We start from the raw sequence: 115343 nt of genomic DNA, 5'->3' as shown, positions 1-115343 counted from the left end.
TCCTCTAGTGTTGCCCTTCTCACTACGAAACTCTTACCCTTGACACTATGAGGCCCCCGTGTACCGGCAATGTGTTCCACTTCTAGTCGCCCCCATGAGTACTACTGACTTAGCCCTAGGGAAGCTCTCGAACAGAAGGGGCTAAGAAACAATACCCGGTATCTATAGAGGGTTCAGGAGAGTAGTCTAGCTCGTTATCAAAAAACGCCAAAGATCTCCTTGAGGACAGAAGCTCAATCTGAAGGTCTACGTGATCGTACAGGGACTATCTTCTTGGAGAAAAGCTTCCTCATACGCCTATCATCTATCAGGGGTGCACCTCCATTAACTGTTATGGATTGACGTGCTGGCGGGTTCTCTATATAGTACCGTAGACGACCTTGCAGTCTTTCTTCGAAGCTTGGCACTAGAGGGTTATGGTAGAATACGCCAACTGGTATACTGGCACCCCACTCCTGTGCTTTTGCTATTGCTTTCATCTTTTTCTCATACTCCTCTGAGGGATCGCGGACTATCGGATCCCAGTTCGACTCGTCATCTAGCCTGTATATTGCCTTACGATAAAACTGAACTGTATATACATCATTGTATGTAACGCAAGGCTGAAGCACATCTATGAATGACGCCCCTTTATGCATTATAGCTTGCTTTATTATCTCCTTCAAGTGTTTTACGTCGAGCGCAAAGGCTCTAGCTACGAAGGTATAACCGCTAGCTATTGCTAGCACTAGCGGGTTCAGCATATCCTGTATATTGGGTTTCAGCAAGCTCTTTGTGCGCATGTCACGCGGTAGTGTTGGAGATGCTTGCCCCTTCGTTAGCCCATAGACTTGATTGTTATGCATTATTACTGTCAAGTCAATATTACGTCTTCCAAGAGCTACGAAATGTCCAGCACCTATGCCTAATAGGTCGCCGTCACCACCTTCAACTATTACGGTGAGACTTGGGTTAGCAAGCTTTATCCCGGTGGCAAACGGTATGGCTCTGCCGTGAAGTGTATGCACACCGCTAACACGGATATAGTGCGGTGTCTTACCAGAGCAACCTATGCCAGACACTACTACAGTCTTGACTGGGTCTAAGCCTAGCTCCGCAATTGCTTGAGTGAGCGCTGTCAGTATACCGTAGTTACCGCAACCAGGACACCAGTCTACCCATAGATCTGTGCGATAGTATTCAGGTTTATGCGCCATAGTTTAACACCACTTTATCCCTTCCGTCAAGAATGCGAGAAACAGCAGTGGCTAATTCATGCATGTATATCGGCCGCCCAGTGAATTTCACTATCTCTTTTCTAATCATCTTCCCGGTATGCATCGCTATTAGCTTCGATATCTGTGCCTCGTAGCTATGCTCGACCGCAATAATGTTCTCGAGCCCAATTTTGTCTATGAGTTCGCTTACACGCCTACGCGGAAACGGACTCATATAATGGATATGCAGGTAGCCTACCCTTATGCCCTTTTTCTCTAACATCTCTACAACATCTATCGCTACTCCCTTGACGCTACCCCAGCCCACGAGGAGTATCTCCGGGTCATCACTTCCGTATAACTGGGCTCGCTGCTCCTCGGGGATCTCTCTATCGGCAAGCTCTATCTTCTTCATGCGTTTCGTATACATCTCTATACGCAGGACCGGATCCTCCGTTATATGCCCATACTCGTCATGCTCGTTACCAGTATACCACATCACTGCATGTCCTAGCGGAGCCCTCCGCGAGACGGGTCCGTCCAGGCTGAAGCGTTTGTACTCGAACGGGTTCTCTACATGTGAGATCATTTTTCCTCGATCTATTGTCATGTCGTGTGTACTCGGTACCGGTATTGTCACTACGCTATTAGCTAGGAACTTGTCTAGTAGATGTATAACTGGCAGCTGGTATCGTTCTGCTAGGTTGAAAGCCTCTACCGCGTCATGAAACGCTTCCAGATGATCCCCAGACGCTACTACTATTCGAGGAAACTCGCCATGACCGGAGAAAACTGCGGCAAATAGATCGCTCTGGCCTCCCCGAGTAGGTAACCCTGTGGAGGGGCCGCCACGTTGATAATACGTTATTACTACCGGCACCTCGTTTATCCCAGCCCATGAGAGGCCCTCAACCATTAAGTCGAAGCCTGGCCCGCTTGTTGCTGTAGCTGCTCTAGCACCAGCTAACGATGCACCTATGGCTGTCGTTATTGCTGCTATTTCGTCCTCAGTCTGGAGCACTACAATTGAAGCCAGTTGCTCGCCATCCACTACTAGCCTCTCGTAATTCTCTAGAAAGAAGCTTTCATCTTGTGCCGGAGTTATTGGGTAATAGGATTGGAACCTAACTCCTCCGACGATCTTCCCCATAGCTACTACATCGTTACCACTCACTATCATATACTCGGTATACGGCAGCCGGCTTTCCTCGAGAGCTAGGGGTGCACCATAGAGCTTTCTAACTATCTCCGCTACCCTCATTGCTATGTATACGTTTGGCTCGACTAGCTTCTCCTTTCCTGCAAACTTGTAGGAGAACCCAACGTGTATCGACTCTGCATCTAAACCTATCAGTCCAGCAATAGCACCAACAACTATAGAGCTAGTGTAACGGACAAGTTTTGCAGGAGGAACCCCGTACTTCTCACGCAGCTCGGAGACAATTTCTCTATAGTTGAGCCCTAGGGTCTTCACACCCTTCGACTCGAGGTAATTTACTAGCTCCTTTATTATCGGTTCTACCCCCTCCCGACTTAGCTCCTCTTCTATACGCTCACGTAGATGCCTTCCCATGCTAACTATTTTGCCTACATGAATGTCTTCCCCGCCAATATCGTATATGAGGAAACCCCCAGCCGCTAAGTCGTTATAGTGAGTGAACACGGTCTCAGGGTCTATCGCGGCTAAGACTTCTACAGGGTATGTGAGACTCCGTGGAATCTCGTAAGAAGAGACGCGAATTAGTACATAGCTATGTCTGCCGATTATGTTTGAATGGTATTCGCGACCAGAGAGGACTCCGTACCCATTGTGGGCCAGGGCTGTAGTCAATACCTGTAGTATTGTTTCAAGTCCTGCACCTTGGGGACCCCCAATGACCATTTTTAGTTCTCTTAAAGACAAATCTCTCTACACCTTAGCTTATATCACATAAATGACTAAAAGACTCTGCTATACTATGTTAGGACGATACCTTTAGAGGTTAAACTAGTTTACGCGGGTTAAACAATACTCTACACTCGCGCACTACTTTCTAAACCACTAGGAAGGCCTTGACTCAATTTCCTCCAAGCAAAACAATTACTTGGTTTAGCATGCCTACGTCTTTTAAACCAAGAATCATTATCACCAGAATAGGTGCCTCCGGGGGGAGCTGCTCTGCAACAACACGTCAAGCGCATGAAGCTGTACACTAGGTCTGGGGACGACGGGTATACAACATGCCTAGCAGCTAAAAGTCGTGTTCCTAAGACTCACCCATGCATAGAGTTTGTTGGCGCCCTTGACGAAGCTGAGGCTGCACTAGGGCTGGCCCAGAGTCTGTTAGAAACGCTTACTTCCCGAAAAAACGAGGCCGTAGATGAGTACTCCAGGATCCTTGAATACATGCAGCTACTGCTCTTCCGTACGGGTTTCACTGTAAATGGGAAAGTATGCATAAGCGAAGATGATGTAAAGCAACTCGAAGAAATTATAGACAATTTATCAAAGTTCATCGAACCATTCTTTACACTCAACGGTGGTCATCCAGCGGCTGCCGCTACATCTTATGCTAGAGCTGTTATACGTAGGGCGGAGCGCTCCCTATGGCGATGTATAGAAGCTCTGGATAAAGAACCACAAAGAGAGCACAGGCTAGCAGCTCGCATCCTTAATCGTTTGAGTGACCTCGCATATGCGCTCCAGCATGCTATAAACAGTAGCCTTGACATACCTATAAAGCGAGTTGACTGTGACAAGGAAGACTTGAAATAGTTGCCAGAGAAACAGCGAAAAGACTGTCAGTAGGGGACAGACTAGTCGTGAGAACTCCCATATCCACCCCTAATGCACAACTGTAGCCAGTGAGGAACGATGGGCGGCCAGATCCCGAGGTTTCCAACAAACATCCTCGGGGATGAGGATACATTGTAGCGCCGAGGCACTTCCCATATATCTCGGGGGTGCTTTGTGTCACTAAGACTGGCGGCTTATAGGAGAAGTCTTCCTAATACCGACAACGACGCTGACATCCTTATTGTAATAGGCTCGCCGCCAGAAGCACGAGATATAGTAAGACTTGAGAAGCTAGGGCGTCGTGTCTATACTCTACCAGGTAGAGGTGACGACCATTACGTTGCACGGCTATTCTCTAGCCATTCCATAAACATCGAAGGCCATATTATATACCATGGCTCCGGACTCTATATAGCTGGCATAGGTGGTAGAGAACCATTAGCTAACATTAAATCCATAAATCGTGAAGTTAGTGAGCTAAGCCCCAACAAGCTAATTCTTGTGAGCGAGTATCCACCACATGGTATATTTGATTACTCACAGATAGGTGTTCGGCACGGTCTCTTTGAGGTAAGAGACGCTATAGAATCGTGGAAGCCGAGTCTAGTAATTATGGGTACTTGTTCTGATCCAGGAGTAGCTAGAGTCGATAATGTACTATACGTGTGCGTCCCCCTTCCTGCATGTGTTGCTAGTGTAACATATAGTGGCGATAAGTTCTACGCAGAGGTATCTTGTAACACGACTCGGATCAGGGAGCCAATATAGGCGAGGACAGGGGTGTATAACAATGGCTAGTCTAAGCGCTGGAGAGTTGTTTAGGTTAGCTCTAATGGAGAGTAGTGAAGAAGCACGAGAGAAACTAGCCGAGCGTCTTGTTGAGGACATTGAACATGGGCTCGAATCTATAGCTAGGCGTGTCGGTGGAGAAGCCAAACCAGATACCGTTATTGTTATGACTGCTCTAGAACCCGTAGTAGCTGCTGTAGCCTATGCCTGGCAGGAAGGGAGGCGTGTTCGTGTCATAACATCTAGTGAGCCTCTCCCTGGATGGAGACCACTTAACAAGATTATTACTATCCTTGAAGAGAAGGGATTCATCGAAGTCTACCGTATGCCTCTAAAGGCTTCCTCCAAGCCTACAGCACGCGACATCGTTAGACGTGTTGCACGCCTTGCCAAGGGTATTTCAGCGAAAATAGTTGACGTTACTGACGCGCCGCCATACGCTGTTGCTGGACTCTATGCAGGCGGTGTGAGGTCATTAACAGTACTCGTACATCTTGGTTATGTTGCCGTGTTCCAGAGATTTGGTTTTTCCTAGAGAGCTTCCAGAACAAGACCAGGCGTCATTAACAGTGCTTGAAGTACGCACGCTATACCTACGCGTTTTAGTGTACCTGGGTCACTGTCGACTAGGTATGCATAAATGGTCTTGTTCAGAACGCCTGCTATCGTTGCTACAACTGCAAGACGGGCAACATCGATTTGTGCTAGGCTGCCAAGCGAAAATAGAACAAGTATCGTAGCACTGCTTGAAACAAATCCACCTGCTATGACGACAACTGCAAGACTCGCTAGACCACTATGCTGGACTAGATACGAGACGAAGGTTATGATAAGATACAACGCGGTACTCTTTGCTGCTGTGCTGAAACGTAACGGATTTTCTATGCGTACAGTGGTTATGGGAGCACCTCCACGAAGCGAGCGAGTCCATGAGAATAAAGCTGGCATTATGGATAGAACCATAGCCATCAAGATCGGTGCAAGGTCACTAAGCTGAAGTGGTTTTGAGCTAACGAAGTAGGCGGCTGCTACTGCTATGACAACGTTACGCAGTATCATAGCCGAATTAGTGAGCACTGTTATATCAAAGGCGAGGACTCTTCGCAGCTCGGCAGGAACAAGTGCAAGAAGGGCCATTAATGTAGCCTCACTGTTAGCTAATCCACCGAATAGGGCTGCATAGGCTAGACCCTCCCCGCCCTTGAGCCTAGCCATAATGTAGCCTATGTAGGATGTCGCCAATACAAGTGCGAAGAATAAGTACAAGCTCCGGAGACTGACTCCATAGAACTCGTATTCTGCTTCGAGAAAGAATGGTCCTATGACTACTAGTATTACGCCAAGCTCTAGTGCCCATAAAAGTTCCTCGTACCGTATCTTGCCGACCATTCTTTCAGCAGGCAGTTTTATGGCCAATATGAAAGTGGTTAATACAGCAATGCTTGCAGCCAACAACACTTCTCCGAGACCAGCCAGGAGTCCTATAACGAAGTCCATTAACAAGACGACTATAGTAGTTATACCAGCCATTCTCGCGACAAGAAGCCGATAAGCGGAGAATAATGTTACTACCAAACCGAATACTGCAAGAAGAGTAGATACATGCATACTATCTATGAGGTTACGGTTCCACATTATGCCGATGACCGCTGCATATACGGCTACAAGGCTAAATGTTCGGAGCCCCGGAAACTCTTTGACTACAAATTCTTCTATACCTATTCGTTTCTGTTTCCTTCTTGCAAGCGCTGCCCTAGCTTTTTCACGTTCAATTCCTATAAGCATACCGGAGAGCAAAGCAACAATAATTCTACCAAGCAGTCCCACTTCAAATCCTGAGATGACTGCCTCAGACGCCATCAGTCAGCCCACCGTAATATGGACATCTCCTTTATCATCCTTACCATGTACCGGGAACCTGGATCACGATTTCTACAATAAACGAAATACCTACTGAAAAGTTAAATTTATGATGCCTAAATGATAACATCATCATTTTATATCTTAATTACAATATGGTATACCATCTATTTGCTGCAACTTTCACTTTACTGCCACGAGAGTTACCCGGCCTGGAAGTATAATCTCGTATTCAGAGAGGATGCATAGCAGAGAGTACAATCACAGATTGCGTAACATTTTACTAATACATACAATTCTTGTAACTTGACTTCTTTAGACTATCTTTCTACGTACCCTAATCTCTATGATCGGTACAAGCCTTCTGCCACGCTGTATACTGTCTATGCTTACTCCTACCAGTTCTACTCCGTCCTGAAGTCTATTGACTAACGCATTGTATACATCAACAGCTTTGCTTACATTAGGACCCTGGCCACGTATAGTAACTTCATCGTACCCCTCATTGAATAGAAGTATCGTTGCTAGAACATAATCGGTGACCGACTTCTTACCAACAATAACGACATTCTCCTCGGCCGCCATGACAGTCTACACCTCCCTTCCACGCCACTGCAAGCTATTCATCAAGACTCTTTAAACTACTCGCTTCGTTCCCCGATAAGCACAGAAAATACACTAAATCATGGCACTAAGCGTCACATTTTACTAGCTTCATTAACTATGTCTACGACATAACTATTTAATAGTCTAGCTAAGTTTATTAATAATTTCATCAAAACATCCTCTAGCTCTATCAGCGACTTCAGCAATACCCTCCGTCAACGCATCAAAGCTACAGAGTACTGGCGGAAGAGCTGCTGGATCAACCATCATCGCCTTCTTACAGTACTTCAGTAATAGGTCTCTGCCCCGTGCTTCTCCGAAGACTGCACCACTACTACACGTCTTATAGAAGAGAAGCCTATTTCCAATACTACGGTATATAGTATTCATACTACGCAGCTTTTTCACATCAATTCTTTTCTTCATGGAAGCTTTTACTTCGAAAGTAGCAGTATCAGCGTAATGGTCCACAAGCATCTGAAGGTAAGCCGCTTCCCTTACGGGCGCACGTAGTATAAGCCTCCTCGCTACTTCATCATGATCTATTATCGCTACATTACTATTTTCCTTAATGTTTGCCAGAAGACTTGCAATAGACGCTTCTAGCTTTACATGCATTATCAACGTTATGAATACATAGTAGCGCACCATGCCAGCTATAGCCTCCTCACGTCTTTACAGCCGCGAACAAAGCTTACTCAGCCGGGGATAACATCTTCATCCCTCCTACACTTTATGGCCGTGAGGAGGGTAAGCCGAACGCTCTTCATCATCCAATGATGTTAACACATTACATAGTTATATCGCATAAGCTTCACCGTACCTGGCTGCTCTGCAACACGGACCCTCATCATTGGACGCTTGTTGATTTTCAGTAACTCGTGGCGGTCTTCATCGCAGCCGGTACTCTCAAGTATGCTTCATTATCTGGGCGTGTCTAATACTATACGGCAAAAGGTAAGATGTTGCTAAGAGTTTTCATGCTAAAAGTCAGATCTAGAACATCTTATCGACTATTAACGGTGGTGACAAAAACTATAGTATACGTTAGAATATGGGATTGTTCATTTGTATCTTCTGTATCAGCGTTGCAGCATTAAGCACTAAGTATGGCACAATTTCACGTGGGACGTACTGGTATTTTGGCGGTTGTCCTTCATAATAGCCAGTTAGCGGAACTACCTTTAACTCGTAAATCTCATTAAACGGTATCTGCTTTACCACTTGGTCCGGTTTTTCTATCACATCACCTAGCCTAACGATAGCATGTATTAGGCTTCCTGTTTCATTCTTTACTAGTAACATGTACAAGCTATCCTTGATTGGCGGATCAAATGAGGATGAGAATTCTTCTGAGCGTACTATCTCTGCAGCATCCTCTACTAGTGCCCAGCGTTGCTCGCCAGTATCCACGTCTATGAAGTTGAACACTCTGTATAGCGAGGATGCTTTACGCATGTCGCGAAGCTTAGCCTCTATAAGGTTTAGTGGAAGTCCTAGCGCTTCTGCTAGTTCTTCAGCTGTGAATGCCATACCCTTAAGAGTCTCGGCTATGAGTTCATCTACATCGCTTATCCACGGACGTTCAGGTAGTTCCTTGGATACTATGCGCGCATAGATGCTCGTACGGCCATGGTTTACCTTCAGTTTTACTCTTCCCTTGCGTAGACCTTCTAGTAAAGCCCAGGCTGACTCCGGGTCAAAGTACTCCTGGAGAGTTTGCCGGATTGCTTCCTGGTAGACTAAGGTGTCGCTCTTACGCAGTTTTCTTGTTATGCCAAATACTAGCTGTATGTTGTGAGCTACTTCTACAAAGAATGGCGACCTACTAGCTGCTTCCCATGCTTTTTCCATGAATTCTTCTCTATCCATGCTGGTTAGGAATTCGAAGGGGTCAAAGTCTAGTGAGTTCGCAGGGAGGCTGAAACCATAGTGTGATATCCTTGTATATACGTCAGAATTGTTGCGATATGCCTCAAGCATTACAATGTAAGCCAAAGTTCTTAGAACCTTCTCTGGTGCTAGTGTTATGAATGCTATCTCGTCAGACAGCCTTTCAATGATTATGTTACCTCTGTTCGGTGCTGGATAGCCGTATTTCTTAATCTCGCCTATGAGCTTCTTGAGAGCTTTACGCGCATCGTCTGCTAGTACGAGACCCTCCGGGAGATCTAGCGAGCCCTGGTGAACTTCGTATATGACTTGTTCTAGCTCGGAAAGGACTAGCCTCGATGCTATTGGGCCTTGTCCTTTCCAGAAGGGTACTGCTGTTGTTTCGCTCTGTGTCTCGGTCACCACGACTTTGTTAGTATGTTCATCGATGTTTATTACCTGCCAGTTTTTACCGGCTAGTCTTATCACATGGCCTATTCGTAGCATGCGTATAACATATTCTGAATCTAGCTCACCTATAGTCTTCCCGTCAGCAGTCTTCACCACATATGTCTTCTTTTCACCCATAGTTGTGAAGAACTCTGAGAAGTTATGCACCCACCAGCTGAAGCGACTATCGCCAGCATCAAACCTCCATATGCGATAGAACTGGGCTCCACCGGAGAGTTTGCCTTCTTCATTGATCTTTATCATCTTATTGTCTAGCAAATATTTTACGAGTTCATCAAATTCTTCGCGAGTGAGTCCGCGGAAATAATAGACGTTGCTAAGAACTTCATAGGCGTCGTCTACTGTGTACATCCCTGACAATGCCATACCTATAACTGCTCTCGCAGCCATGTCCAGCGGCTTTAATGGGAGTTCAGGGACCTCAACTTTACCCTTAATCGCTAGCCTAGCCTCTGCTATAGCTTCGAGTAGTTCTAGCTCATCTGTAGCTATTATTATCCCATTTATCCTTCCACCTATAGTATGCCCGCTCCTTCCAAGCCTCTGTATGAGAGAAGCGACTTTTCCTGCAGGACGGAACAGTATTACACGTTTAACCGAGCCTATATCAATGCCGAGTTCTAATGTCTTCGTAGCAATTATCATCTTTAGTTTTCCTTCCTTAGCCATGCGCTCTATGCGTCGCCTTTCCTCGCCAAATACCGAAGCATGATGCACGACTACGCCTTCAATACCCATCTTCTCTATCTCACTGTGTAGTCTCTCAGCTACATGTTTCGAGTTGACAAAGACCAGCGTCAAGGGCTCCATGTATTTTAGTAGTTTCTGTGCAGCTTGTTTCCAGAACTCAGTACTAGGTGCGTCAACATAATCTACTACTATTTCTAGCTCTTTCCTCTTCTCAACTGTGACTATAGATAATGGGCGCTTTGAGCTGCCAATGAAAGTTCTACCAGTTAGACTTGGCTCGCCTACTGTGGCTGAGATCATTATCAGCTGGAAGTCTCCTGCTAGTTTTCGGAACCTCTCTAGCAGTATTGCTAATTGGACTCCACGCTTTGTCGAAATGATCTCGTGAACCTCGTCTACTATAACCCAGCGTAGGTTACGGTAGAAGTTACGGAATTTAGACGCCCAGTCCAGGTCTATCTCAAGACTCTCTGGAGTAGTTACTAGAATATGCGGTGCTCTCCGTAGCCTTCTTGCTCGTTCAGAGTGCGGTACATCGCCGTGCTTCCTGGCTACTATAAATCCTAGCTGCGAAGCCCACCAGTTTATCCTTTCATATATGTCGTTGATGAGCGCTCTCAGCGGTGTTATATACAGTACTGTGACCGGCTCTACGTCCTCCTGAAGCATCATAGAGAGAACCGGTAGAAGGGCAGCCTCAGTCTTTCCGTAGCCGGTAGGAGCTACTATGACTACGTTATGACCCTCTAGTATAGGCTTTATTGCTTTTTCTTGTATCTCAGTTAGCGTCTCCCAACCCTTCTGGCGTATAAGCTCACGTACCTTCTCGTGGAGCAGTTCTAGCGAACTGCTGATACCTGTCGTCTTGAGCGTCATTTCCATCAACCTCTCCTATCTCACCATCTACAACTCTACCATGTAGACCTCTCTCACGGTGGCATTTCTGGCCTCGTGTGTACACTAATTCACCACTTGAGCCCGGAGAGTGAACCCTAGCAGACAACCGGGAAACGCAATAGGGTTTAATATAATTGTGGCACAGTCATCCATGACGGTAGTAGTGTTATGAAGGTGAAGCGCTATACATGCATAGTATGCGGCCGGGTATTCCCCCAGGGCCAGGGAATAGTATTGAAGAGGGCTGGTATAGAACTAGTATTTCATAGCAAATCATGTCTCACAAAGTTCTTCAAACTATTTATTGAACGTATCGATGAAGGAGAGTTCAAGAAGGCTGCACGTGAAGCTATAAAAGAGTTTGAGGAGCTAAGGAAGGCAAAACAAGCAGTAAAACGAATATGACAGTAAATATGAATACGTTAGTATATCGCTAACCTGTTAGTTTTGACAGTATGGCGTCTAGCCGTATCTCCTTTACCATAGTTATTGCTTTTTGCCTAGCATCTTCCACGTCTTTGGCTGTCACGTTAAGGTATATTGATGTACCTTTTATCCGGAACCGATAGCGCTTTTCTCCGAGAAGTTCGTATTCTTCGACAAGCTCAAGCTCTATTTCGTTCAAGATTAGTGCACCCCGCTGGGAACACTCCTAGCTTAAGCGGCTATAGAGCCTCGTTTTTATAGCGAAGTCACTGGTCCCCCTTCCATGGCTAGTTAGTAGCGAGGCTGAGAATTATGTCGGAGAATCTTGAGAAAGCTATACTAGAGATTCTCTCTAAGAGCAAAAATGGATTAACATTTGATGAAATATATAACGCGTTATTGGAGCATGATAGCAATGTTAAGAAGGAGACCATACGTGAGACATTAGCGGGGCTGGTTAGAAGAGGTATAATTATACGGGAGCCCGACTATGAGAGAAAGAAGATGGTTTTTAGGATTGCAAAGAAGTGTTGACGTACAGGAGCTAAGTAGAGAGATTGAATCAATTCTATCATTAGTTGATGATATTTCTCGTCAACTTCTTTACTTCAAGACGAGTCTATTCAATGGAAGCCTTGAGGATACATTATCTAGTCTAGCCAAGCATTTAGATAATATAGGCCGTATTGGAATTACAGACGCGTATATCTACGCGGAAAAGGCGAGGCTTCTTTTAAGATATGTCAGAGCGTATAGAATGAGGGCTGAACAGTTACACACGTTAAGGAGGCTTAGCGATGTAAGAGACGATGTGGCTTCACATATAGCAGACATTAGAGCTTTCGTGAACAGACTAAAGATATACTTTATTGGTTAGTCTTTAGTTACATGTATGACTTCTTTAAGAGCCTCCCGTAGCGCTTTGTACGTCTCCCTAACATCTTGTGATATGACTTTTACTCCTGCTATTACTGGCATGAAGTTAGTGTCACCATTCCATCGCGGCACTACATGGATATGTACGTGCTTGTCTATACCGGCACCTGCAACACGACCAATATTGATGCCTATGTTGAAACCATGCGGCTTTAACACTTTTCGTATTACAATCATTGACAGCTTTACTAACTCCATCATCTCTGTTAGCTCATCAATAGTTAGATCAGCTATATCAGCTATATGCCTATAAGGAACCACCATTACATGACCAGTATTATAAGGGTATAGATTCATGATTATGTAGCTATAGCGACCCTTGTATAACACTAATGACTCGTCCTCAGGCTTCTTAGGAGCTATACAGAATATACATTCTTGTGGCTCTTTCTCAACTGTAGACTTTATATATGTATACCGCCAAGGTGCATAAAGCACGTCCATCTGGTGTGCCATTCTACCGTCCCTCCCTCTAGCTACATCTTCCTGCCTAAACTATGAGTTTTCTAGCCTACCATTGGAATACTGAGGCCTAGTACACTGAGCAGCAGACCATCTCCTAGAATTAATGTTAATATGTATGCTACGGTAAAGAGCGGTATACCAGGCACCCCATATGTAGCCCATACTTTGTCATTAGGCTTGACGCAGCCTCTTTGCATGGCTAGGCTAACTTCCTTCGCTATATCTGGCGGATCCATATATATGTTGAACCTTACGCTATATTTACCACATAGGTTTAGAGGATACCACCATCCAGGGTTTTGAGAGAGTTTTCTCGCTCTAATTGGACGCGCTATGAATGCATATATTAGCCTATACTTAGCGGGCAGTCGCGCCAAGTCGCGCCTATGAGCTGTGATATTTACAAGCATATTAGTAACCATAAGGATCATCGTCAACAAAACATAGTAAATAATCACCATCAGCAAGGGGGGCATAATGATACATTGTCCTTCAGCGAGTGGTGATGCAACTGTTATCAAGGCTAGTACCGCGACATCGCCCCATCCAAAGTAACCTAGCCAAGCTATTACAGCTATCATACCAAGAAGCACTATATCCACTACAATGTAAAACCACAATGGCAAGATAGTGTTGAAACCTATGACCCTGTATTCTGCGATTCTGAGAAGGACTACGATAGCCAGAGAAGCATATACTAGCTTATCCGGGAGCTCTCGCGTCTTTACATCGTATATCGAAAGAGCCGTGAGGACTAATATTGCTACTATCTCCGCGTACAATGTTGAAAAGCCCTCGTAGGCCTTTCACCGTTTGGCCTGGTGAGCATCGTGCACCCAGATATAGATAAGCTTTTAGAGGCAATTAGTATTGATAAGCCAGTGGTGTTAACCAGGAAGGGTAATATAATAAAAATACCATACGAGACTAGAAACATCGACATATTTAAGCAAATTATAGCAGATAACTTGTTTCGCGTAAGAATAGGCAACAATAATTTAGAATTACTCCTCTTTGTAGATGAATCCAGCATAAGTAAGCGCTATTATGTTTGCATAGGCTCTAAGGTAAATGTATCTACAAAGTGGGCAACTGTAAATGATGTACTTAGCGGACTAAGACTTAGAGTAAAAGTACCAGCAATAATAATTGATGATTGCATGATTGAGCTTGAATGGAGTAAGTCACGTTTCGTACTAACTCCTGCGTCTGTCAGGTCTTGCAGACGTTGTCAACGTGTCGTCCTATAGTGCTTTACAAATATTTTCAAAATACTTGTGTTAGTTTACCTAATGATCGGATTAGTCCTCGGGGTCAGCTATACCGTAGTCTGTTATCATGAATACTGCTTCACCTTCCGGCAGGTGCGGTGCATCTACTATTCTCGCTATCCTCTTGTTTCCACGACTCTTCCTTAGTTGTACGCGCACACCCGGAGCATGATACAAGACATGCCCACCTACTGCCTGGGTTGGGTCACCATAGAACACATCAGGCTTCGCCATTACCTGGTTAGTTATTATTACTGCAACATCATATATCTCCGCTAGCCTTGAGAGCTGGTGTAGATGCCTATTTAGCTTCTGCTGCCGTGCTGCGAGGTTTTCCCTTCCCGGGTATTCCGCACGGAAATGTCCAGTAACAGAGTCTACTATGACTAGCTTGATGTTTTCTTTCGGAACTATGTTGAACAGCTCGTCCACTATGGCCATTTGATGGTCACTGTTTATAGCCCTTATATAGAGTATATTACTCATTACCTCATCTGGGTCAAGTCCCCATCTCTTTGACATAGCCTCAATACGTTCCCAGCGGAAAGTCCCCTCTGTGTCTATGTAAACTGCTTTGGCTACCTTATCTGGCGTACTTAGCCCACCCTTCTCAACCGGTAGTTGCACATTTACAGCTACCTGGTGGCAAATCTGCGTCTTACCACTACCAAACTCGCCGAAGAACTCCGTTATGGTTTTAGTTTCTATACCTCCACCTAATAGATCGTCAAGGTTACGGCTCCCTGTAGTTATCTTGCGTGTTTGCATGCGTTCCTTTTTGACCTCGAGCGCTGTTTTGAAGCGAATATCGAGAGCTTCTCGTGCCGCCTTTATGATGCGCTGTGCTGTGGTTATTGGTATCCCTGCTGCTGCGCTTAGCTCTTGTGGCGTGGCTACTGCTATTGCTTCTAGTGTCGCGTAGCCTGCTTCTATTAGCTTGTTAGCTGTTGCAGGACCCACTCCCGGGAGATCTGTTATCGACCTTACTTCTCCTTTAGACATACCCTTCTATCCCGGGAGATGGGCGGGCCAGTAACACCCTTATATAGGGCTCTTTACCTAACCGAAACTATTCCATAGCTCATTAGGGATGGGCGTCTATATTATCTTTTTTACCAACCATGGAGCCTAGGCTACCCTTGGGTATACACCTCAAATACTTTACAACGACGGTGCACGGCTATGCGTATACTACTGATACACGCCAAAGAGTTCTCCTTCAAAGCTAAAAGCAAGGCTATAGCTGACGCAGAGTCGGTAGACCTTACACCTTCTGAGGCGTCCGTAGAAAATGCCCTTGTAGTGTTTACTACAGTAGAGGATGTTGACACCCAGAACCTTAGAGAAGTTGTCGAGAACGCTGTAAAGGATATAATCGATGTAGCAGAGAAGGTAAAGGCCTATACAATAGTCATTTATCCTTATGCACACCTCTCTAAACGATTGGCGCCACCTAAAGTTGCTAAAGAAGCACTATCTCTCCTCGAGGAGGAGCTAAAGAAACGTGCCGAAGGCAAATATAAGGTCGTAAGAGCCCCATTTGGGTGGTACAAGGAATTTAAGATACACTGCTATGGTCACCCTCTATCAGAACTCTCAAGGGCTTATGCACCAAAAGCTTCCTCAAAACCACAAATAGAGAAGAAGTATTTCGTACTAACGCCTAATGGCGAAGTCTACAAGCCCGAAGAATATTTATCAAAAGCAGATGAGGAGTTTAGAATACTAATAGAGAAAGAGGCCCTCGGCAAGGAAATTGGCGAGGTAGAGAATCCAGTCAATGCTCTCTGTGCAAAGTTCGGGTTTGAATGGGAACCCTTCTCAGACTACGGCCACATGAGGTATGAGCCTCATGCCACACTAATGGTTGACGCTGTCTCTGAATACGCGTGGAAGCTTGCACGAGACCTAGGCATACCAGTGCTCCGTATACGCGGCACAAACATGTTCGACTTATCAGCCAAACCTGTATACGAGCACGCTGAACTCTTCGGGGACCGTCTATACGAGCTATGGACTGATAGGAAGCACCTAGTAATGCGCTATGCTGCTTGTCATCAACAGTTTGCAATATTGCGTGACTACGTGTTAAGTTATAAAGATCTACCACTTGGCATGTTCGAGATCGCGGATAGTTACCGTCTAGAGCAAAGCGGTGAGGTAACCCTCTGTTTCCGGCTAAGAAGGTTCTATATGCCCGACCTACACATACTAACACGTGATATAGAGGAAGCTGTAAATGTCAGTAGAAAACTGCAAGAAGTTATACACCGAGAAGCTACAAGGCTTGGCCAAAAATACTACGCTGTATACAATGTGACTGAGGACTTCTGGCAAGAGAAGCGCGATCTACTCCTGGAGTTAATAAAACGTGACGGAAAACCAGCCATAGTGACGGTCTACCCTGCAGGCATATACTACTGGGTAGTTAACGTAGAATACCACATAATAGATGTTGCCGGCAGGCCTCGAGAGATAGCTACTTTCCAATTCGATGTAGGTAATGCTAAACGCTTCGGAATAAAGTACATCGACGAAAACAATGTTGAACGCTACCCTGTAATTATACATACGGCACTGATAGGCTCCATAGAGAGATATATCTACATGGTGCTAGACTCAGCAGTAAAGATGGAACGACAAGGCAAGAAACCGTATATACCTACATGGATGGCACCAATACAAGTCCGACTCATACCTGTCGATCCCAAGTCAGAGAAGCAGATGCAACTAGTAGAGAAAACTGCATCCCTACTTGAGGAGAATCTGATAAGAGTCGACATAGATGATAGAGATATAAGCTTAGGCAAGCGCATACGCGATGCTGCACGAGAGTGGATACCTTACATAGGAGTTGTCGGCGACAGAGAAGTTGAAACAGGTACAATAAACGTCACCATCAGAAGGTCCAATGACCGTATAGCCGTAAAGCCAGAAGAACTAGTAGCAATGGTTCTGGAAGAGATAAGGGACTATCCACGCCTCCAGCCTACACTACCCAGATACGTATCGAAGCGTCCAAGCTTTGTCTATCTAGAGAAGCCCTCTACACCGAAACAAGACAGAGCTAAGCACTAATGCCGAGCCACCCTAATACATGTTTGTTTCTTTATCCCTATTCGCTATGCTTTAAATAATGTTCGATACACGTAACACTTCAGCACGTTACTAGCAGTTTTGGCAACCATGCTTCATTTCCACCACTATTCAGAGCCAGAAGGCGCTATAATGCGGTGTCAGTACGCTGAAGGCCGCACATGCTAGTTTTCGCAACTGGGGTTCACTCTTCATCCACCGCCAGTTACGTAATAGCTTAAGCCTCTATAACTAATATACTGTAGTCGCTGTGTTCCTTCAGTGGCAGATGTCTAGTTAGAGTCATAAGTAATTGCAAGATCTTATGCTCAGGGGAAGGGCGTATAGGCTATGTGCGGCATAGTTGGTATTGTAGCAGACCCGGATATTATAGGCAATGTTGCACCAATACTTGTTCAGGGTCTTAAACGCTTAGAGTATAGGGGTTACGATAGTGCTGGCTTTGCTCTAATAGAGTGTAGCTCTAACAAGCTTTTGATATTCAAGGATAAAGGCCGTATCGACAAAGTTGTTGAAGAATATAGTGTTCACAAGTACTGTGCTGTATGCGGCATCGCTCATACACGTTGGGCTACCCACGGCGAGCCTAATACTGTTAATGCGCATCCCCATGTAGATTGTAGGAACGAAATAGCTGTAGTACACAATGGCATAATAAAGAATTTTGCAGAATTACGCCAGTTGTTAGAAGAACGAGGTCATAAATTTAAGAGCGAAACTGATACTGAAGTTATAGCTCATTTGCTAGAAGAATATCTGGAAAATGGAGACTCCATGTGGGAGGCCTTTAAAAAGCTTGTCAAGGTCATAGAAGGTGCGTACGCAATAGCCGTAGTCTATGCTTATGAACCTAATCGCATCTACTTTGCAAGAAAAGTGAGCCCTCTTGTAATTGGGCTCGGTGAAGGTTTCAACATGATTGCAAGCGATATTCCATCAATGCTTCAATATACTAAGCGTTTTGTAGCCCTAAACGATGGCGAGTACGGGTATATAGAACCATATAGGCTCTATCTCGAGAAAAGCGGTACTCCTGTCGAATGGCATCACCGTGTCATGACAGTAACTTGGAGTATAGAAGATGCTGAAAAAGGCGGTTATCCTCACTACATGCTTAAAGAGATAATGGAGCAGCCACGTGTACTGTATGAAACGTACACAGGGCTTATGTCTAGCCGTGAACTTGAAAAAGCTGCAGAGATCCTCGCTAGCGCCGACCACATATTTGTAACAGGTGCTGGAACTAGCTATCACGCCGGCCTCGTATTTGCATACTTCATGGCACGTATAGCTAGAAGACCAGTAATCACTTTCATATCAAGTGAGTATCTCGCCTATAGAAGCTTAGACCATAGCAATTCGGCGCTTGTAGCTATAAGTCAAAGCGGCGAAACTATCGATACTCTTCAAGCTGTAAGATCATTCAAGTCTAGCGGCGGGAGGGTTGTGGCTGTATCAAATGTTGTCGGAAGCACTATTCCACGCGAATCGGACACCACCGTCTATACTAGGGCTGGCCCCGAGATCGGTGTAGCAGCCACCAAGACGTTCCTTACACAGGTATTAGCACTCACAAGTATAGCGCTAGCTCTAGCTGTCCATACAGGCTCTCTTACCAAGGCGGAATACACGGAAGCAATGAGGGAGCTCAGGAATGCAAGCCATGCAGCCTCCTCCGGAATAGATCGTAGTATAAGACTTGTAGAACTACTCGCTTCAAGTTTACGTAGTAAAAACAACATATACGTGCTCGGAAGAGGACTAGGCGTTCCATTAGCCTATGAAGCGGCCTTAAAGATCAAAGAGGTTAGCTACATACACGCTGAAGCTTATCCCGCCGGAGAGAGTAAACACGGTCCAATAGCACTTGTAGAGGAAGAATTTCCCGTCATATTTGTAGGCGTCCCGCCAGAAGACGAGCTCCTAGAAAAACTCCAAAGCAACGTAATGGAGATGAAGGCACGTGGAGCTTCAACCATAGTAATAGGTACCTCTAGTTATAGAGAGCTTGAAGGAGTAGACTTCTACATTGATGTCGGAAACTATAGTGAGATACTTGCGCCTTACGCCGTAGTTCCGCCGTTCCAGCTACTCGCCTACAAGCTCGCCGTAATGCTCAACAGAGATCCCGACAAACCACGCAATCTAGCTAAGACAGTAACAGTCGAATAGAGGCACTAATATTGTAAAGTAGTAGCTGCTAATTAGTTGCCGAACACTCTATAGCCGTGAGGAGAGGCGCAGGCCTCATGATAGGCGTTGTTCTTGCTGGCGGATCACCTAAGTTATTAAGACTCGTCTTGGGAGATGCTACCTCTCGCTCATTACTAAAATTCCCTAAGGGAACACTACTGGAAACTCATGTTAAATCTATGCTTAAACATTTTGATAGAGTTATTGTAGTTTCAGATGATCCTCGTGTAGGTAGCGTCTGCAGCACCTTACCTGGATGCATGTTTGTTGAACAACGTTCACCTGGTATTGAGGGAGCCATATGTGATAGTTTTTCAGCAATTAGTGCAAGTGGTGAAAAAATCGTAACAATACTTTATGGTGATATATATGCTCCATCAAACATGATAGATTCACATATGAACATTGTTGCAAGATACTATGAACCCGTAATGACTGTTACTCGGCCTGTCATGCTTAGAGGATCATTCTTACAAGTTGACATAGACCCTATAGAGATGTCTATAATAGGCATGGGCAGAGGGCAACTAGTATTTGCAGGCTTAATGACTGTTAATGTCAACGAATTAAGAAGCCTTATATGTCAACAAGATATGTCACTACATGATGCGCTTACACACATCGCTAAGAGACAACGCATACATGCAAATATGTGGCTCGGAGAATGGGTCGATCTAGACACACCATGGGATTATTTACTCGCAGTTAGGCTGGCTCTATCTAGTCTGAAAGGCGTTTATGTAAGCGACCATGCTACGATTAAAGACACAGCTATTATAGAGCCTCCCGTTTTCATAGACGATGACGCCTTCATAGACCATTACGCAGTGCTAAAAGGACCAGTCTTCATTGCCCGCGGTGCTCGCATAGGCGCTCACTCATTTCTAAGGAATAATGTAGCTGTATATGAGGGAGCTTTGGTTGGAGCCTACTCAGAAGTTAAAAGGAGTATAATTTATGACAGGGCACGAATAGGTTCACATAGTTATATTGCCGATAGTGTCGTTGGTAAAGAAGCCCACGTAGCACCTTATACTGTGACAGAAAACGTACCATATACTGGTGTTGCAGGAGAAATAGTAGTTACATCAACTCATCCTCTCGAGGGTCTAAAGGTAGGAGCTATCATAGCCGCAAACAGTAGAACCACACCTCATAGCGTACTTAAGCCTGCATCGATTCACAGATAACGAATGATAAGATGATGGTAATAGAATCCCATAGTAGGGGCTCAGCGCTTTGGCCCATCTTCATACACGTCTTGGCTGTGTCAGACACCCGGCCCTTCATAAACATATATCAAGGAATATAGGGGCCGGGATCTCCTATAGTAGACACACCTTCATAGCCCCTAGTGTTTTCTGGGAGACAAAATGCGTCTAAAAAGCCTCCCACCAACTACCCTACAACATCAATGGGGGTATACGTGGAGGAGCAGCGAAGAGAGCGAAGCAAATTCCTCGGAAGACATTTAATGGTCAAAGGCGAATTTGTTAAGGACATACTATCTGGCAAAAAGAGGACGACTATTAGGCTTGGTAGGGTGCGTGTAAAATATAACGAGTTAATTGTTCATGGCGGTGGGAGGCCTGTTGCGAAGGTACGTGTAACTAATGTTGTATACAAGCGAGTTTCCGAACTCACCGAGGAGGATGCAAAAAAAGATGGGTTTAAGAATAAAGATGAACTCCTAGAGGCTCTTAGACGTATGTATGGCGACTTCAACGAAGACGACTACGTAACTATTATAGAGTTTGAAGTCGTTCAAGATCTCTCGTCGCTTGAGCCCCAGGATCCATACCTGGGTTTAGAACCTGCCGATATTGCGAGACTTGGACTACGCTATTTGTCAGACACACTCTCCGAGGAGGAGAAGAAAATACTGCGTGACTTGACTACGACAAATAGTATACGCTCTACCGCAGTGAGACTCTATGGTAGTATAGAGCGTAGATGGCGTGTTAGACGAGTACTTAGACGTGTTCTCAATGAGCTTGTGAGAAGAGGATTGATAAGAGCTAGAGAAAACCCGTCCTCAAGCGGTAAGAATAGGGGTAGAGGACGTCCAAAGCACTGGGAGAGGAGAAGGAAGAGATAGAAAGAGGGGTTATCCGTGACCAAGTGGTTGTTGAAGTGTACTTCATGTGGTAATAAATGGGAGCTTGAAGTAAGTTTTGATTTGACGAAACTCTCTAGTGGAAAGCTTTATCATTACTGTAGATTTTGTAAAAGGAATACATTCCATGAAATTATTGAGAGAATAGAAGAGGAGTAGATACAAGGGAGATAACCAATACTTACAGCTATGATGTTGTGATGAGAAAGGGGTTCTGACCCATTAGACTAGGGGATGGTGATACCTGTCTCAGCTGAACTCTATATCACTTAATCACTTAGAGAAGGCTGGGGTCAGAAAGGAGAATGTTCTTCATTGCGAACGCTCTTGAGACCGTCGTTTCATCATCCTCTTCTTTTTACGAGTCTACCTCTTACGCAACTCCAATTATTTGGTACAACTTCTATTACTGGTACAAAGGTCACGATAAGTTTCAAGTATTTGGCGGGGAGTACTCGTCCCTATTACGTCTGCACCTAGTGAGAGCAGTATTGCTGCTTGTAGTCCGGTTCTTATACCTCCAGCTGCCTTGATTTTTATAATATCTCTCTTTCCGATCTTTCTGAGCGTACTGTCTATTATCACTATGTCGTCCGGCAAAGTGTGTCGGGGGCCGAACCCTGTGCTAGTCTTGATAAAGTCTGGCTCATACTCAGCTACGAGCCTTGTTACCTCTTTTATCTGGCTTTGAGTTAAAGCGGGGGTCTCTATTATTATCTTGCAAGTAACTTCTGCTTCTCTGCATATTGTTGTCACTGCACGTATCTCATTAGCATACTCATCCTTTCTGCCAAGCAGATAGAGCTGGGTATTAGTTACATAGTCTATCTCTCTTGCTCCTAGAGCTATTACATCCTCTAATTCTTTTATCTTGGCTTCTATGCTATGATATCCGAAAGGGAACCCTACGACTACGCCTAGGCACTTGCCCGTAATTCCATGTGCCTCTCTTAGGAGTTGTGGACTTAGTATTAGGCATCTAAGGTTAAGTTCCTCAAGATCGTTAATCGCTTGTTCTAGCTCTTTTCTAGCCAACCATGGCTTTAGTATGGCGTGGTCTATCCGCGAAGCTAACTCGCTACTACTAATACTGCATAGTTTCTCGTGCAACATTATCATTACCACTGATAGGAGAGCTTTCATTTGTATGGGTAAATAGCTGTGACGGATTCATGTTTCTCGAATCTACTCTATCCAGTCACCGGTCTCGATTTTCTCTGGCAGATACTTATCAGCAAGGAATCTTAGACCTTTGCTAGTCATTGCCTCTATCTCTAGCTTTGCCTTCTTCTTTAGGAATATGTCTATCTCTATTTGCCACTTCTTTGTCTGGAACCACCTGTAGTTGCGTAGTTCGTATGCCCTCTTTATGTCGGCATCCTTCGCCTTTATTATGTAGTTGCGTCGTTCCTGCTCAGTTAGGTATGGCTTTTTCTTACCATGCCCAAATATATCTGTCATGCTTACTCCTATGAATCTGGCCTTTGGTGTTGCGAGGCGCTCACTTTCGTAGCTCAATGTTATTGAGCCTATCTTAAATACGCTGTATATGTACCATCCATAGGGGTCAGCGTCTGTTAGTATGTATACTGGTAGCCCTAGCTCCTCGTTTAGTCTCCTTACGAATCTTCTCGTAGCTCTGTCAGGCTGACCTGCGCTCGTTATTAGTATCGCTTTGTGCCTCTTCCAGAAGCCTATACGGTGTAGTTGCTGGAATACTGCGTCCTTCTCCACCACTAGCACATATTCAGCGTCGACATCTATGAACTCTATGAGGTCAGGAGTAGGCTCTATGGCATAGGCTCCATGGCCCATCTTGCTGAGGTCTATTATGTCGTTCCCGCTTCTTATTCTCATGTTTCCTACTACTTTCCCCTTCTCCTTGCTGAGTATCAACATCTCTTCGCGGAGCAATCCTGTAAAGACTTCTATGTCTCGTATTACTGCATCTGATTCGCGCTGCTCGTCCCACGTGTTTTCTTCGTGTCTACGGCCGCCTGGCTCACGGTACACTATAGTATGCTTGCCTCGGTAGTAGAGGTCACGGATTGTCGGATACTCATCTCTCTCGAGCGCCTCGTATATTATTCTAGCCATTAGCAGTGTCTGCATGAACTTCTTAGACTCATGTAGGTCGAAGAAGCTTCGGCGTAACTTTTCTGGGCCTAGTAGTAGTAGCTTCCTCTTCTCATCGTAGATGGTGTTTGCTAGAGTTCTCTTCGGCAGCATTATGGTTGGGTTTTCTCCTCTCTTTATCTGCTCAAATATCTCTTTGAATCGTTCCCTAAATACCTGCAGTGCACGCTTCCTAGCCTCAATGTCAGCTTTATCTATGTACTCGTCTATTGTGGACACGACTTACCTCACCCCCTTTATTCTTCTATGTTTACCTCTAGCCCTTCTACTAGTTTTGCAAACTTCTCATCCTCTATCCGCAGCCTCTTTTTCATGGCTGTTAGGAGCATTTCCCTTATACTATTCTCATCCACGCTGTAGTCCTTCAGTATTGTTGCTAGACTCTTTGCTATCTCGGGTGTATACTTCATGAAGGTTATTACGCGCTTCTTAGCTTCCTCTTCCTTCTTCTTCTGCAGGAGATATTCTCTAAGTTTTCTAGCTGCTTCTCGAAGCGCGTTACGGAGCTCCTGCTCTATCTCCGGCACGTCGGCAACGCTCTCCTTTCCTACACCTTTGTATGGCACTTTTGTACTAGCTATATGGGTCAATACTGCAACGGGTGCTGGGAATACTACTAGGTAGTTTCGCCAGTCGAAGTTCTTTGGGTCTACAACTTTCCATGCTACGTCGGATTTCTCGTCATAAAGTAGAGGTATCTTATTGGCATATCTTAAAAGTATAGGCTCACTAGATGGTGGTATTTGTCCCCCGTAGGCTATGCCAACCTCTACTATGAATGAGTGGCCCTCATAGGCTCTTGGACGCCTAGTTACTGCTGCGACAAACTCGGGCTTTAGTATGGTCCTTAGACCTGCTTCTATGATTTCTGGACCGAAGGGGGAAAGCGCGTCAGCGCTCGGTGGCCTAAACCTCTGATACTCTCTTAGCTTTCTTGCCAGTTTCTCAAGCTTTCTATCATCTAACTTATGAGGATCGAGGTTCTTGTCAAACCCAGCCCAATCGAGGAATGCCTCAGCAGTTTTACGCCCTACACCTTGGAATGCATCTATTAAGAACTCAAGGAGCGTAGTTGCTTTTGATTTTCTTATTAACTGTTTCAGCAGCTCTATGTCCACTCCCTGGGGATGTGGCTTTACCTCTCTAGGCTGTTTAGGGAGTTTGTCTATAGTCCTATGGTATACCGTTATATTACCGTCAGGGTCTATGAATGTTATATTAGCATAGGGTGCTGCTATAGCTGTCCTTCTTATGTACTCGTGAACACGGTGACGGGCCCTAGGCCAGTCGCCTTCTATTACGACACTTACACGTGTTCCATGCCAACCACTTGGATTAGGATATTCGCCTTTAGCTAGTACTATTGGCTTGTTCCTTTCTATATCTATTTTTATCCGGAAGAAGTATATCTTAGAAGAGCCTATGGGTGATGTGTATACTTCTACTGGTTGACCTGTCTTAATCTGCCCGTATAGTATAGCCATTTTCGCGCCCAAGCCAAAGCGGCCACGGGCCTGCCGGAGCTTGTACTTTGAGCTGTATAATACCTGTCCAAACGCGTATGGTACGTGTTGTGGCTGAATACCTATACCGTTATCTTCAACGGTTATTCGGTAATAACTGGGGTGTTCGGGGATTTGCTCTATTACAAGTGTTATGTCTGGTAGTATACCATGCACATCTGTTGCGTCAAGAGCGTTCTCAACTAGTTCACGTACAGTTTGATATAGCGCGCGTGATGGACTGCCAAAACCAGCGACCTCCCTGTATTCATAGAAGAATTGCGATGGTGTCATGCTACGGAAGCTTTCTTGTTGAGCTACTTGCTGTCTCTTAGCCATTACCCTAGCCCTCGTTTGTTTTCAGCACTAGAGACCTTAAATAACTAGCCCGAAACTACTTCTACAATTAAAAGCATTTCTAACAATAAACTGCTACTACAACCCAGTAGAGAAATATAGAATCCTGGAGAGAGTCATGAGAGCGCTATCTCCTATACTCTCGGCAGTAATACTACTAATGGCAACACTAGCCGCAGGTGCAATAATGTATCAATACTTCATAGACACCATAGAGACTGTTGCTGACAAACCAATACTCTACGCCTACAACGCTGAATACCTCCAGGATTTGGGCATCGTATATGTGACACTAGATAACAGTGGATCGCAAGTAGTAAACATAACCGCTGTACATATAGATTGTGCTAACGGTGAAGCACTCGACATACCAATATCTCAAGTAATAGACGCAGGAGAAACAAAATCTCTTCGTGTATCAATAAATAAGACAATATGTCCAACACCATCAGTTATGGTTATAGAGTATGATATGGGTGACAAAACATATACTACAGAGCCTATAAAAATATCTTGACGTAAAATATTTTTTAATAATCTTAAATATTATGTAAAAACATAATTCTAAGTCTAAATATTCACTGGGGCCAGTGCCTTGAACTTCAAATTTACTAATCTGCACGGGTTGCATAAGAACAACAGGGATGATCTAGATATACTCCTAGTAGAAATGATTAAACCGCTAACTTGTAATGACCGCATTAAAAACACTATTAGGAAATATACTGTTTCCGGTGTCGTGGATATAGTAATAGGTGTCAATAGGGAGGACGAAATAATCTATTGCATAAATGAGCCGGTAATCGGCGATGATGAATTTCTAAATACTGTAGCACTGATAATAGAAGGAGTCATAGCCGAAGGACTGCAATCTTTACCCTCAAACCATACTGAACTCAAGAGATTCGCAGAAAGATACGGAATAGACTATGACTTTTTGAAATCGAACTACACAGTAATGAGCTATCTAATAGCTAAGGGTTTAAGTGGATACGGACCTCTTTATCCACTCATAGAAGACCCTAATATAGAGGAAATAGCTGTTAATGCTCCTAATACCTATGCATATATAGTTCACCGTCACTTACCAATTGGCTGGATAAAGACAAACGTTTCCCTACACGAACAGCTGCTGGACAACCTCATAATACAATTGGCTAGAAAGAGTGGACGTGATGTAAGCTTTGCACATCCATACCTTGAAGCATTACTGCCGGAAGGTCATCGTGTAGCAGCAACATTCTCTAAAGAAATTAGTCGCTTTGGATCCTCACTTGTTATAAGGAAGCATCGCATAGAACCATTACCTATTACGACTCTAATAGCTGATAACGTACTTTCTGTACTTGCTGCAGCATATCTTTGGTTCCTCATGGAGTATAGACCTGCAATATTAATAGTAGGCCCTACGGCATCTGGAAAGACAACTTTCCTACAAGCATTACTCTCATTAGTGCCACCGTATGCCCGAATAGTGACAATAGAGGATACTCCCGAGCTTAACTTGCCTTACAGTCAGTGGGATAGCCTTGTCACGAGGTATACGTATAGCGACTATGAGGGCGAGGACATAGACATCTATAAGCTTGCAAAATTTGCGCTAAGGCGGAGACCAGATTACTTCGTTATAGGCGAGATGAGGGGCGAAGAAGCACGTGTGTTCATTCACGCAGCGGGCAGCGGACATGCTGCGTTAGCCACATTCCATGCCGATTCTCCTGAGTCTGCTCTGCAGAGGTTGCGCAGTAACCCAATAAATCTAGGCGATAGCTTTCTGCAGCTATTATGGCTCATAATAGTACTCAGAAGAGTACGTTTAGCGAGCGGCATAGAGGCCCGTAGAGTAGTAGAGATCGTTGAAGTAGTGCCAGCCAACAATACCATAGACTTCATAACATTGTTTAAGTGGAATCCGCGCGAAGATCTATTACATCCTTTAGACGTAGAGAGCCTTATAAATTCAAGTTATCGTATAAGACTTATAGCTGAACTATACGGTTTAGACTATAGTTATATACAAGATAGGATAGAAAAATTTACTTCATTGCTAAAATCATGTATATCATGTGACTTTAAGAGTCTACGCTTACTAGTTGAAGATTATTATAAGTCTCAAATAATCAAAATATTAACGAATAGATAGCTGGATTAGGAGGATTAGTTATGCTCAAAGTAAATGGTTACTTTTATTCCAAAAATATTAAGATAGACGAAGACAGGCTTATAGCCGAGCTACCCTTGTTAATGCTCTACTCTCTATCGTATGCTGGCGGTAGTAAGGCTCCTCACGAGGTTTTCAATGATATATCTAATGATATTAATCTTCAAAAATTGTTCAGAGAAATTAGTAAAATCTCTAAGATATATATTAGGTTTGTTAAGAAATATGGGAACAGCATATTTGCGCTAGAGAGGACAGCTGATACTGTCTCAAGTGTAACGTTTTCGAGACTCATAAGGTCATATATAGCATCTTATGTGCTTAGAGGAAGTCCCCTTGAAACCCTTTATCAAATGGCCGTTATCTCTGCGGAGGTGTTCGAACAGAAGCTTAGGGATAAGCTCGAAGCGCTTATGCATGGTATAGAGCTTATAGCTACAGCCACAGTGGTCGTACTTATGACTGTTATACTTTCATCATCATTGTCTGCAAACTACGTTGCATCATATATAGCATCACTGGTAGTTATTGGCTTCTCCTTTGCGATTGCAGTTTCTACACGGATTAGAGTACTCTCAGTACTAATGCCACAAGACAAGTCTATATTACTGGATTTACTGTCTTCGCTAACCGTAATAACGTCACTGATATTATTACTAATTGATAAGTACTTGTATGCCGTTGCATTATCTACATTAACAATACCGTTATACATATATAATATAGCTGTTATGAAAAGCATTATTGCCCGACTATCTAGGCTAACATATACTGTACGCGTCATAACGGATGCCCTAGCGCTTCGTTTGACAAATATAGACATAGTAGTTTCTATAATCAAACACGGCGAAGGCCCCGAGAGGCCACTCATATATGCATTAAGGACGGGTAGAGCAGCACCAGGCAATATCGAGAAATGGCATCTTGTCTACTTGCTTTCAAAGACTATATCTGCTATTGTTAGAAGTGGTAGTAATGCTTCAAAGGTTGCCAGGATAGCCAATACCATTCTAGAGTCGATAAGCCTGAACATGAGAATACTCTTTAACAAAGCTATAGCTATAATGATTTTGTTGCCTGCGATAATGGTAACTATAACTGTATCCATAGCTTATGCCACACACGTATTCAACTCTACTAGCTCGATTGCTACCTCGCCTCTAGGCTCTACTTTCTTCATCACAATAAACAAGGGGCTTGCAGTCAAGTCCATAGCTGTGACTGGTGTAGGCGCCAGTTTCGCAATAACTTATGCCGTATGGGGTTCTTTAGCATATAATATTGCAGCTCCACTAATAGTAGTTGGCACGAGTATCATAATGCTACTATTGTAGAGAACCGTAACCTAGTACGCGGTTAGATAGAAAAATACCCTATTACTCATCTCTATCGTTTTCCTTTCACAATACGAGCAATTGCCTCCCGATACGGTGGAGTTATTATACCCTTTTCAGTTATTATTGCTGTAACTAGCTCCGGCGGAGTTATGTCAAATGCCGGATTGTACACGTCCACGTCCTTTACAGTTATGAGTAACTTTCCTAGGATAGTTCTAACTTCATCCGGATCACGCTCCTCTATAGGGATATTATCGCCCTCTATACTCATGTCAAACGTTGATGTCGGGGCAGCCACATAGAATGGAACCTTATGCCTATATGCGAGGACTGCTATCATGTAAGTCCCTATCTTGTTCGCTACATAGCCATCCGCAGTTATTCTATCAGCGCCTACAATCACCTTGTCTACGAGACCTTTGTACATCACATACCCAACCATGTTATCCGTTATGAGCTTGACCTCGATACCCTCTTTCTTTAGCTCCCATACCGTGAGTCTTGCACCCTGAAGAAGAGGACGCGTCTCAGTGGCTATGACCTTTATACGTTTACCTTCCTCTATTGCAGCTCTCATTATACCCTCAGCAGTACCGTAAGCAGCTGTTGCCAAGGCACCAGCATTGCAGTGAGTAAGAATAGTGTCGCCATCGTCTATTAGCTTAGCTCCTATGCGGCCAAGCTCTATATTGGTTTTGACATCCTCTATATGTATCTTTTTTGCCTCATCCACCACAGTTCTTATAATATCATCTACATCACTGCCCCGCTCTAATTGCTCCCTAGCCTTATTCATGACCCTATTCAAGGCCCAGAACAGGTTATACGCTGTGGGTCTAGTTGTTGCGAGTACTTCTCTGGCTTCTTGTAGCTTGTTCCATAGCTCCTCGGAGCTTTTAGAGTTTGAATATACGGCTGCGAGTGCAAGACCATAAGCTGCTGCCACACCTATAGCCGGCGCACCCCTGATCTCCATGGACTTTATGGCCACAGCAACCCTCCTGTAGTCGCGCGTCTCTCTATAAACCTCCTCCCATGGTAGGAGACGTGTATCAAGCCAACGAAGCTTAGGCCCTTCGCTATCATCTTCAATCCATTCAATAGGCTTTATCTTCAGCTTCTCTAGAAGCTCCATGATATACCAGCCAGGTTGAATATGCAAACATCATGAAGAGCCCTTTAAAGCTTGGCAGAGCTAATCTTCACGCATCATTGTTGTACAAGCTTTTTCCAACCGCTATTCTGGTAGAGCCAACGGGGGATATACCACAGTATACGGTTACGACGCGAAACCCGGGGGAACAAGTTGACAATAGAGTTGAAGATAGTTGACGAAAAGACCTTGGAACTTGTGATAGTAAAAGGCATAGATGAAGCGCTGAAACATTTACCATATGCAAGTATACATAGGCTTCATCCTCTCGAGGCTCTATACCTGCTGTACAACGGCGTAGCTACAGTCATAGGCCACGATGGCAAGAATTACACGTTTGAAGACTTGATTAAAAAATACAGCCGGCTAAACCCCTATGCCTGGGTTGAGTTTGAGGTATACCTTGACCTACGAAAGCGTGGTAGGCTTCCAGTTCCTGGGCCAAGGCCTCATTCCATTCTACTAAGACGTAGAAAGAGAGAACCAAAGTATACACATTACATACTGGTACTTGAAGAGAATAGACCTGTAAAGCTTGTAACACTATACTCCTTCGTGGAGGAGGCAGCAAAGAACGGCTGGGAACCGCTTTTGGCCATAGTTGACCGATACGGTGACATAACATATTATACAGCTTCAATCTTCAGACCGGGTTTAACAAGGCTACCAAGAGAGGGTGGTACAGAGCCTTGACGCAGATAGTCCTAGAGCCTCTTCGAGGATTTAGGGACATTCTTCCGCCCGAGTCGAGAGCGTTATCGAGGCTTGCAGAGATCTTTACGGAAGTAGCTGAGGCATATGGTTATAGGGAAGTTAAGCCGCCAACACTCGAGAGATTCCAGCTATTCGCTGTAAAGTCTGGCGAGGAGATAAGGCGCTCCATGTATGTATTCAAGGATAAAGCCGGAAGAGAAGTTGCACTAAGACCAGAGGCCACTGCAAGCATTGCAAGAATATACCTCAAACATCTACGAGGCGAGCCGAAACCACTAAGGCTATATTATGTTGTCAACTGTTTCAGGTATGAAGAGCCACAGAAGGCGAGATATAGAGAGTTCTGGCAAGCCGGCATTGAGCTTCTAGGCGAGCCATCGATCCTAGGAGACTTTGAAGTCATAAGAATCTTGGTAAAGTTCTATGAACGCATAGAAATGCTTGACCATATAGTCTTAAAGATAGGTACTACAAAGCTCTACCGTCACCTCTTCTCAAAGTACAATATAAGCGAGGATATCCAGGACCACATACTCCACCTTATGGATAAGGATCTCTACAACGAGGCCATAAATGTTCTACTCGAGACCGACAGTCCAGAGCTTGCCGACCTGCTAGAGCAGTTATGGAGCAGAGCTAGAAACAATATCGAGGAAGCGAAGAAGATTGTAGCAAAAGCTTCGGAGGAGGCGGCAGGCATACTGGAAGAGTTCAATAAGCTAATCAAGATGCTCAGAGAGTACAATAACCAGCTAAGACTCGATGTAGACTTAGCGTTTGCACGCGGCTTAGCATACTATACCGGTACAATATTCGAAGTCAAGGTTCCCGGTTTCCCTGTAAGCATAGCAGGTGGCGGCCGCTATGATAACCTAATTGAACTCTATGGCGGGGAAAAGGTGCCAGGGACCGGGTTTGCTATAGGCCTTGACAGAACACTAGCAGCGATACAAGAGCTAGGATTGTCACCTAAGCTAGTTTACGAAGATAAAGTCCCTATAGCTATAATAGTTCTTGATGAAGCGCTTGCAGGATACGCAGCTAGAGTGCAGGATATACTCGCTGCAAAGAGTACAGTAACAACATCAATGTATGTTAGCCCAAAGCTACAGAAGATACTACCAAAGTTAGCCAAACAAGGTTATCGTTATGCTGTTATAATAGGGAGAAAAGAGGCTGCAGAAGAGAAAGTTGTTCTACGCGATCTATTGCAGCGAAGACAGGATATAGTAAGTCTAGATGAACTAAGCAATGTAGAGTTTAAGTAAGTATTTGGGCTCAATAGGCTTAGTGACCTTCGGTATTAACTTTGACTCACTAGTTATGGTGACTATTTTACGAGGAAACACCCAGCTACATAACCCTCTCTCATTAACTGACTAGCCTAGTGGGGAAGAAGGATATTGAGCAACATCGATGTGGACTACGAGGAGCTTACTAAGAAGGATATTGAGGACATCGGTAGACGCGTTGCAGAGAACTTGAAAGAATATATACCATCCAACTTTAGCAAGTTGCTAAGGAAGCTCAGCAAGGGTATAGAGCGTGCAATAGTATCTAGGCATAGACGATTGCTTGTCATAACAGGCAGTGACCCCGTAAAGGTAGGCGCTGCCGCTGCTAGAGCACTACTATTCTATGAACGCGTATATCGCAGGGTAAAGGGTAAGGAAGAGCTACCACTACTATACGTATTTCACGACGAGTTTAAGGATGCGAAGATACGCAAAGAGATAGTTAAGAGAACCGTAAAGTCTAGAGCAAACATGATAACTCCAACGATAGCTAGGTATGAAGAAAGCGACCGGTTCCTCGGCACAACATTCAAGCTATTAGTCATGGATCTTGTTAACGATCTGAAACCTAATGACGTTGGCAGACTTGTCGGCATAGTGGAAGGCAGCGGCCTAATCATATTCATGGTACCACCTTGGATCAAATGGGATAAATGGATGACTATATTTAAGCAAAATCTCGTAGTGCCGGGCTATAGAGAACCGCGACACGTATTCATAAGATGGTTTAAGCGCAAACTAATAGAACATGATGGAATTTATATATATGATGTAGACGAGGGCGATACCATAAAGGCTGACGACTACCCCCTCCGCCGTTCCACAGAAAGTAAAATAGAGATCCCAGAAAAGACACTCTTCCCACGCGAACTCTACGAGCTAGCTCTTACTCAAGACCAGGTAAATGTCATTAAAACCATTGAATCACTCTTAGAGAAGGCTAAGAAAAAGAAGAAAGCCATAGTAATCACGTCAGACCGAGGCAGAGGAAAGTCCGGAGCCGTAGGAATAGCGTCAATAGGCCTAGCACTAAGGCTGCGCCGTGAACGGAGGAGAGTACGAATAGTAGTCACAGCACCAAACCTGGCAAATGTCCAGTCCTTCTTCTCGTTAGCACTTAAGGCCGCTGAAAAACTTGAGATAAAAACCCGTATAGTCAAACGCGGTGAACGCATACTAGAGCTGCACGGAGAGGGCTTCAGCATCGAGTACTGGGAGCCGATACACGTACCAAAGCTTAAGGCGGACATAGTAATAGTCGATGAAGCCGCTGGAATGCATGTACCCCTACTACACCGTATATGGCGTAGCCACAGCCGAATGATATTCGCCACAACGATACACGGCTACGAGGGTGCCGGGCGTGGCTTCTCCGTACGGTTCCTACCATTGCTCAAAAACGATCCAAAGACCGAACTGATACTAATAGAGATGCATGAACCAATACGCTATGCGCAAGACGACCCTATAGAGAAGTGGCTTTTCGACGCACTACTGTTAGATGCAGAACCAGCAGACCTTGACGAGAAAGATATAGAAGATATAAAGCAAGGCAAGCTAGAGTACGTCAAGTTCGATCCATACTGGCTCTTCAGCCCAGAGGGAGAAGAGACCCTTCGCCAGCTTTTCGGAATATACGTTCTAGCCCACTATCGGAACGAGCCAGACGACCTAGCAATACTAGCAGATGCTCCGCATCATATTGTGAGAGGTGTACGACTACCCTCGGGGAAGATTGTTTGTGCCCTCCAGATAGCTAACGAGGGTGGCCTAGACGACGAGATGATTGAGGAACTCCTACGTGGTGGTAAGACGCCTGGCAACATTATACCCGATCGCATGCTTAAACATCTACGTGTTAGAGAGTTTGGTAGAGCAAGGGGCTGGCGTATAGTACGTATAGCAACCCACCCCAACGTTCAGGGCAAGGGCATAGGCTCATTCGCGCTAGAGCATGTCTGGAAAGAAGCTGAGGAGGAGGGGCTCGATTGGGTCGGAAGTGGATTCGGCGTTAACGAGCAACTCCTAAGGTTCTGGCTTAAGAACGGATTTCTACCAGTACATATGTCCCCAGACAGAAACCCCGTCAGCGGCGAGTACACAATACTCGTTCTAAACCCCATCAAGGAGACTATGAAGAAGCTAGTAGCTATAGCAAATAAGGAGTTTCGGAGAAAAGTACTCGAAAGTCTTCACGACCCATACCGTGATCTAGAAACAGACGTAGCAATACAGATTCTGAAGAGCGGTGAACCAGTGTTTGAGGACTACTATCCAAGACTCACACCAATACAAGTAGACCGTCTCTGGATATACGCGTACGGTCCTATGACATACGAGGCTGTCGCTGACGTCATACACGAGGTTGTGAAAGCCTATTGGCTCATGTACCCCAAGACTAAAGGACTCAGTCTATCTAAGCGTGAGGAGTACATAGCAGTGGCTAAAGTGCTACAGGGAAGGAGCTGGGAAGCTGTAGCAGAAGAACTACGCACACGACCCCACAGCATAATGGTAGCGCTTAAAGACATCGCTAGAAAGGTTCTCAAAATATACTATGGACTAGACTCGGAGTCTGCTATAGGTATAGAGTCTTCAATCCTATTAGAACGCATAGAGAAGGGGAGACTATTCGTCAAGCCGATTACACTGCGTAAAACCAAAGAGTCCAAGAAGGGCCGCGATGAGCCGGAGAGCCAATCGAGAAGCCGAGAAGCCTCAACTAACGAGGATGGCTTGGTCACGACAAAAGGCTCCGGAGCCAATGACTAGAGCCTATTTATTGATCCTTAGTAGTATTATTCATAGCTTATATCCGCTCCCTTATTGCGCGGCTTCAGAACCATTACATTATCATAACCGTGTTTATCTCTAAGTACTCTAAGTGCTGCCATAGCTGAGGCCTCATCGGAGAAGAAGCCGTACACTAATGGCCCCCAACTACTCTGGCCTACACCCCGTGCACCCAGCTCCTGGAGACTCTCAGCAGCCTTTTCGGACTCAGGGCAACAAAACAGTCCTCCCTGAGCTACAGAGAAGTAAATCCCAGTCAAGCGCTGTATCTCTTCGATTCCTTTCGCAAATAGTAAGAAATCATGCTCCACGATACCGGGTACAACCATGCGGAGAAGAGCATACATGGCTCTGCAGCATAGCTCCATGCCGCCTTGCGGTATGCGCATTAAGGTGTCCTCTTGTTGACCCTCGCTTATACGCCAATTTGTCTCAGGAACTATCACGACAACGCGCCAATCTTCGGGAAATTTCGTCCTTAGAGCTGGGCGCGCAATCTTAGCCTCCGCATTTACGCTTACACCTGCATCCACTATGAAACCTCCATGGAGGAATGCTCCTACACCTATTCCGGAATACGGTCCTCTCTTGGCTGCTTTTACGGCCTCGTCAACGCTCTTGCCGTTTAGTATGGCTATAGCAGTGTATAGGGCTAGCGTGAGCTGAGTCGTAGACCCTAATCCCACGTGACTTGGTATACATTTCTCTATACGTATTTTGACTGGGTGTTTTAAGCCAAGCCTGTTCTTTGCTTCTATGAGTGCTTTGTATGCTCTGTCGCTGTCGCAGCCTTCGATTTCATCGCTGCTAGCTATCCCAGCTTCTACTACATAACCGATTCCGTCTACTGCTAACCCTAGGCCTCCTAGTATCCTTTTGTCTTCACTACAGAGCCCGTAAAAGCCCAAGTGTATACGGGCTCCGGTCTCAACACGGACAATAGTAGGCTTAGCCAATGTAGCCACCTAGCAACACCGCTGCTAGGGCTCCGTGTCTTCAGCCGAGAACCGAGTCATCACCTAAACTTGACTCAGCACAATACTCCTTCATCACAAGCCCTCCACTGGTATACCCTTCTTGAGGGCATAGGCAGTAAATAGCCGCATCATTCCTTCGGCTATGTGTAGTTTACGTACCTTCTCCGGCCAAGGAGGAATACTTTTCTTCAACCACGGCTTAGACCACCAGCCAACTCTCTCCCTGGTATTCATGCCGTAAAGCGATATCTTAGAGGCATCACACATCACTGCTAGACCAAACGCCCTATCACCGTCAGTAAATCCTGAGGCCATATACGCTAATTCTGACACCATACACTGTACAGTGCCAGCTACACGTTCTATCCTGGGCACAACCGCGCGAAGCGCAGCTATGTTGTCACCGTGGGCATGCACTAGTACCACTGCCCCTGCCCTACTGGCCTCTAGTATGTAGAACCACGAGCCATCCAGATCTGTAACTATTATGTCAGGTCTCACTCCATAGCTTGATAGTAGAGCTACAGCACCATCCACGGCTATTACTCTTTCACACTCATGTAGTAGTCTTATCCGCTTCTCGAGGCTCTCCGAGCCCCCTGCAATACATACATGAGTGTCACGAATAATGTTGCAGACTTCGCAGATACTCCTATATCTTCCTTCGAGACGCGCCTCGTAGAGGAGCCAGTCAAGTATACGGGCTGCTCTACAGTCCTCGCGGAGGCTATATCCCATGAAGCCGCGGATAGCGTCAACCAGTTCGCCTAATAGTAGCGGTGATAGCAGCCACTTCATTCCTGAGCAGCGATACGTCGAAATGCTGGCAGTATTAAACACCCAGGGATCGTCCATAGTAACTCCTCTCGGCATTAGACGTAACGGAGATCATTTAGTAGTGAGGCTATACCCAGGCACGAGCATCCACGAGCTGGGCTATAGCGTTTACGAGATGTGCCTAGCTCAGCCCTACAACCCACTTGCTTACTATACTGCAGTGCTAGAACATACCGTCGAACTAGTCCCTGCTAAGTCTATTCATACACCATGCCCTAGAGTCGAGGGTCCACGTATCGAGGCGGTGGTCGTATCACGCTACATGGGACCTAGCGGCATTCTAACACTAGTATTAGAGCCTATACTCGTACTAGAGGGAAAGGGGTGGTTTACATACTCTAGGAGCCTGGGGTGCAGCATAGAGTTGCTAATAGCTTTTACAAGGCTACGCCACTGGGCCAAGAATAGAATAATACGGCCACCCTGCACTAGAATTCGACAGCTTGTATACACAGTCTTATCGTCCTATGATTGTATAATGCATAGCACGTGGAGCCCTGAGGTGCATAGAGTTGCGGCCACCGTGGCTAAGTCAGCTATCGACTACGCTTTTCTGACCGGCTGTATAGCGCCGAGCAATATAGAAGACGTCTAGCACTCTAGGCGGCGAAGCTTATACGAGCCCGCCGGGTATACATAGTCCTGGCTGTCCCGGCGGAGCTTGCCGCCGCAACAGCCCCGAAGGGGGCTAGTAGCCCTCCTCGGGGATGAGCGGCGGACCCGCACGGCTGGGGGTCGGGGGCAAACACGCCCATATTCACCTCCACTGTCCTAACGATATGCATCCTCATAGAAGCCTGGTACGACTCTTCTCCTGAGGGTTAGCATGGTATACGAGGCTATGCCTCCTGGCACGGGCTAGCCTGGCAAGAAGCAGACCATGCACAGCATTTATGTGAACAACCTCTTTCTTCACTATGGAGTCAACTAGGTCTATTAGCCATGGGAGTCCAGTTGGGCCGGCTTCTCTAGCTAGGACAGCGACTACATCTTCGACTGGCACCGCTCTGCTGCAGATCTCTAGTTTTACTGCCTCGGCTAGCCCGCGTAGAGGCTTGTAGAAGACTATCTTACAGCCTAGCTTGGCCAGTTGCCCTTGATTATGTTTTACCTCAATGTATTCTCCACGCCGAAGCACGAGTGATGCAATAGCTTTGTCGCTCAGTGACACATTAATGATGTTGGCTATGTGCCTGGAGTAACTCCGCTTAAGTACACCAACCAAGGGTATACCTCTGCGTATAGCCTCCTTTACCAGCATAATGCTAAGCTGCTCTACACTAGGCCAGAGATCTGAGCTGCCACGTCGCGGCAGTATCTCTCCGTCAATCACTAGCATCTCAGCATTGTCGACCACACTTAATGCATGCCTACGCTCTTCTATTCTTGCCAACGCTGCCACATAGTCCTGGTCTAATTCTCCAAGGAATTCTACCAGCATTTTCCTAGAGCGTTTAACATTAGTCTTGCCGTGAGAATACATGACTACCGCTACTGCTATAATACTCATTGACATACCCACAAGGTCTAACGGTGAGCTAGGAAAAGCAGAATCCACCGCGTATACCGGGTCAGGAGAGCTTGCTTGTATCTCAAGCTTCTTTATCCCTACGCGCTCCTCAACAAGGCTTCTAAGCTTCCCGCTTACGAAGGGTAGTCTGTCAGCAATCTTGTCCACAGCATCCCATACGTCGTTAAACTCGATTACATCGACCACAATCCAGTCACCTTGACGAGAGTTCTTGAGAGAGCCTAGAAACACCATTATGCTTTAATAATAAAGCCCTATATGCAGTTTGCCGCCGGAGTAATGCTGGCAGTTGCGAAGCCTCCTGGGTGGGAGTTATTGTGGAGGGAGAGAAGTCTTACAAGCTAGACCCGTGGGCTTCGGCAGTCAAGCTAGAGTATGACAAATTGTTCCGCTACTTCGGTATAAAGCCGTTCCAGGAGCTTCTACCACGTGTAAGCCAGGTATTCGGTGAGCCCCTACATCTTATGAAGCGTGGCGTTATCTTTGGACACAGAGACTACGAAACCATCCTCGACGCGTATAAGTCTGGAGAGCGTATAGCGCTCGTAACGGGCTTTATGCCAAGTGGTAAGTTCCACTTTGGCCACAAGATGGTGGCCGACCAGATAATCTACTACCAGAAGCTGGGCTTCGAGGTATTCATAGTGATAGCTGATGCGGAAGCATATGCTGTCCGGAAGCTAGACCGGAAGAAAGTAATAGAAATAGGACTGTACGAGTATGTGGCTAATCTCATAGCGCTAGGACTTGAGAAGAACAAACATACCCATATATACTTCCAGACTAACTATGAGAAGCCATACTACCGATTGATACAGATGTTCTCACGCAAGATAACAATGGCTGAAATGGAAGCTATCTATGGTGATCTAGAGCCAGGTAAAGTCGTAGCAGCACTAACACAGGCAGCCGATATACTGCATCCACAACTAGAGTACTTCGGTGGATTCAAGTACGTACTAGTACCTGTCGGAGCCGACCAAGACCCTCATATTAGGTTCACACGTGACATAGCAGACCGGTTTGAGAACGAGCTAGGGCTAAGGAGGCCAGCGTCCACCTATCACAGGTTCCAGACCGGTCTTGACGGGAACAAGATGAGTAGCTCTAGGCCAGACTATACGATATTCCTAACAGACCCGGTAGATGTTGCTGTTCGCAAGCTTAAGCGTGCATTAACTGGCGGAAGAGCTACTGTCGAGGAGCAGCGTAGGCTGGGAGGAATCCCCGAGAAGTGTACGATATACGAGTTCTATGTCTACCATCTGCTACGGGATGATAGAGAGTTAGTTAGGATTTACAACGAGTGTAAGCAGGGAAGCCTACTCTGCGGCCCCGATAAGCAGTATGCTGCCGAGCTGCTCGCAAAGTTCCTAGAAGAACACCAGAAGAGGCTCGAGAAGGCGAGGGATAGAGTACTCGAGTACGTTGAGCCTCCTGAGTTCTAAAACTCCGGCTCGCCATAGCCCTCTTCTTCTATGTAGTCTAGCCTGCTAGGTCCCTTTCTCCTCCTTATCCTACGTTCAATGCTCCATGCTAGCGTTGATGCTACGGCAGAGAAGCTTGGTCTTCCGTGGATCGGCGTTACTCTTCCATCCTTTATCGCCTTGAGCACAGCTTCATCATCTCTACTACTGACCTCTATGATGTTGTAAGCAGCGCCAATAGCGTCTGCCACATGCGCGTCACTATTAGCTAGGCCTGGGACTCCTAGTTCACGTGCTACTTGCTCAGCCCGACGGTTAGATAAAGGGTCACTATAGGCATTGTAAACCTCTATTGCGTCCCACTTTCCATCGTATACTAGCCTGCCTATACCCTTCCTCCTCGTATCGAACGGGTGCGCTGGAGCAACTATACAGCCGTGCTCGTGAGCTGTATCCGCCAGTTCTAAGGGATCGCGTGGAACCACCTCAAGAGGTACATCACTGCAATATACTAGTATATCCCCCGCAGTTGTACGTATCTCAGCACCGATAATAACCACTATATCGAGCTGCATGCTTTTGACAGCTTTTAGAGCCCTAATTGAACCCGAAAAGGTATCGTGATCTGTAATAGATATCACATCTAGTTCTTTCTCAAGCGCCTTTAACAGTATCTCTTCAGGACTATTACGTCCATCGCTAAAAGTACTATGTATATGTAGGTCTCCTCGCAGCTTCTGAAACGGCATTGTCTTCAACCACCATTCCCGGGAATAATATCGCTATGGTGTTCGTTTGTTTGTTCTTGCATAGGGGCATATCTTCCTAAAGCTGCAGTACCGACACTCCCACTCGTAGCGCGGCGTCTGAAGATCGTATATCGTCTCCCTGATCAACCCCTCTATATCCATCTCTGCCGGCTCTATCTCGAATTCTACAAGTCTCTCAGGCGTCACATATAGAAGATATCCACGGTTAGCACCGAGCAGCTGCATGTAGATTCGCAGCTGCATTACGTGATGCTCACGCGGATTATTTTCTGGGAGATCGCGGCTAGTCTTTATCTCGACTACTATCTCCGGCTTACCATTTTTACCACGCCTTACTAGGTCTGCACGCCCTTTAAGTATGTACTCCTTCCCATCGATAATGTAGCTCTTCTCTATCTGTACCTCTGCCTCCCACCCGTTTTCTGCAAGCAGGGAACCTAGACCCGCATGTACAAGATCGCCGAGTACTAGCGGTGGCTCGAACTTGAAGCTTAGGAGGGGGAATGAGAGTCTCATACTACGCTTATGGCTACACGAAACCAAGTCGGTGACATAGATTATCCGGGGATCTGTTAGCTCCCTTAGTTTTTCGCTGAAGTCACGTTGCTTAATCCGGTATAACTCGTTAACAATACTCATGCTTTGCTACCCCTCAAACAAGTGCACAGCTTTGGTTAATTGCACAGCACAAGCCCAGAGGAGTTAGGTTCATAGAGCCTGCCGTGGTTAGGGTAGCCGGTCTAGTATAAGGCGGAGGTCCTGGAAATTGCCTATCTTCTTTCTCAGTGGACGGAGCCACCGTGCTAGGTTATAGCAGCCCTCACCACGCTCGATTACCCCCTTCTCTCTAAGCGATACTGCTACTAGGATGGGTTTCCGGACCCCATATATCTGGTTTAGGTCACGTTCAAATATTATCTCGCCCACGGATATATTGTCCCATACATAGCTGAATACTTTTATTTCGTCCGAGCTAAACCTCACTATTAGCTCACGTAGCTTGTAGAGCGTCTTTATTTCCTCCTCCGAGAACTTCGCTGGCAAAAGCCTCACCCCGGTAACGGTTAATCAGTATCACTAGAGCGTGGCGTAGTGCCTCACTACGGTTCCTAAACACGCCGGTACGGACGAGTTCATCTAACCTCTCCACTAGTTCCGCTGGCGCCTTAAACGTCACTATGACTGTTTGAGGCAATCTATCCCCCAGACCGTATGCTATAGGAGGAGCATACAGTCTCAAAATTAAGCCCTAGGGGTGTACTACCCCCGTACTACCCTTGGGGCTAGGAGCCAGTAGGTGCAGCGACGGGAACGGGTGTAACGGGTATTGACAATTACACGAGTTAGCAACTGTCCAGGCGACGAGGAGGTCTACAATCTACTACGCCCCTACGTAGCTAAATGGTTCCGCCAGAGGTATGGCAGCTTTACGCTCCCACAACGCTGTGCAATACCATTGATAAAGAAAGGGTACAATGTACTTGTTTCCTCGCCAACCGGGACGGGTAAAACCCTCGCAGTATTCCTTGGGATAATAGATGAGCTGTTTAAGCTTGCCGAGGAGGGCAGGCTAGAGAACCAGATATACGCTGTCTACGTCTCTCCTCTCCGAGCCCTCAATAATGATATGTGGCGCAACCTCCTCCAACCCTTGGAAGGTATAAGAAAGACTGCAAAAGAGATGGGGCTCACACTCCCTGAGATAAGGGTAGCAGTCCGTACAAGCGATACACCTCCCTCAGAGAAGCAGAAGATGACTCGTAATCCGCCTCACATACTGATAACGACACCGGAGAGCCTTGCAATATCGTTAGCTGCACCAAAGTTCCGCGAAAGACTTGCCACGACTAGGTGGATAATAATAGATGAAATCCATGAACTGGCATCGAGCAAGCGTGGCTCTCATCTAAGCTTATCTATTGAGAGGCTCGACTACCTTGTAGGGGGTAGTCTTCAGCGTATAGGACTTTCAGCTACAATAGCGCCTCTTGAAGAAGTTGCCAAGTTTCTTGTAGGCTTTAACGATAACGGCGAACCTCGTAAATGCATGATAGTCGATGCCAGGTTCGCGAAACCCGTGGATATTAGGGTACTATGTCCAGTAAAGGATCTGATACATACACCAGCAGAGGTCGTCAATGAAGCTATTTACAAGCTTCTAGCCAAGCTTATCCGCGAGCATCGCACCACGTTGATATTTACCAACACTCGCAGCGCGACCGAGAGAGTTGTCTACAAGCTGAAGAAGATACTTAAGGAGGAAGGAATAGCTGATATGGACGAGATAGAGGCCCATCACAGCAGTCTTAGCCGCGACGTGAGGCTCGCGGTCGAGGAGAAGCTGAAACGTGGTGAGCTGAAAGTCGTCGTATCTTCTACTAGCCTCGAGCTCGGCATAGATATAGGTTATATTGACCTAGTAGTCTTGCTTAGCAGTCCTAAGAGCGTCTCACGTATGCTGCAGAGGATAGGTAGAGCAGGGCATCATATTCGCCAGGTGAGTAAGGGCCGTATAATAGTAGTTGATAGAGACGACCTTGTAGAGTGTACTGTCCTTGCAAAAGCTGGGATGGAGAGGAAGATTGACCGCGTTCACATTCCACGCAATCCTCTTGATGTACTAGCCCAACATATAGTCGGTATGGCTATAGAGAAGAAGTGGAGCATAGAGGAGGCTTATAGGCTTGTAAAGCGGAGTTATACATTCCACACATTGTCCTTCGACGACTTTATGTCGGTACTCCGGTTCCTAGCAGGCAGGTATGGGCTCGAGGAGCACCGAGTCTACGCGAAGATCTGGCTTGATGAAAACGAGAGAGTCTTCGGTAGGCGTCGCGGTTCACGTATGATATACTATCTAAATAGCGGCACTATACCTGATGAGGTCAAGATACGTGTATACACACTCGACGGTAGATACGTGGGCGACCTCGAGGAGGCCTTTGTACAGATACTAGGACCCGGTGACATATTCGTCCTGGGCGGTAGAACCTATGAGTTTGTACGTTCAGAGGGCATGAAGGTTTATGTAAGGCCTGCCGAGGGTCAGAGACCGACTGTGCCTAGCTGGTTCTCTGAGATGCTACCTTTAGCATTTGACTCAGCATTGCTAGTCGGAGCGTTCCGCAGATGGATAGCAGAAATGATACGTCAAAACCTACCAAAGAGCAAAGTAGTAGATATAATTGCCTCACAGTATAATCTCGAACACCACGCTGCAGAGAACATCTACGACTACGTGCTTGAGCAGTTCCTTTTCACTGGAGGCCTCGTGCCCAGCGATAAGCTGGTACTCGTAGAACTGTACCAGGACACCGAGGAGGAGACCACGTCAATCATATTCCACACGTTGTTTGGCAGGAGAGTGAATGATGCACTCTCGAGAGCCTATGCGTACAAGTTATCAACCATGGCTGGCTCTAATGTAAGGATAACTGTGACCGATAACGCATTCATGCTCACTGTGCCAGGCATACGCAATGATATAGACCTAAGCCGGCTCGTTTATAGCGTGAAGCCAGACAATATTGAGGACATTCTGAGGAGAGTTCTCCGAAATACTGAGCTGCTAAAGAGGCGGTTTAGGCATTGCGCCGAGCGAGGCTTCATGCTTCTACGCCGTTACCGTAGCCGAACCCGTGATCCGCACACTCTCCAGTTAAATGCCCAGGCACTGCTCGAGGCTGTGGAGCGTATACCAGGCTTCCCACTGCTAAAGGAAGCCTATCGAGAGATACTAGAGGATTACATGGACATAGAGAATGCTAAGCTTGTGCTAGAGTGGATACATTCCGGAGAGGTTAGTGTTAGCTTCTTTGGCCCTACTAACGTGCCAAGCCCATTTGCACATCATATAGTGGTACGCGGCTACAGCGACATAGTATTGATGGAGGACCGTAAGAAGATGCTGCTAGAGCTACACAATAGAGTCATGGCACTTCTTGCAGAGCGTATGAAGCAGGCTAGCGGAGATAGTATGGCTGCCATCGGTGGAGAGTAAGAGGGGCTCGGCGAAGGACCACTTCGTCACCAGTAGGGACTCCTCGGCTCGATCCCGGGGTATTTCCTCAGCGCCCTGGTTTCCTAGACTGTGCGGGCATTTTCCCTTATTACCTTCCTGCCCCGTTACTGCATCCTAGCACCCGGGAGTCTTATTGCCGTGCAGCTTACGCAATAAACACGTCATACCAACAATTGATGATCTTGACAAATATTTTGGCATTAAGGGCTCTAAGATACTACTTAGAATAGACATCAACAGCCCTATAGACCCTAAGACTGGAGATATCCTCGATGATAGCCGCATAAGAGCACACTCGGCAACTGTGCGCGAACTCGTAGAGAGAGGTGCTGCTGTAGTAGTCATGTCGCATCAGGGGAGACCCGGTGACAGCGATTTCGTAAGCTTGGACAAGCATGCAAGACTCCTAGAGAAGCACACCGGCCTACAAGTCCGCTTCATCGACGACGTAATAGGCCCTGCCGCCCGCGAGGCTATCAAGAGCCTTCAGCCGGGAGACATACTCTTGCTAGACAATACACGACTGGTCTCTGAGGAGATAATAGAGGCCACGCCAGAAAAACACGCTGAAAGCATATTCGTCACAAGGCTAGCACCACTCTTCAACTACTACGTGAACGACGCGTTCGCAACTGCACATAGAAGTCAACCCAGCATCGTCGGGTTCCCTGTTAAGCTACCTTCAGCAGCTGGCCGAGTAATGGAAAAGGAGCTGACAGCTCTTTCGAAGCTCTACAACCCCGAAGAAAGACCACGAGTATTCGTACTAGGAGGCGGAAAAGTACACGATACTATCCGTATACTTGAGCATCTCCACAACAACGGCGCTGTTGATAGGATACTAGCCACTGGCCTTGTAGCAGAGCTATTCATGGTAGCCAAAGGGATCAATATAGGCGAAGCTAACCTTCGCGTACTAGAAGCCAAGGGCTTACTATCTCTACTACCGCGCGCTAGACGTCTTCTGCTACGAGGCCTCCCCCTTGAGACACCCGTGGACTTCAGGACGCTCGTCGACGACCACGTAGAAGTTGAGACCATAGGGAACATAAAGGGCGTAATCAAGGATATTGGTCCACAGACAGTTAAGATGTACACCGAAATCATGAAAGAAGCTAGACTCATCGTTATGAGAGGACCCGCGGGCGTGATAGAGGATCCACGGTTCCGCGAAGGCAGCAGAGAGCTAGTCCGCGCCGCTGTAGAAAGTAACGCTTACGTGATAGTTGGCGGAGGCCACTTGAATAGCATTATAGCCGAGCTAGGGCTAGCTGGACGCCCCAACCTACATGTGAGTACTGGTGGTGGAGCACTCCTACTGTTCCTAGCTGGAGAAGATCTGCCAGGATTAACAGCACTAGCGAAATCCGCCGAGAAGTTCTTCCCACAATTGATAGGCTAGCCTATCCCTCTTTATTTTACCAGCAGGCCTCAGACCCTGCAACGTGGGATACTCATTAGAATCACATGCTTGACATAGAAAATTGTCCGGGAGGGATGTCGATATGGCACGCATTCGTGTAGCAGTTAATGGGTTTGGCACTATAGGCAAACGTGTAGCCGAAGCCATACTTAAGCAGCCTGATATGGAGCTAGTCGGTGTTGTAAAGACTAAGCCAGACTACGTGGCAAAGCACGCTGTGTCAAGTGGAATACCACTCTATACCCTTAGCGATCGGCTGGATGCTTTCCGTGAGAAGAACATCCCCGTAGAAGGTTCACTTGAGGATCTTCTAGAGAAAGTGGATGTTGTCGTTGATGCTACGCCAGGCGGCGTAGGCAAGGAGTATAAACCTCTCTACGAACGCTTTGGCGTAAAGGCGATATTTCAGGGCGGCGAAAAGCCCGAAGTAGCAGAGGTGTCGTTCAATACGCTTTGCAACTACGAGGAGGCTCTCGGCAAGAGGAGTGTACGTGTAGTTTCATGCAACACGACGGGCCTCCTAAGGAGTATATGCAGCTTGTCAAGGATTGCTAAGATAAAGAAGGTTCGCGCCACTATGGTGCGGAGAGCTTCTGACCCAAAGGAGGTGAAGCGTGGCCCCGTAAACGCTATTGTACCCAACCCTGTTAAGCTTCCCAGCCACCATGCATTAGATGTTAAGACTGTACTCCCCACACTTGATATAGTGACCACCGCCGTAGTGGTACCTACAACATTAATGCACGTGCACATAGTATTTGCTGAGCTAGAGGATCAAGTAAGTAGGGAGGACATAGTTGCGACGTTCGAGCAAACACCAAGAATATTGCTCGCCGATGCTAGCCTTGGATTAACAAGTACCGCTGACCTCGTCGAGTATGCACGTGATCTTGGAAGGAAACGTTATGATATACCAGAACTCGTGATATGGCTAGATAGTATTGCTGTACTAGGCAGAGAAGTTATGTGGATGCAAGCAGTGCACCAAGAATCCATAGTCGTGCCAGAGAACATTGACGCAATAAGAGCTGTCATGGAGGCTGCAAAATCCGCAGAGGAGACTATACGTATAACAGACGAAACTCTTGGCATAATGCATGGACGTATACCCTGAAAACACAATGGTACAACCGACCCACCATAGTAGAAAAATGCATAAACTTGGATATTTTACAACATTTACCTACATGCCTAGCACAGCGAGTTTACTGGACACGCAGGTGTCGATACATGACAGCTGCTATGGATATGAAGTTCGAGCCAACATATAGGATTAGTTTCCTCTTCCGACGAATACTAGTCCCCGTCGATGGCTCCGAATCCAGTCTCCGAGCACTAGACATAGCGCTAGACTTTGCCCAGCGTTACGGTTCGAGAGTCACAGTGCTTCACGTTCACGCTCCAGGCGAGGACCCAAAACCGATTGAGAATGCAATACGCAAACGCATAGAAGGAAGAGGCCTAAATGTCACAATTAAGACACGCGAGTACAAGCCTCATGCCAGCAGCATTGCTAGCGAGATCTTATCTGAGGTAGTAGAGGGTGGCTACGATCTCATTGTACTGGGTGCGCGAGGAAGTACAGCCAACGAAGACCTAATGATAGGAAGCGTTGCGCTATCCATAGTAGTAAACTCTGCCACATCAGTTATGGTAGTAAGGTAGATCGTTGATAATACCCCTCCTGAAAGCAGCATATAGGGGAGCTATACGCCGCCGGAATCGCTGGGTTGCAAAGAAATGCCAGACCAAGCGGAGAAACGAGTATACATAGTTGCATGCGAAGATAGACTCTACGAGGCGGCAAGTTTCGGAGAAGCTATACTCCTTATAGCCTCCAAGTGCAGCTCAAATGCGCAAGTATACAAGGCCGCTAGGATACTAGCTCTCTCAAACGAAGAGGTTAGAGATCTACAAAGGATTCTAAAACACCATGCCACCAAGACCCTCAAGAGTCAAGCCCCTAAACAAGAGAATGAGATCATCCAGCTAAAGGGGGCTAGCGGCAAGGCAGAGTACGCTGTGGTATTTGATCAGATGTATAAAGGATTCGCCGACATACTCGCCCGCGAAATAACGTCACCATCTATAGAGTTTCACGAGATACTAGGCAGGGGAATCACAGAGCCACTTAGGGTTAGCGATAGAGTATATAGACAACCCGCTAGAGACGACTACGATATACTAAAACTGCTGGAGAAACTGACTAACCAATATAGAAAAGGTGTACTCTTCTTTACTGGCGACAAGAGGCTAGCTAACCAAGCAAGGCTAGTTCCTGGTGTACATGTGGAATACATACCTCCAGGCGAGGTTGCAGGCAAGGAAATGGCCCTGAGACTGATGGGCCAACGCATAAAGAGCTGGATGGAAAGCGAAAACAAGTCGTGACAAGTAGAGTAGACATCACGATCTTCCAACTACAGCCAAGTACTATAGGATGATGATACACCCCGATGAAGAGAGGGAGCCCGATGACCGAAGGGTAGGTTGCTGAGATCTATTATGCTATGAGCAATTGTATTGACTCCCGCTGCAGTGCTGGTGCAGCGACTATGAGCAGCAATACCGCTGTTGACTGCACTACATTAGTTAGAGACTTCATAAGGGAGCTATCGAGATACGTGAAACGTGATATAGAACAAGGGAGTATACAACTGTCTCTTACCGATATCGTCAGACTAGCTATCGAATTCACCGAGACACATGGTGGCTGTGATACACCACGAGGCCAAGCTTATCTCGTCTTTCTCTTTGGCCAGATGGACTCGCTTAACAAAATCGTTTTTGATAAAGCTATGGAGGCCATGTCTGCACATCTCGAGAAGGTTCCAGAAGAGGTTTATGCAACTTTATCAATCATTATGACCAGGTATGCCATGCACGAGATAAACCTTGTGGACAATGTTGCTAGCCTCTTACGCACTGGGCTAGAGCTAGGAGGAGAACCTCTTGAACGATTACTTGGCATGGTCGAGCCTATCTTATTCGCTGCAGTAGCAAGATTTCTCGCTGTAGCCGAGCTCGTTTCAAACACTCCTAGTAGCGAGTTGCAAAGAACCGTAGCTTCAATTGAACAAGTTATATCACACTATATGTATGAAGAAGGGCGGGCACTTACTGCTATTAAGTTCTACATGGACATGATTTTATCCGGCACGCCACAACTCATAGTGGGTGATAGTGATGACGGAAAAGAGGCTACAGAAGATAATAGTGGACATACTTAAGAGGACAGATCCTAGGGGATACTATGTCGTACTACTCAGCAAGACTAAGAGCCAGGAAAAGAGTATTGATGTTATCCTAGAGGCACACAAGGACGAAGTGATAGTGGAAGATCTTGGAGATATCATAGCTGTACGGACACGTTCTCGGAGAGTTGCACGAAAGATAGCCAGCTTTGCCTTGAAATGGGGTCTTCTTGAGACGGGCTAGCTGTAGACTTTTCTTGACTGCTTCAGCTAACAGGGACGGATGGCTCTTAGCTTCTTCAGCTTTTCATATATTCTGTTGACTGCTTCGTAGACCTCTTCCTCGCGTTTAGCACCGGTTATAACCATCTTCCCGGAGCTGAATATTAGCAGCACTACGCGGGGCTCGTCCATACGGTGTATGAGGCCGGGAAACTGCTCTGGCTCGTACATGCTGTTTTCAAGCGTGAGCGCTGCACGTTCAAGGTCTACGCACACGTTGAGGTTAGCTGATGCTACTATGTTCTGTATCTGAACCTTAGGCCTGCCGTATATCTGTATACCATGCTTCTTGAGGCTGCGTACTATCTTCTTTACGGCTTCTATGAGGTCTTGGGTGCTCTTAGCCCCCGTGACAACCATCTTCCCAGACTTGAATATGAGTGCCGTCACCTTCGGCGAGTCTAGGCGGTAGACAAGGCCGGGAAACTGCTCTGGGTTATACTCTACAGTGAGTATACTTCTCTCTATCATTCTTAGATCGAGCGTTTGGTCAAGAGACACGGTAGCGACTATGTTCTCGATATTTGCTGTAGGCTTAGGCTCCTGGGGTACCTCACCCTGTCTCTGCTGAGTGGCAGAAGACCTCACACTAACACACCCTTTTAAACCGGCTATAAAAAATCCTATTTAAAGCCTGCCCGCTACCCTAGGTATTGCTGGGGGATGGAGAGGCGGGCAGTCTAGGACTTCTAGTATTCGCGGTGAAAGGATGACTGGCCTAGTCTCACGCCGACCCCCATTCTTAGTCCCTATTCACGGTTTGCCTGGCGCCACGATTCCTAGATGAGGGAAAATAAGGGGGTGTAATGCTAGCTGGGTTATGGGCCCCGGGAGGGCCGTAGCTGGCCTATGGTTGTTATAGCCGCTGCGGCCTACAATCCCTCCATCCCGGGGCCCGCTGGATAACTACCTGACCGTCAACTTCTGATGCCGAGTGAACGCTACTAGGATACTATGCGTTTGATTGGGAGTCTTTTGTAGAGAAGTGCTGTTTCAGCTGTTCCGAGCGGATCGTTGATCACAACATGTATCTTTTCCACGAGGTCTAGAGCTGTCATTGATTCACCATACTCTTTGTATGCTAGTGCTCCTGCTGCTCCGTTAATGTATGCGGCTATGCATGCTGCATCAAAGGGCTTGACACCCTTTGCCAGTAGTGCTGCTGTGATTCCTGCGAGCGCATCTCCCGTGCCACCAGTACTCATTGCCGGTGCCCCAGTCTTGTTGAAACGTATACGTTTTCCATCAGTTATCACATCTATGGGCCCTTTGAGAAGTATAGTTACGTTACTGTATTGTTGCGCCTGTTGTGCAGCAGTCATAGCCCTGCTGAGGAGGTCTTCTACTGGTGCTGGCCTTACGCCGAAGAGGGTGCTGAATTCCGCTTCGTGCGGCGTTAGTACCATATTGTTTCTGATTAGCTCTTTTTTGTCTCGGAGCATCTTTAATGCGTCAGCGTCTATAACTATTGGTTTATTCTCGGGTATGTTCACAAGGAGACTATGAACAGCCTCTTGTACTTCATCTTTCAAGCCTAGCCCCATACCAATCACTATGGCATCAGCACGCTTTGCAATTTCGAGTATCCTCTCGACATGGCTTGGATGTAGCCATGGACTATCCTTTAGCTCTACTGGTATGAGTGTAGGGTATCTAGCCGCCGCATCGATTACTTTCCGCGGTGCTGCTATGTATACCAGGTCTACCCCGCTCCGTTGAGCAGCTAGTGCTGATATTATTGGTGCACCTATGTAGTCCTCAGATCCACCAATTACCAGAACTCTACCGGCTTGACCCTTGTGTACCCGCCAGGATCTTCGGGGCAAACGGTAGACTACGTCTCCTGGACCTACGTAGATCTCTGCCTCCGGAGGCACGCCTATGCTTGCTACTACCAGTTCGCCAACAATGTCTGGGCGTCTGAGCAGGCCTGGCTTAGGCTTGTGAAACGTTACTGTTACGTCCGCCTTTACACAGGGGCCAGGGGCTTCACCGGTGTCTGCATTGAGCCCGGAGGGTACATCAACAGCTACTTTTAATCCATTCGACTTGTTTATGGCTTCTATTGCTTCGGCGTAGGGGCTCCTAGGTGCTCCTCTAAGCCCTGTGCCTAGTAGTGCATCTACTATGACATCGTATCCTTGAAGGTTTAGCGTGCCAGGATTGCGGACTATCCTTAGCTCTATAGTGGTGTCCATAAACTCTATGGCCTTGTACATTGTCTGGGCTTCGGAGCTCCGAATATCTTCAGGTCTAGTAAGTAACATTACGTCAACAACATATCCCTTGAAGGCGAGGTGTCTGGCAGCAGCCAGTCCATCACCACCATTTCCACCTGGGCCTGCCAAGATTGCTATCCTCGCTCCCCTGTCTACTCGTTTAGCTATTTCCTCTGCTATGCTTCGCCCAGCATTCTCCATTAGCTGGAGCCGGCTTACGCCCAGGGCCTCAGAGTTCATGTCTATTACAGCGACATCGATGGAGGTTATGTCCTCGCCTAGGCCGAGCAGTGGAAGCTTCTCCAATGCCTATGACACCCTTCAGAAGGGCTCCCAGGATGCTTCTATACTCCCTTTCTCTCTAGAAGCATCTGCTCTGTTACCTTCTTTTTGCGAGACGTTTTGCGTAAAAACTCTACAAAACATCGGCTTGTAACTGTAGGCTCGGGTGCACAACATGACCCGGAGACGCGTTTCTCTAGAAGACATAGTAAACCTGGACTATAGAGGAGTTGCAGAAACACTCTCAGCTTTCATACAGAGTATTGTTGAAAGTGCAGGCGCTAAGGGGGTCGTTGTAGGTGTTAGCGGAGGCGTGGACTCCGCGACTACGCTCGCTCTCTCGGTAAAGGCTCTTGGCCCTGAGCGGGTACTTGCACTTATAATGCCAGATAGCGATGTTACACCGATCCAGGATGTAGAGGATGCAAAGAAACTTGTAGAGATATTTGGCGTTGAACACAGAACTATAGACATTAAACCTATTATTGAACGCTATGTTGAAGAAGCCAATATCAAGCCTGATCGAAGGAGCCTGGGCAATCTTCGGGCACGCGTACGCATGACCCTACTGTATCTATATGCAAATATGCATAATTTACTTGTCGCAGGCACTGGCGACAGAAGCGAGATACTCATAGGCTACTTTACCAAGTATGGTGATGGTGCCGTTGACTTTCTGCCAATAGGCTCTCTCTACAAGACACAAGTAAGGAGGCTAGCATTACACCTTGGCATCCCAGAGAATATAGCACTAAAGCCCAGCAGCCCTAGGTTATGGCCTGGCCATCTTGCCGAAAAGGAGCTGGGTATGAGTTACGAGGAGGTTGACCTAGCCCTTTACGCGTTATTCGACCTAGGTCTCAACATCGATGAAGCTGTGGAAGCGACTGGGCTACCCCGAGAGAAGGTTGAGAGAGTTCTCATGATGCATAAAGCTAGCGAACATAAGAGGAGAATGCCACCAGCACCGGATCCTAGCGATACCGTCTGGAGGTTTAAGAAGAGCTGAAAAGCTAGACTTCGTGGCCAGCATGCATTTCTTTTACAGGTTTTAGGATTATCGGCTCCTCTAGCAAGTGCTCTAACTCGTTGTATAACTCATTGATTACTGCTAGTGGGCTTATTCTCCCTGAAGCTATGGCCTCTATCTCTTCGTTTAGCTTTCTCGTCCGCTCCTCGGATACTAGTTCGTTGTAGTTTGCTTCTAGGTATTCATAGACTTCTATGCCAAGCTTTGTTGGTATTAGCCTTTTCCTATACTTGCTCTCTATTATGTAACCGTGACGGTTTAGAGCGTCTATTATCTTAGCGTATGTGCTCGGCCTACCAAGCCCACGTTCCTTCATAAGCGATACTACATCTCCGTGGCTATATAGGTATATCGTTGAACCGCGTTTCACGACTACTCTCTCAACTCCTATTACGTCACCTCTACGCAAGTCAGCCAACGCGGGGTATACACGAGGCATCGGGTAGTATCGGTGGAACCCCTCCTCTAGTGCCGCGACGTAGACCTCTAGCTCTGCCAGCAGTTTGGACTCGTTACTGCCCAGCACTATGCGGCGGCGGACTAGTCTAGCTGGCCGCGCCTGACTTGCTATGAACCTGCGAAAGATAAGGTCGTAGAGCCGGTAGTGGCTCTCACGCATCGTTATTGGGACTCGCAGCTCACCAAGAGCTATCAACTTCCGGAGCGTCTCGCCATCAATGGGTTTTGTCGGTCTAATTGCCTCGTGGTGTCCCTGTGGCCCCCAGCTGCGGGGCTGGAAGTCGTTGAGATTCTCTTTGCTGGCTAGGTACTCTCTTGCTATGCTCTGCCCAAGCCCCGATACGTGGGTAGAGTCAGTCCTATGGTAGGTTATAAGACCAGCCTCAAAGAGTTCTTGTGCTATCCTCATCGTCTTCTGGGCCGAGTAGCCCATTAGGCGCGACGCGTCGTAGATTAGGGATTCTGTCGTGTAAGGAGGCGGCGGGCTGATCTCGGTTACCGTCTCCTCGACATCTATTATCTTTAGTCCATACGTCTCTATCTCTCTGGCAATACTGCGTGCAAGAGATGAATCCTCGTAATGGAGTTTTAGCAGGGGTCCTTCTGATATCTTTACGTAGACATTGTACCCTATGTTTGCCCTCCACTCCTCGTAGCGCTTTATAATCCAGCCTAGTACTGGTGTCTGTACTCTACCAGCACCTAGCCAGTGCTTACCGAATACTCTCCATAGGTGCTGACTCAGGCCGAAGCCAATCCATCTATCCTCTATCCTTCTAACTATCTGTGCATAGGCAAGCCGTATGTCAATGTCACGAGGCGAAGCTAGTGCTCGCATTAGTTCGCTTCTGGTTATCTCGTGCAACTCTATTCTCTTTATACCACGCGCATACGGTTGTAGGAATAGTTTGATGTCATATGCTATCTTTTCTCCCTCTACATCGGGGTCTGTAGCTATGTATACTACCTCTGCCTCACTTGCTAGCTGGCGTAGCGCCTCTACAATGTCATGTTTGCTTACTATGTTTGACGAGCCACAGCGTGGACACATGCTACTCGAGGATGAGAACTGGTGGCCACAGCTTAGACAACGCTTTATAGGCTTGTATACCGGCCGTACTTCCCCGTCAACCACCTCTACGCCATGTATACCTTCTCCATCTATGGATAGGTCGTACAAGTGTCCTGCAGAGGCTGTTATGGTAGCCACGTGTATCTTTCCTGAGAGATGATTGAAGAATGTCGTCTCATATACTATTATAGAGCCTATGCGTCTTCTCACAGGCTTTCCAAAGAAGCTTGCTATAGTCTTAGCCTTGGTAGGTGACTCCACAACTATTAGACAAGTCTCAATGTTTACCTTGCGTCCGACGCGCTTACTTCTACTTATGCGTGCCTTCTCTAGCTCTTCTTCAACATGGTTCCAGTCTAGTTTGTTAAACTCAACATTATCTAGGTAACGGCGTAGCCTCTGGCTGAGAAGCTTGATTAGCTCCTCTTCAGATTCTATTATTATGCTCACTCCATGCGTCATTATTGATCCTAGCATTCTGCTAGCACGTCCACTAGCCTGCACATAGGTTGCTGCGTCCGGCATTATAGCAATGATTTCCGAGCCGTCATGCTTGTAAAGTATACCTCCTACTACAAGGGATGACCCCGGTTCTAACACTTCGTAGAGTCTCCGCAGTACCTTCCTACGAGCTTCTGTAAGCTCAGAGAGCAGCTCTGCCAGCCTTCCTTCTAGCTGCTCACCCGAAGAGAGCGCTATGCGGAGAGCTGTCTGCTCTCCAGGGCTCGTCTTGGATAATTTTCTTGCAAGCTCTTCGCTACCCTCAATGCCGAGTTCTACTGCTGCCCTTACTATCCTGAATGGGGAGAGTAGCGCTTTATCAGCGCTCATAGCCTGGCTTGGCACGCCTACAAACAGTGTATAGAGTATCCTATGGGGCATATCGATACCACGTACTATTACACCGTAATATGAGGCTACTCCTACCAGAATATCATACTCTCCCATAGCAAAGCGGTCGAGTACGCGACGGCCTGCAAGAGCTAGGCCAGCCCTTATGCCTGCCTGGTTCAGCCTCTCTGCTATCTGCCTAGCGACATCTTTGCCGTATCTTTTAGCTACAAAGACGAGGCCGCCAGGTCCCATCCGTTGTACGATATCTACGATCTTTTCTACAGGGTTACCGTCGACAAGATAGAAGTTTGCGATGCTCCTAGTGTAGTCGTAGACACGGCCTATATCGAATCCTAGGAGTTCACGGAACAACTTAGGCTTAAGCCCGTAGGCCCGGCCAGTAGCTGAAGCTATTACCAGCTGGCCGGGCGTCTTTTCTAGGAGCTTTAGCGATAATTTTGTCTCGAGATCTTCTATCTCATGTAGGAGTTGCTCGTAACGCTTTATGTGTCCAGAGACTTTTGCTATAGAGGCAGCAATCTTCTTCTTAAGCAGTGTATATGCTATAGCTATAGCTTCTTCATCAAATCCTAGGAGCATCAACAACTTATCGATGTTCTTTGAGTTTCTAAGTATCGCATCCACATCATCTACGAGTACAACGTCAAAACGTGTACTTTCTAGCATGTCCCAGCGACGGGATAGGAAACCCGTAGTTGTGACCAACACGTCATAGTTGCCTGCCTCTATGGCTGATAAGCTCTCTTCTCTCCGTTGCTTAGACAACCCGGAATAGTATGACACTATTCTAGCTTCTACTCCGCTTGCCGCAGCTAGCCTCTTTAGCTTATTCTCGATCTGCATAGCCAGGTTCTCAGTTGGGAGGAGATAGTAGACACGAGCACCATGACTTGCACGATAGAGTGCATAGGTGCTTAGCAACGTGGTTTTACCTACACCAGTGGGTGCAACAATCGCGAGACTCTCGTCTTGTAGAAGCCTCTTAGCCCATGTACGTTGCGCACTCCATAGACTGCTTCCGGTCGCTTTCTGGAAGAATGATTCAAACTCTTTTAGAGTCGCTACAGAGCTGTACAAGTACCAATATCCTCTTAACCTATTTTTCTCACTGAGCTTTCTACCTATGAACTCTACGAGCTCATAGTAGCTGCTTGGTAGACCAGAGAGCTCGTCATCGCTTATACACTGGGAGCATGGGAGACCACGGGATAACCTATCAGCGGCTGCCGGACCTCCACAGTTAGGGCACGCTCCATGGTATACTGGCCTTAGCAGCGTCCATGTCATACTGCTTGCTACCTCCTACGAGCTAGCTACCCGCTAGGTTATGCTTAGCATCTAAGCTACCACGCTACACTTTAGAGTGACCGGGCTAGTAACACCGAGCCGTAACCAGTACCAGCCTCCTGTACTGGATTGTGTCCCACCATCACGGGAGCAGAGTAAAGTCTAAATAACAGAGGGCTAGTGCGTGGCTACCCGACCAAGACGCGAGGGAGGGAGTCCGCAATGGCGCAGGCCAGTGCAGCTCCAAGCAATGTTGTCCTAGTAGGCAAGAAGCCCGTCATGAACTACGTCCTAGCAACTCTAACTCTGCTAAACCAGGGTGTAAAGGAGGTCGTCATCAAGGCTAGGGGCCGCGCTATAAGCAAGGCTGTAGACACTGTCGAGATAGTGAGGAAGAGGTTCCTACCCGGCAAGGTCGACATAAAGGAGATAAAGATCGACAGCCAGGTCATACAGAGCCCCGACGGCCGCCAGAGCAGGGTCAGCACAATCGAGATAGTCCTCGAGAAGAAGGAGGAGTAACCGGCTAGCTAGACCGCCAGATCAACGTAAGAGTATTTTTACAATGATGACTCCTGCCCCGAACTGTAAAGAAAACCCCTTAGTCTGTAAACGCTTATCCGTGTTCTACTCGTATCTAGATGTTCCCCCATGGATACTCGCATTACAGATTTATGATGGCATGCCAGGGGTCTACACAGAGTTCACTAGAACACTTATCGCCTACTATAAGCTGTTGGAGAGAAGCCACGGCTCCTGATCCGGACTCTACTCCAGAATACCTCATAATATTAATGCAATATTAGAACACTATAACGGCGGATTATCGCTCAACCGACTATATAGTTGCTAGAAAAGAGTAGAAGACACGGTTAGCGACGAAGCTGCCCCTGCTGCATCTTCATCAGGAAGCGCTTGTATTCCTTCCGGTTGCGCATACGTGGAGCCGGGTTCTTCTTAGGCTTAGCTGGTATACGTGGTGTCTGCTTTCTAACCTTGCCTGCTTTTGTGAGTGAGCCGTGGCTTGGCATGGGTTGTCCCCGTAGAGGGGTGTGCCTCTTTTAGTCCTTATATAGGCTTTATCCCCCTGTTCTGCTCTAGCCACTCGGGCCCGAGCGTTGGAAGAGACAATAGGATATACAGGAATAGCACTCAGCTTGCTAAACAAGGCAGACGCCAAGCCTGGAGACCGTATCCGCATCACCAGAAGTGATGGCCGCGTCTTTGAAGGTATACTAATGCCACGCTACACAATTTCATCAAAGCCCATTATAGTCATCAAACTAGATAACGGCTACAATATCGGTGTACGTGTGGACGAAAAAACCATAGTAGAGGTCGTAAAGACGAAAGAAGCTATACTCCGTGAAGCTGCTGCAGGCGCACCAGCAACCATACCCTTACTTGAAGAGAGCCCGCCAGCCGAGGAAAGACCAAAAGTGACAATACTCGGCACTGGTGGCACTATTGCCAGCAAGGTAGAGTATGAGACAGGAGCCGTTAAACCGGCTTTCTCCGCTAAAGAGATCCTCGAGGCTGTCCCCGAGGTCGGCTTTATAGCTGACATATCAGCTAAGGTAGTAATGAATATTCTTAGCGAGAATATGAGGCCGCAATACTGGGAAAAAATAGTAGACGAAGTAGCTAAGGCGATAGATAGTGGTGTAGACGGCGTCATAGTAGCTCACGGAACAGACACTATGGCTTATACAGCTTCTGCCTTGGCATTTGCCTTTCGCGGACTCCCCGTCCCCATAACGTTTGTAGGCGCCCAGAGGAGCAGTGATAGGCCCAGCAGCGATGCAGCCTTCAACCTTGTTGCAGCAGTACTCGTAGCTGCTAAGGCACCCTTTGCAGAAGTGGTTGTAGTCATGCATGGAGAGACTGGAGACACCTATGCACTTGCACACAGAGCTACACGTGTGAGAAAGATGCATACCAGCCGTCGCGATGCCTTCCAAACTATAAACGGAAGACCTCTAGCAAAGATATACCCATTTGAGCGAAGAATAACACTCCTAGAGAGCCCGCTTCGTAGCCGGGGAGCCGAAGAGCTTGAAGTGGCTAACGGCTTCGAAGAGAAAGTCGCACTTATAAAGTACTATCCCGGCATGGAGCCGGAGATAATAGACTTCCTTGTGGACAAGGGCTACAAGGGTATCGTTCTAGAGGGGACTGGACTAGGCCACGTCGGAGAATGGCTTACCGAGAGCATAAAACGCGCTGTTGATGCTGGTGTAGCAGTAGTTATGACTTCTCAGACACTCTTCGGGAGAGTAAACATGAATGTCTACACTACTGGCCGTAAGCTGCTACAAGCTGGTGTTATACCTGCAGACGATATGCTGCCAGAAGTAGCTTTCGTAAAGCTCTCATGGATTCTGTCACGCGCAAGTGACTTGAATGAAGTGAGACGTCTCTTCAAGTTAAACCTTGCTGGTGAGATCACGCCAAGACATACTATAGATCTATATCCGAGGTGGCCTCATTGATAGAGCCTAAGGTTGATGTGTCTAAGTATGATCCCCGAGAACTTGGATTGAAAGCTGGACTCGAGATACATCAACAGTTAGATACACGACACAAACTATTCTGTAGTTGTCCAACGAGACTAGTGGGCGAGGACGACCCTAAGGACGAGTTTGTGAGGCAGCTGCGCCCGACACGAAGCGAGCTTGGCGAAGTTGATATAGCAGCGCTCTTCGAATGGCGAAAAGGCCGACTATACCACTATCACGCCCCACGTACATCGTCATGCCTAGTCGAGGCAGACGAAGAGCCTCCACACGAGATTAACAAAGAGGCAGTGATTATCGGACTAGCAATAGCTCTTGCTCTAGGCTCTTCACCGGTGGACGAGATATACGTTATGAGGAAGATAGTGATAGACGGGTCCAATACTACTGGGTTCCAGCGCACCGCTATCGTGGCACTCGGTGGCGAGATAGAATTACAGAGTGGCAAGAGGATAGGGATACAGACTATAGCCATAGAGGAGGATGCGGCACGCAAGCTGGGCGAGGAGGGACGTTACACACACTATATGCTCGATAGGCTAGGTATACCTCTCATAGAGATATCTACCGCACCAGACATAGAGACACCAGAAGAGGCTTACGAAGCGGCATTAACTATAGGCCAGCTATTAAGGCTGACTGGCAAGGTTAAGCGTGGCATAGGCACTATAAGACAAGATCTAAACGTGTCCATAAGAGGAGGCGTGAAGACCGAGATTAAGGGCGTGCAGAGACTAGACCTGCTCCCGAAGATTGTACTCTATGAAGCCATACGGCAGAAGCGACTCCTAGAGATACGTGATGAACTCCGTTCACGTGGCGTGAAGAAGGAGGCACTAAAATCAGTAGAAATAGTGGATGTTACAAACGTGTTTAGGAACACCAAGTCTAAGATAATATCCAAGGTTGTCAAGAAGGGCGGCAAAGTTCTGGCTGTAAAGCTTCCAGGCTTCCACGGCATACTCGGCGTAGAGGTTCAACCTGGAAGACGCTTTGGCACCGAGCTAGCCGATTATGCACGGTTCTGGGGTGGCGTCGATGGCATATTCCATACAGATGAGCTACCCGGATATGGTATAACCGCTGAGGAGGTCGAGGAACTATACAAAGCAACCAAAGCCGTCAAGGGTCGTGACGCAGTAGTGATAGTTGCCGATGAGGAGAGCAAAGCTCGGAAAGCGCTACAAGCCGTACTCGAGAGGGCACGTATCGCTCTGGAAGGCATACCGAAGGAGACAAGAGCTGCCAAGGAGGACGGGACTACTAGGTTTATGCGGCCACAGCCCGGTTCTGCTCGTATGTATCCTGAGACCGACATACCACCACTCGAGGTCACCGAGGAGCTGCTAGAGGAGGCCCGTAAGATAGTACCAGAGAAGCCTACAGAGAAGCTCGAGAAACTAAAGAAGCTATACGGGCTCAGCGACGACCTAGCCCGCCAGATCATAAGAGATGTCCGGCTAGACTTGTTCGAGAAGCTAGCAGCCAAATACGGCGATAAGGTGCATCCATCATACATAGCTTCAATATTCACGAATATACTCCGTAGCCTAGCCAGAGAAGGTATACCAGTAGACAATCTTGATGACAGCCAAATAGAGGAGGCACTAGCCGCTGTTGCGAATGGCAGAATAGCTAAGGACGCAATACCCGAGTTGCTTTCATACCTGGCTAAGAACCCAGGCACGAGCGTGGAAGCTGCCATTAAAGCGCTAGGCATAGAGACTGTAGATATGTCTACAGTAGAGAAGATGGTCGAAGAAGCCGTCAAAGCCCTCGAGAACGAAATTAGGGCACGCGGTTATGCTGCCCTGAGCAAGGTAATGGGTAGAGTAATGCCGAAGCTCCGTGGAAAAGTAGACGGAAAAGTAGTAGCCGACATTGCCAAGAGGAAGATAGCCGAGATTCTAAAACAGTAGTCGTGAAAACTTTCTAGTGTAAGCTTCACTAGTCTACATTGTATCTTTTTCTGGGCCATCTCATCAACTATTTCTTAAACATCTCCCGAGCTACCCTTACCCGGCAGTTTTTCTTTCTTGGCCAGACTACCTTATGGCTAAGGATTAAGAACCGTGACTAGTCTCGCCGTATATAGGGGCCATGAAGAATACTCCCGACGCTGATAGATAATCTAATTATAGCAGTGATGACAAGGCATTTGTCGGAGCCCCATTAATTGGCTAGTATAATATCGCTTGAGAGAACAATAGAGTTTATGCTTAACTGTGCATTAAATAAAGAGGCCATCGGGGCTACACTTACACACCGGTTGCGCTCTCTGATAGAACTTCCGGACCAGCTACTTTGCGTCCGCGCTTTACTATATCTATTATCCGTTCAATGAAGTCCTCTTCATAAGGTACGCCTACGAATGCTAGAACGCCGTTTATCGCTATAGCCGGTACAGACATTACATTATACTTGTCAGCTATATCGGGGTTTTCATAGGCTTCTACAGTGTCGGCTATGAAGTTCTTTTTACCATGTCTCCATGCCTCAAATGCGAACATATTTGTCAAGAGTGCTGCATAGGGGCAGTAAGGACATTGTGGTGTTACTATAACCTCTACATGAACCGGCTCAGATAGCTCCTTGATCTTCTCAATGGTCTCGGAATCTAGGCCACTATCCTCTTGTGATATCCTTATTATTGTTTCGACGAGACCTCGTATCTCTTCGCCGCTAGGGGTACCAGTATACCTTATGACACCGTCTAGAAGCGTTATGGTTGGCACACGCTCTATACTCTGTCTCTTAAAGACTTCATCATCTTTACCCTTCTCATATATGCGTACTTTCACTAGCTTTTCTCCGTTCTTTACTGGCGCCTCTTCTTCAAGAACTTTAGCTATCTTTAACGCCTCATCACAGTATTGGCAGTTCGGCCCTATGAATACATTTACTGTTACTGGCTTTACAAGGTCCTGGAATGCCTCACGTATGGCTTCACGAGTCTCTTGGTCTATCTCCATCCTCACGGGATCCATCAAGGGTCATACACCATCTATACTCCTCTATCCCTCTTGCCGCTGGGCGTTATTAGACAATTTGGTTCTTTTCTTCTTTTCTCTCTGACAAACTATACGGAATGTTCTGCGCCCTACTAGTCTATCTGCTAGCTATTTGCAGTACAGATTAGCAATATGGTAGGTTCCCTCCGGAGTAGCCGTTATTAGGATACAGCTAGTAACACGTGTGAAAGTGGGCTAAGGGAGCTATGAAGGAGACGATTAACTTTCTCTCAGCACCCTGCGAGATAGCAGTAAGAAAATACGTACCATCAATAAGAGCATCGATAGCTATAGTGTTAGTACGCGTCTATGGACTTTCTATATACAGAGCCGCTAAGTTGCTTAAGCTTACCCCCGCGGCTGTATCAAACTATCTACTTAAGCGGAGAGGGGGTGACTACATAGACACCGTTTTGAATGATGCCGAACTCTATGGTATGGTCTCCAAGATGGCTGAGCAGATAATAAGTGGCAACATAGATGAGAAACGTATACCCTTGTACATCTGTGATATCTGTAGAAAGCTCCGGTTAAAAGTCGAGCCAAAACCTGTCGTGCCGGAAACACCTTGCTAATGTCATGAAAGTTTAGACGTCTTAGAACCGTTATCTTATGCTGTTAGAAGTCTCTTCGCCATGACCATAACTTAGTCTTATGATTTACCGCCGTTGTCTCAGAAGTGGAGGCAACAGGTTCCCACTAATCCTTACTATTGCCAACTGGTTTCCCGATAATGGCAGGTACACTCTATTGAAGCTTGTCACTGCTTCCTCCCAATATGGCACTATTCCTGTATAAACATCTGCCTTTTTGATTCGATACTCCTCGAGTACCAGTTCATGTCTCTTCGCTATAGGTAGAGGATTCCAAACAACAAGCTCGGTAACTATACTCTTTTTCGTCTTCTCTATATGGGCTGCTAGTGGTATTAGTCCTGTTGGTGACCAAATCGCTGGTTTCTTGGCCTCTATATTCGCGTCAAGTTCTCCCAGCGCATTTCCGACCAGGTATGTTGTGTAGCTCCATGATGGGCTATACCGTCTCGACTTTATAGCTATGGCTTTGCCTTCCTCCAAGATGGCTAGCCCTTCTTTGTCTACGGATACCCTGCAAACTTCTGCCGGCGGTGTACAGATAAGTAGGAGATAGCTAGATGCTCCTCCTATGTATATCCATGGTACATGGTAGGTACTGTTACTGGTTACCCTCTTGCGCGTCCATGCCAGAAGAGTTGGGTGGACAACTTTTGGCTTATACACTCCTGTTCTAATGGGCTCCGATGTCTCCAGAACTCTATTATTCTCTCGACGTAGGCTAAGCGTACAACCAATGCGTGGTCGGCAATATCTGCCGGTAGTCGGTATAAATGTGTCAACGACTACTGGTACACCATGCGAGTCTAGCCCCGACATAAGTTGTCTCAGTGTGTCCACGAGTGCCTTGTATGTTGGTCCTACGTAGTTTTCCCGAGGCTTGTAGAGGGGCAACTCTGCAACATCGCAACAACGACTTTTTCCAGGTATTCTAGCCTTGATTGACAACCCGTTTCTGCTTACTAGTCGTAGCTCCGTTTCACCCTCACATTTGATGGTCTCTATACCAATGACCCTAAGAACTGTTATGTTGGGTTCGGAGAGTATCCTCTGACAAGCCTTTTCCCCTTCAACGACGAGAACATCTTTCACTATATTACTGTACGTTATACCAAGTTTATTGAGACCCAGACTTTTCACTATATCTTCGAAGCCCATATGATCCTTCAAGACCGTGTTGCTTCCTCCGCCACATCTATAGCTCTACTAACCGTCGTTAGACTTATGTCTCGGGTCTTAGCTCTCACAGTCTCCCCATCAGTGTCAACGCTGAATCCTAGCCTCTCAAGCCTATCTGCTGCTTTCTTAGCATCTTCCTCACTTGATGCGTTTATCACAACCTGTGTGGCAGAAGGAGCAGGGAGCAGTTTTACAGTAATCCTGTACGAGCCTTGTTTTAGCCCGCATACTGAGTGGTACTCTACAGTTTCTCCGAAAAGCGTTGCCTGGCGGGATCTAGTCTCTGTAACTTCTAAGCCGCGGTTAGCGAATAACCGTTTAAAGTGATGTGGAGGGGCCTCAGTGGCCACGGCTTACGTCACCCCGGAAGAGTGTTAGAGAGCGGTCGAGAATACGTCCAAGGCTTCTTCAGCGGCACCCCACGATCTATCTAGGAAAACGGTTAGAGGGGGCCTTTAACTCGTCGCTTTCATCTTCAAAGAGTTTAGAGACATACCATTGATATATATCACCTAAGTATTAGTCTATACTAACATTTTAGCCTCGGTTGAAGCTTGTTATCGCTTCGAATACTGCTTTAGCTGCTTTTTCTACAAATGGCTCTAGTTCTTCGTGATGCTTTAGCTCTTCCTTACCAGGCACTGCAAGGTTATCTGAAATTACTAGCAAGGCAGCTGCGTTGAAGCCCCTCATCGCTGCTAGTGCATAGAGTGTAGCTACCTCCATCTCTACAGCTATTATGCCCCGCTTGGACCACTTTTCTACAAAGTGGGCATCTTCCGCGTAGAAGGCGTCGCTGCTGAATACTGGGCCGAGGTATACTTTGCCGTGTATAGCCTTAGCCTTCTCGTAGAGCAGCGTAGTTAGTAGCGGGTTAGGTGCTGCGACCATACAAGCGTCAGGAACGTAGGAACCTATAGTACCACCATGTATGTAAGCTGCGCCGGTCGCCACTACAGCATCGCCTATCTCTAGCTGTGGGACCAGTCCTCCTGCTGTGCCGAGCCTTATCATGGTTCTGGCGCCGAGCATGTATAGTTCTTCGAATACTATTGCTGCCGAGGGGCCTCCTATCCCGTGTACTGCGACGCTCACCCGGGTACCATTGTAGTATCCTGTGTATACATGGAAGCCGCGCTTCTCGTTCACAAGCTTCGAGTCTTCTAGGAAGTTCTCGGCGAGGAACTTGGCACGTGCCGGGTCGCCGACGACTACTACTCTTTCGGCCACTTCTTCGGGGCTTATACGGATGTGCTGCGGCTTCACAGCGCACGCACCCCACAAGCACCGGGAGGCATGCCTAGCCTATAATACTAGGCGCTCGGCTGTGACCAGTCTTAGAGCACACTAGAGGGGCTGTGATGAGCACCCGTAGCAGTAGGGCTCTAATATGGCCCGATGTCTTTGCACGAGCATTCTGAGCCACGACATCCCTGTTTACATAACCATAATTTAATAACGCGTTTAACGGCTGCACTAGTCCTAGACTAAGAATGGGGGCGGTGTTGAGCTCTGACCGCTGCTGAGACCATTACATGTTTAATGTCCTTGCTACTGGTGCTGAGGATGGTAGCCGCTGAGCCCCCGTCTCTACAAGTCTTTGATTAAGTCCTTACAACTTGGATTGTTTAGATACCTCCCACGTACCGTTGTAGGTCTTGTGAAGAGGAGGAGTTATAGGGTGTAACTGCAGGCTAGTAGATGTTAACCTGGAGGAAGCCATGAATGAGGACGCACTAATGCTTATTGACAAGTATCTTGGTGAGCTTATAGAACAAATAGTGTACAAATACCGCTATAACGTAGATCTCGAAGACGAGTATGATAGCTTGTTACGTTACATATACAAGAGGCTTGTGAAGGCTTGGTTTAGGGGTCAAGAAGTTTCTCTCGAGGAGCTAGAAACTGCCCTCCGCAATGCCCGTAAGCGTAAACGTCAGCTAGAAGTACTATTGAGCTATCTTGTCAGCCGTTATGCTGCAAGGAATGGCCCTATTTATCTGCCTCAGGGAAGAGATTGGTATGACGAACGTTACTAGCAAATACCCAAAAGACTGTCTCACTCGCTCCGACTCCATTCTATTCACATTCTCTATCCATATACCAACTAAATACATCACATCATGTATCATGGATTTGATTAGTCATCAACCATATATGCGAAATAAGGGGCCGTGACGGGGTTCTGTTCGCGGTAATGTCTTCATCCCCGGTGCTTTACCGGGTCTCGGGGGGCAAGTAACAACATCTCCCCATAGTATCCTGTCCTACTTGCTGAGGGAGAGTTATAGGGGCTTCTGTGTTTCGTGTCATCTCCGGGAAGACTTGCCGGTCTACTTACCCAGGCAATTCTATATCCGAAACTCATTAGGGAGTGGGCATCGTGCCTCGTGGTAGGAGAAGGGTTAGCAGATCAAAGTCAAATACTTCTAGAAAGGGAGTCGGAGCAACACGAGCACGTAGTTCTAGGAGAGCTACTCAACGCGTAAAGATCGACCCCGAGAAGCTTCTAGATAGCATGGTTGATGATGCCGTACAAAAGCTAGGGCTTGCAATACTTGGTCTCAATAAAGAGTCTTACAAGGAGATGCTTAAACCTATAGTAGAAGGTATAGTGGGACAATACTCCTCAAGACCGTCAAAAGATGCTATCATATCTAGGCTGAGATCAGCTATAAACAACGTCTACATGATTGCATCAGCCTATCTCTTGGAGAAGTTGAACGAGCTTACACAAGAACAGCTGGAATTTGTGGTAAACTATGGGGGGCCTGTGGCTGCTAGGCATGTTACACGTCTTTACCGTGACGCCTTGAAGCTTGGCAGAAAAGATCTACTCCCGCTCCTTAGGAGCCTCTGGGAACAGTATGGCACACCAACACCTGTATCCTGTCCCCGATGTGGGTTCAGGGCCGTTACTCCCGAGCTAGAATGTATGGTGTGCGGCTATACACTGTCTGAAAGGGAGGCTAAGGAGGCTATTGACTTCGAGTTTAGGCTGGCCGAACTTGTGGAATTCTACTCGTCAAGCGAAGTGATGGAAGCTATAGAAAGAGGATTTGTAGTTGTAGGCAGCACCATTAAACCTCCCTCAGCGCCACGAGAGCCAACTGATATAGTGTTGCATCTCACGCGTTCTGAAAGGGAGATGCTGCGGAGAATGCTTGAGGAGAGGAAGGCTGGTTATGCACGAGATAAAGTCGCTAGATGAGTTTAAGAGTCTACTGGAGTCAGCACGGATAGTATTAGTGCTGTTTTATGATTCCCGCAGCCCTACTGGAAGGTACCTAGCTGGGATTATCGAGGACATCGCCTTTGTCGTGGAGCCTATAATAGCCGTGGCGAGAGTTGATGCCGCAACAGCGCCTGCTGTAGTGAACCGCTATGTGTCTTCTGTTCCGAGACTTCAACTGTACTTTGAGGGTGAGAAGGTCTGGGAACAAATAGGATTCTTCTATAACTACCAGAGCGACAAGTATGCTATTAGGCGGGGCATTCTGTATGCGCTCCGTAGCCGTAATATAAGTCCTGCAAAGCTCGGACTGTCACTACGATTCTAAGTTAGTCTTAGGACTATCATCGCTTTACATCCTTGAGTTCACATTCCATATTTAATGGTTGACTTCACATAACGAAGTACAGTAAGGTTTATATAGAAGCACTCTGAAGGCAACACACACGGACACAAGGACATAAGGGACGCTTAGAGGTGTAAACCATGGCGCTCGGTGTACCAGTACTAGTCCTAAAGGAGGGTACACAGAGGGTATACGGTAGAGAGGCCCTACGCAACAACATACTCGCTGCTAAGGTTCTCGCCGAAGTCCTCAAGAGCAGCCTAGGTCCACGCGGCCTAGACAAGATGCTAGTAGACAGCTTCGGCGACGTAACAATAACCAACGACGGCGCCACAATACTAAAGGAGATGGAGATACAACACCCAGCAGCAAAGCTACTAGTAGAAGTTGCAAAGGCCCAGGACGCTGAGGTAGGCGACGGCACCACAAGCGCCGTAGTTCTATCCGGTATGCTCCTAGACAAGGCAGAGAACCTCCTAGACGAGAACATACACCCAACAACGATAATCGAGGGCTACAAGAAGGCCCTTGACTTCGCCCTCAAGGAGCTATCTAAGATAGGTATCAAGGTCGACATAAACGACCGCCAACTCCTAAAGAGGATAGCCTCTACAAGCCTATACAGCAAGTATGTAGGCAGCGGCGCCACAATGGACAAGCTGACAGACATGGCCGTAGAGGCTGTACTACGTGTCGCAGAGCCTAAGGGCGACGGCACCTACGAGGTACGCCTAGACAGGATAAAGATTGAGAAGAAGAAGGGCGGCAGCCTACTCGACAGCCAGCTCATAGAGGGCATCGTGCTCGACAAGGAGGTTGTACACCCTGGCATGCCTAGGAGGGTTGAGAACGCTTACATTGTACTCCTCGACGCTCCACTAGAGGTCGAGAAGCCAGAGATAACTGCAAAGATCAACATAACATCCCCAGAGCAGATAAAGGCCTTCCTAGATGAGGAGGCACGCCTACTACGCGAGATGGTTGAGAAGATCTATAGTGTTGCTGTTGAGCGTATGAAGAAGGATGGTCTCGAGCCTGGTAAGGCTGGCATCGTGGTAATAACCCAGAAGGGCATCGACGAGGTAGCACAGCACTTCCTAGCCAAGAAGGGCATAATGGCAGTAAGAAGAGTAAAGAGGAGCGATCTAGAGAAGCTAGAGTACGCCACTGGCGGCAAGATTGTGAGCAGTCTACGTGACCTCAAGCCCGAGGATCTAGGCTTCGCTAAGCTAGTAGAGGAGAGGAAGGTCGGCAACGATAAGATGGTGTTCATAGAGGGCTGCCCCAACCCCAAGGCAGTAACAATACTCATACGCGGCGCCAACGACATGGTGCTAGATGAGGCTGAGAGGAGCCTAAACGACGCCCTCCACGTGCTCCGCAACGTGCTAAGGAAGCCCATGATAGTACCCGGCGGCGGCGCTGTAGAGGTAGAGCTAGCTCTAAGGCTGAGGAAGTTTGCTGAGAGCCTCGGCGGCAAGGAGCAGCTAGCAGTAGAGGCATACGCAGACGCACTCGAGGAGATACCAATGATACTAGCAGAGAGCGCTGGCATGGATGCACTACAGGCACTAATGGACCTAAGGAGGCTACACGCCGAGGGCAAGACCTTTGCCGGCATCGACGCCATAAACGCCAAGATAGAGGAGGATATGACTAAGATCAACGTGATAGAGCCTATACTAGTCAAAGAGCAGGTACTCAAGAGCGCAACAGAGGCTGCAACAACAATACTAAAGATCGACGACGTGATAGCCGCCGCCCCCAAGACCGAGGAAAAGAAGGGTAAGAAGGGTAAGGAAGAGTAAAGAGAATTTTCTAGCCCTTCCCTTCTAGTTCACTAGAACAGCTTTTTGTCATGCATTAATCTCGACTCGTACCACTTAGTACTAGTTGTTAAGGTTCTGCTTTTATACTGCCCTTGAGCTGGCATTCAGAGTGCGGGGGAGAGTATGCAAGCCCAGCAGCTCGACGCCAACGAACTCAAGAAGAAGATTAAGATTGGGCCACCATGGCTTACACGGTTCGAGCGTGCAAGAATCATTGGCGTCAGGGCACTCCAGATAAGCATGGGTGCACCTGTATTAATCAATGCAGAAGATCTTCCAAAGAGCATTAAAGAGGATCCAGTTCTCCTCGCCAAGGAGGAACTGAAAGCAGGCATACTGCCAATGACTATCATACGTTATACTAGGCGCGGCGATGTGCAAGCCATTCCTCTAAAGTGGTTGGTAGAGCTAGATAAACTTAGACTCCGTATACACTAGATTGTCTTAGTCATATTTCCCTTTATACTACTCCACTAAGGACGCGCATTACTTTTACTAAGAAACTGCCCACCGTTACATGTTTTGCCGCTGTTACCAAAGTTGTCATTGATTGTTGTCAAGCACAAGGTATAGATGTCTGGAAATAGCGAGGGAGCATCAACAATATGCCGGTGAAAAGACGTACTGTCTGGAGGGCTAGAACACAGAGAGGCTGTAATATAGGATATGGGTACGTGCTCGTTGTAGCCGAGAAGCCTAAGGCTGCCCGCAAGATAGCAGAGGCTCTCTCAAATAGCAAGCCAAGACTCTGCAGATTTGGGAAAGTGCCATATTGGATTGTCTCATGGCAAGGACGTACATACGTTGTGGCCTCCGCGGCCGGCCACCTATTTGGGCTGACTACCGATGAGAGGGGTTTTCCTGTATTCAACTATTATTGGGCTCCTCTATGGCATATAGATGCTAGCGCCTCGTATACTAAACCCTTCTTCGAGACGCTAGAGGCTCTGGGCCGCAAGGCTTCCGCCTTCATTAACGCATGTGACTATGATATAGAGGGCAGCGTAATCGGTTACATGATTATCAAGCATCTTGGCGGAGTCAATAGAGCCTATAGGGCTAAATTTAGTGCGCTAACACGGCAGGACATACAGCACGCCTTTAGACGTCTAAGTCCCCTAGATTGGGACATGATAGAAGCCGGACTTGCCAGACACGAGCTTGACTGGATATGGGGCATTAACGTTAGCAGAGCACTCATGGAGTCATTATACTCTGTTACAGGTAGGCGTATAGTATTGAGTGCTGGTAGAGTCCAATCTCCCACACTCATAGAGGCTGTTGCACGTGACCGAGAAGTCAACCTATTTGTTCCTATACCGAGTTTTGCTGTCAACGTTTCTATAAGTATTGGTGGATTTACCTATACTGGACGTATAGCCGTCTACGATACACGTCGAGAAGCAAAACTCGCTGCAGAGAGATTGAAGAAGCTACGTTTTCTTAAGGTTACATCATACCGTGAATGGAAGGAGAAAGTACCTCCGCCATATCCTTTCAACCTCGGCGACCTTCAAGCCGAGGCCGCCAAGTACTTTGGCTACAGCCCAATGTTTACACAGAAAATCGCCGAGCAATTATATCTAGACGGGCTGATTAGTTATCCACGGACTAATAGCCAAAAGATCCCCGACACTGTAGACGTTGTATCCATAGTTAAGGGGCTACAGAGGATGGCCGAATACAGACAACTGACAAGCTACGTACTAAGGGCTGCAAGTGGATTGCCGCGTCCACGCAACGGTCCTAAAGATGATCCAGCGCACCCTGCCATACATCCCACCGGCGAGGTTCCAACAGAGCCTCTTACTGGTGCACGGAAGAAGATATTTGATCTCATCGTCCGGCGGTTTCTAGCCTCTATGGCACCCGCAGCCATAATAGCTCATGCACGTGCCAGACTTACAGCATCCAACATAGGCTCTCTCGAACTTGCAGGACTATACATACAAGAACCTGGCTGGCTTAATATATACCATTTTGCCATGCCCCAGGAGAGTCGTATACCACGGCTTCGTGTCGGCGAGAAAATAGAGATCAAGCGTGTATCTGTAAGAGTGGTCTATAACAATCCTCCAGAACCCTATACTAAGGCTTCTCTTGTGAGATGGATGGAGCGTGTTGGCATAGGCACTGAGGCTACCAGAGCTAGGATAGTCGAAATTCTATTCGAGCGCAAATATTTGAGCCTAAAAGGCAGGAAAGTAGAGGTAACGGAGCTAGGTCATGCCGTAGCGGAGATATTAGCAAAGTATTTCCCTCAGCTTACGAGCATAGAGTTGACGCGCTATTTCGAGGAAAAGCTCGAATCCATTAGAAACAAAAAGTCCACCCGCTTGGAAGTCATAAAGGAGGCCAAGACTTTACTAAGAACTATACTTACCAACTTCAAGTCGACAGCAATGAGGGATGTTGGCATAGAATTAGCCAAAGCTCTTAACATCGTGACGCCGGATAAGCATTGTATTGTATGCTGGCGTGAACCACTTGAAAACAACTTATGCCGTTTCCACTTAGAGGCATTAGAGAAGTTACAAGCAGCCTTTAACGAATGGCGCAAACGCGACGACATAGACTGTATTGAATTCCTGCGTAAAGTCTCACGGCTTAAATCTACCGGGCGATGGATACGCGAGGTCTCCGAGTATTTTGCCAAGAAAGGTAAGTGTCCTTTTACCTCTGTGTAATGAAGGTAAGAAGTCCAAGGTATGGTATACGGAGTGGCACTTTAACACTTCTACCATCTATACCTATGTTAACTTGATACACTACCCCAACCACCTCATCATAGCTTATACCCGGATACGGTTGTAAACCTAGAGCAACATCGTCAACAGGATTGTTATCTCCTTTAGTCACATAGCATACAGGGTTACACTGGGGCCCCGTCTTTATGCCGACAACACGGTGAATAACTAGCTCTCCCCTTAGGCTCTGGTAGACTAGTATATCACCAACCTTTATGTCATCGGGAGGAGGTTTGTAGACTATTACAATGTCACCATTGTAGAGTGTAGGTAGCATGCTATATCCTTCGACCACAACAAAGGGCGTATCAACATTTAATTCGTTCTTTATATAACTTTTTATGATTAGCAGCACTGAAGCAAGCAGCAATAGTATTGCTAGTGTCTTCAAGAGCACTCTTACGCTCTCCTGCATTAAAAGACCCCGGAAATTAGTTGTATTAATCGATACTATCAAACAATTTATGTCTCATTTATGTAATCTAATCTTCTTCATCTATATCGTCTATATCTATTTCTATTATTTCTCCACGGCGTTCCTCCTTTTCCTTGTCACTCTTTATTGCCGCCTTAGCTCCCTTGCCAGACTCTACTTCAACTTCATTACCACCGACCTTTATTTTAGACACTACCGATCTCCATCGGTGACCACATTCTGGACAGACGAAGCTACCCATCACTGTTATTGTTATACGCCCCTTGGCGTCGGGAAAGGGCGATACTAGCTGCCATGTTTTGGAAGGTTCTGTTCTAGTACCGCATTGGGGACAGACATAAGGGTCTCTCTTCCTTCTCGGCATCGACACCACCGTTAGCTTAGCTCTACCGCATTAGTGCTAGCATAATGGCTATCCGCTAATAGGCTTGCGCTAACTCTAGACAAGTTGCTTCAACCTTATTGATGGCGAGAGTTCTTCAAGTTCATCCATGAGTGTTGATATTATGTTGTTTATAGTTGCTGGTCGAGGTTCCGCACCCATTACTGGTACATGAATTTCAAGCTTTACACGATTGTTGTCAGCGCTAAGTACTAGTATTGTGATGTCTTGTGGTCTCGTAGCGAGTCTTGCCTCGCCTAGGATACTCTTGATATTACGCTCAAGTTGCTCTATAGGGTTACCTTTCTCAACCTTAGGTATGTTTAGCTCTACTTCTAGCGCTACAGTGCTTTGAACGTTTGCCAGTTGCGCGACAGGCTCGCTTAGCATTACGTGATTTGGTATGTAGACTATTTTACCTGAAAGCGTACGTATCCGTGTATGGAATAGTCCTGTTCCGATGATTTTGCCTTTTATACCGAGGCGTGGTAGCTCTATGAGTGTTGCAGCTCTATGAGTTTGTCTAAACGCCAACATTATGTAGTATGCAGATATATCTGCTATTATGCTCCAATTCGCTAGCAATATTGCAGCCAGTGCTACTATTAATACATAGATGACCTCTCTTGCACTCGTGAACATGTAGATTAGTGTTATTATCGTTACTGTATATGTTACGAGCGAAACTAGCCGGTAAATTTGTTCGGCAAGTGTACTGGATACGAGATCACGTTTCTGTAGACGGAGCAGTATAGATCTCACTATGCGCAGAAACAAATACACAACTACAAATACTATTGATAATTGTATAAGCGGTGTCAATAGCTGTGTCTTTATAAATCCTGCAGCTTGGCCTATGAGGCTGGTCACATTATCAACTGTTAGAGTCTGTGTTGTTTCATTTGCAACCACGTCTTGATGACACCCCCGGTCTGGTAGGCTATCCTCTGTAGACTGCTCATCTAAATGCTTCAAGAAACTCCTCTACTACATCATCGCGTACCAATGCTATAATCTGATACCCAGCTTCTAGTCGTAGAACCTCACCAGGATCGTGGAATTCTTCTCCATCGAATACTGCAAGTATTTTAACACCATGACGCGGATACTTTACTTCATCGAGAAGTTGTCCTTCTACACTACTTCCTTCAGCTATGGTTATCGTAACAAGCCTAAACCCGCCTATGTAAACAGGTACTAGCTCAACTACATTGTATTTACCCTCTATTATACCCTCCACTATTGAGCCTATTACTCTAGGCTCTACTACAACATGCTCAGCAATACCTATTCTGGATAATAATTGTGCGATCCGACTATCTCTGACTTTTACTATGACACGTGGCACTCCATACTCACGGGCCATCAAGGCTACGAACAGATTCACTTCGTCTCTATTTGTAGTAGCCACTACAACATCCACATTCGTTATGTTTACTTCGTCATACGCAGACGGGTCGGTGGCATCTCTTACATAGGATGCTACGTCGGCTTCTTCGGCTACCGCTTTTGCTTTTTTCTCGTCCTTGTCGATAACTATTATTTCGTGCCCCTTTTCCGACAGCCTCTTGGCGAGTAGCGAGCCTAGTTTACCAGCACCAACGATGAGTATACGCACGTCTACAGCCCTTCCGGGCTGGAAGAAGGGGTGCTGTTATATGGGTTTACCGGCTAGTCTCCGCGAAGACTTTACTATAGAGAATGTCCGCGCCAGGATGATTCTAGACTCTAGGGGCAACCCAACAATAGAAGTAGATGTTGTTACGCGCGGAGGCTTCGGACGCGCCGCTGCTCCCGCGGGAGCCTCTAAGGGACTTCACGAAGCTATAGAAGTCAGGGATGGCGGTAGAGAATTTAAGGGCAAGGGAGTCAGCAAGGCCGTATATAACGTGAACAACATTATAGGCCCCAGACTACGTGGACTTGACTCACGTAGACAGAGACTTATAGACTTCATCATGTGTAGACTCGACGGTACACCTAACAAGTCTAGGCTTGGAGCCAATGCCATCGTTGCCACGTCGCTTGCCGTGGCTAAGGCTGCTGCCGACACCGCAGGCATACCACTTTACGAGTACCTTGGTGGCAGTGGAGGGACTTTCATCCTACCTGTACCACTCTTAAACATAATAAACGGAGGCGCACACGCAGGGAATGAACTAAGCTTCCAGGAGTTTATGATAGTTCCCGTGGGCGCTGATACATTTAAGGACGCTCTTCGCATTGCTGTAGAAGTGTACCATACACTTAAACAAGTTCTAAAGAACCGCTACGGGGCCATGGCTATTAATGTCGGCGATGAGGGAGGCTATGCACCGCCTATGAAGAATAATAGAGAGGCCCTTGAAGCTCTCCGTGAAGCTATAAACAAGGCCGGCTACGCATTAGGCGACGATGTACTTCTCGCCCTAGACGCGGCCGCATCACATTTCTACGACGCCGAAAAGAACGTATACTTAGTCGACGGTAAATCTCTCAGTAAGGAAGAGCTTCTTGACTATTATGTCAGCCTCGTAGAGGAGTACCCTATTGCCAGCATAGAGGACCCCTTCTACGAGGATGACTTCGAAGGACACGCAGAGCTAACAAAACGCATTGGCAGCAAAGTCCTTATAGTAGGTGACGACCTCTATGTTACCAATTTAGAGCGCTTAAAGAAAGGCATCGAGTACAGGGCCTCAAATGCTGCTCTACTGAAAGTTAACCAGATAGGAACACTAACCGAAGCTATAGATTACGCATATGCCGCACTACGTAATGGTATGCGTGTAATAGTGAGCCACAGAAGCGGAGAGACCGAGGATACGACAATATCACATATAGCCGTGGGCCTAAGAGTCGGATTCATCAAGACAGGAGCGCCAGCCAGAGGGGAACGGACAGCCAAGTACAATGAGCTTCTACGTATAGAAGAGGAGCTGGCAGGGGACGCCGTTTATGCAGGAAGACTAGTGTACAAAGGCTTCGTCTACCTATATACATCTCATACTATAGGCTAGGTCCTTAACACCATCATTTTTACTTATGGGATACAACCCTTTATATCAATTCAACACTGCATTGCAAAGGGCCAGAGTACAGGTTACGGTGATTACCATCTATGAATAAGTGTAGACTAGTACTCATTGCAACTACTAAACCTTGGCGGCTACCCTCCGCTATAGAGGAGCTTGGCGACGCACTCTTCAGGTATGATGAGAGTGTAAATGTATATGCAGATGAAAGAGTACCCCTACTATACGTCTTTTCGTGCAAACTAGAGCCCATGCATGCATTTAAGCTCGTTGTCAGAGAGCCTCCGGCATCTATAGAGCGGGTAATTCCGGTGGAATATCTCGTCGAGCTAACAGCTAATGTTGAAGATTCCTCTTCAGTAAAACGTCTAATCGATGTGCTGTACAGTCTCATACGCGATCGTGTAAAAGACGATACTATCGGCTTAGAGGTTAAGCCCCGAGGATTCTTCATGCTAGGTGGAGATGATAAAAGGTGGAACAACGCTCTATCTAACTCCCTAACCGCCCTGGTGGGACTTAGGATTCTACGCAAGTCTGATTACGTACTAAAGCTTGAAGATACTAGGTACGGCATTGTTGCGGCTATCATGAAAAGTAAGTGGGATCGTATGCAGACATGGCGTAAGATGAGACTCGGCAACACCTCGGCGGAAGAGAGTAAAAGGTAATACATGGCGTAGGTTACATGGGTAGACTGAAACTATGCCTACCGCACGTGACATAATCGAAAGTGTCCTCGAGCACCCTTCAGTATTCAAGAGTAGGGAGAAACTATACCCAGAGTATGTGCCCGCGTATCTGCCACACAGGGAGGAACAACTCAAGAGCTTGGCTACTTACTTCCGTCCATTATTGTTAGAACCTGGCACGATCTCTCAGCGTGTACTGCTAGTTGGTAGCATAGGTACCGGTAAGAGTGCTACAGCACGGAGATTCGGAAGCGACTTCAAGCATCTTGCACGGCAACGTGGAATAAAGCTAGAATATGTACATGTCAACTGTCATCGCGATAGAACTCTATACTTCGTAGTACAAGAGATAGCTAGACAGCTGCATATACCTATACCTCCTCGAGGTCTCTCAGCACAAGAGATGTTCCAAATAATACTGAAACATCTCGAGAATAGAAACATCTACACTATAATAACACTTGACGAGTTCGACTACTTTATAGAAGTTGCTGGCAACGATGCCGTCTACTTCCTCGTACGAACATACGATGAACATCCAGAGCTTACCAAACGAATAAGCTACATATTCATCACGAGAGGGTTAACCAGCCTAAGCCGTTTAGACTCGGCTACCGAAAGCTATCTAGTCAGAAATGTCATACACTTTAAGCCATACACCAGCGCAGAGCTATTTGATATACTGAAATACCGAAGCAGCGAAGCATTCTATGAAGGCACTATCAGTGATGACGTGCTGAACTATATCTCTGAACTAGTGGGCGTCGACACCGGCGGAAGCGGTAATGCACGCCTGGCACTAGAAATACTTATGCTGGCCGGAACGGAAGCTGATAATGAAGGCTCTCCCACAGTTACTATAGAGCACGTAAGGAGAGCCTTTGCAAAAACAAACCCCAACCTTTCAATAATGATAAATGATGTCATAAAACATCTGCCATTACACGAGCTACTCATACTCTTGGCAGCAATACGAAGCCTGAGGCATTCGTCAGAAGCATATGTCAGAATAGGCGAGGTAGAGGAAGAATACCAACGCATATGTGAAGAAATAGGCGAAAAACCAAGACGGCATACACAAGTCTATGAATACGTTATGGACTTGAAGAAGAGGGGCATTATAGATGCTCGTGTATCAGGAAAAGGTTATCGTGGAAAGAGTACACTAATAGGCATAAGTATAGGCCCCCTTGAACTCCTTGAGAAACACATAACCGAGATAATAGAGTACAAGAGGGAAACGGAGTGAGCAATATAAACAATATAAATAAACAGATAGCAGAGCTACTCGGCAGCAAGGGTAAAGTAAAGATAATATATACGCTCGTAAGGAGTGGCCAGTTGAACATAACACGAATAGTCAAGGATACCGGCCTCCATCACCGCCTTGTAGAGCAACACCTCAAGGATCTGAAGAGACTAGGCCTTGTAGAAGAACAACGCATTGGTAGACTTAGACTTTTTAGCCTAAGATACGACAATCCTAAGACTGCGTTAATAATAGAACTGCTAAAGAGTCTCGAAGACTTATCGTAGACACTAAATTAAATCATGATTCTCTAAGTCAGAAAAACAACTCATTAGGATAACATTTAGAGCCCTTGTCGCACCCTCTTTGCACCTGGACAGTCTATGGTGTATAATGCTATGTCTGCCCTATCATCCTCTAGGCCAAAAATGATAGATATATCGCAGAAGCCCACCATTTACCGCGAAGCAGTAGCTTATGGTAGAATTAAATTAAAGAAAACCACAATAGATCTCATACGTAGAGGTGAAATTGAGAAAGGGGATCCACTCTCTGTTGCAGCAATTGCCGGTATTCAGGCTGCTAAGTTAACTCCTCAGTTACTACCCATGTGCCACCCTATTGAGATAACAAGCGTTGATGTAAAATGTTTCATAGAGGACGATGAGCACGTAGCGTGTAGGGCTCGTGTAAAAGCTATCGCGAGAACCGGTGTCGAGATGGAAGCACTGACAGCTGTCAGCGTAGCTCTACTCAACGTATGGGATATGGTAAAAAAGATAGAAAAAGACGATAGAGGCCTCTATCCCGAGACCCTTATAGAGAAAATAATCGTTGAGAACAAAATTAAGGCAGAAACACCGTTAGGGAGCTAGTACTATAGCTATATAGGGAGTGTTGTTTGAGTACCTCCACCCTTTCTTCTACGCCGGGAACTCGTCCTCCTAGTACTCTTGCGTTTCACTGAACTACTACTGCTAGTGCTGGCAGCAACGCTTGCATGTTGCACACTCTTGTTGGCAGCTGTTTTTGTGCGAGCTGGTGCGCTGGCTGCCCTTTCCAGCCTTAGCAGCAACATGTTAATGTGCTCCTTTACCTGGTTATAAACTGGACCTGCCAAATACTTTATCATACTATCAGTCAGGTTGTATCCTATGGCTATGCGAGCTGCATAGTCTGGACGTTCACGGAAGATCATAGAAAGAAATGGAATTATTTCGCTTTTCGCTCTAGCCTTAGATATGTGTAGCCTTTTTGCGAGAACTTCGGCTATAGCATCCCTTACCTCCCTAGTCTCTTTGGTACGTGCTAGCAACAGTATCTTCTGCGGAAACTGATACTTTGCCCACTTGAACTTGCTCTTCTTTCTAGCTAGAGCAATACCTGGACCCGCTAAGTCGAAGACATACGATAACAGATCCCATGACTGCGTTCTCCTTATCCTGCCCATAAAGATGTCTGCACGAGCCAGAGATTCGTGGGCACGCCATATATCCTCTGGATCACTATACTGTATGGCAATATTCTCGTTAAGCCATTGCAACATAGTGTCATAGTCCAGATCTGCATGTGTAACTGCCCTCTTTGCCTGCCATGCATATTTAGACATGAATAAATGCCGTAACATCTCCCATGGCGAGTATTGTCTATCCCTTGAAGTCAGTACACCCCTAACTATGTCTACTGTGACTCTTCCATATCCCTCAGCTATAGCTTGCAAGTCATTTATAGCTGAGCGTAGATCTCCCTCCGCACGCTGTGCAATTAGTTTTAACGCTGCATCCTCACACTCAATACCTTCTGCTATACATATTCTCTTCAATGCTTGCACAACATGCCTTTCAGACAGTCTATTGAACGGTATCATCAGCGCTGCCTCCCGGAGAGGACGGAGTTTCTGATCCCATGGATCATTAGCAGTCATCACTATCGGGTGCCTAGTAACATTAATGAGGTCGAGTATAGCGTCGAGTCCTCCCCTATCAGCTGTGCCTGATATACCGTCTACTTCGTCAAGTAGTATTATTCTCTTGCGACCAAAGAGACTATACTGTGTTGCCGCAACTTTCGCTATTCTCTCTATATCTTCTCGTCGACGAAAGTCAGAGGCATTCATCTCTATAAGTTCTAGTCCATACTCGTGAGCTGCTGCTTCAACAAGGCTAGTCTTGCCTACGCCTGCAGGTCCATAGAAGAGCGCTGCTTTTTTCTCCGGTGGCCGGCCTCGTAACCATTGCCTAAGCCAAGGTATGAATTTCTCCTTTGCCTGTTCCTGGTCTACTACGTCTTCTACTCTACGTGGCCTATATTTTATAATCCATGGTAAGTTCCTTGTTACCACACCTTAGTCCCTCTCTCAAGACGGACACTATGCACTATTAAAATACGTCCGCTGATAACTTCTATCTCACTAGTACGGTACGCAAAAACAATAAATCAAGATGTGCTACGGAGCTTTTGGCCTAACAATGTTAACCATGCGAGGAAGGCATTTAGCTGTATCTCGTCATCAGCACCCTCTACTAGCCTAAACTGTATCTCGCCAGTATAGTCAGCTATCATTACTCTTATTTCCTCGGGCAGCTTAAGCTCCTGGCCAAATATCTCCCTGTGTATCTGCTTGATGACGTCAACTCCACTTAGACCATAATTTATCATTAGTGCTCTAAGTTTTTCTCTGGCTTTGAGAAACTCGCCCTCAAGAGCTAGCCGGATTATCTCCCTAATCTCCTTAGGATGTGCAAGCCCAACTACCTTGTACACTACCTCCGGCGTTACGGTGCCAAGGGCCGCAGCTGCTTGTAGTATGTTGATAGCCCTCCTCATATCGCCCTCGCTTACCTCGTAGATTGTCTCAAGGCCTTCCTCGGTATACTTGCATCCCTCCTGTTCACATATCCACTTAAGCCTAGCTATGACATCTTCTTTCTTCAGCGGTGTGAACCTAAATATAGCACAACGTGACTGTATAGGCTCAATTATTTTGCTCGGAAAGTTAGCAATAAGTATGAAGCGCGTAGAGACCGTATACATTTCCATTAGGCGGCGTAGGGCTTGCTGTGCATCAGCTGTCATATTGTCGGCCTCATCTAGCAACACAATCTTGAACGGCACATTGGGTGGTGTCCTGCTACGAGCAAACTCCTTTACCTTCGTCCTTATGGTATCTATACCTCGCTCGTCACTAGCATTTAGCTCCAACATGTACTGTAGATAGTTTTCGCCATAAAGATCGTGAGCCAGCGCATGTGCTGCAGTAGTCTTTCCTGTGCCCGGAGGCCCCACGAAGAGTAGATGCGGCATGTTCTTTTCTTCAACGAATTTCTTTAGCCTCCTAACTATCTCTTCTTGGTTCACAATCTCGTCGAGGGATCTGGGACGGTACTTCTCCGCCCAGAGTAGTTCAGCAATACTCGAGGCCAAGGCTTAATCCTCCTTCCTCCCATACGGTGGCTGTACCAAGTTAACGCCTATATTAGGGCAGTCTCGCCAATTAAGGCTGGGCTTTCTCGTTGCTGAAGAGTAAGCTCGAGCTATTACTCAAAATATCAGAGATGGAGTATAAGCTCCGCCCCGTCAGAGTAATGATTGTCCGCGACGACAAACCATTAACACTAGACGGTCAGCGCATAGAGTTACAGAAGGGCATAGAAATAGAGGTCCCCTACTGGCTAGCGAGGGCACTTACACACGAAGGCATAGCAGAGGTTACTGAATCACCGATAAACATAGAAGATATCGCCCGCGTACACTTCTCCGTATTAAGCGCACGCACACCCGCCGAACTAGAGCCTTTGCCGCAGAATTTCTACCAGGATGTCAAGGAGTTCATAAGAAGCCTGGAGGATAGAGTAAGACGGGAACTAAACCCTATTCTGCTCGAAGAGAAACAGAAAGCACTCCAATACCTCCTAGAGATAGTTGACAAGCGCCTACTTATAATGCTGCAAAGTCTCCGCAGCCCTACCAGTATGGCCGAAATATCATCAAAACTTGCACCCGAAGAGTCTGCTCTACTAGATACACTCTATAAGACTATAGAACTCTGGCGGCGTCATCTATTACCCCGGTCAAACTAGGGTGTTCCCATAGTTTCACTCCACACCTTGCATGTGTAAGAAGGGTTAAGGGGGTACACCTGCTACATAGGCTGGTCTAGGGCCGGAACCGAGGTATAGCATAGCCATGACGACGCTGTCAGCTGAGCTTGAGCAAGAGCAGATAGTAGATGTACATGAGAAGTTCTACGAGTTCGTGCGGAGTTTCCGCGACCGTAACGGTTCATACAAGTACCGTGAACGTATAAAACAAATGATAACAATGGGCCAGAAGAGCCTAATAATAGACTATAACGACCTTTACCTCTTTGACAATAGATTAGCAAGACTGCTCATAGAGAAGCCGGACGAGGTACTCCAGCAGGCCAGCGAGGCAGTTAAGGAGATAGTCCTACACGAAGCACCAGATTATGCCGAGTCCATTGATAGGTTCTATGTACGTATACGTGCGCTTCCGAGAGTAGTACCGCTTAGAAGGCTGAGAAGCGAATATCTCGGAAAACTTGTAATGCTTGAAGGTATACTAGTTAGAACAACCCCCGTGAAAGAGAAGATAGTCAAGGCCCGATTCATGCACTGCACTCGAGAACACGGTTGCCACAAGTTCGACTGGCCTCCGGAAGGCGAACTTGTAGGCGATATCCTTGAGCGCCCGCCTGCATGCCCTGTGTGTGGCTCTTCTAGTGGCACCTTCCGCCTATTACCAGAGGAATCTAAGCTAATAGATTGGCAGCGAATCGTGCTACAAGAGAGGCCCGAGGAAGTACCCCCAGGCCAGCTACCAAGAAGCATAGAGGTAGTACTGCAGGACGAGCTAGTAGATAGTGCTAGGCCTGGCGATAGAGTAAGCATCGTGGGCATCGTCAGGGTTAGGCCAGATTCGATATCAAAGAAGCGCGCAGTCTACGACCTATACATAGAGGCCAACCACATAGAGGTATCACAAAAGATCCTAGAAGAGGTAGTCATAACACGTGAAGACGAGGAAAGAATAAGAGCACTAGCCAAGGATCCATGGGTTCGCAAAAGGATAATAGCGAGCATAGCCCCAGCTATCTATGGCCATTGGGACATAAAGGAGGCTATAGCGCTAGCGCTCTTCGGCGGCGTCCCGAAGGTGACTGAGGACGGTGTAAGGATACGCGGCGACATACACGTACTCATAGTAGGTGACCCGGGTACTGCAAAGAGCCAACTCCTCCAGTATGCTGCAAGAATTGCCCCACGAGGTATCTACACAACTGGTAAGGGAGCAACCGCTGCCGGCTTGACTGCAGCAGTGATACGCGACAAAACGACCGGAGAATACTACCTAGAAGCTGGCGCACTAGTACTCGCCGACGGTGGAGTAGCAGCGATAGACGAGATAGACAAGATGAGGGACGAGGATAGAGTAGCTATACACGAGGCAATGGAGCAGCAAACCGTAAGCATAGCTAAGGCTGGCATAGTAGCCAAGCTGAATGCCAGAACAACAGTGATTGCCGCAGGCAACCCCAAGTTCGGCCGTTATCTAACTAACCGCACTCTTGCAGATAATATAAACCTACCAGTCACTATATTGTCCCGTTTCGATCTCATATTTATACTCAAGGACCGGCCCAGTCCCGAGGAAGACCGAAAACTAGCAAGACACGTTCTCGAGGTTCACAGGGAGACAGAGCGTATAAAGCCAGAGATAGACCCATCGCTGCTCAAGAAATACATAAGCTATGCACGTAGATACATAAGACCAAGACTGACGCCAGAGGCAAGCAAGCTAATAGAGGACTTCTATGTAGAGATGCGTCGCATGAGCAGTGAAAACCCCGAAGGCCCCATAGCCATAACAGCACGCCAGCTGGAGGCGCTTATACGTCTAGCCGAGGCACATGCAAAGATGGCCCTACGCACTGAGGTAACACGAGAAGACGCTGAGGCCGCAATAAGACTCATGAAGACATTCCTTGAGAGTAGTGGAATGGACATAGAGAGCGGTAGGATAGACATAGATGTGATAATGACAGGCAAACCTAGGAGCAAGCAAGAGAAGCTCACAAGAATTATGGAGATAATCGAGGAGCTCGAAAGCGAGAGCGAGGAGGGATGTGCAAGGCTAAGAGAGATACAGAAGAGAGCTGCAAGCGAAGGAATAGAGTCAAGCCTCGTTGAGGAAGCCATACGCAGCTTCCGTAGAGACGGCATAATATACGAAAAGAGCCTCGGCTGCTACGCTATAGTAAGGTAGGCAAAAGTCCGGCATCCTGGATCCCTGCTTTTCCGGGTCCAGACCTGTACCATCACTATGCTCAATCATATCATCTATCAATTGCTATGTCTTATGCAAGCAGCGTGTAGCATACTCTTCTCTAATATCTAGCACAGCCCGAGAATCGTAGAAGGAGTTGATAGCAGGCCGCCTACGCCTCACCAGCCGTCTCAGAGGATGACTCAAAAAGCTCTAGACAGCCCTCCTTCTCAAGCCTCATACGCCACATGTTTATTGGCATCCACATTATCCATGCCGGCACACGCTTTATGAACTCATAAGCCTCCTCCCAGGTCTCAAGACCGAGCTTCTTAGCTAGCTCCTCGAGGCCCATAGGCCTGTGCAAGTACTCATGTATGACCTCAAGTATCTGCGGCGTGATGAATATCTGCTTCTCCCCGACAGGTATTATGTACTCGCGACACTTCTCGCTCACTCCAGCCACACCCCAGCCAGCCGTGCAGAGACCTGGCCCGTTTAAGCATTTATATGCGGCAACGGGCGGTACCCGGGGGCGGAAGTTACAGCAAGCTACATCACTGCCCCCGGGCGGCGTCAGCGCTGGAACGCACGGGCATCCCGCCCCGATTCCGCAATGCTAACACACTAGAGGTAAAATTCAGCTATAGGTTTGCTCACCTACATAGTTCTCTCCGCCTGGCTCTAGCTCAGGAGGGCTATTACGCGACTATACACCTCGTCTACAAGGGCATCCCTATTCTCGACAGTGACGCGGTACCAATTTCCATATCTTTGGAGCAATGGCAGAATCTCTCTGTCCGATAACCTTTCATGGACTACAAAGAGCCCTGGTTTCTCGGAACGGAGTACGCGTAATATGGCTTCACGAACTCCCATTAGTTTAAGCTCCATTGGACCTATTTCATCTATCACTACTAGGCTTGCTTCGTCCAACCGTTCTAGGACACTTCTTGCAACATCTTCTGCCTCCCGGCATGTGTTATAACGGCCTACACGCGGACCATCACAATTCTCTGTTTTAGCTAGCCAGGCCTCTAGTTTACCGTCAAGGCTTACTATTTTGAAGCCTATACGTCTGCCCCCACGGCGAACTTCCGGACAGAAGAAGCCTACAATATTGTAACCATCTTCATGAAGCTTGTCGACAACCCTACGTACGAGAGTAGTCTTGCCCACGCCTGGCCTACCAGTAACTATCACGTAGCGTAGCATGCTACCCCACCGCTAAAAGACGAGAGAAGCCGGGCTCTAGGATGCCTTGTTCACCGCTAAGTGGCTTCTTAGAAGCTTTCGTCTCCAACAATGTACGTAGGCTACGAGAAGATCTGTCTAAATAGACCATTTCCGAGGAAGCTTAGGCTATACACATTTCCGAGATGCCCACCTATAATGCTCGGCTCTTACCCCAATGATGTATACGTTTTGCAACATATTCTTCCGGTGGCACGTAGAATAGAAGCTTCCCAGTATGGTAATCGCGAATTACCGCTCTTGCCGCTTCTTCTATCAACGGTTCGCCATCACTCTTATATCTCCAACCACGTTTGAGAGCTATAAGTTCAAGTATCTTGTATGGGTCTGTCTCATCTATCCCATAGGCATCCTTGACAGCCCTAGGGTTATATCGTAACGCTTTCTCAAGCAACATAACAGCGGGACGCACTGGATCGCGCAGCTGTTCCGGCGGACGACCACGAAGCACTGCCTCTAAAGGACCACCTTCTACAGGTATAACTCCCGGCGTGTCTATCATGTACAGATTCTCGCCAATACGGTACAGCTGTGCATGAGTTGTATAGCCAGGGCTCCCTGGTATTGGGCTCGTGGAAGCACTATGTCGTCCCTTCAAGGCGTTTATTATAGTAGATTTGCCTGTCTTAGGGAACCCCGTGACAGCAACGATTGCCGGATACATGTCTACAACATCTCTTATAGCTCTTCTTAGGATCCTCGTGCCTTTATGATCCCTAGCTGCCATATATACCGTCCTATAACCCTGGTCTTCGAAGATCCGCTTCCACTTCTCAGCAACCTCACGTGGCACTAAATCGGTCTTATTAATAACTATTATCAGCTTCTTCTGTAGACTTGAAATCATTCGCTCTAACCGCCTACTCCGAGTAGATATGGGGTCTCGGGCATCTACAACCTCTAGTACGACGTCAGCACGTCTTATAATCCATGCTAGCGACCTCCACGATGCTAATATCATCTTAGTCATCCCTCTCGACTTACCTGGTAGATGGATTCCGACTACTCTCCATTTCTGCAACATAGCTGCATACAGCGGCGTACTGTTTATAAAATATTCTACTCCAGTCCCTCTACGCTTTTGATGCAAAGAAATCGAAAAGACTTCTATATCCAGCCGAGACTACTTTGAGCTGCCTCTCCGTGACACCGAAATACGAGAGTATCCTCATTACAGCTGGAACTATCTGATGGTCTATGTAATACTCTATGTCTACTCTTGACGGCTCAACCATAAAGTATGGATAAGCTCTGTTTGATATACTATCTCGCCCTTTGACTATCACATAGCCTATCTTATCCCCTGGCGATACTTCATAGCCTGCATCGCGCATACGCTTAGCAGCGACTACATGCGGTGCCCCATGTTCATACTCCTCTATCCTCTTCGTTAACGTCTTCCATATAACTAGCTTAGTTATGGGTATCTCACCTTCCTTTAGCTTCCTTATAACATCTCTTATATACTCTATAGCTTTGTCTACATCGCCCGTCTTTAGGACTATCTCAGCTACTCTTTCTTGAACTTCCTTGGCCAGCTCGCACCAGTCCCCACGTACAGCCTCAAACCCGACTATGTCAATACGTCCATCCTCAAGAAGGCCCACATACCGTTTCTTGGCCTCAGTAAAGAATACTCTCCGGTATATTTTATCTATCTTTATCTCGAATCCAAGCTCTTTTTCTACAAACTCGATCAGTTTCTTTACCTTCTCCTTATCATAGGCGACGAACAGCGAATCTGTATCACCGTATATCACCTTAAGGCCAAGTTTTCTAGCATAATCTATAGCTGTGAGTATTAAGTTGCGTCCCCAGGCTGTCACAGCTTCCGCACAACGTCTACAATACCACCGAGCATGTGTCCAACCCATATAACCATAGCTAGCATTTGCAAGTACTTTGAGAGCTTTCTGTCTCTCATCATAAACTCTGTACTCGGGACTATCTGGGGAGAGTTCCTTCATTTTCGCACGCACTTGTTTTCGGAGCTTTATGAGGTTTTCAAGCACTATTTTGAAGAAGCCTGGAGGTGCCCGTCGGAATCTATGCCCTACTTCTGGAGCCACATAACAGCCTCCATATTTTTCACACTCAGAAGGGTCATCCACTATGGTGTCGGGGCCAACATTATATTTTATCATTATGCTGGGATACATCGAACTGAAGTCTAGAACAACTACATTTTCGTGAATACCCTTTAGAGGCTTTAAGACTACAGCACCTTTATAGCTTTCTTCATATCGCTTAACCCTATTAGGCACGAGCTCGTTCATATCATAAGCAGCCCTTATAAGGTACCACTCTAGGCGGAAGCCTACCCCCATAGCCCCTACCTGATCTAAGGGGACACCTGTCACTGCCGACAGCTGTATAGCGAAAGGTAATAGCTTCTCAGCGAGACCATATGTTGCCCTTACGTCGTCTAGCGCATACCGCCTCAATACCGTACGTTTCTTCTTATCATCCCAGTATTCGGGTATTCTCCACCACTCTATGAGCACACGCTCACTCTTCTTCATAACACCAAGGTACTCAGCCACTTCCTCCAGAGTCTTCATCTTAATTTCATGCATTTCCTTTACGTAGTCGTATAGGTCTACGTTTAGTCTTCCTTGCACAGAGACATGACCGTAGACGCTCGTAGTAGGCTCTGCACCTACACGACGAGTCACATCTAGCTTTATTCCGAGCCGGCGTGCTCGTTTAATGAGGTATGGCCAGTCGAAATGGTTACTATTATATCCGACTATTATGTCTGGGTCGAAATTGCGTATATAGTCTACAAATTCACGGATAGCACTCCTATCGTTATAGCCGTCAGCTTCGAGGAGCTTTTCGTTACCATTACTATCTTTTAGAGATATGATTATGACTGGGTCCCGGGATGGATTAGGACTTCCTTTCTTACTGTAGACCTCTATATCGAACGCGAGAATTCTCATCTCGGGGAGCTCTATACTAGTTATGTCAGCAATCGGAATCGGCTCGCCGACGATGTTGAATACTTTGCTTACACGAAAACCTTGGCTATGCTCTGTTTCCTCGACCGCCACACGGTATGCCATGAACGGGTATAGCTTTTTGTCAATGATATACCTCATTGCAAACCTTATGTCTGCCTCCAGCGAGTCTTCCACTCCCTCTATCTTCTTCACAGCTTCTCTATACTCTCTGACGGTCTCTGGCACCATTGTAGTTACTCTGACAGCTTTCCGCGGCCTCCCAAAGTACTTCTTATCCACAACTCTTGACTCTATTATCGGACTCTTTGCCATGCTTAACCTCTTTATAGCGGATGCTATGTATTCTGCTTTGGCCTCGTATGAGGGCGATATAAGCGCATAGAAGTAGGGCCGGAATCTTTTATCGAGTAATACTACACGTTCACCATTTAACGTGATACCCCATAGTATTATTACAGGTTCTTTTCCTACTATTTCATAGCTTGAGTCAAGAAGCATGAACTCTATAGTCTCCGGCAAGGGGGATTCCTCCGTTACCCTCTATTGTTAGAAGGAGCGTAGAGAGTGAAAAGTAGTAGTTCCCAGGGATAGACTTGTACACTATATGCCTGGCTAGCCATGATTAGTTGCTCGTACAAGCCTTGACTAGATACAGCAGGGTATCTCGTTGAGCAGTATCATTACTAAGGCGTGACGCCCTCTTCCATAGTAGTCTGTTGCAACCATAACAGGTTTGAACAGATTCGACGCATACAACCTCTGTGCCACGTAGTTGTACACGTCTACTTCGAGTATAAACGATGTGTAACCATCCGCACTGCATAGCTCTAGCAGGCTGTGTAGAAGCGCTGTACCAACACCCTTTCTACGGCACTGTTTCGCGACAGCTATTGATGCTATGTGGCACACATTTCCCGATAGCGGTATACCTATAATATATCCTGTTATCTCGTCCCTATCATTTGTCGATACCAGGAAGTACTTACCCCCGCTGAGACCGTAAAGGAGGTCAAAGTACCATCTAGGGTAGGGGTTTTCGAAGGACTCTATTTCTATCATGAAGGCTGCATCGAGATCCTGGGGCTCTGCAGCTCTAACTGTTTTACAGCACTGCATCTACTGTAGCCCGTAGCGTGGAGGAGGGGACGGCTAAGAAATGAAGATTGTGTATAAGGATCCCCGGCGAGGAGCTGTAAAGGTCGTTCCAGAGACTACTGACGATATTTGGATACTGTCTACAGTAATACAGCCAGGTGATCTTGTCAGGGCACGCACCGTCAGGGAGGTGCACTTCGGCGAGCGAGGGTCGGGACGTAGTAGCCGTGTACCTATGACGCTTACTATACGGGTTGAGAAGACAGAGTTTCAGGCCTTTACTACGCGGCTGAGGATACGAGGTCTTGTAGTAGAGGGGCCGGAGAAGTATGGAGTACTCGGAAAGTATCACACGATAAGTATCGATGTCGGCCGCGAGCTCGAGATTGTGAAACCGCAGGGCTGGCCGCATGCACTCCTAGCTAAGCTTGAGTCCAGCGGACCACAGCCAGCGGCTGTTATCATAGCCGTGGATTACGACGAGTATGCTATAGCCGTGGTTCGTGACCAGGGTGTTAGGGTACTAGCAGAAGGTAGCCTCCATCTTCCGGGAAAGGATGATCCCTTACGCGAGGAGAGGATGAAGGAAGCACTCACAGTCATAGCTAAGACTGCTGCCGGTATAGTGGAGCGGGAAAGACCGCTTCTCGTCGTAGTTGCTGGGCCTGGCAACCTTAAGGACATGGTTGCTGAGCGTCTTCGCCACATGCTGCCGCAGGGGGTGAAGCTACTAACAGATCACGTGTCAATGGGCGGACATGCTGGCGTGCTTGAGGAGGTTAGACGTGGTGTCATGAGAGAGGCTCTCCGTGAAGCCGCTGCCATCAGGGCTGAGAAGATTGTCGAGGAGTTTGAGAAACTGTTGGCTAGGGAGCCGGAGAGAGTAGCATACACATTGGACATTGTTATGGAGGCTGCTAGAATGGGTGCAGTCGAGCAGCTACTTGTGCTCGACGAGCTGCTACACCATCCAGACCCAGAAGTTAGGAGTAGAGTAGATGAGCTACTTAGACTGGCCGATTCTACACGTGCTGAGATAAACTTCGTGAGCATGGAGGCGCCGGTAGGGGCTAAGGTTAAGTCGCTAGGCGGCGTTATCGCTATTCTCCGCTATCCCCTGCAGCTCCAGAGGAAGGCCAGTAGCTAGCCTAGCCGGATATCTTCTCCGCACCTGAGCACCCGGCAGATGCAGATCCGGGTGCAATAGTATCCTATTATCTCCGGGTTCGCCATAGCCCTCTCTGGCCAGTTGTTTCGCCTGGTCGGTAGGCTCGACCTCGAGTACCACTACCATACCATCTGCAGCGACCTTCTCGTACGGCTTCGCAGTCCTCAACGCCTTACGTATAAGTCTTATACGCATCTGCACTCTGTCCTTGTAGCCCGCGGGACAGAAGTGGACCGTTATCTTCTTCGTATTCTTCGATGCCCATTGTACTATCTCTATAGCAGCCTCTCTGCTTCCCTTCACGACTGGAGTGCCTGGAACAATCTTGTATCCACGCATAAGTAGGACACGCATATTATTCTCAGATGCCTCTAGCTCGTTCAAGTTGATAAAGCTAACTCCCATTTCATCCAGCTTTTTTATCAAACGTTTCGTTTCCTCAATCCGGTCAGGAAATATCGGTATCTCAACACCAACGTCTACATCTCTTAGAACTTCAAGTGCAAGCCTAATTCGCTGAAGAACCCAGTCACCAATGACATGGAACCTTATCTCGTCGAGTCCAGCACTCTCTAATGCACGGAGCACAGCAGAAGATGCGTAGCGTCCGCTTGTATACAAGTGTATGTGAAAGTCATCACCAAATATTTCCTTCAATATCTTTATTATTCCTACCGTCCTATCCACCTTTACAAGAGGATCGCCACCAGTTATGCCTGCCCCCTCTGCGCCTATTGCATACACCTCATCAAGTATGTCCTCGAGGCTCTGCACAGGCTCCTCATCAACCCTAATGACATCGTGATATAGCTTCTCCGGAGAGACCGGACAGTAGAAGCACTTATCATCACAAAGCCCAGTGACAAATACAACTATCTTAGAACCTCTTAGACAGAATCTACAACCCCATGGCATATTCCCAACAATAGCGTATACATCACCAACAATGTCTACTGTCCTACCCATAGTAGACTACACCAGAGGCGAGCCCTTCGCGGCAAGCGTGCGCCGAAACACAGGGTTCTCTCTAGCGATTTTTCGAACAGCATCCTCTATCGACTCCCAGGGTTCAAGCTCATACTTAACGAATACACCTGTCCTACCATGCTCATCTCGGCGCGTGAGCACTCTAACTCTCTCAAGCACAGTATCGATGCTTACACCCACTATTCTTGCAACTTCTGCTTCGCGGCCTATTACTGGCGACTCTTTATGCCCTTTAGGGAGCGGCTCGATAAGCACAAGCTTCTTGTTGACCCCGGGGACGCGTTTACCTGAGATGAGCCCATTATAATCAAGAGCTCCACCGAAGTAGTAGAACTCGTACTCTCTTTTGGACAGTTTTGCCAGCGGAAAGGAGACGACACGTTTCTCTTCGGCATCAAGTGATATGTAGACTTTGGGCGTACTCTGCGGGGTTGCTTGTATTATGAGCTTATGCGACACATGTAGCCCTGCTCTCTCAAGTCCAACCTCAACAAGGTAAGATGGCACTATTGAAGGTATGAAGATGTCTATATCACTATCCTTATGAACATCACCCCTAGCTATGCTACCATGCACTATAGGAGCTAGCCTCATCGCTACAAGGGCTTCCATTATGTGTATAGCCTCCTGGCGTAGATCAGCTAATAACTTCCACTGTTTATCGTCATAGACTACTACCCGGTACTCTGCTCGTCGTTCAACTTTGTCGCGTCCCAACATGCCACACCTTGTAGAGCATCCAGATACTCGTGCTCTGAGATATCCTGGAAACTATTGCGATAGTCTAGCCGTCCACACCATGCAATCTAAACACGAGACTACTAGGGACTTATAACTCCAAGCCTCTAGTTCCCCCGACAGCCCTGGATACAAGGGAGGTAGAGCTATAGCGATGCCGGAAACACTTAACCTACTATTACTCTATTTAACGGTTTGGATTTTGCTAACAACTATTCTATGGAAACTGCGTGGTGAAAGAGAGGATTCGAAACTATCTATAAGTCCATTAATAGTCTTGTTGCGTATACCGTCGAGCTTCCACATATTCGACACACTTAGACGCTACCGATTATTAGGGCTATTATTCGATGTCGGCATAGTGGCAACATTCATACTCATGGCCGAGTTCTATAGACTAACCGTGTCTAGGATACTACAGCTTCTTTTCCGCGGAGGACCCGAAGGGGTAGCTCCGATTATGCCTATAATTCCTGGCGTCACTATTAGCATCGAGACATTCTTGTACCTTCTTCCGGGTCTCTCCCTTGCTATAATATTCCATGAGCTTTCGCACGCTCTAGCAGCTCGTTATGAAGGCATCCGTGTCAAGTCTGCAGGATTTCTAATAGCATTAGGAGTACTACCTGCTGCATTTGTCGAGCCTGACGAAGACGAGCTAACAAGAGCTCCAACTCGTAGTAAGCTCAGAGTCTATGCTGCAGGCATACTAGCGAACATAGTTGTGTTTGCAATTCTTAGCGGAGTAATAATTGCTTTATCTCATGGTGGAACATACATAGCCATAGTGGATGTAGAGCCCGGTTCATTTGCCTATAAGGCAGGGATTAGGAGCGGTGACGTCTTCTACTCTATAACGGTAAACAATACTGTATTCCACAGCGTACCCGAGTTTGCAAAGTACCTTGCAAATCTCCGTGAAAAGAATGGTGGAACACTCGCAAACGTGACATTAGTTGTAATATTTCAGACCCTCAAAGGAGAGAACATCACAGTAGTGAAGCCTAGTGTACCTCCATCAGCGCCAGATAGAGAGCTGTATGAACGTATCGGCATATACCTAGCCGATATCCCTTCAACGCTAGTAAAAATGGGATTCAGCGGAACAACGGCATATACAGTATTTATAGTATTAACACTAGCGTCTATGATAAACATAGGATTAGCCATAATTAATGCTGCACCACTCTTCATAACTGATGGCGCCCAGATAATACGCGATATAGCTGTAGCAAAGCTTGGTGAAGAAAAAGGAGGCCTCTTAGCAACTCTTGTGTCGGCCATAACACTATTAGTGCTCTTGCCCAATATACAGCTCTAGCATAAAGGCTTAATAGAAATACCAGCGAGTACACACTAATTCAAATACAAGGCATTGGAAAGGCATAGAGATAACAATACAAAAGAACTTGGAATATATTAGCCTCTAGGATGTTATATCGCTGAACGTTAAGATGCTCACACCTTGTGGCCTACGTTCGATAGAGCCAAGTCGGTTAGCTATTAGTAGCTTTATCTGTTTCTGTGCTGCGATATCTAGCATACGCTGCGTCACTATACCGTCATACACTATTGCGTAGACCTTGCCTGGCTCTATCTTTTCCAATACATTGTATACGTCTCTAACCGCTACTTTGTCTATAGGCTTCCACTCTTTGTCGTAGAGTATGGCCTCAAGGGTGCCACTTAGCTGTTTAATCTCTTCGACTATGCTTGGCGGTATCTCTACACGCTCAACTTCAATTTGTATAACTGGCTCAGCCTTAGGCTGTGCTGGCTTCGAGGGTTTTGGAGGAGCCTCCTCAACTTTTGTCTCAGGCTTCGGTGGCGTCTCTGGTTTTTCCTCAGCAGGAGGTTTGGCAGGCTTCTCAGGCTTACCCTTGAGCTTACGCTCTAGTATCGCTAGATATTCTTTTGCGGGGACTAGGTTACGGAGAGCCCTAGCTATCTCTTTTCCAGTTAGATCCTCAACCTCCTTCCCTGGCGGCGCCCGTGCTACGTAGTCTATGTCTGCAACGCGCAGCAGTTCCCAGAGTATTAGGTCGCCACCGTGATCTCCATCTACGAAGGCTATAGCTTTCTTGGTCTTGGCTAGCTTTATTATAGTGTCTGGTATCTTACCACGTGCGCCTTCCAGCGCTATTACATTCCGGTAACCATAGCGCAAGAGGTTTATTACGTCAGCTCTACCTTCCACTATTATTATTTCATCACTCTTGTTAACATCTGGACCAGCTGGTAGCTTCTCCGGCCCGTAGGATATTACTTCACCACGCTTGATAGACTCACTTATTTCCCTCAGTACCTCACGGAGGTCTGGTGTCTTTTCTAGCGACCATATACGAAGTATCTCTTTGGCCCGCTCGATTATCTTCTTGATCTTCTCCGCACGGACGTCAATTATATCATAGACGTGTATACGTGCCTTGTAGGGACCAACCTTTTCTACAGATTCGAGCATAGCAGCTATTAACGCTGTCTCAACACGATCAAGATTTGAAGGAACCGTTATTTCACCATAGGTCTTTGTACCTTGATGTTTCACTTCCACCTGGACTCGTCCAATTCTACCTCTGTCTTGCAACTCACGTAGGTCAAACTCCTCTCCGAAAAGATTCTCTGTCTGTCCAAATATGGCACCTATTATATCATGCTTATTTACTAGCCCCTCTACCTCTATCTTAGCCTTTATAAGGTACTTCAATTCTGACACCCGGCGCGGCGATGATGTATTGTTGTCCTCTCTACCTCTAAACGAGCCAGGCTCCTCATCGTGGACGAAGAGCCGCGTAAGGGTTCTTACATAGATGGTATTGCTGAAGACTGTGAGCCTGTCAGTAGGCTCCGTTAAACATTATCGTGTGATAGCAGCCTTTTTTAGTTCTTCTAGCGTTTCTCGCGCTTCACGGTTCTGCTCAAAGTACCTCCTTACAGGCTCTAGCATCTCTATAAGCGCCTTTGCTGTAGCTTTCTTGAGATCCAGCGGATGGAGTCTACCCTCAATGTAGAGTTTCTCAAGCTCCTCATAACTCTCCACTATTATAGTGCCACCATACTTCTCAGGCCGTTCTATAACCAGCTTGAAGCCAGGTCTGGCAAACAAGAGATACTTGTTGATTTCCATTATGGGGTTAAACTTTACCTCTCTTGCCGGACAGTAGGCTCGCAAAATCTTCTTCTCTATATCCTCAGGGCTATCGTAGACAAAGACCGCAGTCTCCGGCTTAGACTTACTCATCTTAAACTCGACTGCATGCTGCTCCTCGTCAACCATACTTGGGTTCATTCGACCAATACCCTGCAAGCCAGTTAGCAACGGTGTATGAATAGCTATAGGCTTCTTTCTGCCAAGCTTCTCCGCAGTATCTCTGGCCAGCATGTGTGCCTTGCGTTGATCAAGCCCACCTAGAGCTATATCTAGATCAAGATAGAATATGTCCGTGACTTGCATCGCCGGGTATATCAGCTTCGAGAAGTCTAGTTCGGCCTCTTCAGCCCTCCTACCCATTATCGTCAGTGCACGCTTTATCCTCGCTAGCGTGTTATTCTTAGCAACTCGTAGGAGTATAGCCCAGTATTCCTTGTCGGACACAAGATCCTCTGCATCAACAACCTTTAGTTTGGCCTTATCCACACCTATAGCCTCTAGCACATCTACTACATGCCGTGCAGCTTTGCGAATAAGCTCCATATCTCCTCCAAGCTTATCGTTAATCCACGCGTGCCACGTAGCAGCTAGCAGATAGAACTCTATTCCGGCATCTACTAGATCTTTGACCTTATTAGCCCAGACAAGCCAACCTATGTGGAAGAGGCCACTAGGCTCAAACCCTAGATAGCCTTTAAGCTTCTCACCAGCCTCTATCTTGGACCTAAGCTCCTCAAGAGTGACTATCTCAACAGTATTGCGAGTTATCAGCTTCAACCTCTCCTCAGGAGTCATTGCCTGCCCCTCCACTTACAAGACCCAGCTACACTGAAGCCTTCACAGATCCAGATATAAGGAGAGTTGTGGAGTCCACTACATAGCCATAAGAGGAGGAATCGTCTAGACTCCTGGCTCCTGGATATAAGACCGGCTGAGACACTAAGTTTCTATTATCGGGCGCCCTCGGGGCACCGCGCCGCCCCGTTACTCCCGTCTAAGAGAGCCCGAGCGAGACCCCCCATGTGGGGGCTGTGAGCCCGGGTGTTAGGGGCGGGGGACAGCGGTGCCCCGAGGGCCGGTCTTCGCTTGAGTTTAGCCCTGGCTGTGTATGCTCGTATAGTCTAGCTCTGCTGCTGCTATAGGGTAGCTTATCTCTAGCTGTTCCAAGATCTGCGGCTTAACCTCGCCTATGACAGCAACTACTCCTCTCTGTGTCCTAAGCTCGGCTGTACGGCCTTCTATGAAGAGCCCATGTCTCGTTGGTTTTACCTCTATTATCTCATCACCCAAGAGTCTAATGAGGCTGTATACTATAGACTGTACGTCCTCATAGCCAGCCTTCTCGTCCATGTATAGTAGTGCTAGTCTACGCCTATGCACGACTCCTCTCTCTCTATCAGCACTATCAGCTACCACCACATCACCCAACTCGAATACGCGGAGTGGCACTGCATGCTGGTTTGTCCTAGCTATACGGAGCAGCTGTGGCAGAAGCGAAGCACGAAGACACTCGCTCTCTAGACCTACCGGGTTATCTATTCTTACCAGCTTGTCCTCCTCAACACCGGCTAGCTCTACCTGATCTCTACAGCTGGTAAGACTGTACGAGTACACCTCTACAAACCCATGGCCTACAAGCAGCAATCTAGCCTCACGCTCCCATGCCCTCACCGGTAGTAGTGAACCTCTGAGCATTAGCCGAGGCCTCTCTGGGGCCAGGTTATCGAGCCCCCTGGCCAGGACTATTTCCTCGACAAGGTCTACTGGATGGAGGATATCTACACGGAACCGTGGCACTTCTACATCTACTAGCCCGTTTCCGGCTTCCCTTGCACCGAACCTCATCCGCTGGAGGCTCTCGATAACATCGCTTGGTGCGAGTCTAGTACCTATCACTTTTGACGCATACTTTACGTCGAGGACCATGCTAGATGGCTTAAGTTGGGGTTCTCTTAACATCCCCCAGGGTGCCTTGACCTCTACTATGCCTATACGTTTGCTTTTGCTACGCTCAGCCAGGTTAGCGGCTAGTATAGACAATATATCGAGTACAGGCTTAAGCTCAGTACCAGTAACGTCGATAAATATGTGCCTTGTACCCGGCTCTATACGCGTGAGGTCCGCGTTTATCACGGGTGGCACGCTTATGACGTCGTTACCGGAGTACAATACGGGGTGCTTATTGTCTCTCAACGAAATACTGCCATAGCTCTTGCCTTGGCTTGTTTCCTCGAGAACCTCGCGTAGCGTCATCGTTCTTTCGTGGTGTAGTGGCTTAAACACCACACCATCTATGTCTACAAACCTGTACGTTATGTTTTTCGATGGAAGCTTATCGAGGTCGTGGAGGCCTATTGCCACCCTCCTACGCCGGCCTCCGTGGCTAGTGTGAAGTTTCTCCTGGAACTGTATGAGTTCTTCAAGGAAATCCTCGTCAACGTCTACATCCCAAACTATTGCTCCAGCTATATAGGGTCTAGTGGGCACATCCTCTGCCACTATACGATAACTGCTGTCAACTACTTCATACTTTGGCAGACCAAGTTCTCTACCTAGGAGACCCTTGGCTTGCCTCGCTATGCCCTCCAGACTGTACATGTCGGGCCTATCAACCTCGAGCTCCGCTACAACATTGCCTTCCTCATCCAGCTCGACTTCTATCTTTAGCTTCTCCATAATCTCTAGTGCCTTGTCTAGGCTTAGGCCTAGAACCTCCTCAACACGACCCGGCTTAAACTTGAGCACCGGCATATATCCACCACCTCGACGGTATTGTCGAGAGGAAGCGGACATCCATGCTATAGAGTTGCCTTATGTCCGTCAACCCATAGAGGGCCATGGCTAGCCTCTCTATGCCCATACCCCATGCTGCAACCGGATAGTCTATGCCAAGAGCTGCAAGCATCTCGGGCCTAAACATGCCCGCGCCAAGTATCTCAAGCCACTGGCCTTTTACACGGACATAGCCCTCTATGGAGGGTTCCGTGAACGGGAAGTATGCCGGCCGGAACTTGTACTCGCGGAACCCCAGTCTCTCCAGGAACTCTGAGAGCATCCCTATGAGCCACCGGAGACTGATACCATCCTCGCTCGCAATACCATCTATCTGGTGGAACTCCGGCAAATGCCTAGGATCGATTGTCTCTACACGGTATACTCTACCGAGGCTAAAGAATCTGAACGGCGGCCTCGGCTTTGACGCGAGTACACGCGCCGACACAGCTGTTGTATGACTGCGCAGTATCAAGCGGGCTGCCTGAGAGGGATCCCAGCGATACCCCCAGCCACGACTTCCCGCAATACCCTCCTCATGCGCCTTCCTCACACTCACCGCTAGATCAGCTGGTAGTACTCCCTCCCGAGGCTGCCTAAGATAGAACGTGTCTGTTGGCGAGCGGGCCGGATGGTACTGAGGCTGGAATAGTACGTCATAGTTCCAGAACTCTAGCTCTACCGGCGGTTCTTCGATCTCTACGAACCCTAGCTCCTTCATGACATCGCGTAGATACTCCACGAACTGGCGGAAAAAGTGCAGCCTTCCCGGATACACTTTGGGCGGCTCAGCAGCAACGTTATAGCTGCGGAGCCGGATGTTGCGCCACTCGCCAGACTCTATGAGCTGACGTGTCAGAGCACCAACCTCAACAACAACTTTCTCGAGAAACTCCTCTGGACTCTTACCAAATCTGACTATCGTTATCTTCTCCTTCTCGGGAGCGACGAGCCGCCTACGGCGTAGAAGTTTCACCTCATCCGGTGAGAGCCTCCTGCCCTCGCTGAGCAGCCTTAGCAGCCTCTTCTCCTCAGCCTCTACCGTGGGCTCAACTAGGAGCTTCACCTTGCCGGCCTCTACTCTCACCCAGCCTTTACGCGACGCATTAGCCATAGCTATGCCAAACTCTCTACCAAGAAGCCGCCTAGCCTCATCTACAGGAAGTTCGCCACCGTTCTTGTGTAGCAGCTTTACAAGCTTCTCCTCGGGGAACCCCTCCTCGAGATACTGTTTAGCCTCCTCAGTTACCACGTATTTCTCGACTACCTGCTCCTCTATCTCAAGGAGCCCCTTATCGGCTAGAAGGCGTACCAGAGGTTCAACTCGACTCCTGGGAATCCCTAGAAGCTTGGCTAGCTCCTCAGTCGTATAGGCCTTGCCCGGCTCAACGCGGCCCACAAGCTGCTTAAGGAATTGATACTCTGACTCTGATACCGCAATCTTCTTGCTCAAGCCGGGGGCCCAGGACACCCGGGTGGGACGGATAGGGATTAAAAACTAGGATAGTAGACCCGAGCTCCACAGCATAGCCGGCTAGAACTCGTATACCTCGCCCGGCTTTAGTATAACAACCTTTGTGTCTAGTCCCTTCTCAGCGACGAGCCTAGCAAACTCTTGTGGATCAGCCTCTATGACTGGGAACGTGTTATAGTGCATCGGTATAGCGACACGTGGCTTTAGCAGCTCGACTGCCTTCGCCGCCTGCACAACATCCATTGTAAAGTGGCTGCCTATAGGAAGCATTGCTATATCCGGCCTATATAGCTCCCCTATGAACTGCATCTCGGCAAAAAGCCCTGTATCGCCCGCATGAAATAGTGTAGCCTCCTTACCAGCTATAACCACGCTTGTAGGCGCCCCGCGGTTGCTGCTGTGAGTTGCAGGGAAGAACATAACCTTGAGATCGATACCGGGTATCCTTAGAGGACCTCCAATATTTGCACCGACTATTCTTCCCGACGTGTCGCCGAGCTGTTCTGCAACAAAGTTTGCAAGCTCGTAGACTGCCGCAAACTTAGCATTCGGGTTCAATCTTAGAATCTGTACAGCGTCACCAAGGTGGTCCAGGTGATCATGTGTCACTATTACTAGATCAACCTTACCCTTGTATTCGCTAACGCTTACTGGAGACTGGGGGTTGCTGAGCCAAGGGTCTACGAGAATCGTATAATCATCAACCCTTATCTCGAAAGCTGAGTGGCCAAGCCAGCGAACATAGCCCATGCCATATCACCTCTTTGGATCCCTAACCTTTATTCACCATAATAGAAGTAGAGGCATCACTCTAAGTATAAATCTTGGCCAGCATCAAGGATTTTGCGTAAACTACACTCTACTCGATAATGTAATGAATGAATCTTCTAGAATAACATAGCCAAGGAGTACAAAGGATGTACAAGGATACAAGTAGTAAGAGGGTATGGATCAACCGGCTGTAGCGGCCCGATCCCGGCTTGGGGGCGCTGCGGGGCCTCGCGGACCCCACAGCCTCCCCCAACGCGGCCGGCTTAACTTCCGGGTTCGACATGAGTCCGGGTGTTGCCCGGCCGCTATGGCCGGGTCGGGCCATGTTGGAAGCATTGGAGCCGGGAGGGGGTATTTATTTCTTGTCTTTTTTACTTCTAGTCTTATATAGAAGAGATCGTGTTGCCGGTTCAATCTTCTCTTCATATATCGACTCTATTGCCATTTCTCCACCGCATCGCGGACATCTTTCATTAACATTCTTTCCAACATAGTCTCCTTCGCGGAATCCACGCTTTACGATAAAATTACACGATGTACATCTGATCTCTGTTACTATATGTTCTCTTGAATCTTGTTGCTTTCTGCCAGTTAGAAATAGCATATAGACGAGTATCAGCGTTGTAGCTAAGGTTATCGCTATATAACCTAACATAAGTTGGTCCAAGGTTGTCACACTCCATAATGCTATTGGGCTACGCCAAGGGTATTGCCTACTCCTACAACTATTACTGTGTCCCCGGGCTTTGTAGTCTCTAGTATTAGCTTCTTGACTCTATCAACTGCTTTCTCAACTCCATCAACTATCTCTTTCTTTATCGCTGTTATAGCTTCTTCAAGACTCATCTTGATAGCTATCGCATAGAGCTGTGCTCCATGTGCAACAGCTACTCGTTCAATACGTATTTTCTCGGGACCAGGGTCGCCCATAGCTACGCCAGTACCCTCTGCTATAGATCCCGTCTCCTCACCCTCCATTTTCAGTGCCGCGTCGACTGTTATAATAGCAGCTATATTGCCTTCTAGCTCCTCATTTACGATCTTCTCTACAGCCTCACCCGGCCTACCGACCGTGCTACCTGGACCACGTGCTTTTACAATTATTACTCGACGCTCCTCAAAACTATGTACACTATACATCGTGTCTTTTACCACTTCTTTAGGTCCAGCCTCAAGACGGAGCATTTTCATAAGCTTGTAAGCTGCTAGTGGCCCTGCTGCATCACCTATGGGTATGCCCTTGTTTATTATTTTTGCAGCGTCAAAGTACGCTTTAGCTATTCTCATGTAGAAGGGCATCATCATCCAAAGCTGTGCTACAAGCATAGCATTCTTGGTCTTAATGCCGAGGAGTAGTATGTGGCGGACAAACTTGTAGAGAGTATTAAGAACATTTGCAATGGCTAACAGTGTTACAATATTCTTCTTATCGACATCACTCACGTCTTTGGGTAGACTGCGGGAGACTATATCCTCTATACGCTCCTCTTCAGTACGCAGAACCTTCTCAAGCCGCTTTATAATGTCTATGGGTTCTATCGAGACAGGCTCTATGACGAAGTATTCTATTACTGTGTTGACTACTTCGTCGGGATTATGTGCTCCCAGTTTCTCAAGCTTTTTACGTGCTTCATCACGTACAGTATTTCTATAGCTCTCAAGAACCCTTAGTTTTGCCTCTATCTGGTTTCTCCATATCCTCACTTGCAGGCCTTGGGCAATACCAAGGAAAGCAAGGATAGATAACACAGTTGAGACTAAGATGCTTATCGCTATTATCCATGTAGCGAGATCCGATGAAGAGCTAATGAAAGGCATCGTCGTATTTACCGACATCGCACCTCAGACCCTCATGAGTAGGCTGCCTGTCCTAAGCCACTCTATATTTAGAGCGCCCTGGGCCTACAGCCTCAAGTCCTAGGAGCCTACTTAGTTGTAACTATCACTTCACCATTGTCCGTAATTACTATTGTATGCTCGAACTGGGCAACCATGCCATGGTTCCTCTCAATAAGTACGGGATACTGTACTAAATACCCCATGCGGGCTAGTTTCCTTAGGCTCCTCCTAAGCACCTCAACATCCTCCTCAACGTCTGTGAGCCATCTCTCGTTGAAGGGTAGTGTCTTGAACCTTTCCTTGACTGCCTCAAGTATACGCTTAGTTCGGGGGTCAAGTCTACGCCGGAGACTCGAACGTACTAAGGCATAGATAGTGACTAGCTCGCCTTCATACACTAGCCCAGCCCCATTGGTTCCAAATGGCTCTATGGCATATGCCTTGCCTGATGAGAACTTTCCACGGACCAAGGCGTCATAGGCGTTAGGTATACTCTCTCCTGCGTGTATAGTGTACCTAGCCAAACTATGACCTCCAAGGTTAGTTATAGGCTTGAACCCTTTGTTCTTGATTGCAGCCTCTATAGCTCTACCTACCTCGGCGAACTTCACACCAGGTTTTACAAGCTCTATAGCTCTTGCAAGCGCATCCTCTACAGCTTCTAGAAGCTGTGCCCACTTTTCATCAAGCGTGACCGTGACTGCTGTATCAGCTATATATCCATCAACGTGAACGCCTATGTCAAGCTTTACTACCGCGCCTTCGGGGATAGACGTCTCATCCCCGACCACTGGTGAGTAGTGTGCAGCAATTTCGTTGATAGATATGTTACAGGGAAACGCCGGAGCTGCACCTAGCTCTCTAATCCTGTTCTCAACATATGTACATACTTCGAGGACGCTTCTACCGGGCTCTATGAGTTTAGCAGCCTCGTCCCGAACTATTCGCGCAATACGTCCAGCCTCTATATACTTCTTAACCACTTCCTCATCCACGATAACCCTCCCCTACCCTTCCTTTCGACTGGACGTCCTAATAACGTAATGGATTCGAAGACGAAGTGTAGGCACCAAGCGAGGCTGCTACACTACTGCCGCATATCAACTGAACTCACAGGGGTTCAGCGATGCAGGGTCGTCTTCACCGCCCCTTGAGAGGGGCTCACCCCGTGGTCCACTCGTCACCACCCAGAGTCTAGCTGCTCTAGCATCAGACTACCCTGTAACACTAACCCTGTCAGGCAGAGGTTACACACCAATGCTACGGCTCTCTTATTGCCTGCCTTCTCTCCACAGGTCTATCCCTGGACAGGAGAGGCGTTAACACTCTTACGTACTACCCTGTAACAGCTCAGCAGTAAGTGGAGCCTTCCTCTTCCTGTCCGGTACCTGTGTAATCAATTCTCAATAGTTCTGGCTGAACTCAAGTTATTCCCAGGAGCACGAGGCTAGGGTACTAATCTTCGCCAAAACGGTGAACGTCATTGACGATAGTGACTAGCAAAGAGCGCAAGGCAAGAGCGCTAGCGGAAGCTAACAAGATACTTCTCCCTCTGCTCGGGGGAGCACGTCACATAGCGAAGGTGGTTGAAGCATCAGGAGCGGCGCATGTAGTAAAGCCTGTATCCGTCCATAGCTCGAGCGATATGAGGTTGCATATAGTAGTCATAGATATACCTGGGTCAAGCCCCCTAGTAGTAGCCATATACGTATCAACACAAGAATCCAGACCTACGTCACCATCACAGTTCTCCACTAGGATAAAGAGGCTGCAGCATTTCCTCGATAAGCTTAGGGGCAAATATTTCAATACTGCAGATGTGGCTTATCTCTACATATCACCTCTGGGCTTAACTCGTGGCGCGAAAAGATTAGCTATAAAGTCTAGAATATTCTACGCGGCAAACGGTAATGAGGCTAAACAAAAGCTGGCAAACTTTCTTGCGACACGTTACAAGAAGCTTCTAGCAAAGCTTACAGGAAAGCGGATTTGGGGAACTGTCCCTCTACTCCTCTACGCGTTGTCACTTCTAGCCAGACGACTAGGTGCAGTAGTCCAGTCTATATCTCCTATCCACGCTATAGAGTGGGCACAGAAAGGGACTCGACTCACAAACGAAATCATATCAAACACTATACATGATACATTCTAAACCGTTAAAACATACTTGTTTATACACAATTGGTTAAAGTAATACCTAAATAATATCGGTTTTCACATACCTGTGGACTTCACTCAACTAACATTTAGATTAATCCCTACATATGTTAGAGCCTACCAAAAGTTCGGCAATATAATTAATATGCTAGTATATACATTAGCTCTAGTATGCCCAGCCACAATTCTTAGATCATGCCCCTCCGACATCTCGTATACACAAGTCATAAATACATTGACCCCAAGATAGACCCGAAGCAGTGCTACTCTTTCCCGGTATCCGTCTTCTACGTCTATCGCCTGTCTCTACATTAAGAGACGGGCATATCAACTAACATCCTTGTAACCTGACGAACACTAAGACAGCCAATAGTTATTAAGTATCATGCTCATACAATATATAGTACTACAGTCTAACGATACTAGTAGAGTCGTGTCAGGAAAACCAGTTGTTGCAATGAGTGCCCGCTGGCTATCGCCTGTTACCAAATGACTAGTCTTTGGCACACCATGGATAGTATACTAAACATAAGTACTATTTCTTGACAACAAGATGTAAGTAGGGGCAGCTCGTCAATGTAATACTTGCAATGCTTCTATTCTCTTAATGAACAAATGTAATGAATGGCGTTCCTTGACTACTCATTCTTCTATATTAAAGTATTTGGGTTATTGCATGCCTTAAGGCCCTCATTCACATAGTCCTCGACGATGGTTCTTACCGAAGCTAGCCAGCTAGCGTTTTCTATCATCTTCTTTATAGCGCGTGCTGATGAACAAGCAATCTCTGATACACCTCTATATCCTTGCATAATATAACGTAAGCTTTGTAGAAGAGTCGACAGAATCTCCGCCAGTTTGGCCACACGTGCTTCAGGAGTTGTCTGTTCAATGTACTCTTTTATCAATGCATAGAGCATGTTGTCGTCCCCAAGCGTGTTCTTAGCTACGTTTAGTTCGAGCTGCTCTTTGCGCTCCTTTCCTATAGCATCTGCAGTTAGTTTCACAATGTCTCCTATTACTGATTCAGATAGGTCGTGTACAGCGGCAATAGTTGCCGCCCTAAGCACGTCAATTTCTACGCCGTTCTCTCTTAGTTTCTCAGCGATTACAAGTGCTAGTACTGTTGATTCGGCCATGTGTTCGGCTATACTCTCAGCTATAGCTGCATGAACTCCGCGAAGCATCCACCCTGTACGTGGTGTAGACTTTAGTGCAGCAAGCATCTTGTCAAGTTTCTGAACCCGATCCCGGTCTATCGCCATGTAGTATCACCGGGCAATATCAAGCCCTTGCTCAGGGGGAGCTATAACCAGCTCCCTTAGCTCCTCCTGCCTTCATTTCATGTCAATGGGTGGCTTTGGTCGGTGGTTTGAGTGCAGAAATGAGAAGGGGGTGGGTTGAAGGCCGGGAGACCCGGGGTCACAGTCCGCCGCTGAGCCTTGGCGGTCTCTCCCCGGGCGTCGCGGGTCCAGGAGTAGTAGGATCAGTACTGGCTCTGTTTAAGCATGCTTCTGAGGTGGTGGGGTCAGCCGAAATCCGATACATCACTCTATCAGCTGCTCGGCTTCAGTCATCCCCCGAACTGTCTCTACTCGTGCATTTTGAGCTTCTTCTAGGCTTAGGCTGGTTGCAGTTAGGCCTCTGCAGTCCTAGACAAGATAACAAGATAGATTGTAGATCATGGATTGTGTCGGCGGTGCCTTGAGGTGGACCGTGTATGCTGGAAAAAGGGAATGAGGAGTCAACTCCGTGTTTAGCTTGGTTGTGCTTTGGCTATGTAGACGTCGTCGGTTAGCTTCTCTGCGCCAGGCGGTGGCTCCTTGACAACTATCTCTATTTTATGCATGTATGACAGATCCTTTATGAATGGCTCGAGGTCCTTGCTGACATATAGCTTGTAGCCCTCTACCTTATCCGACAGCTTGTAGCCGTGGCTACGCTTCCACGACCATACCGCGCTGTTGAGGGATAGGATCTTGTCTAGCATCTTGGCATAGTCAGTACTCCACTCCGGGTTCGGCTCTGGGAACTGCTGCTGATGTACAGACTTGCCGTAGAGTCTGCGATACAGCGCGTCGGTTATGAAGGGTAATATCGGGGCTAGCATCCGTAGTAGCGCATCTAGTATGGCGTGTAGTGTATACCAGGCCGCTTTCTGCTCCTCCTCGCTGAACTCGCCCTCTCTGTTATAGGCCCGGGTCTTCACTATCTCTATGTAGTGCGCCGCGAACACATTCCACGTGAAGTTGTAGAGCTCGTTTATGGGCTGGTGTACATCTAGCTCTTCTCCATAATAGCGGTCTACCCTCTTTATCAGCTCGTTTAGCGCTCCTAGGAAGGCTAGGTCTATAGGCCTAAGCTTGTATCCCTCAGCGGGCCTCGGGAAGCTCGATACGAACCTGGATATGTTCCACAGCTTTGTCAGGAAGAGCTTACCGGTTTTCAGCACTTGCTCGCTGAAGCGGTAGTCATCGCCGAGCCTAGCAGCAGCTGCTGCCCAGAACCGGAACGGCTCAGCACCATAAGTCTCTATGTATGGCTCCGGATCTATCACGTTGCCGAGGCTCTTGTGCATAGTCCTTCCTGTCGGGTCAAGCCCCATGCCTGTTACGCGTATCCACCGGAATGCTGGCTTGCCTAGCAGCTGGTAGACCCGGAGCATAGTGAAGTAGAGCCATGTGCGTATGATGTCGAGTCCCTGGGGTCGCATAGTGTAGGGCAGCTCCTCGTTCTGCGGGAAGGCTCTCTCGAAGAGCCTCGGGTTTCTCATGTATCCTGATGCGTATAGCACGCTTATACTAGAGTCAAACCATGTGTCGAATACTCGCTTCTCGCCCTCTAGCTCGCTGCGTGGTGCTCCACACTTCGGGCATTTGTCCCACGGGGGTTCTTCCAGCCAAGGTCTGTAGTAGCGGCCGGGTTCAGGAACGAGCTTGGCGCCGCAGCGACGGCACGTCCAGAGAGGTATCTCGGTTCCATAGTATCTTGTACGTGATATAGGCCAGTCCATCTTCAAGCTATCTATCCAGTCCAGTAGCTTGCGGCGATGCTTTTCTGGCCGGAAGTGAACCTTTAATGCTATCTCGCGCAGCTTGTCCTTAAACTCTAGCTGCTTCAGGAAATATTCGCGTACATGTACGATCTCCACAGGTGTCTTGCACCGCCAACATATAGGCACGCTGTGTCTCAGAGACTCCTTCTTCTCTATAAGTCCGTGTTTTTCGAGTTCCTCTACTATACGACGTCTTGCCTCTCTTATCGGGAGGCCTTGGAGGAAGCCGGCCTTTTCGTTAAGCGTGCCATCGTAATTTACTATGACTTTTGGCTCAAGTCCTAGGTCTTTTAGCATCTGTACGTCTGTCCAGTCACCATAGCTGCTGACCATTACAAGTCCTGTACCAAACTCAGGCTTAGCTGCCGGATGCTCTAGTATCGGCACCTCGTAGCCGTATATGGGCACTATGGCGTGTAGTCCTTTGAGCCTCTTGTATCGCTCGTCCTCGGGGTTGTAGACCACAGCTCTCGCAGCACCTATCAACTCGGGGCGCGTGGTGGCTATTACTATCTCCTCGCCGGTTTCCTTAACTTTCCACTTCACGTAGTAGAGGTAAGCGTCTTCTTCACGATGCTCTATCTCTGCTTCGCTAAGAGTAGTGCGGCAGCGTGGACACCAATTTACTGGCCGTTCAGCCTCGTATATTAGACCGCGTCTCCACAGCTCAATGAATGTAGCTTGTGTTATACGACGATACTCAGGGCTATCTGTCCCGTTCTGGATGTATGTGAAACTGCAGCCAAGCCGGGACCATATTCTTACCAGCTCTTCCTCTATTTTGTCGAGCTCTTTACTGCATAGCTCCAAGAACTTCAGTCGACCCTCTTTGGTCTTGGCCATTTCGTGTGCTACTATCTTGTACTTCTTCTCCACGGCAACTTCCACTGGCAAGCCGTTACGATCGGCATACCATGGTACAAATACGTTCCAGCCCTTCATCCGGAAGTAGCGTGCTATCATGTCTATCTGTGCGTAATGTGCCGCACCACCTACGTGCCATTTGCCGCTAGGATAGGGAGGCGGCGTATCTATGATGAGAATTGGACCCTCACGTTCTGGGTTGAATTCGTATAGCTTCTCCTTGCTCCATTTTGATAGAAGTTCCTTCTCTATCTCTTTGCTCCAACGTTTTTCCTCTATTTTCGGTCTAAAGGTAGGCGCCGACGAAGGCTCAGCACCCATAGTGCAGCCCCCGCGTATCACCTGGGTAAAAGAGCTGCGGTAGCTCTGGAGGCTTTAGCGTAAACTCTCCCAGGTAGCCCATGTATCGGTGGTCGAGCAGTTGGCTGTCGAGTGCAGTGTTAGGGGCTCCAGGATCTCCTATACAGCCTAGATAGTGATAATACCGGGCTAGCTCTAGTGTGGAGCAGTCGCCCCCGGCTGCAGGGTAATACAAATGTATTCCCAGCGGGTGCCGGAGGGCTAGAAAACTCCCCTACCGGCCCCAAACGTAAAGCCTATAAAAGAGTAGAAGAGATACTTACTACACGAGAAAGAGGACAGCCTAGAGAGGTGTGTAGTGTATGGCGTGTGAGAAGGCTGTGAAGGTTCGTGACCCGACTACTGGTAAGGAGGTTGAGCTAGTACCCATCAAGGTGTGGCAGCTAGCCCCCAGGGGCAGGAAGGGCGTAAAGATAGGCCTATTCAAGAGCCCAGAAACCGGCAAGTACTTCCGCGCCAAGGTACCAGACGACTACCCAATATGCAGCTAACTTCCTAAGACTGAAGCTTGAGCCTACGCTCACGTCTTTTTACGCCAGTACTCCTCTCTCATCACCCTAGGACTGCTTCCTACAATTGTATACTTCTAGATTTACATCCTCCTCTGCTTTAAACGTGTGTCGTAGAGGCAGTTGCTGCCACAAAAGCTAGTTCACGGTTAACACTAGATATCCGGCATGAACATATGTTGTTTGGTTTGTGTAGTGTTCTCGGCTAGACAATAGTATGTTATATAGAGCATTATCATGATTGCATGTTGTGGCGAGACTTGTATTAGGCCTGCATCCAAGCTGTAGTGTATCCTAGGATTAGGGGAAGGGACAAGCTCCTTGAGGTGTTATGCAAAGGCACCAGCTAAAGTCATACTCTTCGGGGAACATTGGGTAGTACATGGGGGCAGGGCTATAGCTTCCGCTATAGGTATATATTCGCGCGTTATAGCTGAATCTCTTCATGAAGGTATAGTTGTTGAATCCAGGAATCTTGGTGTCGTTGAGGATATCTCTAAAAGGTGTAGGATATTCTGTAACTTAAAAAAGGCGTTTGAATATATAGCGGGTGGTGATAGAGTTCTATGGCCAGCTAGTATAGTTATAGATTCCGAGGTACCGGTGGGCGCCGGGCTAGGCAGTAGTGCAGCTGTAGCAGTCTCTGCTTCAGCCGCCTATGCTTGTGTTGGAGGGCTTAGCGTCTCTCCAGATTTTATTTCAAGAGCCGCTTATGAGAGCGAAAAGGTGGTGCATGGTACGCCTAGCGGTGTCGACAATACTGTGGCGGCTTTTGGGGGATTCATACTATATCGACGCGGCGATGGATTTAAGCCTATACACGCGGGGAGACTTGATGATGTTGTCATCCTTGTTATAGATACCGGAGTATCCAGGTCTACAGCTTCTGCTGTAGAGTTCTTTGCTGGGCGTCTAAGACGGCTGGGTAGTATAGGCAAGGAGATGCTAGAGCTGGCTGAGAATATAATTGATGAAGCGCTCAAGGCAATATCAAGTGGGGATGCTGTAAGGCTTGGAGAGCTAATGGATGTAGCTCACGGGCTTCTTAATGCTATGGGTGTGTCGCATGTATCTCTAGAGAAGGCTGTTCATGTTGCAAGAGCTAACGGTGCTCTAGGGGCAAAGCTCACTGGGGCTGGAATGGGTGGCTCAGCGATAGCACTCGTAGAGTCTAGTAGAGCTGACAATGTTGCTAGCAGTCTCCGGGAGCTTGGGTTCCGGGTATATAATGGTGCTCTAGGCGCTGCTGGGCTCTCGGTAGCAAGTGATGTCTAACACATAGGGTGAAAGTATAGACTAGACAGATAAGCGTAGAAGATGAACATAGTTGATGCATTTCCATTAAACTCGTTATGTATATATTGTTCTGATAAGGCTATAGCGGTATATTCTCTCGTATATCGCCTAGTGTTACTACCCCCTCCACATCTAGCCTCTACATCATTACCTAATGCTAGCTACTGGGGAGTGATCTTGATAGGGACGGTAGGGAGTAGTCACGTTATTCATGCAGGAATTATACTAACTGCTACTGGTGTCTCTCGGTGCATAGAGGTAGAAGCATATGCAACTCTAACACTACTACCACGCATAGTTAGCATTGGAGTAGCAGTAGCGGTAGATGTGCCAGTCATAGCACAAGCTTGTGGCCTTGGGACGGTGGGAGCAGTAGAGGATGTAGAAATTAAGGTCTGGGGTAGGGGGCTATACTACTCCAACCCAGCCCTCGGAGAGATACTAGGTAGTCTAGTGTCCGACGCTTATGCTAACGATGGAGCCGTGACAGTTAACAGTATATCAGCTAGAATGTGGGGCATTGAGACTGCTATAGCTTCGCTAGAGGGAAGTAGCGCGGTGATAGAAGAATCTACTATGCCGCTTTATGACATTTCTGGTCTCTGGGCAGTAATATTCAGGCTTGGAAAACCACTAAACAGCGAAAGGCTCGTGGAGACAGTATATAGCCATGTAGGGGTCCTCGAGAGGATAGTCTACGATAACATAGACGACGCGCCCACACTGATAGACACCCTTAGCGAGAAAATAGCCAGTATAAGTGGAATCAAGAGGCTACAGAAGATACGTGGTATGCTAGCCAGACTGGGGGCACTAGCAGTTGGTGTAGACATATACGGAAAGCATGTTATAGCCTTGGTAGAAGATGCCGAGTCAGCTTACATCCTTTCAGCTGAGATGCGAGAGCTAGGAGACCGTGTAGAAGCACCAGTAATAGTGCCAGGCATATAACCCCGGTCACCATATACACCTACCGTAAAGCTTCTCGCAGGAGTGAAAGACCTATGCATTGTGTAAATTAATATTCAAGTCTGCTCTATTTGCCCTAAATTCGGGGCTCGATAATGCTATTCAGGGTGACGGCGCGCTGCATAATAATGCGTGATGGGTTTATCCTCGTCCAGCTAAGCAAGAAGGGCGACTTCTACCGGCTGCCGGGCGGTCGTGTGAGGCCTGAGGAGACTGTACTCCAGGGGCTTCAGAGAGAACTAAGAGAAGAACTAGGAATATTTGATATAGGTGAAGCAAAGCTAGCATTCATAGTAGAATCGTTCTACAGACGTCGCAGTGGAATAGTGCACGAGATAGGTTTCTACTTCCTCTGCAATCTCGGAAACACTGAGATAAAGCCTAGAGAGGAGCATCTCAGATTTAGATGGGTAAAACCAGATGAACTTGATGCAGATAATTTCAGGCCATCGGCGCTTGCACAGTACCTCCGCAAACTAAACATTAATGGAGATATTCATCCGCAGTACATCATCAATGTAGATGTTGGAAGGTCGTAGCTAAAGGATGGAAGTGGGTAATAACCCGGGGAAAATGGGAGCCCATGTGCATGATTTGTTTAGGTGATGTCTCTCTTCCCTAATCCCCCTAGGCTCTAGAATTTCTGTATCGATGCTACTGTGTCTCAAAAACCAGCTGGACGCCGCGAGGGTATATGTAGACGTTGCCTCCCCTAGCCTGGCCGGGTAGATTGGGCTTGAACACTGCTACTACGACGCCCTTGTTTCCATGCACTCTTACTATCTTGCCGCGGTACTCGTTACCCTTATTGTCGCGATAGAGTACACGCCAGCCTATCAGCTGTGCAGCGGTGTTAGAGTCGTTTATTCCATCAACCCTTATCAGTACCTGCTTCTCATACTGTGTGTTTGATCCAAGCCTGTAGCCTATAATTAACCCGGTATAGACCTTTGCAGCCTCTCCGCTCAACTTCTACTACCCCGGCAAGCCGGTTCAGCGACTGGGTCTTTAAAGCTGATAATGGGCTTGTCTACTTGGGATAGAGAATGGAGAGTAAGAGTAGCAAGCCAAAATATCCACGCATAGTAGTTGAGCCACCCGGCCCCAAGGCCAGGAAGGTCATAGAGAAGGATCACCGGTATATTATGCAGAGCTTTGCTAGGTGGTACCCTCTTGTAGTTGAGCGTGCGGAGGATTACGTGGTCTACGATGTAGATGGGAACATGTATATTGACCTTAACTCGGGTCTCGGAGTATTAAACGTTGGCTCTAGTAACCCTCTTGTCGTAGAGGCAGCAGCTAAGCAGCTTCGTAAACTGATACACTATAGTCTAACCGACTTCTATTATGAGGAAGCTGTCGCGCTCGCCGAGAAGCTCGTAGAGATAGCACCTGTAGAGAAGCCAGCAAAGGTATTCTTTACAAACAGTGGAGCAGAGAGTATAGAGGCGTCGATAAAGGTTTCAAGATACTCAACACGTAGGCAGTACATCATAGCCTTCCTTGGTGCATTTCATGGTAGGACTATGGGGGCTGTGTCGCTTACGGCTAGTAAGCCCGTTCAGAGGCTTGGCTTCTCTCCCCTCTTACCAAGCATAATTCATGCGCCATATCCATATCCGTATAGATGCCCCTTTGCTGTGGACGATCCTCGGCAGTGTGCTGACATGGTTATAGGATACATTGAGGAGTGGATATTTGGGAAACTGGTTGACCCGTCAGAAGTTGCAGCCTTTGTGTTTGAACCTATACAGGGTGAGGGCGGCTACATAGTCCCGCCAGACAATTTCTTCCCCGAGTTGGAGAAACTTGCTAGAAGGTATGGGATACTGCTCGTCTCGGATGAAGTACAAGCAGGGTTCTGCAGGACCGGAAGATGGTTTGCAATAGAACACTGGGGGGTAAAACCCGACGTCATAGCAACGGCTAAGGCTATAGCTGATGGGCTGCCTCTAGGGGCTGTCGTAGGAAACGAGCGAGTCATGAGTATTAGACCTGGAGGCCACGCGTCAACCTTTGGAGGTAATCCGGTAGCGGCAGTAGCAGCCACAGCAGTGATAGAGTACATCAAGAGAGAGAAGCTGTGCGAGCGTGCTGAGAGACTTGGAGAAAAGGTGCTTAAACGCCTAAGGGATGCCATGGAGGAGACAAAGATGATAGGTGACGTGCGTGGTAAGGGTCTAATGATAGGTGTCGAACTAGTTAGGGATCGTGAAACAAAAGAGCCAGCATCAGAGGAGCTCGGAACAGTACTCATGAGGCTGTTCAAGCGCGGATATCTAGTCATAGGTGCAGGTGTGTCCACGATACGTATAGCGCCGCCACTGACGATAGACGAGGAGGCATTAATGAATGCAGTAGAGGCTATAATAGACGAGGTAAAGCGTATAGAGAGAAAGGAGCCTCTAGACTATTACACTTAACTTAATGCGGAATATCCGTTGGTCCAGCTGCTATGTGATGAGGCTTACAAGGGGCTAAGCCCCGGGTCTCCGGGGCGATGAGCGATGAACCCGCGGCTGACCCTTTATGCTACTTCTGCTTTCTTCTTTTTTCTTCCCCTATGCTCAGTATCCTTTGTAGCCTTTTGCGGGGGACCTCGAAAACTGTAGATGCTATGAATGCTATGTACTCATCGTCGGGCATTATCTTCTCGAGTCCTATCTTAGCTGCTAGTGCTTGTTTGAACGCCTCCTTATCTATGCGTGACCGTATCATGCCAGCGGCTATAGCTTGTGCGACTCTAAGCGCTATGAAGTAGCGTGCATATTTCCTCACAGTGCGCTCCTGCTCCGGGAAGACCTTGCTAAGCTTACGCAACAAGTCTATTAACTCATCTTCACTCTTAAACCCCATTACCACAGCTGTTGCAATTACTCTCAAGAGACGGGCGACAGTGTTATCGTCAACATTACCGCCCAGCATGAATAACGCAAGTTTACGTGCCTCCTCGACAGAGTGCTCCCTGATTATGTTAGCAGTTTCCTCGAGAGTCTCCTCATAGTCGAACAGTTTGTGGAAGAGCTTGGGGTTCTCCTCATCGAGCATGAGGGCATATTTGGCTATAACATAGAGTGTGGCCATTTCTTTATCCCATATATCCTCGGGCCATGCTTTGCCCCTCAATGGCTGTACTGCTTTACCTTTGTACACCTCCTCCAGTAGCTTGACAGCTTCGCCGCGATTCACTACGTTTCCGCGGAGAAGCTTCGAAAGAGCCTCCATAGCGGCGTCTATTCTCTGCCTCTGTGTTTCTCTAGCCTTCCGGGGCTCTATGCTCTCCAACACCTAGCACCCTTTCAGCGATATTTCTTAGAGCCAAGGCAACGCCTTCAGGCTCCCCGAAGGCTCTTACCCTTCCATCACGGTATACTATTAGCTTAACCATTTTTCCTCCGATTCTTATGTAGAGGATCTGCTTGCTCCTCTTCTGGACTATGCGTTCAACTTCTGCATCAGGCCACCGCTCCCTCATCCTTTTAACCAGCTTGATGAGGGTTTCTGTAGTAAGCCACTTAGGGGGCATAAACGCATCCTCCCCGCCATATCAAAGGGCCTCGCCTATGCCCGAGCATCATCACGTCGGGATCTTTCAGTTCTGCGTGAGCCGCTCACCGGCCCCTTTAGGGCTGTAGA

At 47.3% G+C, this 115343-nt stretch carries 107 protein-coding genes and 1 rRNA gene (1 of these 108 running past the window's edge); 52 read left to right on the top strand and 56 right to left on the bottom strand.

The genetic code is table 11. From position 1 onward, the window contains the following. The 3 genes from rimI to Pyrde_RS08665 all read right to left on the bottom strand — a co-directional run. Positions 1 to 80, bottom strand: the 5' end (the start) of a protein-coding gene (gene rimI, locus Pyrde_RS08675; protein ID WP_055409964.1) for a ribosomal protein S18-alanine N-acetyltransferase. Its footprint begins 439 nt before the window's first position; the window shows 80 of its 519 coding nt (coding positions 1–80); it begins with the start codon at positions 78 to 80; the stop codon falls past the left edge of the window. Positions 81 to 233: 153 nt separating this feature from the next. After that, on the bottom strand, positions 234 to 1196 hold the full coding sequence (locus Pyrde_RS08670) for a 2-oxoacid:ferredoxin oxidoreductase subunit beta (protein ID WP_055409963.1): 963 nt from the start codon (positions 1194 to 1196) through the stop codon (positions 234 to 236). Next, positions 1186 to 3099: a 2-oxoacid:ferredoxin oxidoreductase subunit alpha gene (locus Pyrde_RS08665; protein WP_231656726.1), complete on the bottom strand. Its 1914-nt coding sequence runs from the start codon at positions 3097 to 3099 to the stop codon at positions 1186 to 1188. Before Pyrde_RS08665 ends, Pyrde_RS08670 begins: the two co-directional genes overlap by 11 nt. A 276-nt stretch (positions 3100 to 3375) precedes the next feature. On the opposite strand from Pyrde_RS08665, the gene Pyrde_RS08660 reads away from it, so the two are divergent. From Pyrde_RS08660 to Pyrde_RS08650, 3 genes are all read left to right on the top strand, one after another. Continuing rightward, the gene (locus Pyrde_RS08660; protein ID WP_055409960.1) at positions 3376 to 3951 is read left to right on the top strand and encodes an ATP:cob(I)alamin adenosyltransferase; all 576 of its coding nucleotides are present in this window, start codon (positions 3376 to 3378) and stop codon (positions 3949 to 3951) included. Between the two features lie 195 nt (positions 3952 to 4146). Then, complete coding sequence (locus Pyrde_RS08655; RefSeq protein ID WP_055409958.1) at positions 4147 to 4740, top strand: metallophosphoesterase family protein; 594 nt, start codon at positions 4147 to 4149, stop codon at positions 4738 to 4740. Between the two features lie 22 nt (positions 4741 to 4762). Next, the gene (locus tag Pyrde_RS08650) at positions 4763 to 5296 is read left to right on the top strand and encodes a hypothetical protein (protein ID WP_055409956.1); all 534 of its coding nucleotides are present in this window, start codon (positions 4763 to 4765) and stop codon (positions 5294 to 5296) included. Here Pyrde_RS08650 and Pyrde_RS08645 read toward each other — a convergent pair. The 4 genes from Pyrde_RS08645 to Pyrde_RS08630 form a co-directional block, all read right to left on the bottom strand. After that, the gene (locus tag Pyrde_RS08645; RefSeq protein WP_082419588.1) at positions 5293 to 6621 is read right to left on the bottom strand and encodes an MgtC/SapB family protein; all 1329 of its coding nucleotides are present in this window, start codon (positions 6619 to 6621) and stop codon (positions 5293 to 5295) included. The genes Pyrde_RS08650 and Pyrde_RS08645 overlap by 4 nt on opposite strands. A 315-nt stretch (positions 6622 to 6936) precedes the next feature. Further along, positions 6937 to 7206 carry a DNA-binding protein gene (locus tag Pyrde_RS08640; RefSeq protein WP_055409952.1) on the bottom strand — a complete coding sequence of 90 codons (270 nt, stop codon included), beginning with the start codon at positions 7204 to 7206 and terminating at the stop codon, positions 6937 to 6939. A gap of 165 nt (positions 7207 to 7371) precedes the next feature. Further along, positions 7372 to 7878, bottom strand: coding sequence for a hypothetical protein (locus tag Pyrde_RS08635; protein ID WP_055409950.1), 507 nt, complete (start codon positions 7876 to 7878; stop codon positions 7372 to 7374). A gap of 396 nt (positions 7879 to 8274) precedes the next feature. After that, the gene (locus Pyrde_RS08630; RefSeq protein ID WP_055409948.1) at positions 8275 to 11136 is read right to left on the bottom strand and encodes a DEAD/DEAH box helicase; all 2862 of its coding nucleotides are present in this window, start codon (positions 11134 to 11136) and stop codon (positions 8275 to 8277) included. Positions 11137 to 11325: 189 nt separating this feature from the next. Between Pyrde_RS08630 and Pyrde_RS08625 the strand changes: the two genes are divergently transcribed. Then, positions 11326 to 11562: a hypothetical protein gene (locus tag Pyrde_RS08625; RefSeq protein WP_055409946.1), complete on the top strand. Its 237-nt coding sequence runs from the start codon at positions 11326 to 11328 to the stop codon at positions 11560 to 11562. A gap of 28 nt (positions 11563 to 11590) precedes the next feature. Here the strand turns inward: Pyrde_RS08625 and Pyrde_RS08620 are convergent, their stop codons facing one another. After that, positions 11591 to 11782 carry a hypothetical protein gene (locus Pyrde_RS08620; protein ID WP_055409944.1) on the bottom strand — a complete coding sequence of 64 codons (192 nt, stop codon included), beginning with the start codon at positions 11780 to 11782 and terminating at the stop codon, positions 11591 to 11593. Positions 11783 to 11895: 113 nt separating this feature from the next. Between Pyrde_RS08620 and Pyrde_RS08615 the strand changes: the two genes are divergently transcribed. Further along, the gene (locus Pyrde_RS08615) at positions 11896 to 12117 is read left to right on the top strand and encodes a transcriptional repressor (protein WP_055409942.1); all 222 of its coding nucleotides are present in this window, start codon (positions 11896 to 11898) and stop codon (positions 12115 to 12117) included. After that, complete coding sequence (locus Pyrde_RS08610) at positions 12074 to 12460, top strand: hypothetical protein (RefSeq protein ID WP_143522132.1); 387 nt, start codon at positions 12074 to 12076, stop codon at positions 12458 to 12460. The genes Pyrde_RS08615 and Pyrde_RS08610 overlap by 44 nt, the downstream gene beginning before the upstream one ends. Here Pyrde_RS08610 and Pyrde_RS08605 read toward each other — a convergent pair. Continuing rightward, positions 12457 to 12963, bottom strand: a complete 507-nt coding sequence (locus Pyrde_RS08605; RefSeq protein WP_055410921.1) for an HIT family protein — start codon at positions 12961 to 12963, stop codon at positions 12457 to 12459. The two genes, Pyrde_RS08610 and Pyrde_RS08605, sit on opposite strands and share 4 nt — an antisense overlap. Before the next feature lie 62 nt (positions 12964 to 13025). Continuing rightward, a complete protein-coding gene (locus Pyrde_RS08600; protein ID WP_055409937.1) occupies positions 13026 to 13766 on the bottom strand; it encodes an A24 family peptidase in 741 nt (246 codons plus the stop codon). 48 nt (positions 13767 to 13814) lie between these two features. Here Pyrde_RS08600 and Pyrde_RS08595 point away from each other — a divergent pair, with 48 nt between their 5' ends. Then, positions 13815 to 14234 carry a hypothetical protein gene (locus Pyrde_RS08595; protein ID WP_143522133.1) on the top strand — a complete coding sequence of 140 codons (420 nt, stop codon included), beginning with the start codon at positions 13815 to 13817 and terminating at the stop codon, positions 14232 to 14234. Between the two features lie 51 nt (positions 14235 to 14285). On the opposite strand, the gene radA is transcribed toward Pyrde_RS08595, so the two are convergent. Beyond that, positions 14286 to 15257: a DNA repair and recombination protein RadA gene (radA, locus tag Pyrde_RS08590; protein WP_055409934.1), complete on the bottom strand. Its 972-nt coding sequence runs from the start codon at positions 15255 to 15257 to the stop codon at positions 14286 to 14288. A 180-nt stretch (positions 15258 to 15437) separates the two neighbouring features. Between radA and Pyrde_RS08585 the strand changes: the two genes are divergently transcribed. The 4 genes from Pyrde_RS08585 to Pyrde_RS08570 all read left to right on the top strand — a co-directional run bounded on the left by Pyrde_RS08585 (position 15438) and on the right by Pyrde_RS08570 (position 21642). Further along, positions 15438 to 17333: a threonine--tRNA ligase gene (locus Pyrde_RS08585; RefSeq protein WP_055409932.1), complete on the top strand. Its 1896-nt coding sequence runs from the start codon at positions 15438 to 15440 to the stop codon at positions 17331 to 17333. 348 nt (positions 17334 to 17681) lie between these two features. Further along, positions 17682 to 19523, top strand: a complete 1842-nt coding sequence (gene glmS, locus Pyrde_RS08580; protein WP_055409930.1) for a glutamine--fructose-6-phosphate transaminase (isomerizing) — start codon at positions 17682 to 17684, stop codon at positions 19521 to 19523. 77 nt (positions 19524 to 19600) lie between these two features. Then, positions 19601 to 20734, top strand: a complete 1134-nt coding sequence (locus Pyrde_RS08575; protein ID WP_143522134.1) for an NTP transferase domain-containing protein — start codon at positions 19601 to 19603, stop codon at positions 20732 to 20734. Between the two features lie 236 nt (positions 20735 to 20970). Next, positions 20971 to 21642: an ASCH domain-containing protein gene (locus Pyrde_RS08570; RefSeq protein ID WP_307772127.1), complete on the top strand. Its 672-nt coding sequence runs from the start codon at positions 20971 to 20973 to the stop codon at positions 21640 to 21642. Positions 21643 to 22047: 405 nt separating this feature from the next. On the opposite strand, the gene deoC is transcribed toward Pyrde_RS08570, so the two are convergent. From deoC to Pyrde_RS08555, 3 genes are all read right to left on the bottom strand, one after another. Next, positions 22048 to 22773 carry a deoxyribose-phosphate aldolase gene (gene deoC / locus Pyrde_RS08565; RefSeq protein WP_231656724.1) on the bottom strand — a complete coding sequence of 242 codons (726 nt, stop codon included), beginning with the start codon at positions 22771 to 22773 and terminating at the stop codon, positions 22048 to 22050. Between the two features lie 72 nt (positions 22774 to 22845). After that, a complete protein-coding gene (locus tag Pyrde_RS08560; protein WP_197272677.1) occupies positions 22846 to 24015 on the bottom strand; it encodes a DNA topoisomerase IV subunit A in 1170 nt (389 codons plus the stop codon). Positions 24016 to 24032: 17 nt separating this feature from the next. Then, positions 24033 to 25637: a DNA topoisomerase VI subunit B gene (locus Pyrde_RS08555; protein ID WP_055409925.1), complete on the bottom strand. Its 1605-nt coding sequence runs from the start codon at positions 25635 to 25637 to the stop codon at positions 24033 to 24035. 136 nt (positions 25638 to 25773) lie between these two features. Here Pyrde_RS08555 and Pyrde_RS08550 point away from each other — a divergent pair, with 136 nt between their 5' ends. From Pyrde_RS08550 to Pyrde_RS08540, 3 genes are all read left to right on the top strand, one after another. Further along, on the top strand, positions 25774 to 26172 hold the full coding sequence (locus Pyrde_RS08550; RefSeq protein ID WP_055409923.1) for an archaellin/type IV pilin N-terminal domain-containing protein: 399 nt from the start codon (positions 25774 to 25776) through the stop codon (positions 26170 to 26172). Positions 26173 to 26250: 78 nt separating this feature from the next. Continuing rightward, positions 26251 to 27798, top strand: coding sequence for a type II/IV secretion system ATPase subunit (locus tag Pyrde_RS08545; RefSeq protein ID WP_143522135.1), 1548 nt, complete (start codon positions 26251 to 26253; stop codon positions 27796 to 27798). 20 nt (positions 27799 to 27818) lie between these two features. After that, complete coding sequence (locus Pyrde_RS08540) at positions 27819 to 29150, top strand: hypothetical protein (RefSeq protein WP_055409919.1); 1332 nt, start codon at positions 27819 to 27821, stop codon at positions 29148 to 29150. 52 nt (positions 29151 to 29202) lie between these two features. Here Pyrde_RS08540 and mtnA read toward each other — a convergent pair whose 3' ends face one another. Further along, positions 29203 to 30288: an S-methyl-5-thioribose-1-phosphate isomerase gene (gene mtnA / locus Pyrde_RS08535; RefSeq protein ID WP_055409918.1), complete on the bottom strand. Its 1086-nt coding sequence runs from the start codon at positions 30286 to 30288 to the stop codon at positions 29203 to 29205. Positions 30289 to 30459: 171 nt separating this feature from the next. Between mtnA and Pyrde_RS08530 the strand changes: the two genes are divergently transcribed. The 3 genes from Pyrde_RS08530 (at position 30460) to Pyrde_RS08520 (ending at position 35087) form a co-directional block, all read left to right on the top strand. Beyond that, a complete protein-coding gene (locus tag Pyrde_RS08530; RefSeq protein ID WP_055409916.1) occupies positions 30460 to 30999 on the top strand; it encodes a hypothetical protein in 540 nt (179 codons plus the stop codon). After that, positions 30996 to 32288, top strand: coding sequence for a histidine--tRNA ligase (gene hisS, locus Pyrde_RS08525; protein ID WP_055409914.1), 1293 nt, complete (start codon positions 30996 to 30998; stop codon positions 32286 to 32288). Before Pyrde_RS08530 ends, hisS begins: the two co-directional genes overlap by 4 nt. A gap of 135 nt (positions 32289 to 32423) precedes the next feature. Further along, positions 32424 to 35087 carry a tRNA(Met) cytidine acetyltransferase TmcA gene (locus Pyrde_RS08520; RefSeq protein WP_082419584.1) on the top strand — a complete coding sequence of 888 codons (2664 nt, stop codon included), beginning with the start codon at positions 32424 to 32426 and terminating at the stop codon, positions 35085 to 35087. A 26-nt stretch (positions 35088 to 35113) separates the two neighbouring features. Here Pyrde_RS08520 and Pyrde_RS08515 read toward each other — a convergent pair whose 3' ends face one another. Continuing rightward, positions 35114 to 36064 (bottom strand): GHMP family kinase ATP-binding protein, encoded by a 951-nt coding sequence (locus tag Pyrde_RS08515; protein ID WP_055409912.1) that lies wholly within the window; start codon positions 36062 to 36064, stop codon positions 35114 to 35116. A gap of 93 nt (positions 36065 to 36157) precedes the next feature. Next, on the bottom strand, positions 36158 to 36883 hold the full coding sequence (locus Pyrde_RS08510) for a 6-hydroxymethylpterin diphosphokinase MptE-like protein (protein WP_055409910.1): 726 nt from the start codon (positions 36881 to 36883) through the stop codon (positions 36158 to 36160). A 22-nt stretch (positions 36884 to 36905) separates the two neighbouring features. Between Pyrde_RS08510 and Pyrde_RS08505 the strand changes: the two genes are divergently transcribed. Then, positions 36906 to 37517 (top strand): PNPOx family protein, encoded by a 612-nt coding sequence (locus tag Pyrde_RS08505; RefSeq protein WP_055409908.1) that lies wholly within the window; start codon positions 36906 to 36908, stop codon positions 37515 to 37517. A 192-nt stretch (positions 37518 to 37709) separates the two neighbouring features. On the opposite strand, the gene Pyrde_RS08500 is transcribed toward Pyrde_RS08505, so the two are convergent. Further along, on the bottom strand, positions 37710 to 38639 hold the full coding sequence (locus Pyrde_RS08500) for a DNA double-strand break repair nuclease NurA (RefSeq protein ID WP_055409907.1): 930 nt from the start codon (positions 38637 to 38639) through the stop codon (positions 37710 to 37712). Positions 38640 to 38770: 131 nt separating this feature from the next. On the opposite strand from Pyrde_RS08500, the gene Pyrde_RS08495 reads away from it, so the two are divergent. Continuing rightward, the gene (locus Pyrde_RS08495) at positions 38771 to 39901 is read left to right on the top strand and encodes a tryptophan--tRNA ligase (RefSeq protein WP_156328041.1); all 1131 of its coding nucleotides are present in this window, start codon (positions 38771 to 38773) and stop codon (positions 39899 to 39901) included. Here Pyrde_RS08495 and Pyrde_RS08490 read toward each other — a convergent pair. The 4 genes from Pyrde_RS08490 to Pyrde_RS10475 all read right to left on the bottom strand — a co-directional run bounded on the left by Pyrde_RS08490 (position 39898) and on the right by Pyrde_RS10475 (position 41845). Further along, positions 39898 to 40629: a CehA/McbA family metallohydrolase gene (locus Pyrde_RS08490; RefSeq protein WP_055410913.1), complete on the bottom strand. Its 732-nt coding sequence runs from the start codon at positions 40627 to 40629 to the stop codon at positions 39898 to 39900. The two genes, Pyrde_RS08495 and Pyrde_RS08490, sit on opposite strands and share 4 nt — an antisense overlap. 33 nt (positions 40630 to 40662) lie before the next feature. Further along, positions 40663 to 41289 (bottom strand): CRISPR-associated protein Cas4, encoded by a 627-nt coding sequence (gene cas4 / locus Pyrde_RS08485; RefSeq protein ID WP_055409905.1) that lies wholly within the window; start codon positions 41287 to 41289, stop codon positions 40663 to 40665. A gap of 87 nt (positions 41290 to 41376) precedes the next feature. Further along, positions 41377 to 41694 (bottom strand): PolB1-binding protein PBP2 family protein, encoded by a 318-nt coding sequence (locus Pyrde_RS08480; RefSeq protein WP_082419579.1) that lies wholly within the window; start codon positions 41692 to 41694, stop codon positions 41377 to 41379. Continuing rightward, positions 41642 to 41845 carry a ribbon-helix-helix domain-containing protein gene (locus tag Pyrde_RS10475; RefSeq protein ID WP_231656722.1) on the bottom strand — a complete coding sequence of 68 codons (204 nt, stop codon included), beginning with the start codon at positions 41843 to 41845 and terminating at the stop codon, positions 41642 to 41644. Before Pyrde_RS10475 ends, Pyrde_RS08480 begins: the two co-directional genes overlap by 53 nt. Before the next feature lie 132 nt (positions 41846 to 41977). Here Pyrde_RS10475 and Pyrde_RS08475 point away from each other — a divergent pair, with 132 nt between their 5' ends. The 7 genes from Pyrde_RS08475 (at position 41978) to Pyrde_RS08445 (ending at position 49532) form a co-directional block, all read left to right on the top strand. Further along, a complete protein-coding gene (locus tag Pyrde_RS08475; RefSeq protein ID WP_082419578.1) occupies positions 41978 to 44650 on the top strand; it encodes an ATP-dependent helicase in 2673 nt (890 codons plus the stop codon). Positions 44651 to 44804: 154 nt separating this feature from the next. Beyond that, the gene (locus Pyrde_RS08470) at positions 44805 to 46073 is read left to right on the top strand and encodes a phosphoglycerate kinase (protein ID WP_055409903.1); all 1269 of its coding nucleotides are present in this window, start codon (positions 44805 to 44807) and stop codon (positions 46071 to 46073) included. Positions 46074 to 46176: 103 nt separating this feature from the next. Continuing rightward, positions 46177 to 47208, top strand: coding sequence for a type II glyceraldehyde-3-phosphate dehydrogenase (locus Pyrde_RS08465; RefSeq protein ID WP_055409901.1), 1032 nt, complete (start codon positions 46177 to 46179; stop codon positions 47206 to 47208). Positions 47209 to 47324: 116 nt separating this feature from the next. Then, complete coding sequence (locus Pyrde_RS08460) at positions 47325 to 47759, top strand: universal stress protein (RefSeq protein ID WP_231656721.1); 435 nt, start codon at positions 47325 to 47327, stop codon at positions 47757 to 47759. Between the two features lie 75 nt (positions 47760 to 47834). Continuing rightward, positions 47835 to 48485 (top strand): hypothetical protein, encoded by a 651-nt coding sequence (locus Pyrde_RS08455; RefSeq protein ID WP_055409899.1) that lies wholly within the window; start codon positions 47835 to 47837, stop codon positions 48483 to 48485. Between the two features lie 164 nt (positions 48486 to 48649). Continuing rightward, a complete protein-coding gene (locus Pyrde_RS08450) occupies positions 48650 to 49324 on the top strand; it encodes a hypothetical protein (RefSeq protein WP_143522136.1) in 675 nt (224 codons plus the stop codon). Then, positions 49281 to 49532: a hypothetical protein gene (locus Pyrde_RS08445; protein ID WP_143522137.1), complete on the top strand. Its 252-nt coding sequence runs from the start codon at positions 49281 to 49283 to the stop codon at positions 49530 to 49532. The genes Pyrde_RS08450 and Pyrde_RS08445 overlap by 44 nt, the downstream gene beginning before the upstream one ends. A 26-nt stretch (positions 49533 to 49558) precedes the next feature. Here Pyrde_RS08445 and Pyrde_RS08440 read toward each other — a convergent pair whose 3' ends face one another. Beyond that, positions 49559 to 50158: a TATA-box-binding protein gene (locus Pyrde_RS08440; RefSeq protein WP_082419577.1), complete on the bottom strand. Its 600-nt coding sequence runs from the start codon at positions 50156 to 50158 to the stop codon at positions 49559 to 49561. Between the two features lie 356 nt (positions 50159 to 50514). After that, positions 50515 to 52095, bottom strand: a complete 1581-nt coding sequence (locus Pyrde_RS08435; protein WP_055409893.1) for a bifunctional ADP-dependent NAD(P)H-hydrate dehydratase/NAD(P)H-hydrate epimerase — start codon at positions 52093 to 52095, stop codon at positions 50515 to 50517. Between the two features lie 151 nt (positions 52096 to 52246). Between Pyrde_RS08435 and Pyrde_RS08430 the strand changes: the two genes are divergently transcribed. Continuing rightward, positions 52247 to 53080: an NAD+ synthase gene (locus Pyrde_RS08430; RefSeq protein WP_055409891.1), complete on the top strand. Its 834-nt coding sequence runs from the start codon at positions 52247 to 52249 to the stop codon at positions 53078 to 53080. Between the two features lie 4 nt (positions 53081 to 53084). On the opposite strand, the gene rgy is transcribed toward Pyrde_RS08430, so the two are convergent. Next, positions 53085 to 56774: a reverse gyrase gene (gene rgy, locus Pyrde_RS08425; RefSeq protein ID WP_055409889.1), complete on the bottom strand. Its 3690-nt coding sequence runs from the start codon at positions 56772 to 56774 to the stop codon at positions 53085 to 53087. A 222-nt stretch (positions 56775 to 56996) separates the two neighbouring features. Between rgy and albA the strand changes: the two genes are divergently transcribed. Continuing rightward, entirely contained in the window at positions 56997 to 57296 is a 300-nt protein-coding gene (gene albA, locus Pyrde_RS08420; RefSeq protein ID WP_055409887.1) for a DNA-binding protein Alba, read from the top strand. A gap of 350 nt (positions 57297 to 57646) precedes the next feature. Here albA and Pyrde_RS08415 read toward each other — a convergent pair whose 3' ends face one another. Further along, positions 57647 to 57805: a 30S ribosomal protein S30e gene (locus Pyrde_RS08415; RefSeq protein WP_055409885.1), complete on the bottom strand. Its 159-nt coding sequence runs from the start codon at positions 57803 to 57805 to the stop codon at positions 57647 to 57649. Positions 57806 to 57892: 87 nt separating this feature from the next. Here Pyrde_RS08415 and gatD point away from each other — a divergent pair, with 87 nt between their 5' ends. Then, positions 57893 to 59266, top strand: coding sequence for a Glu-tRNA(Gln) amidotransferase subunit GatD (gene gatD / locus Pyrde_RS08410; RefSeq protein WP_055409883.1), 1374 nt, complete (start codon positions 57893 to 57895; stop codon positions 59264 to 59266). After that, complete coding sequence (gene gatE, locus Pyrde_RS08405; protein WP_231656720.1) at positions 59263 to 61209, top strand: Glu-tRNA(Gln) amidotransferase subunit GatE; 1947 nt, start codon at positions 59263 to 59265, stop codon at positions 61207 to 61209. Before gatD ends, gatE begins: the two co-directional genes overlap by 4 nt. A gap of 339 nt (positions 61210 to 61548) precedes the next feature. On the opposite strand, the gene pdo is transcribed toward gatE, so the two are convergent. Then, the gene (gene pdo, locus Pyrde_RS08400; RefSeq protein ID WP_055410902.1) at positions 61549 to 62277 is read right to left on the bottom strand and encodes a protein disulfide oxidoreductase; all 729 of its coding nucleotides are present in this window, start codon (positions 62275 to 62277) and stop codon (positions 61549 to 61551) included. 230 nt (positions 62278 to 62507) lie between these two features. On the opposite strand from pdo, the gene Pyrde_RS08395 reads away from it, so the two are divergent. Further along, positions 62508 to 62876: a transcriptional regulator gene (locus Pyrde_RS08395; protein WP_055409881.1), complete on the top strand. Its 369-nt coding sequence runs from the start codon at positions 62508 to 62510 to the stop codon at positions 62874 to 62876. An 84-nt stretch (positions 62877 to 62960) separates the two neighbouring features. On the opposite strand, the gene Pyrde_RS08390 is transcribed toward Pyrde_RS08395, so the two are convergent. The 3 genes from Pyrde_RS08390 to Pyrde_RS08380 form a co-directional block, all read right to left on the bottom strand. After that, positions 62961 to 64064, bottom strand: a complete 1104-nt coding sequence (locus Pyrde_RS08390) for a hypothetical protein (RefSeq protein WP_055409879.1) — start codon at positions 64062 to 64064, stop codon at positions 62961 to 62963. Beyond that, positions 64061 to 64423 (bottom strand): hypothetical protein, encoded by a 363-nt coding sequence (locus tag Pyrde_RS08385; RefSeq protein ID WP_055409877.1) that lies wholly within the window; start codon positions 64421 to 64423, stop codon positions 64061 to 64063. Before Pyrde_RS08385 ends, Pyrde_RS08390 begins: the two co-directional genes overlap by 4 nt. A gap of 187 nt (positions 64424 to 64610) precedes the next feature. Beyond that, positions 64611 to 65339 carry a purine-nucleoside phosphorylase gene (locus Pyrde_RS08380; RefSeq protein ID WP_055409875.1) on the bottom strand — a complete coding sequence of 243 codons (729 nt, stop codon included), beginning with the start codon at positions 65337 to 65339 and terminating at the stop codon, positions 64611 to 64613. Positions 65340 to 65794: 455 nt separating this feature from the next. On the opposite strand from Pyrde_RS08380, the gene Pyrde_RS08375 reads away from it, so the two are divergent. The 6 genes from Pyrde_RS08375 to Pyrde_RS08350 all read left to right on the top strand — a co-directional run bounded on the left by Pyrde_RS08375 (position 65795) and on the right by Pyrde_RS08350 (position 72167). Further along, positions 65795 to 66112 carry a hypothetical protein gene (locus Pyrde_RS08375; protein WP_055409873.1) on the top strand — a complete coding sequence of 106 codons (318 nt, stop codon included), beginning with the start codon at positions 65795 to 65797 and terminating at the stop codon, positions 66110 to 66112. Between the two features lie 344 nt (positions 66113 to 66456). After that, complete coding sequence (locus Pyrde_RS08370) at positions 66457 to 67284, top strand: hypothetical protein (protein WP_143522138.1); 828 nt, start codon at positions 66457 to 66459, stop codon at positions 67282 to 67284. Then, the gene (locus tag Pyrde_RS08365; RefSeq protein ID WP_055409868.1) at positions 67259 to 67633 is read left to right on the top strand and encodes a thioredoxin family protein; all 375 of its coding nucleotides are present in this window, start codon (positions 67259 to 67261) and stop codon (positions 67631 to 67633) included. The genes Pyrde_RS08370 and Pyrde_RS08365 overlap by 26 nt, the downstream gene beginning before the upstream one ends. 158 nt (positions 67634 to 67791) lie before the next feature. After that, entirely contained in the window at positions 67792 to 69459 is a 1668-nt protein-coding gene (gene thsA, locus Pyrde_RS08360) for a thermosome subunit alpha (RefSeq protein ID WP_055409867.1), read from the top strand. 144 nt (positions 69460 to 69603) lie between these two features. Further along, complete coding sequence (locus Pyrde_RS08355; protein WP_055409866.1) at positions 69604 to 69918, top strand: DNA-directed RNA polymerase subunit K; 315 nt, start codon at positions 69604 to 69606, stop codon at positions 69916 to 69918. A gap of 167 nt (positions 69919 to 70085) precedes the next feature. Next, a complete protein-coding gene (locus Pyrde_RS08350) occupies positions 70086 to 72167 on the top strand; it encodes a DNA topoisomerase I (protein WP_055409864.1) in 2082 nt (693 codons plus the stop codon). Here the strand turns inward: Pyrde_RS08350 and Pyrde_RS08345 are convergent. The 4 genes from Pyrde_RS08345 to Pyrde_RS08330 form a co-directional block, all read right to left on the bottom strand. Then, a complete protein-coding gene (locus tag Pyrde_RS08345) occupies positions 72154 to 72642 on the bottom strand; it encodes a signal peptidase I (protein WP_055409862.1) in 489 nt (162 codons plus the stop codon). The two genes, Pyrde_RS08350 and Pyrde_RS08345, sit on opposite strands and share 14 nt — an antisense overlap. 67 nt (positions 72643 to 72709) lie before the next feature. After that, a complete protein-coding gene (locus Pyrde_RS11000; protein ID WP_055409861.1) occupies positions 72710 to 73027 on the bottom strand; it encodes a CpXC domain-containing protein in 318 nt (105 codons plus the stop codon). A 75-nt stretch (positions 73028 to 73102) separates the two neighbouring features. Next, positions 73103 to 73957 (bottom strand): mechanosensitive ion channel family protein, encoded by an 855-nt coding sequence (locus Pyrde_RS08335; RefSeq protein ID WP_055409858.1) that lies wholly within the window; start codon positions 73955 to 73957, stop codon positions 73103 to 73105. Positions 73958 to 74003: 46 nt separating this feature from the next. Continuing rightward, entirely contained in the window at positions 74004 to 74663 is a 660-nt protein-coding gene (locus tag Pyrde_RS08330) for a potassium channel family protein (protein ID WP_055409856.1), read from the bottom strand. 40 nt (positions 74664 to 74703) lie between these two features. Between Pyrde_RS08330 and eno the strand changes: the two genes are divergently transcribed. The 5 genes from eno (at position 74704) to moaC (ending at position 78875) form a co-directional block, all read left to right on the top strand. Then, positions 74704 to 76044, top strand: coding sequence for a phosphopyruvate hydratase (eno, locus tag Pyrde_RS08325; RefSeq protein ID WP_055409854.1), 1341 nt, complete (start codon positions 74704 to 74706; stop codon positions 76042 to 76044). A gap of 101 nt (positions 76045 to 76145) precedes the next feature. Beyond that, entirely contained in the window at positions 76146 to 76730 is a 585-nt protein-coding gene (locus Pyrde_RS08320) for a hypothetical protein (RefSeq protein ID WP_055409852.1), read from the top strand. Between the two features lie 34 nt (positions 76731 to 76764). Beyond that, positions 76765 to 78000: an ORC1-type DNA replication protein gene (locus Pyrde_RS08315; protein ID WP_055409850.1), complete on the top strand. Its 1236-nt coding sequence runs from the start codon at positions 76765 to 76767 to the stop codon at positions 77998 to 78000. Next, on the top strand, positions 77997 to 78287 hold the full coding sequence (locus Pyrde_RS08310) for an ArsR/SmtB family transcription factor (RefSeq protein WP_055409848.1): 291 nt from the start codon (positions 77997 to 77999) through the stop codon (positions 78285 to 78287). Before Pyrde_RS08315 ends, Pyrde_RS08310 begins: the two co-directional genes overlap by 4 nt. A gap of 111 nt (positions 78288 to 78398) precedes the next feature. Then, positions 78399 to 78875, top strand: a complete 477-nt coding sequence (gene moaC, locus Pyrde_RS08305; RefSeq protein WP_082419678.1) for a cyclic pyranopterin monophosphate synthase MoaC — start codon at positions 78399 to 78401, stop codon at positions 78873 to 78875. Positions 78876 to 78883: 8 nt separating this feature from the next. Here the strand turns inward: moaC and Pyrde_RS08300 are convergent, their stop codons facing one another. Both Pyrde_RS08300 and Pyrde_RS08295 read right to left on the bottom strand, forming a co-directional pair. Continuing rightward, positions 78884 to 80341, bottom strand: coding sequence for a replication factor C large subunit (locus Pyrde_RS08300; RefSeq protein WP_055409838.1), 1458 nt, complete (start codon positions 80339 to 80341; stop codon positions 78884 to 78886). A gap of 95 nt (positions 80342 to 80436) precedes the next feature. Beyond that, a complete protein-coding gene (locus Pyrde_RS08295; protein WP_055409836.1) occupies positions 80437 to 81423 on the bottom strand; it encodes a replication factor C small subunit in 987 nt (328 codons plus the stop codon). 89 nt (positions 81424 to 81512) lie between these two features. Here Pyrde_RS08295 and gins23 point away from each other — a divergent pair, with 89 nt between their 5' ends. After that, on the top strand, positions 81513 to 82079 hold the full coding sequence (gins23, locus tag Pyrde_RS08290; RefSeq protein ID WP_055409834.1) for a DNA replication protein Gins23: 567 nt from the start codon (positions 81513 to 81515) through the stop codon (positions 82077 to 82079). A 106-nt stretch (positions 82080 to 82185) separates the two neighbouring features. Continuing rightward, the gene (mcm, locus tag Pyrde_RS08285) at positions 82186 to 84285 is read left to right on the top strand and encodes a minichromosome maintenance protein MCM (RefSeq protein WP_055409832.1); all 2100 of its coding nucleotides are present in this window, start codon (positions 82186 to 82188) and stop codon (positions 84283 to 84285) included. A 172-nt stretch (positions 84286 to 84457) separates the two neighbouring features. Here mcm and Pyrde_RS08280 read toward each other — a convergent pair whose 3' ends face one another. The 5 genes from Pyrde_RS08280 to Pyrde_RS08260 form a co-directional block, all read right to left on the bottom strand. After that, a complete protein-coding gene (locus Pyrde_RS08280) occupies positions 84458 to 84742 on the bottom strand; it encodes a hypothetical protein (RefSeq protein WP_055410900.1) in 285 nt (94 codons plus the stop codon). Between the two features lie 227 nt (positions 84743 to 84969). Next, on the bottom strand, positions 84970 to 85500 hold the full coding sequence (locus Pyrde_RS08275; RefSeq protein WP_055409830.1) for an NTPase: 531 nt from the start codon (positions 85498 to 85500) through the stop codon (positions 84970 to 84972). A 172-nt stretch (positions 85501 to 85672) separates the two neighbouring features. Next, positions 85673 to 86500, bottom strand: coding sequence for a GTPase RsgA (rsgA, locus tag Pyrde_RS08270; protein WP_088171936.1), 828 nt, complete (start codon positions 86498 to 86500; stop codon positions 85673 to 85675). 112 nt (positions 86501 to 86612) lie between these two features. Next, complete coding sequence (locus Pyrde_RS08265) at positions 86613 to 89003, bottom strand: DNA-directed DNA polymerase (protein ID WP_088171937.1); 2391 nt, start codon at positions 89001 to 89003, stop codon at positions 86613 to 86615. Positions 89004 to 89150: 147 nt separating this feature from the next. Next, complete coding sequence (locus Pyrde_RS08260) at positions 89151 to 89621, bottom strand: GNAT family N-acetyltransferase (protein WP_055409824.1); 471 nt, start codon at positions 89619 to 89621, stop codon at positions 89151 to 89153. A gap of 40 nt (positions 89622 to 89661) precedes the next feature. Here Pyrde_RS08260 and Pyrde_RS08255 point away from each other — a divergent pair, with 40 nt between their 5' ends. Further along, the gene (locus Pyrde_RS08255; protein WP_055409823.1) at positions 89662 to 90747 is read left to right on the top strand and encodes an mRNA surveillance protein pelota; all 1086 of its coding nucleotides are present in this window, start codon (positions 89662 to 89664) and stop codon (positions 90745 to 90747) included. Here Pyrde_RS08255 and Pyrde_RS08250 read toward each other — a convergent pair. Both Pyrde_RS08250 and Pyrde_RS08245 read right to left on the bottom strand, forming a co-directional pair. Further along, positions 90685 to 91734, bottom strand: coding sequence for a radical SAM protein (locus Pyrde_RS08250; RefSeq protein ID WP_055409821.1), 1050 nt, complete (start codon positions 91732 to 91734; stop codon positions 90685 to 90687). The genes Pyrde_RS08255 and Pyrde_RS08250 overlap by 63 nt on opposite strands. Positions 91735 to 91740: 6 nt before the next feature. Then, on the bottom strand, positions 91741 to 92475 hold the full coding sequence (locus tag Pyrde_RS08245) for a nucleotidyltransferase domain-containing protein (protein WP_088171900.1): 735 nt from the start codon (positions 92473 to 92475) through the stop codon (positions 91741 to 91743). A 220-nt stretch (positions 92476 to 92695) separates the two neighbouring features. On the opposite strand from Pyrde_RS08245, the gene Pyrde_RS08240 reads away from it, so the two are divergent. Further along, positions 92696 to 93814, top strand: coding sequence for a site-2 protease family protein (locus Pyrde_RS08240; protein ID WP_180385468.1), 1119 nt, complete (start codon positions 92696 to 92698; stop codon positions 93812 to 93814). A gap of 105 nt (positions 93815 to 93919) precedes the next feature. Here the strand turns inward: Pyrde_RS08240 and dnaG are convergent, their stop codons facing one another. From dnaG to map, 8 genes are all read right to left on the bottom strand, one after another. After that, the gene (gene dnaG, locus Pyrde_RS08235; RefSeq protein WP_055410898.1) at positions 93920 to 95197 is read right to left on the bottom strand and encodes a DNA primase DnaG; all 1278 of its coding nucleotides are present in this window, start codon (positions 95195 to 95197) and stop codon (positions 93920 to 93922) included. Between the two features lie 150 nt (positions 95198 to 95347). After that, complete coding sequence (locus tag Pyrde_RS08230; protein WP_055410896.1) at positions 95348 to 96436, bottom strand: tyrosine--tRNA ligase; 1089 nt, start codon at positions 96434 to 96436, stop codon at positions 95348 to 95350. Between the two features lie 297 nt (positions 96437 to 96733). Next, positions 96734 to 98392, bottom strand: coding sequence for a phenylalanine--tRNA ligase subunit beta (pheT, locus tag Pyrde_RS08225; protein WP_055409817.1), 1659 nt, complete (start codon positions 98390 to 98392; stop codon positions 96734 to 96736). Next, positions 98373 to 99866, bottom strand: coding sequence for a phenylalanine--tRNA ligase subunit alpha (gene pheS / locus Pyrde_RS08220; RefSeq protein WP_055409816.1), 1494 nt, complete (start codon positions 99864 to 99866; stop codon positions 98373 to 98375). Before pheS ends, pheT begins: the two co-directional genes overlap by 20 nt. Positions 99867 to 99947: 81 nt before the next feature. Next, positions 99948 to 100637: a metal-dependent hydrolase gene (locus Pyrde_RS08215; RefSeq protein ID WP_055409814.1), complete on the bottom strand. Its 690-nt coding sequence runs from the start codon at positions 100635 to 100637 to the stop codon at positions 99948 to 99950. Positions 100638 to 100857: 220 nt separating this feature from the next. Then, a 5S ribosomal RNA gene (gene rrf / locus Pyrde_RS08210) occupies positions 100858 to 100977 on the bottom strand. Between the two features lie 368 nt (positions 100978 to 101345). After that, a complete protein-coding gene (locus Pyrde_RS08205) occupies positions 101346 to 102476 on the bottom strand; it encodes a DUF1512 domain-containing protein (protein ID WP_180385469.1) in 1131 nt (376 codons plus the stop codon). Between the two features lie 107 nt (positions 102477 to 102583). Further along, complete coding sequence (gene map / locus Pyrde_RS08200; RefSeq protein ID WP_055409810.1) at positions 102584 to 103492, bottom strand: type II methionyl aminopeptidase; 909 nt, start codon at positions 103490 to 103492, stop codon at positions 102584 to 102586. Positions 103493 to 103980: 488 nt separating this feature from the next. Here map and Pyrde_RS08195 point away from each other — a divergent pair, with 488 nt between their 5' ends. Then, a complete protein-coding gene (locus Pyrde_RS08195) occupies positions 103981 to 104649 on the top strand; it encodes a hypothetical protein (protein ID WP_055409808.1) in 669 nt (222 codons plus the stop codon). 655 nt (positions 104650 to 105304) lie between these two features. Here Pyrde_RS08195 and Pyrde_RS08190 read toward each other — a convergent pair. Further along, positions 105305 to 105919, bottom strand: a complete 615-nt coding sequence (locus Pyrde_RS08190; protein WP_055409807.1) for an HD domain-containing protein — start codon at positions 105917 to 105919, stop codon at positions 105305 to 105307. Positions 105920 to 106410: 491 nt separating this feature from the next. After that, positions 106411 to 108894: a valine--tRNA ligase gene (locus tag Pyrde_RS08185; RefSeq protein ID WP_055409805.1), complete on the bottom strand. Its 2484-nt coding sequence runs from the start codon at positions 108892 to 108894 to the stop codon at positions 106411 to 106413. Between the two features lie 341 nt (positions 108895 to 109235). Between Pyrde_RS08185 and Pyrde_RS08175 the strand changes: the two genes are divergently transcribed. The 4 genes from Pyrde_RS08175 to Pyrde_RS08160 all read left to right on the top strand — a co-directional run bounded on the left by Pyrde_RS08175 (position 109236) and on the right by Pyrde_RS08160 (position 112246). Continuing rightward, positions 109236 to 109424: a chromatin protein Cren7 gene (locus tag Pyrde_RS08175; RefSeq protein ID WP_055409113.1), complete on the top strand. Its 189-nt coding sequence runs from the start codon at positions 109236 to 109238 to the stop codon at positions 109422 to 109424. A 339-nt stretch (positions 109425 to 109763) separates the two neighbouring features. Beyond that, positions 109764 to 110717: a mevalonate kinase gene (gene mvk / locus Pyrde_RS08170; protein ID WP_055409801.1), complete on the top strand. Its 954-nt coding sequence runs from the start codon at positions 109764 to 109766 to the stop codon at positions 110715 to 110717. A gap of 198 nt (positions 110718 to 110915) precedes the next feature. After that, on the top strand, positions 110916 to 111689 hold the full coding sequence (locus Pyrde_RS08165) for a hypothetical protein (protein ID WP_055409800.1): 774 nt from the start codon (positions 110916 to 110918) through the stop codon (positions 111687 to 111689). Positions 111690 to 111802: 113 nt separating this feature from the next. Continuing rightward, the gene (locus Pyrde_RS08160) at positions 111803 to 112246 is read left to right on the top strand and encodes an NUDIX hydrolase (protein ID WP_055409798.1); all 444 of its coding nucleotides are present in this window, start codon (positions 111803 to 111805) and stop codon (positions 112244 to 112246) included. A gap of 115 nt (positions 112247 to 112361) precedes the next feature. Here Pyrde_RS08160 and Pyrde_RS08155 read toward each other — a convergent pair whose 3' ends face one another. Beyond that, positions 112362 to 112676 (bottom strand): 50S ribosomal protein L35ae, encoded by a 315-nt coding sequence (locus Pyrde_RS08155; RefSeq protein WP_055409796.1) that lies wholly within the window; start codon positions 112674 to 112676, stop codon positions 112362 to 112364. A 77-nt stretch (positions 112677 to 112753) separates the two neighbouring features. Between Pyrde_RS08155 and Pyrde_RS08150 the strand changes: the two genes are divergently transcribed. Beyond that, on the top strand, positions 112754 to 114130 hold the full coding sequence (locus Pyrde_RS08150; RefSeq protein WP_055409794.1) for an acetyl ornithine aminotransferase family protein: 1377 nt from the start codon (positions 112754 to 112756) through the stop codon (positions 114128 to 114130). Between the two features lie 109 nt (positions 114131 to 114239). Here the strand turns inward: Pyrde_RS08150 and Pyrde_RS08145 are convergent, their stop codons facing one another. Then, positions 114240 to 114992, bottom strand: coding sequence for a DUF2192 domain-containing protein (locus Pyrde_RS08145; RefSeq protein ID WP_055409792.1), 753 nt, complete (start codon positions 114990 to 114992; stop codon positions 114240 to 114242). Further along, on the bottom strand, positions 114964 to 115233 hold the full coding sequence (locus tag Pyrde_RS08140; RefSeq protein ID WP_055409790.1) for a hypothetical protein: 270 nt from the start codon (positions 115231 to 115233) through the stop codon (positions 114964 to 114966). Before Pyrde_RS08140 ends, Pyrde_RS08145 begins: the two co-directional genes overlap by 29 nt. Positions 115234 to 115343: the final 110 nt, after the last annotated feature.

The sequence above is a fragment of the Pyrodictium delaneyi genome (assembly GCF_001412615.1).
Classification (GTDB): Archaea; Thermoproteota; Thermoprotei_A; order Sulfolobales; family Pyrodictiaceae; genus Pyrodictium; species Pyrodictium delaneyi.
This window is presented reverse-complemented; position numbering and strand designations above follow the sequence as displayed.

Bases quoted from the DNA above. Each gene is read 5' to 3' on its own strand.
- Pyrde_RS08670 (WP_055409963.1), bottom strand. From the start codon at position 1,196: ATGGCGCATAAACCTGAATACTATCGCACAGATCTATGGGTAGACTGG.
- Pyrde_RS08660 (WP_055409960.1), top strand. From the start codon at position 3,376: ATGAAGCTGTACACTAGGTCTGGGGACGACGGGTATACAACATGCCTA.
- Pyrde_RS08650 (WP_055409956.1), top strand. From the start codon at position 4,763: ATGGCTAGTCTAAGCGCTGGAGAGTTGTTTAGGTTAGCTCTAATGGAG.
- Pyrde_RS08645 (WP_082419588.1), bottom strand. From the start codon at position 6,621: ATGGCGTCTGAGGCAGTCATCTCAGGATTTGAAGTGGGACTGCTTGGT.
- Pyrde_RS08640 (WP_055409952.1), bottom strand. From the start codon at position 7,206: ATGGCGGCCGAGGAGAATGTCGTTATTGTTGGTAAGAAGTCGGTCACC.
- Pyrde_RS08635 (WP_055409950.1), bottom strand. From the start codon at position 7,878: ATGGTGCGCTACTATGTATTCATAACGTTGATAATGCATGTAAAGCTA.
- Pyrde_RS08630 (WP_055409948.1), bottom strand. From the start codon at position 11,136: ATGACGCTCAAGACGACAGGTATCAGCAGTTCGCTAGAACTGCTCCAC.
- Pyrde_RS08625 (WP_055409946.1), top strand. From the start codon at position 11,326: ATGAAGGTGAAGCGCTATACATGCATAGTATGCGGCCGGGTATTCCCC.
- Pyrde_RS08615 (WP_055409942.1), top strand. From the start codon at position 11,896: ATGTCGGAGAATCTTGAGAAAGCTATACTAGAGATTCTCTCTAAGAGC.
- Pyrde_RS08610 (WP_143522132.1), top strand. From the start codon at position 12,074: ATGAGAGAAAGAAGATGGTTTTTAGGATTGCAAAGAAGTGTTGACGTA.
- Pyrde_RS08605 (WP_055410921.1), bottom strand. From the start codon at position 12,963: ATGGACGTGCTTTATGCACCTTGGCGGTATACATATATAAAGTCTACA.
- radA (WP_055409934.1), bottom strand. From the start codon at position 15,257: ATGTCTAAAGGAGAAGTAAGGTCGATAACAGATCTCCCGGGAGTGGGT.
- Pyrde_RS08585 (WP_055409932.1), top strand. From the start codon at position 15,438: ATGCGTATACTACTGATACACGCCAAAGAGTTCTCCTTCAAAGCTAAA.
- glmS (WP_055409930.1), top strand. From the start codon at position 17,682: ATGTGCGGCATAGTTGGTATTGTAGCAGACCCGGATATTATAGGCAAT.
- Pyrde_RS08575 (WP_143522134.1), top strand. From the start codon at position 19,601: ATGATAGGCGTTGTTCTTGCTGGCGGATCACCTAAGTTATTAAGACTC.
- deoC (WP_231656724.1), bottom strand. From the start codon at position 22,773: ATGTTGCACGAGAAACTATGCAGTATTAGTAGTAGCGAGTTAGCTTCG.
- Pyrde_RS08555 (WP_055409925.1), bottom strand. From the start codon at position 25,637: ATGGCTAAGAGACAGCAAGTAGCTCAACAAGAAAGCTTCCGTAGCATG.
- Pyrde_RS08550 (WP_055409923.1), top strand. From the start codon at position 25,774: ATGAGAGCGCTATCTCCTATACTCTCGGCAGTAATACTACTAATGGCA.
- Pyrde_RS08540 (WP_055409919.1), top strand. From the start codon at position 27,819: ATGCTCAAAGTAAATGGTTACTTTTATTCCAAAAATATTAAGATAGAC.
- mtnA (WP_055409918.1), bottom strand. From the start codon at position 30,288: ATGGAGCTTCTAGAGAAGCTGAAGATAAAGCCTATTGAATGGATTGAA.
- Pyrde_RS08510 (WP_055409910.1), bottom strand. From the start codon at position 36,883: ATGAAGTGGCTGCTATCACCGCTACTATTAGGCGAACTGGTTGACGCT.
- Pyrde_RS08505 (WP_055409908.1), top strand. From the start codon at position 36,906: ATGCTGGCAGTATTAAACACCCAGGGATCGTCCATAGTAACTCCTCTC.
- Pyrde_RS08490 (WP_055410913.1), bottom strand. From the start codon at position 40,629: ATGCCGTTTCAGAAGCTGCGAGGAGACCTACATATACATAGTACTTTT.
- cas4 (WP_055409905.1), bottom strand. From the start codon at position 41,289: ATGAGTATTGTTAACGAGTTATACCGGATTAAGCAACGTGACTTCAGC.
- Pyrde_RS08465 (WP_055409901.1), top strand. From the start codon at position 46,177: ATGGCACGCATTCGTGTAGCAGTTAATGGGTTTGGCACTATAGGCAAA.
- Pyrde_RS08460 (WP_231656721.1), top strand. From the start codon at position 47,325: ATGACAGCTGCTATGGATATGAAGTTCGAGCCAACATATAGGATTAGT.
- Pyrde_RS08455 (WP_055409899.1), top strand. From the start codon at position 47,835: ATGCCAGACCAAGCGGAGAAACGAGTATACATAGTTGCATGCGAAGAT.
- Pyrde_RS08450 (WP_143522136.1), top strand. From the start codon at position 48,650: ATGAGCAGCAATACCGCTGTTGACTGCACTACATTAGTTAGAGACTTC.
- Pyrde_RS08445 (WP_143522137.1), top strand. From the start codon at position 49,281: ATGACGGAAAAGAGGCTACAGAAGATAATAGTGGACATACTTAAGAGG.
- Pyrde_RS08430 (WP_055409891.1), top strand. From the start codon at position 52,247: ATGACCCGGAGACGCGTTTCTCTAGAAGACATAGTAAACCTGGACTAT.
- rgy (WP_055409889.1), bottom strand. From the start codon at position 56,774: ATGACATGGACGCTGCTAAGGCCAGTATACCATGGAGCGTGCCCTAAC.
- albA (WP_055409887.1), top strand. From the start codon at position 56,997: ATGGCGCAGGCCAGTGCAGCTCCAAGCAATGTTGTCCTAGTAGGCAAG.
- Pyrde_RS08415 (WP_055409885.1), bottom strand. From the start codon at position 57,805: ATGCCAAGCCACGGCTCACTCACAAAAGCAGGCAAGGTTAGAAAGCAG.
- pdo (WP_055410902.1), bottom strand. From the start codon at position 62,277: ATGGATCCCGTGAGGATGGAGATAGACCAAGAGACTCGTGAAGCCATA.
- Pyrde_RS08395 (WP_055409881.1), top strand. From the start codon at position 62,508: ATGAAGGAGACGATTAACTTTCTCTCAGCACCCTGCGAGATAGCAGTA.
- Pyrde_RS08375 (WP_055409873.1), top strand. From the start codon at position 65,795: ATGAATGAGGACGCACTAATGCTTATTGACAAGTATCTTGGTGAGCTT.
- Pyrde_RS08365 (WP_055409868.1), top strand. From the start codon at position 67,259: ATGCACGAGATAAAGTCGCTAGATGAGTTTAAGAGTCTACTGGAGTCA.
- thsA (WP_055409867.1), top strand. From the start codon at position 67,792: ATGGCGCTCGGTGTACCAGTACTAGTCCTAAAGGAGGGTACACAGAGG.
- Pyrde_RS08355 (WP_055409866.1), top strand. From the start codon at position 69,604: ATGCAAGCCCAGCAGCTCGACGCCAACGAACTCAAGAAGAAGATTAAG.
- Pyrde_RS08350 (WP_055409864.1), top strand. From the start codon at position 70,086: ATGCCGGTGAAAAGACGTACTGTCTGGAGGGCTAGAACACAGAGAGGC.
- Pyrde_RS08345 (WP_055409862.1), bottom strand. From the start codon at position 72,642: ATGCAGGAGAGCGTAAGAGTGCTCTTGAAGACACTAGCAATACTATTG.
- Pyrde_RS11000 (WP_055409861.1), bottom strand. From the start codon at position 73,027: ATGCCGAGAAGGAAGAGAGACCCTTATGTCTGTCCCCAATGCGGTACT.
- eno (WP_055409854.1), top strand. From the start codon at position 74,704: ATGGGTTTACCGGCTAGTCTCCGCGAAGACTTTACTATAGAGAATGTC.
- Pyrde_RS08320 (WP_055409852.1), top strand. From the start codon at position 76,146: ATGAATAAGTGTAGACTAGTACTCATTGCAACTACTAAACCTTGGCGG.
- Pyrde_RS08315 (WP_055409850.1), top strand. From the start codon at position 76,765: ATGCCTACCGCACGTGACATAATCGAAAGTGTCCTCGAGCACCCTTCA.
- moaC (WP_082419678.1), top strand. From the start codon at position 78,399: ATGTCTGCCCTATCATCCTCTAGGCCAAAAATGATAGATATATCGCAG.
- mcm (WP_055409832.1), top strand. From the start codon at position 82,186: ATGACGACGCTGTCAGCTGAGCTTGAGCAAGAGCAGATAGTAGATGTA.
- Pyrde_RS08275 (WP_055409830.1), bottom strand. From the start codon at position 85,500: ATGCTACGCTACGTGATAGTTACTGGTAGGCCAGGCGTGGGCAAGACT.
- rsgA (WP_088171936.1), bottom strand. From the start codon at position 86,500: ATGATATTAGCATCGTGGAGGTCGCTAGCATGGATTATAAGACGTGCT.
- Pyrde_RS08265 (WP_088171937.1), bottom strand. From the start codon at position 89,003: ATGCTTCTTGACTCAAGCTATGAAATAGTAGGAAAAGAACCTGTAATA.
- Pyrde_RS08260 (WP_055409824.1), bottom strand. From the start codon at position 89,621: ATGCAGTGCTGTAAAACAGTTAGAGCTGCAGAGCCCCAGGATCTCGAT.
- Pyrde_RS08255 (WP_055409823.1), top strand. From the start codon at position 89,662: ATGAAGATTGTGTATAAGGATCCCCGGCGAGGAGCTGTAAAGGTCGTT.
- Pyrde_RS08250 (WP_055409821.1), bottom strand. From the start codon at position 91,734: ATGGGTAGGACAGTAGACATTGTTGGTGATGTATACGCTATTGTTGGG.
- Pyrde_RS08245 (WP_088171900.1), bottom strand. From the start codon at position 92,475: ATGTTGGGACGCGACAAAGTTGAACGACGAGCAGAGTACCGGGTAGTA.
- Pyrde_RS08230 (WP_055410896.1), bottom strand. From the start codon at position 96,436: ATGACTCCTGAGGAGAGGTTGAAGCTGATAACTCGCAATACTGTTGAG.
- pheT (WP_055409817.1), bottom strand. From the start codon at position 98,392: ATGCCGGTGCTCAAGTTTAAGCCGGGTCGTGTTGAGGAGGTTCTAGGC.
- Pyrde_RS08215 (WP_055409814.1), bottom strand. From the start codon at position 100,637: ATGGGCTATGTTCGCTGGCTTGGCCACTCAGCTTTCGAGATAAGGGTT.
- Pyrde_RS08205 (WP_180385469.1), bottom strand. From the start codon at position 102,476: ATGCCTTTCATTAGCTCTTCATCGGATCTCGCTACATGGATAATAGCG.
- Pyrde_RS08190 (WP_055409807.1), bottom strand. From the start codon at position 105,919: ATGGCGATAGACCGGGATCGGGTTCAGAAACTTGACAAGATGCTTGCT.
- Pyrde_RS08185 (WP_055409805.1), bottom strand. From the start codon at position 108,894: ATGGGTGCTGAGCCTTCGTCGGCGCCTACCTTTAGACCGAAAATAGAG.
- Pyrde_RS08175 (WP_055409113.1), top strand. From the start codon at position 109,236: ATGGCGTGTGAGAAGGCTGTGAAGGTTCGTGACCCGACTACTGGTAAG.
- Pyrde_RS08160 (WP_055409798.1), top strand. From the start codon at position 111,803: ATGCTATTCAGGGTGACGGCGCGCTGCATAATAATGCGTGATGGGTTT.
- Pyrde_RS08150 (WP_055409794.1), top strand. From the start codon at position 112,754: ATGGAGAGTAAGAGTAGCAAGCCAAAATATCCACGCATAGTAGTTGAG.
- Pyrde_RS08140 (WP_055409790.1), bottom strand. From the start codon at position 115,233: ATGCCCCCTAAGTGGCTTACTACAGAAACCCTCATCAAGCTGGTTAAA.